107 protein-coding genes and 1 other RNA gene (1 of these 108 only partly in view) are annotated in these 115,343 nt (G+C 32.8%); 43 read left to right on the plus strand and 65 right to left on the minus strand.

Going from position 1 to position 115,343, the window contains the following annotated elements; genetic code table 11:
* Window positions 1–720: a hypothetical protein gene (locus tag ACQ654_RS06630; RefSeq protein ID WP_430409537.1), complete on the plus strand. Its 720-nt coding sequence runs from the start codon at window positions 1–3 to the stop codon at window positions 718–720.
* A gap of 265 nt (window positions 721–985) precedes the next feature.
* Here ACQ654_RS06630 and ACQ654_RS06635 read toward each other — a convergent pair whose 3' ends face one another.
* Both ACQ654_RS06635 and ACQ654_RS06640 read right to left on the minus strand, forming a co-directional pair.
* A complete protein-coding gene (locus tag ACQ654_RS06635; RefSeq protein ID WP_430409538.1) occupies window positions 986–1,201 on the minus strand; it encodes a TIGR04149 family rSAM-modified RiPP in 216 nt (71 codons plus the stop codon).
* Between the two features lie 107 nt (window positions 1,202–1,308).
* A complete protein-coding gene (locus tag ACQ654_RS06640) occupies window positions 1,309–1,536 on the minus strand; it encodes a hypothetical protein (protein WP_430409539.1) in 228 nt (75 codons plus the stop codon).
* A gap of 302 nt (window positions 1,537–1,838) precedes the next feature.
* Between ACQ654_RS06640 and ACQ654_RS06645 the strand changes: the two genes are divergently transcribed.
* Entirely contained in the window at window positions 1,839–2,948 is a 1,110-nt protein-coding gene (locus tag ACQ654_RS06645) for a helix-turn-helix domain-containing protein (RefSeq protein ID WP_430409540.1), read from the plus strand.
* A gap of 2 nt (window positions 2,949–2,950) precedes the next feature.
* On the opposite strand, the gene ACQ654_RS06650 is transcribed toward ACQ654_RS06645, so the two are convergent.
* Window positions 2,951–4,399 (minus strand): hypothetical protein, encoded by a 1,449-nt coding sequence (locus ACQ654_RS06650; protein ID WP_430409541.1) that lies wholly within the window; start codon window positions 4,397–4,399, stop codon window positions 2,951–2,953.
* A gap of 223 nt (window positions 4,400–4,622) precedes the next feature.
* On the opposite strand from ACQ654_RS06650, the gene ACQ654_RS06655 reads away from it, so the two are divergent.
* The gene (locus ACQ654_RS06655; protein ID WP_430409542.1) at window positions 4,623–5,138 is read left to right on the plus strand and encodes a chromophore lyase CpcT/CpeT; all 516 of its coding nucleotides are present in this window, start codon (window positions 4,623–4,625) and stop codon (window positions 5,136–5,138) included.
* 67 nt (window positions 5,139–5,205) lie between these two features.
* On the opposite strand, the gene ACQ654_RS06660 is transcribed toward ACQ654_RS06655, so the two are convergent.
* The 11 genes from ACQ654_RS06660 to ACQ654_RS06710 form a co-directional block, all read right to left on the minus strand.
* Window positions 5,206–5,385 carry a hypothetical protein gene (locus ACQ654_RS06660; RefSeq protein ID WP_430409543.1) on the minus strand — a complete coding sequence of 60 codons (180 nt, stop codon included), beginning with the start codon at window positions 5,383–5,385 and terminating at the stop codon, window positions 5,206–5,208.
* A 929-nt stretch (window positions 5,386–6,314) separates the two neighbouring features.
* Complete coding sequence (locus ACQ654_RS06665; RefSeq protein ID WP_430409544.1) at window positions 6,315–6,818, minus strand: hypothetical protein; 504 nt, start codon at window positions 6,816–6,818, stop codon at window positions 6,315–6,317.
* 484 nt (window positions 6,819–7,302) lie between these two features.
* Window positions 7,303–9,894, minus strand: coding sequence for a carboxypeptidase-like regulatory domain-containing protein (locus tag ACQ654_RS06670; protein WP_430409545.1), 2,592 nt, complete (start codon window positions 9,892–9,894; stop codon window positions 7,303–7,305).
* Window positions 9,878–10,231, minus strand: a complete 354-nt coding sequence (locus tag ACQ654_RS06675; RefSeq protein ID WP_430409546.1) for a hypothetical protein — start codon at window positions 10,229–10,231, stop codon at window positions 9,878–9,880. The genes ACQ654_RS06670 and ACQ654_RS06675 overlap by 17 nt, the downstream gene beginning before the upstream one ends.
* A gap of 73 nt (window positions 10,232–10,304) precedes the next feature.
* A protein-coding gene (locus ACQ654_RS06680) for an IS3 family transposase (protein ID WP_430409548.1) occupies window positions 10,305–11,485 on the minus strand; the annotation gives its coding sequence in 2 pieces (ribosomal slippage) (window positions 10,305–11,215 and window positions 11,215–11,485; 1,182 coding nt in all).
* Window positions 11,486–11,503: 18 nt separating this feature from the next.
* Window positions 11,504–11,935, minus strand: coding sequence for a hypothetical protein (locus tag ACQ654_RS06685; protein WP_430409549.1), 432 nt, complete (start codon window positions 11,933–11,935; stop codon window positions 11,504–11,506).
* Window positions 11,932–12,402 (minus strand): hypothetical protein, encoded by a 471-nt coding sequence (locus ACQ654_RS06690; RefSeq protein ID WP_430409551.1) that lies wholly within the window; start codon window positions 12,400–12,402, stop codon window positions 11,932–11,934. The genes ACQ654_RS06685 and ACQ654_RS06690 overlap by 4 nt, the downstream gene beginning before the upstream one ends.
* Window positions 12,362–12,922: an RHS repeat domain-containing protein gene (locus ACQ654_RS06695; protein WP_430409552.1), complete on the minus strand. Its 561-nt coding sequence runs from the start codon at window positions 12,920–12,922 to the stop codon at window positions 12,362–12,364. Before ACQ654_RS06695 ends, ACQ654_RS06690 begins: the two co-directional genes overlap by 41 nt.
* A 100-nt stretch (window positions 12,923–13,022) precedes the next feature.
* Entirely contained in the window at window positions 13,023–13,679 is a 657-nt protein-coding gene (locus ACQ654_RS06700) for an IS1 family transposase (RefSeq protein WP_430408590.1), read from the minus strand.
* Between the two features lie 212 nt (window positions 13,680–13,891).
* Complete coding sequence (locus ACQ654_RS06705) at window positions 13,892–15,223, minus strand: MFS transporter (protein ID WP_430409553.1); 1,332 nt, start codon at window positions 15,221–15,223, stop codon at window positions 13,892–13,894.
* 77 nt (window positions 15,224–15,300) lie between these two features.
* A complete protein-coding gene (locus ACQ654_RS06710) occupies window positions 15,301–16,122 on the minus strand; it encodes a M48 family metallopeptidase (protein WP_430409554.1) in 822 nt (273 codons plus the stop codon).
* Between the two features lie 150 nt (window positions 16,123–16,272).
* Between ACQ654_RS06710 and ACQ654_RS06715 the strand changes: the two genes are divergently transcribed.
* Window positions 16,273–17,148 (plus strand): alpha/beta hydrolase, encoded by an 876-nt coding sequence (locus ACQ654_RS06715; RefSeq protein WP_430409555.1) that lies wholly within the window; start codon window positions 16,273–16,275, stop codon window positions 17,146–17,148.
* Between the two features lie 1,064 nt (window positions 17,149–18,212).
* On the opposite strand, the gene ACQ654_RS06720 is transcribed toward ACQ654_RS06715, so the two are convergent.
* The 7 genes from ACQ654_RS06720 to ACQ654_RS06750 form a co-directional block, all read right to left on the minus strand.
* Window positions 18,213–20,615 carry a glycoside hydrolase family 31 protein gene (locus ACQ654_RS06720; protein ID WP_430409556.1) on the minus strand — a complete coding sequence of 801 codons (2,403 nt, stop codon included), beginning with the start codon at window positions 20,613–20,615 and terminating at the stop codon, window positions 18,213–18,215.
* A 608-nt stretch (window positions 20,616–21,223) separates the two neighbouring features.
* Window positions 21,224–23,131, minus strand: a complete 1,908-nt coding sequence (gene glgB, locus ACQ654_RS06725) for a 1,4-alpha-glucan branching protein GlgB (protein ID WP_430409557.1) — start codon at window positions 23,129–23,131, stop codon at window positions 21,224–21,226.
* Window positions 23,132–23,133: 2 nt separating this feature from the next.
* Complete coding sequence (locus ACQ654_RS06730) at window positions 23,134–24,759, minus strand: trehalose synthase (protein WP_430409558.1); 1,626 nt, start codon at window positions 24,757–24,759, stop codon at window positions 23,134–23,136.
* A 23-nt stretch (window positions 24,760–24,782) separates the two neighbouring features.
* A complete protein-coding gene (locus ACQ654_RS06735; protein ID WP_430409559.1) occupies window positions 24,783–26,720 on the minus strand; it encodes an alpha-1,4-glucan--maltose-1-phosphate maltosyltransferase in 1,938 nt (645 codons plus the stop codon).
* 303 nt (window positions 26,721–27,023) lie between these two features.
* Window positions 27,024–27,422, minus strand: a complete 399-nt coding sequence (locus ACQ654_RS06740) for a hypothetical protein (RefSeq protein WP_430409560.1) — start codon at window positions 27,420–27,422, stop codon at window positions 27,024–27,026.
* A complete protein-coding gene (locus ACQ654_RS06745; RefSeq protein WP_430409561.1) occupies window positions 27,400–33,972 on the minus strand; it encodes an RHS repeat-associated core domain-containing protein in 6,573 nt (2,190 codons plus the stop codon). Before ACQ654_RS06745 ends, ACQ654_RS06740 begins: the two co-directional genes overlap by 23 nt.
* Window positions 33,973–33,984: 12 nt before the next feature.
* Complete coding sequence (locus ACQ654_RS06750) at window positions 33,985–35,796, minus strand: T9SS type A sorting domain-containing protein (protein WP_430409562.1); 1,812 nt, start codon at window positions 35,794–35,796, stop codon at window positions 33,985–33,987.
* A 524-nt stretch (window positions 35,797–36,320) separates the two neighbouring features.
* Between ACQ654_RS06750 and ACQ654_RS06755 the strand changes: the two genes are divergently transcribed.
* From ACQ654_RS06755 to ACQ654_RS06780, 6 genes are all read left to right on the plus strand, one after another.
* Window positions 36,321–37,355, plus strand: coding sequence for a serine hydrolase domain-containing protein (locus ACQ654_RS06755; protein WP_430409563.1), 1,035 nt, complete (start codon window positions 36,321–36,323; stop codon window positions 37,353–37,355).
* A gap of 48 nt (window positions 37,356–37,403) precedes the next feature.
* Window positions 37,404–38,054 (plus strand): elongation factor Tu, encoded by a 651-nt coding sequence (locus ACQ654_RS06760; RefSeq protein WP_430409564.1) that lies wholly within the window; start codon window positions 37,404–37,406, stop codon window positions 38,052–38,054.
* A gap of 65 nt (window positions 38,055–38,119) precedes the next feature.
* The gene (locus tag ACQ654_RS06765; RefSeq protein ID WP_430409565.1) at window positions 38,120–38,464 is read left to right on the plus strand and encodes a hypothetical protein; all 345 of its coding nucleotides are present in this window, start codon (window positions 38,120–38,122) and stop codon (window positions 38,462–38,464) included.
* A gap of 568 nt (window positions 38,465–39,032) precedes the next feature.
* Window positions 39,033–39,440: a DUF5367 family protein gene (locus ACQ654_RS06770; protein ID WP_430409566.1), complete on the plus strand. Its 408-nt coding sequence runs from the start codon at window positions 39,033–39,035 to the stop codon at window positions 39,438–39,440.
* Window positions 39,441–39,653: 213 nt separating this feature from the next.
* The gene (locus ACQ654_RS06775) at window positions 39,654–40,379 is read left to right on the plus strand and encodes an SPOR domain-containing protein (RefSeq protein ID WP_430409567.1); all 726 of its coding nucleotides are present in this window, start codon (window positions 39,654–39,656) and stop codon (window positions 40,377–40,379) included.
* A gap of 142 nt (window positions 40,380–40,521) precedes the next feature.
* On the plus strand, window positions 40,522–41,970 hold the full coding sequence (locus ACQ654_RS06780; RefSeq protein ID WP_430409568.1) for a hypothetical protein: 1,449 nt from the start codon (window positions 40,522–40,524) through the stop codon (window positions 41,968–41,970).
* Between the two features lie 297 nt (window positions 41,971–42,267).
* On the opposite strand, the gene ACQ654_RS06785 is transcribed toward ACQ654_RS06780, so the two are convergent.
* Entirely contained in the window at window positions 42,268–43,536 is a 1,269-nt protein-coding gene (locus ACQ654_RS06785) for a glucose-1-phosphate adenylyltransferase (protein WP_430409569.1), read from the minus strand.
* 6 nt (window positions 43,537–43,542) lie between these two features.
* Window positions 43,543–44,745, minus strand: coding sequence for a glycogen synthase (gene glgA, locus ACQ654_RS06790; RefSeq protein WP_430409570.1), 1,203 nt, complete (start codon window positions 44,743–44,745; stop codon window positions 43,543–43,545).
* A 216-nt stretch (window positions 44,746–44,961) separates the two neighbouring features.
* Here glgA and msrB point away from each other — a divergent pair, with 216 nt between their 5' ends.
* From msrB to ACQ654_RS06820, 6 genes are all read left to right on the plus strand, one after another.
* Window positions 44,962–45,450: a peptide-methionine (R)-S-oxide reductase MsrB gene (msrB, locus tag ACQ654_RS06795; RefSeq protein WP_430409571.1), complete on the plus strand. Its 489-nt coding sequence runs from the start codon at window positions 44,962–44,964 to the stop codon at window positions 45,448–45,450.
* Window positions 45,451–45,688: 238 nt separating this feature from the next.
* Window positions 45,689–46,264, plus strand: a complete 576-nt coding sequence (locus ACQ654_RS06800) for a uracil-DNA glycosylase family protein (RefSeq protein WP_430409572.1) — start codon at window positions 45,689–45,691, stop codon at window positions 46,262–46,264.
* Window positions 46,265–46,352: 88 nt separating this feature from the next.
* The gene (locus ACQ654_RS06805) at window positions 46,353–46,829 is read left to right on the plus strand and encodes a hypothetical protein (protein WP_430409573.1); all 477 of its coding nucleotides are present in this window, start codon (window positions 46,353–46,355) and stop codon (window positions 46,827–46,829) included.
* Window positions 46,826–47,389: a DUF1572 domain-containing protein gene (locus ACQ654_RS06810; RefSeq protein ID WP_430409574.1), complete on the plus strand. Its 564-nt coding sequence runs from the start codon at window positions 46,826–46,828 to the stop codon at window positions 47,387–47,389. Before ACQ654_RS06805 ends, ACQ654_RS06810 begins: the two co-directional genes overlap by 4 nt.
* Window positions 47,390–47,956: 567 nt before the next feature.
* A complete protein-coding gene (locus ACQ654_RS06815; RefSeq protein WP_430409575.1) occupies window positions 47,957–49,633 on the plus strand; it encodes a helix-turn-helix domain-containing protein in 1,677 nt (558 codons plus the stop codon).
* A gap of 102 nt (window positions 49,634–49,735) precedes the next feature.
* Window positions 49,736–50,011 (plus strand): hypothetical protein, encoded by a 276-nt coding sequence (locus tag ACQ654_RS06820; RefSeq protein WP_430409576.1) that lies wholly within the window; start codon window positions 49,736–49,738, stop codon window positions 50,009–50,011.
* 35 nt (window positions 50,012–50,046) lie between these two features.
* On the opposite strand, the gene ACQ654_RS06825 is transcribed toward ACQ654_RS06820, so the two are convergent.
* The 6 genes from ACQ654_RS06825 to ACQ654_RS06850 form a co-directional block, all read right to left on the minus strand.
* Window positions 50,047–50,646, minus strand: coding sequence for a hypothetical protein (locus ACQ654_RS06825; RefSeq protein WP_430409577.1), 600 nt, complete (start codon window positions 50,644–50,646; stop codon window positions 50,047–50,049).
* A gap of 62 nt (window positions 50,647–50,708) precedes the next feature.
* Window positions 50,709–51,263 carry a hypothetical protein gene (locus ACQ654_RS06830; protein ID WP_430409578.1) on the minus strand — a complete coding sequence of 185 codons (555 nt, stop codon included), beginning with the start codon at window positions 51,261–51,263 and terminating at the stop codon, window positions 50,709–50,711.
* Window positions 51,263–52,486: an MFS transporter gene (locus ACQ654_RS06835; RefSeq protein WP_430409579.1), complete on the minus strand. Its 1,224-nt coding sequence runs from the start codon at window positions 52,484–52,486 to the stop codon at window positions 51,263–51,265. Before ACQ654_RS06835 ends, ACQ654_RS06830 begins: the two co-directional genes overlap by 1 nt.
* A gap of 149 nt (window positions 52,487–52,635) precedes the next feature.
* Window positions 52,636–53,385, minus strand: coding sequence for a hypothetical protein (locus ACQ654_RS06840; protein ID WP_430409580.1), 750 nt, complete (start codon window positions 53,383–53,385; stop codon window positions 52,636–52,638).
* Window positions 53,386–53,465: 80 nt separating this feature from the next.
* Window positions 53,466–54,008, minus strand: a complete 543-nt coding sequence (locus ACQ654_RS06845; protein ID WP_430409581.1) for an AAA family ATPase — start codon at window positions 54,006–54,008, stop codon at window positions 53,466–53,468.
* Between the two features lie 119 nt (window positions 54,009–54,127).
* Window positions 54,128–55,213 carry a hypothetical protein gene (locus ACQ654_RS06850; RefSeq protein ID WP_430409582.1) on the minus strand — a complete coding sequence of 362 codons (1,086 nt, stop codon included), beginning with the start codon at window positions 55,211–55,213 and terminating at the stop codon, window positions 54,128–54,130.
* A 544-nt stretch (window positions 55,214–55,757) separates the two neighbouring features.
* Here ACQ654_RS06850 and lpdA point away from each other — a divergent pair.
* From lpdA to ACQ654_RS06865, 3 genes are all read left to right on the plus strand, one after another.
* A complete protein-coding gene (lpdA, locus tag ACQ654_RS06855; protein ID WP_430409583.1) occupies window positions 55,758–57,149 on the plus strand; it encodes a dihydrolipoyl dehydrogenase in 1,392 nt (463 codons plus the stop codon).
* 67 nt (window positions 57,150–57,216) lie between these two features.
* A complete protein-coding gene (locus tag ACQ654_RS06860) occupies window positions 57,217–57,840 on the plus strand; it encodes a hypothetical protein (RefSeq protein WP_430409584.1) in 624 nt (207 codons plus the stop codon).
* Between the two features lie 2 nt (window positions 57,841–57,842).
* Entirely contained in the window at window positions 57,843–58,148 is a 306-nt protein-coding gene (locus tag ACQ654_RS06865) for a DUF3817 domain-containing protein (protein ID WP_430409585.1), read from the plus strand.
* A gap of 247 nt (window positions 58,149–58,395) precedes the next feature.
* Here ACQ654_RS06865 and ACQ654_RS06870 read toward each other — a convergent pair whose 3' ends face one another.
* Window positions 58,396–58,590 (minus strand): hypothetical protein, encoded by a 195-nt coding sequence (locus tag ACQ654_RS06870; RefSeq protein ID WP_430409586.1) that lies wholly within the window; start codon window positions 58,588–58,590, stop codon window positions 58,396–58,398.
* Window positions 58,591–58,680: 90 nt separating this feature from the next.
* Between ACQ654_RS06870 and ACQ654_RS06875 the strand changes: the two genes are divergently transcribed.
* From ACQ654_RS06875 to ACQ654_RS06895, 5 genes are all read left to right on the plus strand, one after another.
* Complete coding sequence (locus ACQ654_RS06875; protein WP_430409587.1) at window positions 58,681–58,860, plus strand: hypothetical protein; 180 nt, start codon at window positions 58,681–58,683, stop codon at window positions 58,858–58,860.
* A 96-nt stretch (window positions 58,861–58,956) separates the two neighbouring features.
* Window positions 58,957–59,142, plus strand: a complete 186-nt coding sequence (locus ACQ654_RS06880; RefSeq protein ID WP_430409588.1) for a hypothetical protein — start codon at window positions 58,957–58,959, stop codon at window positions 59,140–59,142.
* 152 nt (window positions 59,143–59,294) lie between these two features.
* Window positions 59,295–59,507, plus strand: coding sequence for a hypothetical protein (locus tag ACQ654_RS06885; protein WP_430409589.1), 213 nt, complete (start codon window positions 59,295–59,297; stop codon window positions 59,505–59,507).
* Window positions 59,508–59,670: 163 nt separating this feature from the next.
* Window positions 59,671–59,838, plus strand: a complete 168-nt coding sequence (locus tag ACQ654_RS06890; protein ID WP_430409590.1) for a hypothetical protein — start codon at window positions 59,671–59,673, stop codon at window positions 59,836–59,838.
* 307 nt (window positions 59,839–60,145) lie between these two features.
* A complete protein-coding gene (locus ACQ654_RS06895; protein ID WP_430409591.1) occupies window positions 60,146–60,328 on the plus strand; it encodes a hypothetical protein in 183 nt (60 codons plus the stop codon).
* A 209-nt stretch (window positions 60,329–60,537) separates the two neighbouring features.
* Here the strand turns inward: ACQ654_RS06895 and ACQ654_RS06900 are convergent, their stop codons facing one another.
* The 5 genes from ACQ654_RS06900 to ACQ654_RS06920 form a co-directional block, all read right to left on the minus strand.
* Window positions 60,538–63,063, minus strand: a complete 2,526-nt coding sequence (locus ACQ654_RS06900) for a T9SS type A sorting domain-containing protein (RefSeq protein WP_430409592.1) — start codon at window positions 63,061–63,063, stop codon at window positions 60,538–60,540.
* Window positions 63,064–63,369: 306 nt separating this feature from the next.
* Window positions 63,370–63,906 (minus strand): porin family protein, encoded by a 537-nt coding sequence (locus tag ACQ654_RS06905; RefSeq protein WP_430409593.1) that lies wholly within the window; start codon window positions 63,904–63,906, stop codon window positions 63,370–63,372.
* A gap of 120 nt (window positions 63,907–64,026) precedes the next feature.
* Window positions 64,027–64,749 (minus strand): diphthine--ammonia ligase, encoded by a 723-nt coding sequence (locus tag ACQ654_RS06910; RefSeq protein WP_430409594.1) that lies wholly within the window; start codon window positions 64,747–64,749, stop codon window positions 64,027–64,029.
* A 4-nt stretch (window positions 64,750–64,753) separates the two neighbouring features.
* Window positions 64,754–65,170, minus strand: coding sequence for a type II 3-dehydroquinate dehydratase (locus ACQ654_RS06915; RefSeq protein ID WP_430409595.1), 417 nt, complete (start codon window positions 65,168–65,170; stop codon window positions 64,754–64,756).
* Between the two features lie 90 nt (window positions 65,171–65,260).
* Window positions 65,261–65,767, minus strand: coding sequence for an outer membrane beta-barrel protein (locus tag ACQ654_RS06920; RefSeq protein WP_430409596.1), 507 nt, complete (start codon window positions 65,765–65,767; stop codon window positions 65,261–65,263).
* A gap of 167 nt (window positions 65,768–65,934) precedes the next feature.
* Here ACQ654_RS06920 and xerD point away from each other — a divergent pair, with 167 nt between their 5' ends.
* Complete coding sequence (gene xerD / locus ACQ654_RS06925; protein WP_430409597.1) at window positions 65,935–66,831, plus strand: site-specific tyrosine recombinase XerD; 897 nt, start codon at window positions 65,935–65,937, stop codon at window positions 66,829–66,831.
* 56 nt (window positions 66,832–66,887) lie between these two features.
* Here xerD and ACQ654_RS06930 read toward each other — a convergent pair whose 3' ends face one another.
* The 5 genes from ACQ654_RS06930 to ACQ654_RS06950 all read right to left on the minus strand — a co-directional run bounded on the left by ACQ654_RS06930 (window position 66,888) and on the right by ACQ654_RS06950 (window position 69,778).
* Entirely contained in the window at window positions 66,888–67,061 is a 174-nt protein-coding gene (locus tag ACQ654_RS06930) for a hypothetical protein (protein ID WP_430409598.1), read from the minus strand.
* Window positions 67,062–67,205: 144 nt separating this feature from the next.
* Complete coding sequence (gene rny / locus ACQ654_RS06935; RefSeq protein ID WP_430413006.1) at window positions 67,206–68,777, minus strand: ribonuclease Y; 1,572 nt, start codon at window positions 68,775–68,777, stop codon at window positions 67,206–67,208.
* Window positions 68,778–68,994: 217 nt separating this feature from the next.
* Window positions 68,995–69,123, minus strand: a non-coding RNA gene (ssrS, locus tag ACQ654_RS06940) — 6S RNA.
* 52 nt (window positions 69,124–69,175) lie between these two features.
* Window positions 69,176–69,469 (minus strand): cell division protein ZapA, encoded by a 294-nt coding sequence (locus ACQ654_RS06945; RefSeq protein ID WP_430409599.1) that lies wholly within the window; start codon window positions 69,467–69,469, stop codon window positions 69,176–69,178.
* Window positions 69,470–69,487: 18 nt separating this feature from the next.
* Complete coding sequence (locus ACQ654_RS06950; RefSeq protein WP_430409600.1) at window positions 69,488–69,778, minus strand: hypothetical protein; 291 nt, start codon at window positions 69,776–69,778, stop codon at window positions 69,488–69,490.
* 183 nt (window positions 69,779–69,961) lie between these two features.
* Here ACQ654_RS06950 and ACQ654_RS06955 point away from each other — a divergent pair, with 183 nt between their 5' ends.
* From ACQ654_RS06955 to ACQ654_RS06965, 3 genes are all read left to right on the plus strand, one after another.
* On the plus strand, window positions 69,962–71,656 hold the full coding sequence (locus ACQ654_RS06955; protein ID WP_430409601.1) for a M23 family metallopeptidase: 1,695 nt from the start codon (window positions 69,962–69,964) through the stop codon (window positions 71,654–71,656).
* An 11-nt stretch (window positions 71,657–71,667) separates the two neighbouring features.
* Complete coding sequence (locus ACQ654_RS06960) at window positions 71,668–74,139, plus strand: TonB-dependent receptor (protein WP_430409602.1); 2,472 nt, start codon at window positions 71,668–71,670, stop codon at window positions 74,137–74,139.
* Window positions 74,140–74,269: 130 nt separating this feature from the next.
* Entirely contained in the window at window positions 74,270–74,917 is a 648-nt protein-coding gene (locus ACQ654_RS06965) for a hypothetical protein (RefSeq protein ID WP_430409603.1), read from the plus strand.
* Window positions 74,918–75,055: 138 nt separating this feature from the next.
* Here ACQ654_RS06965 and ACQ654_RS06970 read toward each other — a convergent pair whose 3' ends face one another.
* The 3 genes from ACQ654_RS06970 to ACQ654_RS06980 all read right to left on the minus strand — a co-directional run bounded on the left by ACQ654_RS06970 (window position 75,056) and on the right by ACQ654_RS06980 (window position 78,908).
* Window positions 75,056–75,781: a glycosyltransferase family 2 protein gene (locus tag ACQ654_RS06970; protein ID WP_430409604.1), complete on the minus strand. Its 726-nt coding sequence runs from the start codon at window positions 75,779–75,781 to the stop codon at window positions 75,056–75,058.
* Window positions 75,768–77,600: a glycosyltransferase family 39 protein gene (locus tag ACQ654_RS06975; RefSeq protein WP_430409605.1), complete on the minus strand. Its 1,833-nt coding sequence runs from the start codon at window positions 77,598–77,600 to the stop codon at window positions 75,768–75,770. Before ACQ654_RS06975 ends, ACQ654_RS06970 begins: the two co-directional genes overlap by 14 nt.
* A gap of 159 nt (window positions 77,601–77,759) precedes the next feature.
* Complete coding sequence (locus ACQ654_RS06980; protein WP_430409606.1) at window positions 77,760–78,908, minus strand: cysteine desulfurase family protein; 1,149 nt, start codon at window positions 78,906–78,908, stop codon at window positions 77,760–77,762.
* A 145-nt stretch (window positions 78,909–79,053) separates the two neighbouring features.
* Between ACQ654_RS06980 and ACQ654_RS06985 the strand changes: the two genes are divergently transcribed.
* A complete protein-coding gene (locus tag ACQ654_RS06985; RefSeq protein ID WP_430409607.1) occupies window positions 79,054–79,581 on the plus strand; it encodes a hypothetical protein in 528 nt (175 codons plus the stop codon).
* Between the two features lie 100 nt (window positions 79,582–79,681).
* Here the strand turns inward: ACQ654_RS06985 and ACQ654_RS06990 are convergent, their stop codons facing one another.
* Window positions 79,682–80,236 carry a Smr/MutS family protein gene (locus tag ACQ654_RS06990; RefSeq protein WP_430409608.1) on the minus strand — a complete coding sequence of 185 codons (555 nt, stop codon included), beginning with the start codon at window positions 80,234–80,236 and terminating at the stop codon, window positions 79,682–79,684.
* A 13-nt stretch (window positions 80,237–80,249) separates the two neighbouring features.
* A complete protein-coding gene (locus ACQ654_RS06995; protein ID WP_430409610.1) occupies window positions 80,250–80,492 on the minus strand; it encodes a hypothetical protein in 243 nt (80 codons plus the stop codon).
* Window positions 80,493–80,729: 237 nt separating this feature from the next.
* Here ACQ654_RS06995 and ACQ654_RS07000 point away from each other — a divergent pair, with 237 nt between their 5' ends.
* A complete protein-coding gene (locus tag ACQ654_RS07000; protein WP_430409611.1) occupies window positions 80,730–81,056 on the plus strand; it encodes a DUF2752 domain-containing protein in 327 nt (108 codons plus the stop codon).
* A 25-nt stretch (window positions 81,057–81,081) separates the two neighbouring features.
* Window positions 81,082–81,402 carry a CCC motif membrane protein gene (locus ACQ654_RS07005; protein ID WP_430409612.1) on the plus strand — a complete coding sequence of 107 codons (321 nt, stop codon included), beginning with the start codon at window positions 81,082–81,084 and terminating at the stop codon, window positions 81,400–81,402.
* A gap of 74 nt (window positions 81,403–81,476) precedes the next feature.
* Here the strand turns inward: ACQ654_RS07005 and ACQ654_RS07010 are convergent, their stop codons facing one another.
* The 5 genes from ACQ654_RS07010 to ACQ654_RS07030 form a co-directional block, all read right to left on the minus strand.
* Complete coding sequence (locus ACQ654_RS07010) at window positions 81,477–81,944, minus strand: hypothetical protein (protein ID WP_430409613.1); 468 nt, start codon at window positions 81,942–81,944, stop codon at window positions 81,477–81,479.
* Window positions 81,944–83,224 (minus strand): ornithine--oxo-acid transaminase, encoded by a 1,281-nt coding sequence (gene rocD, locus ACQ654_RS07015; protein ID WP_430409614.1) that lies wholly within the window; start codon window positions 83,222–83,224, stop codon window positions 81,944–81,946. The genes ACQ654_RS07010 and rocD overlap by 1 nt, the downstream gene beginning before the upstream one ends.
* Window positions 83,225–83,654: 430 nt before the next feature.
* Window positions 83,655–84,038, minus strand: coding sequence for a DUF6768 family protein (locus ACQ654_RS07020; protein WP_430409615.1), 384 nt, complete (start codon window positions 84,036–84,038; stop codon window positions 83,655–83,657).
* 5 nt (window positions 84,039–84,043) lie between these two features.
* Window positions 84,044–84,583, minus strand: coding sequence for an RNA polymerase sigma factor (locus ACQ654_RS07025; RefSeq protein WP_430409616.1), 540 nt, complete (start codon window positions 84,581–84,583; stop codon window positions 84,044–84,046).
* Window positions 84,584–84,869: 286 nt separating this feature from the next.
* Window positions 84,870–86,138: a hypothetical protein gene (locus ACQ654_RS07030; protein ID WP_430409617.1), complete on the minus strand. Its 1,269-nt coding sequence runs from the start codon at window positions 86,136–86,138 to the stop codon at window positions 84,870–84,872.
* A gap of 245 nt (window positions 86,139–86,383) precedes the next feature.
* Here ACQ654_RS07030 and rlmD point away from each other — a divergent pair, with 245 nt between their 5' ends.
* The 7 genes from rlmD (at window position 86,384) to ACQ654_RS07065 (ending at window position 95,285) form a co-directional block, all read left to right on the plus strand.
* Entirely contained in the window at window positions 86,384–87,796 is a 1,413-nt protein-coding gene (gene rlmD / locus ACQ654_RS07035) for a 23S rRNA (uracil(1939)-C(5))-methyltransferase RlmD (RefSeq protein WP_430409618.1), read from the plus strand.
* Between the two features lie 7 nt (window positions 87,797–87,803).
* Complete coding sequence (locus tag ACQ654_RS07040; RefSeq protein ID WP_430409619.1) at window positions 87,804–88,376, plus strand: DUF6452 family protein; 573 nt, start codon at window positions 87,804–87,806, stop codon at window positions 88,374–88,376.
* On the plus strand, window positions 88,357–89,133 hold the full coding sequence (locus ACQ654_RS07045) for a DUF6048 family protein (protein WP_430409620.1): 777 nt from the start codon (window positions 88,357–88,359) through the stop codon (window positions 89,131–89,133). The genes ACQ654_RS07040 and ACQ654_RS07045 overlap by 20 nt, the downstream gene beginning before the upstream one ends.
* Window positions 89,134–89,358: 225 nt before the next feature.
* Complete coding sequence (locus ACQ654_RS07050; RefSeq protein WP_430409621.1) at window positions 89,359–92,625, plus strand: S41 family peptidase; 3,267 nt, start codon at window positions 89,359–89,361, stop codon at window positions 92,623–92,625.
* A gap of 80 nt (window positions 92,626–92,705) precedes the next feature.
* Entirely contained in the window at window positions 92,706–92,996 is a 291-nt protein-coding gene (locus ACQ654_RS07055) for a hypothetical protein (protein ID WP_430409622.1), read from the plus strand.
* Between the two features lie 158 nt (window positions 92,997–93,154).
* Complete coding sequence (locus ACQ654_RS07060) at window positions 93,155–94,129, plus strand: acyl-CoA thioester hydrolase/BAAT C-terminal domain-containing protein (RefSeq protein WP_430409623.1); 975 nt, start codon at window positions 93,155–93,157, stop codon at window positions 94,127–94,129.
* Window positions 94,130–94,256: 127 nt separating this feature from the next.
* Window positions 94,257–95,285 (plus strand): SseB family protein, encoded by a 1,029-nt coding sequence (locus ACQ654_RS07065; RefSeq protein WP_430409624.1) that lies wholly within the window; start codon window positions 94,257–94,259, stop codon window positions 95,283–95,285.
* Between the two features lie 179 nt (window positions 95,286–95,464).
* Here the strand turns inward: ACQ654_RS07065 and ftsY are convergent, their stop codons facing one another.
* The 9 genes from ftsY to ACQ654_RS07110 form a co-directional block, all read right to left on the minus strand.
* Window positions 95,465–96,421 carry a signal recognition particle-docking protein FtsY gene (gene ftsY / locus ACQ654_RS07070; RefSeq protein ID WP_430409625.1) on the minus strand — a complete coding sequence of 319 codons (957 nt, stop codon included), beginning with the start codon at window positions 96,419–96,421 and terminating at the stop codon, window positions 95,465–95,467.
* 238 nt (window positions 96,422–96,659) lie between these two features.
* Window positions 96,660–96,809 (minus strand): DUF4295 domain-containing protein, encoded by a 150-nt coding sequence (locus tag ACQ654_RS07075; protein ID WP_298427086.1) that lies wholly within the window; start codon window positions 96,807–96,809, stop codon window positions 96,660–96,662.
* A 6-nt stretch (window positions 96,810–96,815) separates the two neighbouring features.
* Window positions 96,816–96,998: a 50S ribosomal protein L33 gene (gene rpmG / locus ACQ654_RS07080; RefSeq protein WP_430409626.1), complete on the minus strand. Its 183-nt coding sequence runs from the start codon at window positions 96,996–96,998 to the stop codon at window positions 96,816–96,818.
* A 32-nt stretch (window positions 96,999–97,030) separates the two neighbouring features.
* Window positions 97,031–97,267 (minus strand): 50S ribosomal protein L28, encoded by a 237-nt coding sequence (rpmB, locus tag ACQ654_RS07085; protein ID WP_046757460.1) that lies wholly within the window; start codon window positions 97,265–97,267, stop codon window positions 97,031–97,033.
* A gap of 70 nt (window positions 97,268–97,337) precedes the next feature.
* A complete protein-coding gene (locus ACQ654_RS07090) occupies window positions 97,338–98,594 on the minus strand; it encodes a CinA family nicotinamide mononucleotide deamidase-related protein (RefSeq protein ID WP_430409627.1) in 1,257 nt (418 codons plus the stop codon).
* A 3-nt stretch (window positions 98,595–98,597) separates the two neighbouring features.
* Window positions 98,598–98,936: an Hpt domain-containing protein gene (locus ACQ654_RS07095; protein ID WP_430409628.1), complete on the minus strand. Its 339-nt coding sequence runs from the start codon at window positions 98,934–98,936 to the stop codon at window positions 98,598–98,600.
* Between the two features lie 2 nt (window positions 98,937–98,938).
* On the minus strand, window positions 98,939–99,550 hold the full coding sequence (locus ACQ654_RS07100; protein ID WP_430409629.1) for a fumarylacetoacetate hydrolase family protein: 612 nt from the start codon (window positions 99,548–99,550) through the stop codon (window positions 98,939–98,941).
* Window positions 99,551–99,572: 22 nt separating this feature from the next.
* Window positions 99,573–100,508, minus strand: coding sequence for a carboxypeptidase-like regulatory domain-containing protein (locus ACQ654_RS07105; protein WP_430409630.1), 936 nt, complete (start codon window positions 100,506–100,508; stop codon window positions 99,573–99,575).
* A 16-nt stretch (window positions 100,509–100,524) separates the two neighbouring features.
* The gene (locus ACQ654_RS07110) at window positions 100,525–101,298 is read right to left on the minus strand and encodes an exonuclease domain-containing protein (RefSeq protein ID WP_430409631.1); all 774 of its coding nucleotides are present in this window, start codon (window positions 101,296–101,298) and stop codon (window positions 100,525–100,527) included.
* A 197-nt stretch (window positions 101,299–101,495) separates the two neighbouring features.
* Here ACQ654_RS07110 and ACQ654_RS07115 point away from each other — a divergent pair, with 197 nt between their 5' ends.
* Window positions 101,496–102,032 (plus strand): hypothetical protein, encoded by a 537-nt coding sequence (locus ACQ654_RS07115; RefSeq protein ID WP_430409632.1) that lies wholly within the window; start codon window positions 101,496–101,498, stop codon window positions 102,030–102,032.
* Between the two features lie 223 nt (window positions 102,033–102,255).
* Here ACQ654_RS07115 and ACQ654_RS07120 read toward each other — a convergent pair whose 3' ends face one another.
* From ACQ654_RS07120 to ACQ654_RS07135, 4 genes are all read right to left on the minus strand, one after another.
* Complete coding sequence (locus ACQ654_RS07120; protein ID WP_430409634.1) at window positions 102,256–103,599, minus strand: dihydrolipoamide acetyltransferase family protein; 1,344 nt, start codon at window positions 103,597–103,599, stop codon at window positions 102,256–102,258.
* Window positions 103,600–103,699: 100 nt separating this feature from the next.
* Window positions 103,700–104,824 carry a glycosyltransferase family 2 protein gene (locus ACQ654_RS07125; protein WP_430409635.1) on the minus strand — a complete coding sequence of 375 codons (1,125 nt, stop codon included), beginning with the start codon at window positions 104,822–104,824 and terminating at the stop codon, window positions 103,700–103,702.
* Window positions 104,825–104,836: 12 nt separating this feature from the next.
* Window positions 104,837–105,457: a recombination mediator RecR gene (recR, locus tag ACQ654_RS07130; RefSeq protein ID WP_430409636.1), complete on the minus strand. Its 621-nt coding sequence runs from the start codon at window positions 105,455–105,457 to the stop codon at window positions 104,837–104,839.
* Window positions 105,458–105,833: 376 nt separating this feature from the next.
* Window positions 105,834–106,382, minus strand: coding sequence for an N-acetyltransferase family protein (locus ACQ654_RS07135; RefSeq protein WP_430409637.1), 549 nt, complete (start codon window positions 106,380–106,382; stop codon window positions 105,834–105,836).
* A 308-nt stretch (window positions 106,383–106,690) separates the two neighbouring features.
* On the opposite strand from ACQ654_RS07135, the gene ACQ654_RS07140 reads away from it, so the two are divergent.
* Complete coding sequence (locus tag ACQ654_RS07140; protein WP_430409638.1) at window positions 106,691–108,202, plus strand: sodium:solute symporter; 1,512 nt, start codon at window positions 106,691–106,693, stop codon at window positions 108,200–108,202.
* Here the strand turns inward: ACQ654_RS07140 and ACQ654_RS07145 are convergent.
* The gene (locus tag ACQ654_RS07145; protein ID WP_430409639.1) at window positions 108,146–108,535 is read right to left on the minus strand and encodes a CoA-binding protein; all 390 of its coding nucleotides are present in this window, start codon (window positions 108,533–108,535) and stop codon (window positions 108,146–108,148) included. The two genes, ACQ654_RS07140 and ACQ654_RS07145, sit on opposite strands and share 57 nt — an antisense overlap.
* Before the next feature lie 206 nt (window positions 108,536–108,741).
* Here ACQ654_RS07145 and ACQ654_RS07150 point away from each other — a divergent pair, with 206 nt between their 5' ends.
* On the plus strand, window positions 108,742–111,213 hold the full coding sequence (locus ACQ654_RS07150; protein WP_430409640.1) for an outer membrane beta-barrel protein: 2,472 nt from the start codon (window positions 108,742–108,744) through the stop codon (window positions 111,211–111,213).
* Window positions 111,214–111,598: 385 nt separating this feature from the next.
* Here ACQ654_RS07150 and ACQ654_RS07155 read toward each other — a convergent pair whose 3' ends face one another.
* Window positions 111,599–112,615 (minus strand): 3-oxoacyl-ACP synthase III family protein, encoded by a 1,017-nt coding sequence (locus ACQ654_RS07155; RefSeq protein WP_430409641.1) that lies wholly within the window; start codon window positions 112,613–112,615, stop codon window positions 111,599–111,601.
* 406 nt (window positions 112,616–113,021) lie between these two features.
* Between ACQ654_RS07155 and htpG the strand changes: the two genes are divergently transcribed.
* Both htpG and ACQ654_RS07165 read left to right on the plus strand, forming a co-directional pair.
* Window positions 113,022–114,911, plus strand: coding sequence for a molecular chaperone HtpG (htpG, locus tag ACQ654_RS07160; RefSeq protein WP_430409642.1), 1,890 nt, complete (start codon window positions 113,022–113,024; stop codon window positions 114,909–114,911).
* A gap of 82 nt (window positions 114,912–114,993) precedes the next feature.
* On the plus strand, window positions 114,994–115,343 hold the 5' portion of the coding sequence (locus ACQ654_RS07165) for an RluA family pseudouridine synthase (protein ID WP_430409643.1). The gene runs 538 nt beyond the window's last position; 350 of the gene's 888 nt are visible here — the first part of the coding sequence; its start codon is at window positions 114,994–114,996; its stop codon lies beyond the right edge, outside the window.

Genomic DNA, 115,343 nt, shown 5'->3' on the forward strand with positions numbered 1-115,343 from the left:
ATGTCTGATGAAAATTTCCCCATAGCTACGAATATCGATACTATTGATTTGCAACTGCAATTAGAACAGTTGCAGAAAGAGTTTGCTGTTGCTGAGCAAAAAGTACACGAATTTGAAATCCTTTTATACAAACATTTAGGAGATGAAATTATTGAAGTGCAAGAATTGACGTTGATTTATAAGGAATTGAAACGCAACAAGAAGCAAAAACGTCAATTACAAAAACAACGTGGAAAGAATTATGTTCAGCCAAAAGGTTTAAAAGTAGTTGAAGAAACTTCATCAAAAGAAAGTATTGAAGATGATTCACACGAAAGAAAACGCTTGTACCGAGAAGCTATGTTTCATGTACATCCGGATAAGTTTTCGATAAATTCAACAGAAATTGAGTTGGCTACGGAAGTTACAACCAAGTTGGTTCAAGTGTATCAAGAAGGTGATTTGAAAGCATTAAAAGCGTATCATGCGCACATTTTTAGTAATGTATCTTTATCAGCACTTACAAAAACGACTAATGTTCAAATTCAAGCCAATCCGCAAACACATTTGCTAGCTGAAATTGAAACTATTAGCGAACAACTAAGCCAACTTAAAAATAAATCAACGTATATAGTTTTAGAGACATATGAAAACCCGTATGTATTTATTGATGAGTTGAAAGCCTATTACAAAGATAGGCTCGCCAAGCTTCGAAAACGCACCCGAAAAGCATTTAAATAAAAAGATTATAAAAAACCTCTTTTATCCTTTTAAGCTAATGTTAATTCAAGATCACAGTCACACTCACTTGGTCCACATAAATAACTTGTTTTAGAAGTATTTCCACCTTTATACTTTCAGTAAATCTGAGTGAAGAAATTGTTTTTTTACACAATGCCAAACTTTTAATGTGTCTTTTTCATAACATTTTAGTTTTGGTTTATAATTCATTTAAAGATACAAAATTTAAAAAGAGGTTACCTTTTTAGGCAACCTCTTCTGGAAACTATTGTGCATCTTTTAAGATGTCTTGAAGACATGGTATTGAAGAGCATACTTCACCATTTGTACAATCAATAGTTGGACACGATATACATGACCAACAAGAAATAGCGGTTACCGTTACAACAGTTCCTCCTTTAATTTCTTTTACTTCTTTTTTACTTAAATCAGAAATTGATGTTTTGTTTAAGTTTAAATTTTTGATGTTTCTTTTTTTCATAATTTTATATGTTTTGGTTTATAAATTAGTACGATAAACAATACTAAAAAGGAATGTTTTTTACATTTCTCGTAGTTTTCATCTACTCTGAGATTGATGACTCATAATTAACAAGCAACATGAGTTACACAACCTTCAGTAAATTCTTCCATACAACGAATACAGAAACTAATTCCTGTTTCTACCATACATGTCGGATGGTGTGTTACACAACCAATGTCACTCATTACACAATTGAAAGCTGTTGGATCTCCACCTTTAATTGAGTGTGCGTGCGTCAATGTTGATACTGTTTTTTTACTTAGTGATAAGCTTTTTAACTTTTGTTTTTTCATAATAATAAAGTTTTAATTAATTATGAAACGAATGTATAAAACGAACTCAATGTAGTAGTACTTATACATACAAATGCGTATAGATGGTCACAACAATACCTTAAAATTTAAGTCAGAAAAATCACTATTTCAAACACTTTTGCACACATTTTTTACTCGCCATTATATTTTATAAAGATATTACGTACAACTATTTCTTAAAATCATGCTAAAAATCATTGATTTCACGTTTCTTTTGGTGTTAATGTACCCAATCGTACGATTGACACTAAATTCTAAGTATCTTTAATAGAAAAAAATTGATGTCATTTTCTTTCTTAGACCTTGTGTTATTCGCTGGAATAATTCAAGGAATATTCCTTATTTTTTCTTTACAATTTGTGTCTCAAAAAAATAGAGACGCCAATAAAATATTAACTATTATTATTGGACTTGCTACTTTTATTTTTGCAGGAAAAATGGCGCTGTTTCAAATTAAAGTTCCTTGGATTTGGCGACCAGCCTTACTAACCGATTGTACTATTTATCTATTTGGACCATTATTATATATGTATTTTAGAGCCTTAGTTTTTAAAAATCATCCCAAAAGTATATTGTCCTTTAAACACTATATTCCGTCACTTTTATTATTTGCTTTTTTCTGTTGGTCGTTAACTGTTACAACTGAAGAATATTTTAAATTGAGCTATACCACAACCATCGGAATCATTTATTTTGTGATGGAATTTTCCGGAGTAGCACTATTAATAACATATACAGTTATGTCCTACAAAATTGTAAGAAAAATTAAACACTCTGAACTAAAAGAATTAGTGCATGCACGTAAATTATCCAGGTACCTGCAATTTATACTGATAGGACTTTGTATGATTAGTGCTTTTTGGTTATTTGGAATTTTAAAAACGTATATCTTACATAGTTACAGTTCGTATATTATTTACCAACTCGTTTGGATTAGCACGGCAACGTTTCTTTTTATTGTTGGGTATTTCAGTTTTACACAACCAGAAATTATTCGCTTGCCAATTGACAAGAAAACCATTAAGAAAGATCGGTTGCGTAAAGATGAAGTTGAAACTATAAAAGAAAAACTAACACAACTCATTCTTGAAGAAGAAATTTTTGCTCATTCAGATTTAAGTTTAAAAATTCTAGCTAAAAAAGTAGACACTTCTGCCAATAACTTATCATGGTTGTTGAATTCTGTTTACGGAAAAACATTTTATGAATTTATCAATGAATACAGAGTAAAAGCGTTTTTATCGAAAGTGAAAGAAGGCGAACACAAAAAGCAAACGATATTAGGAATTGCAATGGATTCAGGGTTTAACTCAAAATCTACGTTTAATAAATCGTTCAAGATGCTTATGAATGATACACCTTCACGCTATATTGAAAAAAATTTTTCTTGATATTATTTAGACTGATCTCGGAAGAGTTTTTTAAATTTTCGTTTGTCTTTATATTTTGCAAATACAGGTGCATTTTCAACACGTTCAAAACCTTGTAATCCTAGTTCTTTTGCTTTTTTAAGATATGTAATAGTGTTGCCTAAATCGTTATTTCGTGCGTAACTTTCTGCCAATCTGTAAAACCAATAAGCTTGTTTTGGTCTGAAATGAATTAAAACATGATCACAATACAAAGCATGTTGGTATTTTTTACTATTTGTAAACAGTACTGACGATTCATATATGCCTGCATACACAGTATATCGTAATCGTTTGAGCATTTTTAGTTTTTGATTATTTTTTTCTGCTTCAATTTCGTCCGTTAGTTTGCCTATTTCTTTTTTCCACCATTTATAATTATCAAACGATTTTGCTTTGATGAGTTCATGCGTAAATCGTGTAGAAAATACTTCATATCTAGCATTTTCTTCTTTAATATTAGAAGCACGCGTAACTACTTCTTGTTGATATTCTTTTGTGTTTTCTAAATGATCAATTTTAGCTTGAATACTATCTAAAGTATAATAATTTGAAAAGTTGTTTATCAAGCTTTTATATTCGTGTACAGCTCTAAATTGATAATGATTGTGTGCTAATGAATCTGCAATTTCATATTGAGATTCGTAATAGTTTTTCACAAAAGTAGAATCAACCATTCTCAATTTCTTTTCATAAGCTTGCAATTCTAACCAACTAAATGCACGTACAAGTTGTTCTTTTGGCGGCCATCGGTGTGAATCTTCATAAACCAACAATTCGTTCGGAACTTCATATTGATCCAATGCAGCTTTCGTAGTAAACATTTCCTGATAATTCATATCTTCATCACCAACCAACGCTACATATGAAAATAATTCCGCACTTGGTGTAAATGTTTTGTCCACAGGCAAACCTGCGCCACACGCAATAACGCCTTGCACTTTTCCTGTAACAGCGGCAATAGCGCTTGCCAATCGTGAGCCACCAGAAAATCCTGCGGTGTATAATTGGTTTTTATCAATAGAAAACTTCGCAAATATGGTTTTTAACAACCTACTTGTAACACCAAAATTTACAGGATATGGAACTCCATTTTTAGTTACGTTAGAACAAACCAATACGTAATTGAACTTTTCTGAGGCAGTTATAAAAGGACGAATTCCATTTTTTCCGCTTCCACTTGGATCAAATATAAAAACGACTGCATTTTCTATGGAAGCATCATATGAAGTTGGAAGGTATAATGCATAAGTTTCCGAACCTTCTGTAGCTACAGGAAGTCCGTCAAGTAATTGTCCTCTGGTAAATTGATCAGTTTGACCAAATCCGAAAGAAGTACAACAATAACAAATAAGAAGAAAAATGGTACGCATCGGTTTTGCACTTTGACTTAAAGTTACAGAATTCATGGAAAGTATTCCTATTTTTAACATTTTCTAAGGTATTATATAGATAAATTTGAAAAACGAAATGTATTTTCTACATTTATATAATGCTCGATATCAAATACTTCTCAATTTAAAAAACAGTAATAATCCAACTTATGAAAAAACTATATTCTCTACTTTTTGCAATATTTTTATGTGTTGTAATTTCAAGTTGTAATAGTTATAAAGCTACACTTCTCAAAATGAATTAAGTGCATTACAAACAATTATGACAGGTTCATTTGATAGTAGCGAGCAAGCCGCTAGCGACGCAAGTTATTACAATATTTCATTACACATGTATCCTATTTGGAAGTCAAAAGATGGTTATTGGCTGTATGTTGAACAAGCAATTAGCGCAAATCAATTAAAACCATATCGTCAACGTATATATCAATTAGAAAAACTAGAAGATGGTTCGTTTTCAAGTAAAGTTTACACGTTAGAAAATCCTGAAAATTTTATTGGAAAGTGGAAAACACCTGCATTTTTTGATCAATTCGATGCTTCTATCTTAAAAGAACGCGAAGGTTGTGCGGTAATTTTAAAGAAAAACGGCAACAGTTATTCTGGAAGTACCATCGATAAAGATTGTAAAAGTACAATGCGTGGCGCAAGTTATGCAACTTCAGAAGTTACAATACAACCTAATGTTATTGAAAGTTGGGATCGTGGTTTTGACGCAAATGACAAACATGTTTGGGGCGCTGAAAAAGCTGGATACGTTTTTAAACGTTTGTACTAATTCTCAAAACATAGAAAAGCCGTTGATTATAAAAATCAACGGCTTTTTTATAACATATGTGACATTATTATGATGCTGCAGCTGATGGGCAGATAAAGAACATGGTAAATGGACACGCGTCTCCTAAACACGTTTGCGGCCATCTGATTGCGTCATCGTGTGCATCTTGAATTCCACCTTTAATATTCTCTAATTTAGAAATTTGAGCTTTCTTTAATGACAGTTTTTTTAATGTTTGTTTTTTCATGAGTTGTAAAGTTTAGATTGTTTTATATTTTGTTTGATGCTGTAAATTAAGTCTAAAAAAATAGTGCCCGCAACAAACATAACAACGTATTTATAAATTCAGATTACAAAATTCAGGACAATTAAAACAGTACTTCGTAAAGTAAAAATGGATCTTTTGTTACTCTTTCGCTCTGTATTAAACTCCTATTTAAAGCATTTTTTTTGTGAATTGTAAATTGTTCTGCTGATGTATTTAATTGAATTTTGTTTGATATATTCTTCTTCTAGTACTATCAACAACAACTACATTTGTTAAGTTTGAAATTGTGGACTGATAGAGACTTCCCTCCGTGAATACGGTTGCCCTGAGAAGTCTCGTGTATCAGCATAATCAATGAATACTATAGTTCTTAAGTTTCCTGTACTTACAGCATCATCATATTTAGATTCTTGTGTATAACAAAGGAGATTAGTGAATTATTCCTTACTAAAAAATAGTTTACTTCATAAAATTTACTCCTATTAGTTTTACAGACATGAAAGTACTTCCTTTTAGACGAGTACAAACAAAAAATGTATAAACCGACACGATTTATACATTTTTGGTATGATATACTTTCTGTTTAGATGAAACTACGTATTTCTTCGATATGGATTTTATAAAAAAAAGAGAATTTGACTTAAAAGATCAATGTATGAGCTTCGTGGATCATTTATTGCTCTTGGTTTGTCAACATTTAAGTTGCAGTATTTTTGAGTAAAGAAACTGTAAATGACTGGAACAAAGCAGTTTTCATTCAGTTAAAATTGTAGATACTGATTTGATATTAGAGTCAATTTCGGGTTTACATACGTTATTTTAGATCTGTAATAAAAAACAATTCTGCATGAATTGTGACATAGTCAAATCTATGCAGAATTGTAATTATAGAATACTATACAAAGTGATTAATTTGTAGTTTCTTGTTTTTTCATTTCTTTGGCAATTTCTTCCTTCATGAAATTATGTTGCTTCATCATCTTCTCGTGGTCTTTTTCCATTTGCGCATGCTCTTCTTTCATTTGCTTGTGCTGTTTTTCCATTTCAGTGATTTCAGCTTGGATTTCAGTATCGCTTAAGTCTTCAAATTTAGCTTTTAACTGATTGTGTGATGCAATAATTTGATTGTGCTTTTTTATAATATCACCATGTTTTTTAAGAATTGCTCCATGTTGTGCATAATCTTTTAAGATGGTTGAATCTTCTTCTTCTATTGAATTAATTTCTTTTTTAAATTCTTCATGCTCTTTCACCATCATCTCATGCTCTTTCTCAAATTTTTGGTGAGCTTCGGAAAGCTCATTACTGTGCTTAAGAAGTGAATTATATTCTTTTATTAATTCTTGTTTTTTATTGCTACATCCCAACAATACAAAGGACATAACTAAGATAAGTAAACTTGTATTCTTCATTATTTTATATTTTATTGATTAAAAGCTTTATAATCTCAAAATTAACAAATATTATAAAATATAATTAACAATCTAGATTATTTTTTTAAGTGACGAAACTTGAGAATCAGTTAGTATTGTTTCCTAATAAGCTAAAATCAAATTTAAAAATTAATGATTTTCCAAAAAATTCAAAACATGTGTAGTAGCAATGACTCGCGTTACTTTTTAGACACCATACTATGCGCTCATTTCTATTTTTATTCGTTAATCTTAAAAGTAAGTGTTACATATTTCTTCGATATTGTAAATTATCTTTCTAATAAAGTTTAGGAAAGAATCTTTAGACTATTTCCTAAATAACGAAATTTATCTTCTTATTTTATGTTTGAACGTATCTGAGTATTTTACATTCTTCCTTCCTCTTTTTGTCATTTTCTGACATGAGTTTAATTGATGTTTCCATGACAAAGTTGCTACTTTTTTAAAAAAATCATTATCAAATCTAAAACTTGAAAGATGTGTACAAAATAAGATAGCCAAGGTTGTTATTCGTTCTTACTTGTGTTAGTGTATTTCCATTTGAGAGCGTATTTACAAAATTGTAATTATTTAGCTCAAATAAAGTTAACAACGATCTGCCTTCTAAAGAAAAAGAAAGCTTATCCGAAACATCATATTTGAGAGAGAGATTACAATCTGGCACATTAAACCTATCTTGGTTTATGTTATAAAACATATATTCAAAATCAAATTTCCAATTTATTTTATCTCCATGACCTTTTACCATAAAAGTATTTGTGATGATTGATTGCTGGGTAATATCATCTCCATTAATTTTAAAAGTACGATGGTTCCATTTGACATTGTTCGTAATTTCTTTTATAAAAAATTTACGCGGAAGAAAGCTCAATTTAAAAGAAGGTTCCCACATATTATTATTTGCCCGAGCGTTTTGATTATTAAAAAATGTTGAATATTTGCTTGATAAATAATTCAATCCTGCTCCAATATCAAGACGATGATATGAAGAACCCATATAGATACCTTTTTTTCCTCCAGCTTTGATTGAATGTGTTTCTTTTTTATCAAAAACTCTATTTGAATAATAAAAAATATTATTTGATACGGAGTCAAGTACACTTTGTAGAAAATCTTGTTCTTGTCTATATCTATAAACAAAATTTAAGTTTTTTGATCGGGCAACATTACTATTAAACCAGCTAAGAGAAACTTCGTCTTTGGTGGAGTATTCTTCTATATGCTTATCACTATTAGTATTGATGATTCTATTATTGTAGTTTCTCACAATTGTATCATATAGCGAGTTTATATCATAAAATTGATAATTATGCCACATCCTTAAAATTAAGTTGTTCTGTGTTTCAAAATTATACTTGAGAAAATGAGACATATTTAAAAACTTTCTATTATCAGTATTCTCAGTAAGAATTAACGACGGAGTTACCGTAAAACCATAGTCCAGATTTTTGACTGAACCATTTAAAGATAAAAATGATTCAACAATAGAGATATTTCTTTCTAAATCAGAATTGTCATCAATACTATTTAAAAGATTAAGGCTACCTTCTTCTTTATTATTTTTTATGGCTAATCCTGCATTAAAAGTTGCCTTTTTTAACCTAAAATTAAAATTAAATGAGTTTCCTAAATATTGTTTGGAAGACGAACCTTGTTGGATAACATCTTCAATATCAATATTGGTAAGTTTTGTTTCAAAATCCTTTGAATTTTTCTCATAATAATAATCCAGATTGAAGTTAAAAGCTGTATTATCTGCTAGTAGATGGGTTAATTTTAAAGCATTATTCACTGTGAAATTTTTAGGATTGTACCGTGATTGTTCTTTTAAAAAACTTGTAGTTGGCACAAAAATAGAGGTTACATTTTCATTTTCTTTTTTAAAATTTATTGCAATGGTGCTCAACACATTCTGCAAAACTGTTTTTGGCGAAAGAATGCGGCTATAATTAGCTGTTGCTGAATAAAAGTTACCTTTGTCAATATTTTCTAAATTGCTCTTATTTAAAAGCGTATCACCAATGAAAGTATTATATTCTACTTCTCTTTTCGTATTGATATTTCCGTGATAGAAAACAATTCCGGTTTTACTATTGAGACCTTGCCAGCGTAATGTGAGACTGCTATTAGTCACAAAATTTCTAGTAGTTTGGTAATCCTCAATAAAAAAAGGATATAATATATTATTTAATTCTTCAGTAGCGTATTCTCGCACCGAAGCTGAAACATCCTTTTCACTTAATTCTTTTGTTCCTGTATTGTTGGTATGCGAAGTAGCAAAAGCATTTAGTTTGTCAGAAAAAAAGAATCCTTTCCCATTTACTCCATATTTATCTTTAAAACCATACCCTAGATCAATTTGTGTTTTTAAAATGCCTTTGAATTTTGATTTGGTCTCTATGTTAATAACTGGATCTCGTATGCGTTTGAAATCTAAAGTGAACTTATCTTTATAATTGTCTATTATCTGAACATTTTCCATAATCTCATAATTAAGATTATCCAAAGCAATACTATTCTGATTTATAAAGACCTCTTTACCATTAATCAATACTTTATTAATTTGTTTACCCTGATAGGAAATTGTTCCTTCCTCACCCAGAATAATTCCATCTGTCTTATTAAGCATTTCTCGTAACGTACTTTCCTTACTCAAATTCATACTTTCAGTATCAATATTGAGCGTGTCTGTAATTTTTTTTGCTTTTAAGACCACCGTTTCTAATTGCGTTACACTTTCTTCAACAATAATGATCAACGGTAATTCCATTTCGTCTACTTGTACAATGATGATTTTTTCTTGATAACCGATTCCAGTTACATTGACACTAACTTGCTTTATGCTAATAGGAATTTTGAGAGAAAAGCTACCTTGCTCATCACTATATGCGTAAGTAATAGGTTTTTGTGTGTCAGTAGTTTCTTTTACGACTACGTTAGCAAAAGGAACAGGATTACCTTCAATATTTTTTATTATACCTGAAATCTCTTTTTTTTGTCCATACGAACAAAAAATACAGGTAAAAAATATTATTAGGCTAAGCTGTTTCCACATCCGATGTCTTGTTAATCATAGTTATATTACCGTATGCCGCAACATTCCATACTATCATCAAGGCTGAAAAGGCATATAATTGCATCATCACGGCAATGCTTGCATGCATAAGTATTACACCAGCTATAACATATTTTCTCGTTTTCTTATTGTATACTAAGAAAGGATATGAAAACTCTAATAAAACAGTACCAATCCCGACTATGGTTAAAATCAGCGGGTAAAAAGAATAGTAAGAATTATCTACTGAAGCAATTGCTTTCCAAACGGAATTTCCGTTCCACCAACCTATATCAAGACCTTTTGCAATTCCTGAAAAAAAGTAGGCAATAGCCAAATGAATTTGTATAATACGTCTGTAATTTAAAGAGTGGAATAGCAACAAAAAACTGGACAAAAAGTTAAGGGAGTTATGTTGCTAATTTTTGATTTTCCATATCCTGTTCAAATTCTTCAATAGATCTTAATCCTAAAAATGAATGCAATCTTCTTTTGTTATACCAAGTTTCTATCCATTTAAAGATTGATACTTCAGCTTGAGATCTGCTACCATATTTATGATAATATACCCATTCCACCTTAAGAGATTTAAAGAAAGATTCTGCTACTGCATTATCCCAACAATTCCCTTTTCTACTCATAGATTTCTTCACAAGCCCTTTATAACTTTTGAGAACAGTATTGAATATATTACTTGCATATTGAGAACCTCTATCTGAATGAAAAATCAATTCCTGTATTATTTTAATATTTTTAGTAGCCATATGCCAAGCTGGTATAATAGTGTTCTCAGTACTTAAATCATTACTCATAGACCATCCAATGACTTTTCTGTTGAACAAGTCAATAATCACAGTTAAATACAACCAACCTTTGCTTGTGTATATATAGGTAATATCAGATACCCATACTTGATTTTTCCTATGGACTTTAAAATCTTGATTTAATAGATTAGGTACTACAGGATACTTATGATTACTATCTGTTGTAATTTTAAACTTATGTTTACGCTTTACAATTAGATTAAGTTCTCGCATCAATCTTGCTATTTTACGTTTAGATACATAATGACCATATTTTTCTAATTCAGCTTTCATTCTTTCTGCTCCATAGCTTTGATAACTATATTCAAAAATATGTTTGATGAAATAAATAATAGAATAATTGTTTAACCATCGTTTTGATGGTTCCTTGCTCAACCAACTATAATAACTACTCCTGCTTACTGCTAATACTTTACACATCTTCTCAACTGGAAACTTCAATTTATGGTGCTTTATAAATCTATATTTGTTCTGTCGCTCTTGGAGAAGATGCTCACCGCTTTTTTTAATATTTCATTCTCTAAGCGACTCTCTTGTAATTGTTTCTTTAGTTTGGCTATTTCTTTTTGATCATCTGTTTGCTTAGGATTTCCTGGTCCTGGAAAACTGTTTTTACCATATTCATTATACTCTTTTCGCCAACGATGCTGCACTGATATTGATAATCCTAATTCTCGGGAGGTTTCTTCTACATTACCCTTTTGATGGCTTAATGCTATTGCCTTGCGTTTAAATGCTTCTGTGTAAGTCTTTCGTTTTTTTGACATCTTTCAAAGTTAAGTTAATTAATGATTTAATCTCTTAACTCTATGTCCAATCAAATGTAAATATTCCATTACTTTTTCTAACCATAAAATTGTATTCCAAAGAGATTCCATAGTAGCTTGATTCTTCAGCCAAACTCTTTCATTATTATCTAACTTTACATATTTGTAACTTGAAAAAAATTTTCCTTTTTTTAGAGCGTTACTCTGCAGAATATCAGAAAATTTATTTAATTGAATTTGATCTTTATGTCCCGAAGCTGTAGAATAATAAACAAATTTTTTTTCCAATATAGTATAAACACCATCTTTTCTATGAATACCTAATAAAACTTCTTTTCCTTCTTTCTTCAAGAGATTAATAATTGCTGAAGTTTCGTCAACAAAATAATGACCTGCATTTTTTTCCAAGTTATTACGCTTAATTCTAGCTTTTAAAATATTTATTTTCATAATAAGTTTTTTATTAACACAAAAGGAGATAAGGGATTCCAATTTTTTATTACTGTATATCCTTGATATGTGCCTCCTTTTTTTGATAAATAATTAAAAACCTTTTTTAATCTAGGCGTAACAGTATTTGTTACAACTTTTATCTTATCAGCAACATTTGCTTTAAGGGTAGTTTCTACTAATTCCATACTCCCTGGTGTTATTACTTTGGTAAAATTGATATTTACCTTAGCCACTCCATTTTTTATCGACACAAAATAATGATATGTTCCTAAGTCATACATAGCTTTTGCAGATTCATCACTAAACTTTACTGCACCAGCTGCTACATTGACTCCTTTTGACGCTTTTTTTAATTCATATGCTTTATATAACCATTTCCTTCCTTGGAAAATTTTAATAACAACAATTTCTCCAACAAGCAACTCAACCGCCATTTTTTCTGCCTTGATACCCAGCTTCAGCATCTTCCCCCATTATTTGGTTATTAACATCTAGTTCACTGAGTCCCTGATTTTTGGCCATTTTACTAGCCATACGTTGTCGAATCATTCTTTCTGCTCCCGCTTCACCACAACATTCTTCTTCTACTGTATCACTTACGGCAGAATTAGAACTTTCAGTTCCATCAGCATTTAAACCCTGACTAGCCATTGCCTCATCGTAAGAAACTGCTTCTCCATTTCCATTTTCATATTGCCCAGAACTAAAATTATAATGCTCACCATCTGCTCCACTAGGATCAGCAAAGAATATAGGATTATTATCAAAAGCTTGATATGGAGAGTAATCATGATGTGTTATTGGGTCTTGTACTACCCAACGTGCAATGGCAGGATCATACTGACGCATATCCATTTCAAACATGTTATTTCCAAGTTCATTACTTTCCTCAATTCCATTGTATCCATACTGATGGTCACGTCCAGTTATTTGAGAATTATACCCTTTATGTTTCAATCCAAAAGGATAGTAATCTACTTTCAAGTTTTTGAAAGACTCTCAATAAACAACTTAATCATATGATTTTTAATGATTTATTTTCAATGAACGTGTATTTTTATTGAGAATTTTCAATTTATCATTACTATCCCCAAAAGTAAATCTTTAAATGAGCTTCAAGATAAATCTTACTTTTTGAAAAACAAATTGTTCTTCTAATTAATCGTTTGATATGTGTTCGTAAGGTTAAATTCATTCTTTCAATTTTGTTGGTACAATATTGAAAGCGTTTGTGAATTTCTTTTGGAATTAAACTTGAATAAATATTTAAACGATCTGTATAAATTCTATTGGGTTGGAGTAGGAGAACTTTATCAATAACAAATTTCAAGTTTTCTGTGTTTCTATTGCCAATTACAAAACCAATTACATCCTTGGTTTTCCGTTCGATAGCATAAGTCAAATAATTTTTTGTTTCTTTATTTCCGATTCTCACGAACATTTCATCTACTTCAAACGTGCATCCAAACTTATTGAAATATGGAATCTTAATCTGTTTACTAATCTTTAACATTCTTGACAGAACTGTTTTTGGAGAAATTTCTAATATTCTTGAAACATCCATAACTCCACAACTATTTTTTAATAATCTGGTAATCCAAATATTGGTAGTTACTTTATAAGCATTGTATGTATAATTATCTTGAAAATTGTGTTTGCAATTTTTACAATGATAACGTTGTCGACCATTTCGTTTCCCTTTTTTGATACAATGTGATTGATTACATTTTTTACAATTCATAACCACAAATATACCAAGCACCAATTTACACCACGAAGGGAAATAGATTCTTTATTTTATACACTCTAAGGAACTTTCATTATTTCAAAGAACTAGAATGAGCCTCAATTAAGAGACTCATTTTTTATTTAAGTTATTGATAGTCAATATCAAAATTTCACTTTTTTTCTAAAGCACCATTTTCACCCATTACCTATATGTACTTAAATTCATTATTGAACATATTTTGTCTTTTTGATAAAGCTCAATACAATAAATGAGATTAAGAAGAAAACTGCCAAGAATAACACAGACCATTGCATAGAACCTGTAATTGCATTTAACGCTCCAAACACCACCATTCCTAATACAATTGCTATTTTTTCAGTAACATCATAAAAGCTAAAATAGGTTGCAGTATCTTCTGTTTCAGGTAATAATTTTGAATAAGTTGAACGTGCTAAGGATTGAATCGCGCCAAGCACTAAACCTATTAATCCGCCCAAAGCGTAAAAATATAGTTCAATATTCGCTTGATTTTTATCTAGTGAAAATGCCACAAAACAAACAATTCCCCAAATGATAATTGTAATTTTTAATGCTGTTAAGTTTCCATACTTTTTGGAAACATTTGAGAAAATATACGCACCAAAAATTGCAACAAATTGTACTAATAATATAGCGCCAATCAAGTTTGTTGAAGGCAATCCTAATTCTGTACTTCCAAAAATTCCTGCCATGTAAATAATGGTTTGCACACCAACACTAAAAAAGAAGAATGACATTAAAAATGTACGTAATTGTGCATAATTTTTAAGTTCTTTCCACACTTTACCTAGTTCTTTAAAACCGCTAGTTAAATAGCCTTTTTGTGGTTTTCTTGTGGATTCATTCTTGGGCAATCTACTGTAGGTAACTTGCGCAAAACCAAGCCACCAAAGTCCAACAATTATAAAAGAAATACGAAATGCTTGTTCTACTGTTTCAAATCCAAATGATTCAAACTTCATAATCATTGCCAAACAAATGATTAGCAATAATATGGAACCAATATAGCCCATAATGAAACCTTTAGCACTAACCGCATCTTGTTGTTCGGGATGTGCAACTTCGGGTAAATACGCGTTATAGAAGACGATACTTCCCCAAAATCCAATTCCGGAAGTTATGGTCAGTAAAATTCCAACCCATAATGTTGATTCTCCTTGAAAAAAATACAATCCAATGATTGATAAAGAACCTAAAAGGCAAAAGAATTTTAAGAATTTGAGTTTGTTTCCTGTATAATCTGCAATTCCAGAAAGTATGGGAGAAATAAATGCTACAATTAACATAAAAAATGCTATCGTATAGCTCATTAATGTTTCTGGATTCCAATCTGTACCTAGAAATTGTATTTTTTCAGTAAGTTCATAGCTTTTAAATCCACTTGTAACCAACGCGTAATAAATTGGAAAAACGGCTGTACTTATAACCAATGAATATACAGAATTTGCCCAATCGTAAAATGCCCAACCATTAATTAGTTTCTTATCTCCTTTTTGCAATCCAGTTGTTGTGTCCATATTATTTTTTTAACTAAAAAAAGCTGTCCAAAAATGGACAGCTCCTAAAATACATATTTATTTTGAATGTCTTTGATTTAAAATCTTCCTATTGGGCGAAATGATGTTACACCAAACTTTTTAGCTTCCGTTTTTGCTAGTCCCGCTTCTGCTTGAAGGTTATCAATACGTGTTTGAGTTGCTGGATGCGTACTTAACATTTCTGGCGGAGCTTGTCCGTTACTTTTAGCGCCCATACGTTTCCACAATTCAGGAGCTTCATCTGGGTTATAGCCAGCAATTGCCATTAAATATACGCCTATTTTATCTGCTTCATTTTCATGTTTTCTACTAAAAGGCAACATTCCTAATACATTGGATCCAACTCCATAATACTGATTAAACGCTTGACGCGATTGTTCATCTTTTATGGCAATATTACCTGCAACCGCTAACCCTTGTTGAATATATCCTGCACTCATACGTTGCTGTCCATGATTTGCCAATGCGTGCGCAACTTCATGTCCCATAATTGCCGCTATTGCAGTTTCATTTTGAGCTACATCTAAAATTCCTGTATAAAAAACAATTTTTCCACCTGGCATACACCATGCATTTACTGCCGGATCGTCTACCAGATTGTATTCCCATTTGTAATCTGTTAAATATCCTTGTTGTCCATTTGCATTTAACCAACGTTCAGCCGCAACCGAAATTCGCTGTCCAACTCGTTGAATCATTTCTGCTTTTGAAGTTCCTCTAATTACTTTATTTTCATTTAGAAACTGGTCATACTGTGCAAAAGCTGTTGGGAATAATTGATCATTTGATACAAACGCTAGTGTTTTTTTTCCTGTAAAAGGATTTGTCGCGCATGACAAAATCAGCAAAAATATAGAGAGAAACATTATCTTTTTCATATTCTTATTTTTAAGGTTATTTGTTAAAATCTTTAATTATTATGTGACAAATTTACTGAATAAACAAATATATGATTAAACCAATAGATGTATTTCTTTAACTCAAAAAAAAACCTCAATTTTGAATTATCTTAGATATGTAACCAAAAAATGAGTCAAACTACACAAAATATAAAGTCCGAACCTGCTGTACAAGTACCCAAAGTAATTTTACACACAGGACGTTTTTTACAATTTATTTCCACTTCGCTTGCCGCTAAATATGCACAACGTTTGTTTATGACACCGTTAAAACACAAAATTCCAAAGCGTGAGTTTCATATGGACAAAGAAACGGAACAAACACAACTTGATGTGCCCGAAATTTTAAAAACGATAGTTGTATATCGTTATGGAAAAAGTGATAAAAAGATTTTATTAGCACATGGTTGGAGTGGACGCGGAACGCAACTAGTTAAAATTGCAGCTCATTTTCTAAACTTAGGATATGAAATTATCAGTTTTGATGCGCCAGCTCATGGAAAAGCCCTAGGTTCAACGACTTCCATGCCCGAATTTATTGAATCGATTCATGAAATAGAACAACATTATGGTCCTTTTGAATTTGCTATTGGACATAGTTTGGGCGGAATGGCGTTGCTAAATGCGGTTCGTGAAGGTTTTAAAGTTAAAAGACTTGTTACCATTGGTGCTGCAGATGTGATTACCGATATTATTCAACATTTTACACGTACACTTACGTTGAAAGATGAAGTTGGAATAAAGATGAAAGCAAATTTGGATAAGTTATTTGGGCGTGATATCGATTATGCTTCTGCACATAATGCCGCAAAAAAAGTACATATTCCAACCTTAATTATTCATGATGAAAACGATGTAGATGTTCCTGTAAGTTGTGCACATGCTATTTATAATGAACTATCTGACGGAAGTATTTATATTACTGAAAGATTAGGGCATAGAAGAATTCTCGGGAATAAAGATGTCATTCAAAAGATTGATACGTTTTTGTTGTCATCGAAATGATGAATTTATTGATTTGAAAATATAAAATTATATAACGTCATTATGAACAATAGTGAAGTAATTTGTTTCATAGCATGAGATTGCTTCGTCGAAACTCCTCGTAGTGATGTGTGAAATTTCGTTATGCTGTACTTTTTTAGTATCAATTCAGTATTGCACAAATAATTACTCAAGTTTCTTTACCTATCTTTTTTCTTGATGAAAAAAAACAAAAAAATCAATTCTGTCTGCAGGAAATTGCTAAGCAACATTCAGTATCTAAGCTACATGCGTTACGCTGTCGCGTCGCACTTCCGCTTGCTACTTCATTATTTCTTCAGACACACGCAAAACTATCATTGAACCTTTGAATAATCAAAACAAAACATCCAAACCGTTATAAATATTTGAAAATTAGCACATTTCGATATGTTGAACTTTGTGCTGAACTTGTTTCGGCATCAATTCAGTATTGCACAAATAATTACTCAAGTTTCTTTACCTATCTTTTTTCTTGATGAAAAGAAACAAAAAAATCAATTCTGTCTGCAGGAAATTGCTGAGCAACATTCAGTATCTAAGCTACATGCGTTACGCTGTCGCGTCGCGCTTCCGCTTGCTACTTCATTATTTCTTCAAGCAGACGCAAAACTATCATTGAACTTTGAATAATGAAATTCAAAATAATCAAAACAAAACATCCAAATCGTTATAAATATTTGAAAATTAGCACATTTCGATATGTTGAACCTTGTGTTGAACTTTTTTAGTATCAATTCAGTATTGCACAAATAATTACTCAAGTTTCTTTACTTGTCTTTTTTCTTGATAAAAAAGAAACAAAAAATCAATTCTGTCTACAGGAAATTGCTAAGCAACATTCAGTATCTAAGCTACATGCGTTACGCTGTCGCGTCGCACTTCCGCTTGCTACTTCATTATTTCTTCAGACACACGCAAAACTATCATTGAACCTTTGAATTTTAAATTTTCACATCTCGCAAAAGCGAATAAAAAAAGAGCCAAAACCTACTACAGTCTTGACTCTTGAATCTAAAATTTATAATTCAACATTTGGTGTTTCTTTATCCAATAATATGAATTTCAGAGAAATCTTTTGCTACAATCATAGCACCATTTTCATCAGTTTTTAAATCTGAAAGTGCTACAATTACGTTGTCTATTTGAACTTCTTTAGCTTTAAATGGTAATCCGTGAATGTTTAGTTTGAAGTTTTGATACGTGGTAATGTATTTTCCTTCTTTGTGTTGTTGAATGATGAGTTCGTTGGGTTTTCCTGTTAGTTTGAAGGTTCTCAGACTGTAACGACCTTTTGTATAATCGTAACCGTCATGTGCATCGTCAAATAGTTGCGAACGTTCTTTTCCTTCTTTGTAGTAAACTTCTAGTGTTACTTCGTCAATCTTTTTCTCACCAACATATTGTTGTATTGGATATTTTGGAATGATCGCACCTTCTAATATAAAAAGCGGCATGCTATCAATTTCTGCATCAACCCATTTTTCTTTTCCGCCTTCTACAAATTCATCAGTCCAGTAGTTGTACCATTTTCCGCGTGGAATGTACATTCTACGACCTTTGGCATTTGGTTCTTGAATTGGGCATACTAATATTTTGTCTCCAAAAACAAATTCATCTGTTCTGTAATGCGTTTGATGATCTTCTTGATCGAACATTACCAACGATTTTAATAACGGCGTTCCATGTTCTACTAAGTTCCAAAAAGCAGTATATAAGTATGGTAATAATTGATAACGTAATTCTACAAATTTTCGAACTACATCCGTAACATCTTCATCAAAAGCCCATGGTTCTTGATCGCCATGATCTCCCGAAGAATGCACTCTACAAAACGGGTGAAAGATTCCAAGTTGAATCCAACGTGTGAATAATTCACCTTGTGGTTGTTCAGCAAATCCACCAATATCACTTCCCGCAAAGGAAAAACCTGACATTGCCATACGTTGCGCTTGTACGTTTGCAATCCATAAATGTTCCCAAGTTGCGACATTATCGCCTGTCCAAGTTGAAGTATAGCGTTGTGTTCCAGAATATGCCGCACGTGTGATGACAAACGGACGTTTTGGATAGTTAAACTTCTTTAGTCCTTGATACGTTGCACGTGCCATTTGCATTCCATAAACGTTGTGTGCTTTTCTGTGGCTACATGGGTTTCCATCATAATCATGTCGGACATCATCTGGAAATGTTTTGTTTGGCACTTCCATTACGGCTGGCTCGTTCATATCATTCCAAACACCTTTGATTCCGATGTCTTCAATCAATTCTTTAAATAATCCTGACCACCAATCGCGTACTTCTGGTTTGGTGAAATCGGGAAAGTAACATTCGCCTGGCCACACTTTTCCTTTCATGTACGGTCCATCGGCACGTTTACAGAAATAATCTTTATCTAATGCTTCTTTAAAAACATCGTACTCTTTGTCTATTTTAATTCCTGGATCAATAATCGCAACCGTTTTAAATCCATCTTCAGCGAGTTCTTTTACCATTCGTTTCGGATCTGGAAAATGATCTTTATTCCAAGTGAAACAACGGAAACCATCCATATAATCAATGTCTAAATAGATAGCATCACACGGAATTTTTAAGTCTCTAAATTTCTTTGTGATTTCTTTTACATTGCTTTCCGGATAGTAACTCCATTTACATTGATGATAGCCTAATGCCCATAATGGCGGCAATTGATGTGGTTTTCCGGTTAAGTCTGTATAACTTTCTACGACATCTTGCATTTGTGGACCGTAGATGAAATAGTAATTCATTTCACCACCTTGCGCCCAAAAACTTGTTACATTTCTACGTTCATGTGCAAAGTCAAAATAACTTCTGAATGTATTGTCAAAAAAGATTCCGTAGGCTTTGTTATGATGCAAGCCTGTGTAAAACGGAATGGCTTTGTAGATTGGATCTGTATCTTTTCCGTATGCATACGAATCGGTTACCCAATTTTGAAAACGCTTTCCTTTTAGGTTTAAATGATCTGGCTTGTCTCCTAGTCCGAAGTAACTTTCACGCTCATTGACAGTTTTACTCATTTTTACGATGTTTCCACCATATTCATAGCTTTCTTCCCAATGAAAACCTAATTCATCTTCATTAATCAGTGTATTGTCTATTGCATCATACAATCGAACACGCATGTTGTTTTTGGCAATATGACAAATTAGTTTTGACGTTGTGATGATGTATTTTTCTTCGTCTTCTTCTATGGCTAAATGATTGTATCCCGTACTTGCATATTTTGTAATTGCATACGAAAAATCATTTTCAAAGGTTCCTGTAGTGGTATATCTAAAACGTAATACACTATCACGAACGATTCGCATTTGCATGACAACATCATTTTCTGCCGTAAAATATAAAGTGTCTACGTCTTTGCGAAAGTTTATTATTTTGGATGGAAATAAATTTCCTTTGTTTTCTAATTCTGTATTTACAATCATGTTTGTTGTAAGATTTAAGATATTATGTAAAAAAACGGAAAAGATTAGAGATTTGAAAGCTTTAAAAGCTTGATTTATTAACGATAACGTTATAGTTGATTATAATTATTGAAAAGTGATTTTTTTAGAGGTTTTTTTATGATTTTCTGATTATTAGCGACTAAAACCTTTGTTTTGATAGTGATGAATTTCTGTTATTTGTTCTTCGCTGTTTGAAACTATTTTTTTGCCACAAATTCACAAATGGTAGTTTTGGTTGAAAAGGTTAGATGATTATTTAGCTGTTTCTGTCATTCCTGCCGAAGCAGGAATCTACTTTTTGAATTACTATGTTATGTAATTAATATCTAAAAATTATACATTTTCGTTTTTTAAGCATTTCTCGATACAACGAATCCATGATTCGCCACTTGAAATGACGTTTAGAATTTATGATATGACAACTTCACATCGAGTGAATTTGAGTAACAAGTCTAAAAAATTACATTTATTCTTTCAAAGTACTTCTCCATAACAATTCGCTTTAGCGAATTACTCAAAGTGAAGCTCACAATACCAATATACCATAAGCAACGCGATACAAAAAATACTATCAGGCAAAGCCGCGTCTAAACATACTTCAACACTACCATTCCTAACGGTGGAATCTTGATTTCTGCAGAATAGTTTCTGAACTGCCATTCTGTTTTATCAGAAGTTATTTTTTTGTTTACAAAATCGTGTGTTCCGTTGTATTTTTTGAGATCACTATTGAAGATTTCTTTTAGCGTTCCTGCAGTTGGCAAACCAATACGATAGTTTTCACGCGGAATTGGTGTCATGTTGCAGGCAATAATCAAGTCATTTTCAGGTTTTTTCCCTTTTCGGATGTATACCAAGACTGAGTTTTCAGCATCGTTGTAATCTATCCATTCAAAACCATCTGCTGTAAATTGCTTTTCGTGAAGTGCTTTTTCTTTTTTGTAGAGTTTATTTAAATCTTTGATTAAACTTTGAACGCCTTTGTGCACATCATATTCTAGCAAATGCCAATCGAGACTTTGCTCAAAATTCCATTCTTCACTTTGCCCAAATTCACACCCTTGAAATAGTAAGTTTGCGCCTGGATGTGTAAACATGTAACTGTACAATAAGCGTAAGTTTGCAAAACGTTGCCATTCATCACCTGGCATTCTTCCTAAGATGGAATGTTTTCCATAGACAACCTCATCATGCGAAAGCGGCAACATAAAGTTTTCCGTAAATGCATAGGTCATGCTGAATGTTAAATCGTTTTGATGGTGTTTTCTATAAATTGGTTCTTTCGCAAAGTATTGCAACGTATCGTGCATCCAACCCATCATCCATTTCATTCCAAAACCAAGTCCACCAATTGAAGCTGGACGTGATACCATTGGAAATGATGTTGATTCTTCCGCAATGGTTTGTACATCTGGAAACATATTGTAAACAGCTTCGTTCATTTCTTTCATAAACGCAATTGCGTCTAAGTTTTCGCGTCCGCCAAATTGATTTGGTTCCCATTCGCCTTCATCACGAGAATAATCTAAGAATAACATGGAAGCAACTGCATCTACGCGCAAACCGTCTGCATGAAATTGATCGAGCCAAAATATTGCATTACTAATTAGGAATGATTTTACTTCGTTTCTTCCATAGTTAAAGATTAAACTTTTCCAATCAGGATGATAGCCTTTTCGTTTGTCTGGATGTTCGTATAAACACGTTCCATCAAAGAAACCGAGTCCGTGTGCATCTTCTGGAAAGTGCGACGGAACCCAATCTAAGATGATTCCGATGTCGTTTTGATGTAGTTTATCTACTAATAGTTTGAATTCTTCTGGAGTTCCAAATCGTGAGGTTGGCGCAAAGTATCCAACCAATTGATAGCCCCAACTTGGATCGTACGGATATTCCATGACTGGCATCAATTCCACATGTGTGAAATTCATATCTTTTACATACTTCACCAATTCGTCTGCCAATTCTACATATGAAAGGAATTTGTTTTCTTCCAATTTACGTTTCCATGAACCTAAATGTACTTCATATACCGAATACGGCGCATCTAAGGCATTGTGTTTTTTACGCTTTTTCATCCACTTGGTATCTTTCCAATCATGCTCAGCATTCCAAACTACAGAAGCCGTTTTTGGTGGATGTTCGCAACGACGTGCATACGGATCTGCTTTTTCCGTTTTGATATCGTTGTGATTGCTTTGTATTTTGTATTTATACGTACTTCCTTTTCCAACATTTGGAATGAATCCTTCCCAAATTCCACTTTCGTCCCAACGTACATTGAGTTGATGTTCGCCTTCGATCCAAAAGTTAAAATCACCAATGACAGAAACCGTTTTTGCACTTGGCGCCCAAACTGCAAAGTACGTTCCTTCTACACCATCGACAGTCATCATGTGTGAACCGAATTTTTCGTAGAGCTTGTAATGTTTTCCAGCTTTGAATAGATTGATATCAAATTCTGAGAATAAACTATGTGAAACTACTTTTGCCATATTTAGTGATTGATAATGTTTGTGATTCCTTTGAGTGGAATGACTGCCCAAAGTGGTCGTGAATTGAGTTCGTACCCAAGTTCATAGATTGCTTTTTCGAGCAATGAATATTTTAGTAAAAAGATGCGTTCTTGACTGTAGCCAATGTTCAGGTTTGCATCTTGAATTTTTGTGATGTATGTTTTTAAGAACACACCGATGAAATATTTATATAACAATTCACCAGCTTCAAAGAGTTCGTCTTGTGTGTGTTTGTACTCGTCTTTATGATTAAATATTGTAGCGTAAATTGCGTAATGAAAACTTCTAAATAATCCTGCTACATCTTTTAATGGTGGTTGTTTTACTTTTCGATCGCGAATGGTACTTTCGGGTTCACCTTCAAAGTCTAGAATGTAGAAATCATCATCTTTTACCAAAATTTGACCTAAGTGATAATCGCCATGCACTCTAATGCGTTCGCCTTTGAGTTTTGTCCAATCGAAATTTACCAAACGCTTTCTGATCACGTTTTTATTGTCTAAAAATTCTTGTGCAAGTGTTGCAGATAAACCTTCTAGTTTGTGCAAATTATTTTCAACCGTATTCAATCGATTTTGAAATTGATACAGTAATCTGTTTTTTAGCCAAACCGTGTAATCACCGTTAAAATGTGTTGGTGTAAATGCAGTTTCTTCAAATTCACTTCCTAGTGCAATGTGCATTTCTGCGGTTCGTTCTGCTAATGTTTGAATTTTCAAAAATAGATTCAATCCAACCCAATCAATAATTCTTGGTGATACATCACGAATGCATAATCGTAAAAAAAGTTTTGTTTCAGGTAGTTCATGTATATCAATATTTTTCGTTTCAAGATTTAGAAATACTTTGTGTAATTCTTTCAACATGTATTCCCACGCATCACCTTCATTCGGCACCATTTCTTGCATGAGTCCGATGGTGATATTATCTTTTTCAGAATCAACAATACTCAAACTTCCCAAATAGGCAGGTGTATTTTTGAATTGTTTTTTTTCTGATAGAAAACGACTCATTTCGTAGTCAGGATTTTTGTTTGCGTAGATTCTTCGGAAAAATTTCAACACACAACTTTCATTGTATACAATGGACGTGTTACTTTGCTCCAAGCCCATAAAACGTGACGATTTGTATTCATCGTTAAATTGTAAGCTTTTATGATATTGCACACGTGTTTGATCGTTTGGAGTTGCTGTTTGAATGCGCTCAAAAACCAGTTTACGAAAGGCTTCTAAGTTGATCGCATCAATGATGAAACCTTCTTGATTTTTGATACTTATTGGTAAGATTCTGTCTTCTTGTGCAAAACTTTCATCCGACACAAACGCAATCGGCAAGAAGTAATGTTGATAAAATGCTTCTTCAAAGTTTACTTCTAGTATTAAACCATAATAGACTTCACCATGTTGTTGAATTCGGAAATATTCCGAGAGTTCAATGTATTTTAGTTTGCTTGCCTTTCCACCGTACCAACGTTGTTTTATGATATAATCTTCCAACACATCTGACAAAAATGCGTTGACAAATGCTTTGTTTTCTAATAATTCTTCCCAAGAATCATTGAAGTTGTATGTAGAATTCAGATTGGTTTTGGTGGTTTTCTTAGTCATGATTCTTGGTGATTTTACAGCATCTATTTATTAATCTTAAAGATATGAAATGGCAACGCAGGATGCAATTCTACAAAGTTCCATTCGCTGTACCAATTGTAACTGTTTCCTGTGATTAAATCGTGCACTTCTACTTTTTGACCTTCATGAATGCCCAAATCGTGCAATGGCAACTGAATGTTTCCTTGTTGCGCATAGTATTGATCGAGACTGATGATGACTAATATTTCACTTGTTCGATCTTGATTCCACTTGTAAAAACCTAGTAAATTATCATTTTCTATATGACAGAATTTGATGTTATTGGTTTGTTGCAACGCTTCGTGTTCATGACGAATGGCATTGATTCGTCCAATTAAGGTTGTCAATTTATTTTGTTTATTCCAATCATAATGACACAATTGAAACTTCTCAGACATGTAATATTCTTCTTTTCCAGGAATGGCATCGTCAATCATTTGCTCAAATACAGGTCCGTAAATTCCGAGATTAGAACTTAACGTTGCCGCCAACGCATATCGTTGAATGTATTTGGCTTCGTTGGCACCTTGTAGGTGAAACGGATTGATGTCTGGCGTGTTTGGCCAGAAATTCGGTCGCATGTATTCTTTTTGGTCCGTTTGCGTGAGTTCGTTCATGTATTCCATCAACTCCTGTTTGTTGTCACGCCAAGTGAAATACGTATACGATTGTGTATATCCTTGCTTTGCTAATTGTTGCATTACTTTTGGCTTGGTAAACGCTTCCGCGAGAAAGAGTACGTTTGGATGTTTCTTTTTGACTTCGGCAATGATCCAATTCCAAAAATAGTATGGTTTTGTATGCGGATTGTCTACTCGAAATACTTCTACGCCGCAATTTATCCAATGGAATAAAGTGTCCAAACATTCATTCCATAAGTTTTTATAGTCTTCACTTTCCCAATAGATTGGCAAGATGTCTTGGTATTTTTTTGGTGGGTTTTCTGCATATTGAACCGTTCCGTCAGGTCGCCATTTGAACCAATCTGGATGCGACGTTACCCAAGGATGATCGGGCGCGGCTTGCAACGCATAATCCATTGCAATTTCAATATTGTGTTCTTTTGCTTTGGCAACTAATTTTTTGAAGTCTTTAATCGTTCCTAATTCTGGATGCGTGTCTTTGTGTCCTCCGTATTGTGAACCAATTCCCCAAGCTGAACCTACATCACCTTTTTTGGCTTCCGTCGTATTGTTTTTTCCTTTACGATTTACTTCTCCAATTGGATGAATTGGCGGAAAGTATAATGTATCAAACCCTAAATCGGCAATTCTTGGTAGTAAACGTTCACAATCTTTAAATGTTCCATGTTTTCCTTCAGTTTCTGAAGCCGAACGTGGAAAGAATTCGTACCATGTACTGAATTGTGCTTTTTTACGATCGACATAGACTTGTAATTCGTGTGATGTGTTTGCTAATATTTTTTCAGGATATTTTACAAGAATGTCATGTAGTTTTCTGCTTTTCGCTTCTGTAACTGCTTCTTCATATCGTGCTGAATCTTTAAAAGCATCAATACAATTACCTATATAATCCTTTTCTGTTTTAGTGGCTTTTTTCAGTACTAGTTTTAAGTATTCAGCACCTTCAAGCAATTCGGAAGTTATGTGTTGATTGTCGTCAATTTTTCGTTCAGCTCCATGTTGCCAATTCAATGCATAATCTACCCAACCTTCAACTTTATAGGTATAAAAACCTTGTTTTTCAACCACAAAAGAAGCTTGCCATTCGTCATTTCCTAACTCGTGCATACGCACTTCTTTCCAGGTACGTTCTTTTTCATGTTTGTACAAAACGGAAGCGGCAATAACATCATGTCCGTCTACTAAGACATGTGCTTGTACAGTTACGATTTCGTTTACAATTCGTTTTATGAAAAATTCACCATTATTTAGTTGTGGTGAAATTTGATCGATAACGACGCGTTTTTGATTTTGCATTTTTCGAAATTATTTGCGTTCTGAATTCCGAAATTACTAAAATTAGCGGCAATTTTCATACTAGTTTACCAATTATATTACTGATCTTAAAACTACAACGATTTCGAAGCAGTTTTGTAATTGATTATGTGTAGTGAATTGAGAAATTTGGACTGTTTTTGTGTTTATCGTGAGTCGTATACTCTTGACAATAATTCTTTTGAAGCGATTTGATGGTATTTAATTTTAGTCTCAAACAAAAAAATCCCGTTGTGAAACGGGATTCTTTACAAGTTATTAAACTCTGATACTTTTATGATAAAATCATTTTATTATTATTTCTATTTCATCTTTATGTACACCTTTGATTCTTTTTTTGAAATAGTTATAAATTTCAACTTTATCTTTTAGGACAATAGTATCAGTAGCTTTTATCAGTTCAATTTTTTGTAGGTTTTGAATGTAGCTTTTTAGCTGTGATTCTGTCCATAAACTTCCGAAGCCCAATATTATATATTTTTCGCTTAAAGCAGGCACATGAATACTTACCGTATCAATAGCAACATTTTCATCTGTTTCTTTTTTATAATACCTGTAAATAACGTCATCTTGTGTCTCATTCTTAATCAATATTTTCCCAGGTGTATCACATCCTAAGAATAGAACGATTAGAAAAAAACAAGATAATTTATTTAAAAAACTAATTTGTATGTCTTCCTCCATGATAATAATATCCTACTTGTTGTAACGCATATCTGTCTGCATTGTATTCTAATGTATTTGGTGTACCATACACATTATTCATCCCAAATTTTAAATATTCGCTTATGGTTTGTGTGTAAAATTTAAAGACTCCCATTTCTCTTTGTTGTGCATAATGTCCAGTTTCATGCGCTCTTAAGTAGTTATTATAATCTTCATCACCTTTTATTTCGTTTGTAATAAGATTACGACCTAAAGCGACTCCTGAACCTCTTCCTGCGAAGGCTCTTGTTATAAAAGTACCTTTTCTGTATACTGGTTTATGTTTACCAAAATCTCCATATTCTCGATCTGGTTTGTAAGAAACTCCAAAAACAGCGATAGCGGCAAAAGATTGACTTGCAGCGCCCATTGCGCCATTTTTGGCTCCATTTAAAATACCATCTCTAACATTTCTACCGTCAACAAGAGCTCCAAATCCACCAGATACAGCACCTCTAAGACCGCCTCTCATTCCACTATACGTAAGTTCTCCTAATGCATTTTTAATCGCTCCACCTTTTACTCCACTCCATGCAGGTATATTAGCTCCGGCAAATCCACCAGCAATTCCTCCAGCAATTGTGCCTAATGTAATACCATCTCCAAAGACTAAACTTGTTCCTACTTGAGAGGCTACTTCACTTAATACATTATATGTTGCACTTTGCCAAAAAGCACCTGTTCCTCCATTAGCAACTGCTGATGAGAACAGTGCGTTTCCTGCGCAACTCAGACCACCGGTAATAGCACCTCCTATTGCTCCGTATAAGATAGATCTTCCAAAATCACTCCATGACCAATTACCCGTAACTAGAGCTGTAACCGTATATACTGCTGCTGCTGTGGCAGCTCCAACTAAAGCTCCTATGAGAATGGCTCCAAGTATTGGAATAATTTCTCCACTTGGATCATTAAAGCTAAGCGGATTATTCCAAACATAACCATATCGATTGAAACTTTGTGTATTGTATGGGTCTTGAATGTAGTTATCGGGCGAAAGGAAACGTCCCAATTCTGCATCGTACATACGCCCATTCATATGAATGAGTGAAACTTCAAAGAAATGCTCGTGTCCTGTGTAACCACGATCAATTAAGGAATCATGACTAAATTCGGCTGTAGTATTTCCTTTTTTAAAGGCATCAGTAATACCCCAAGCACCAAATTGACGTTGTTCTACTATGTTTGTAGATGAATCAGAGATTGCAAGAATACTTCCCAGATAATCTCTGTGTAAATACATATATTCATTGATGTTACCACCAGGAGTTCCGTCTGTTTTAATGTGAACAACAGGAGCTGTATATCCATCACCTCCAATGTATGTAATAATTTTTGTGCTTCCATTCAAGTCATCATACACTGTTTCTACAGGAATGATACTTGAATATTGTTTGTGGTATCTTCTATCTGCTTTATTTTCGTCTAATCCTCCGTAAAATGAATGCGTACGATTCATTAAAGGACCATATTCAAAACTTACGCGTCCTTTTTCTTCTTCAAAAATTTCAATAGGCTTTTTAAAAGCATTGTAGGTTATTTGCTGTAAACTATTTTGCTGATAGTATAAATCTCCTTGATTATTTAAATCAATATTTGCAAGTTGATACGTACTACCACTTGCATAGTTATAAGCACCTACAAATGAATTGTTAGTAATACGTCCACGATTGTCAAATGCTTTGGTATGTGAAGCTGGCCCATTGATTTGCGTTAATCTATCTAAATTATCATGCGTAAAGCTTTCATTCCAATTTGTAAAAGCATAGTTTTTACGACTGTTTAAGATACCGCGTTGGGTATCAAAATTGTAATCCATTCGTAAAGCCTGCGCACCTCCAGTTGTGTTTACTTTATCTGTAATATTTGTTAGGAAACCATATTGGTCGTATTGCTTGGTTTTTGTAATCCCATTTCCTAATTGAATATCCAATACTTGTCCTCTAGCGTTTTCATCATTTACCTTCCAAAGTGAATTATTGGTATTGAAATCTTTTGTTTCGATAAGAATACCTGCTGAATCATAGCTATTTTTAGTTTTTACATTACTATTAGTCCCCGAAGCGGAATGATTGGTAATGTAGTTTTCACTTGCCACTCTACCATAGGAATCAAACGTCATTCGTTTTTCAAAGTTTCCTGTTTCAGTCGTTTCTTTTATTTTGTTTAAACGTTTGTAACTGTCATAATAGTAATTGTATGCGTAGTTAGAATACGTATTAGTTCTACTATTTACACCACTGATGGCATTTAGTAATTTGGAGGTTCCATCATATAGATAATTTAAAGAAAGATTTGTTTGATCTCCATTTACTGTTTTTGTGTCTAAACGGCCATACGCATCATAGGTATATGTCGTGATTCCTTTTGGACTGGTTTCTTCAAGAATTTCTCCTAAAATATTGTGTTGAAATGTATATGTTCCCGCAGAAGGATCAGAAAGTGATGCCTTCCGTCCCCAACCATCTATTGTTACCGAAACAGTATGACTACCATAGTTTGCTGATTTTATTGCGCCATTACCAAAATACTGATAATTGATAGTTCCGCCAGGATCTTGAAGTGTGGCAATATTACCCGAAGCATCTTTGGTAGTTATAATTGTTTTTGTACCATCATCTACTGTAATGGAAAGTCCATTGTAGGTTGTATTGATTACTTTTCCTGTAAACGAAGTTTTTGTTATTGGCCTACCATATTGGTCATAAAAAGTTTGATTCCAATGTACAGGGTTACTAGTACTGAAATATGGTTCGCTTTTTCTTGTTTGCCGTCCCATAACATCATATTCAAAGCGTCTTTGCACCCATTTGTTATTTAGGCTCAACCTTTTGCTTTGTACCAACCATCCAAAAGAGTTGTAGTACATTTTTTCATCTTCTCCTTCAGCATAATCTATGTTTTTGGTAAAACACCAACCTAGACCAGAGATATATTCCTTGGCGTAGGTATAAACAGTTTCTTTTCCTAAGTAATCTGTTTCTTTTTTCAAACGTTGCCAACCGTCATATTCTAACGTACTGGTTAATCCATAAGGACTTGTAGAGGATATTGGATTCCCCGTTGTATTGTTGTAAGTGAATGTTGTCTCTAACCCAAGTACATCGGTACTTTTAGTCATAAAACGACCGCTAACATCGTATTCGTATTCCTCTACTCTATTAGATATACCTGAACCACTAATGGTCTTTTTTGTGGTATTTCCAAATGCATCAAACAGGAAACTCTCCGTAAGCCAAGGTGTTCCATTTCCTTTCTTTTTAGTTTGAGTCACTAAGTTATTACTATATGTAAACTGTACTTCTGTACTAAATGAATTTCCATTTAACACATTGACCTCAGTCTTTGAAGTAGGACGTCCAATATGATAATACTGGGTTGTGGATGCAGGATTGTTTGAAAACAGGTAACTTACTGTTTTAGAACCTCCTGAAAATGTAGTACTAATAGATAACGGATTTTTATACGTATCATAGGTATAGTTTTCCGTAGAACTAATTCCTTGTAAGCCATCTTCTCTTACAATTTGTGTCGGCACATTGACAAATACTTTATTTGAAAGTAGTTGTGTTGAATAGGTATAGGTCGTTTTACTTGCAAAATTAGACGGCAGATAACTTGAGGACGATGTAGAAACCCATTGTTCGGTCAAGGCGGCTCGCTTTTGCATATCGTATTTGGATACATCCCAAAGCTGTCCTACATCATCACCAAACCAATTGGATTTTTTAAATTCTTTGAAGCCTAAAAAGCCGAGTCCTTCAGCATTTGAAACTGCTCCTTTGTACTGATACAGTTGCCGTTGTGTTTGACCGGAACCTGTATGTTTTGCTTCGCTAACGACCTTTAAAGACGGCGCCACATTGATATTGACAAAAGGATAGTTTTCATCATAATCAGGGTAATAAATATAGGTCGGATATGGTGATGAATTATCTGTAACTCCAATACGTTCGTAGAGAATATCTGTTACAACACCGTTATTACTAATTCTTTTGAGCGAGGTATCTTTTTTACTGTCTCTTCTAAATTCATAGGTATGTACATTATTTCCATCAATGTACGCATATTCTAAATTGCTATTTGTTCCTTTAGCTTCTAAGAATAATGGAATACCAAATTTGGTAACACCATTATTTACTGCTAAAGAATTGGTTGTTAGTTGGAAAGATGGTGTACTTTCTGTACTATTTTGTTTGTTTGTGTACAGTTGTAATCTATCACTAACAACATTATATGACGAGTATGGTGATACTACTTCATGTTTTAAGATGTCTGATTTTCCATCTCCATTGTAATCCTGTGCTATATAATGATACTCATACAAAGGATTGCTCATTGAAACACCATTTACATTTCTTGATCCGTTATGCACATAGTTTTCTTTGTATAAAATTCCGATACTTTTTGAATAGTAATAGATGTTATTACCTCTTGAAAGATAAAAACGCCATGTAGAACTATTTTCTGCAGAAGGTTGCACAAAATCCGTTTTTCCGTCACCATTATAATCTCCAAATAAGATTGGTTTGTCTTTATCGATATGACTATATGATAAGTATGCAATTTGTACCAATTGGTTGGAAGAATTCATAGAGTACACTCTAACCAATCCATCTCTAATATGCATTAAATCTGTTTTTCCATCTCCATCAAAATCTAATCCAAATAGTTTATCAGAACTATCTTGAACACGGTATGCCAGCGAACCAATATTAACAGCACTTGTACTTGCCGTACGTTTTAAATCTACAAAATATACTTCTGAGTTTCCTTGTGAAACAGATTGCGTTTCACATTCGCATTCATCAAATCCGTAATCATCCCATGGATCATATACTTCGTAGCAAACTGTTCTGTAGTATTTTTTAGGAATGGCTAATACATCGGTTAATCCGTCTCCATTAAAGTCGCCACTAATGTATTTTTTAGGTATTTTCCGATCTTCGTTACTTATGTATCCGCCGTAATCACAATAATCTATCCCAGCTGGTCCTATTGGAAAGTTCACATTTTTATCATACTGTAAAACAGGTCCATATGCCGCCATTGCAAAGGTTCTAAAACGTACTGTAGAGTTAGAACTATTGATCGTCTCTCTTGCCGTAGTTACTCCTTGTTGCGATAATATTTTTCCATTCCATGATAAGATGGTACTTGCAAAAACATCATCAAACTTTTCCGTATTTACAGTATATCCTAACGAAATACCTGAACCATAATCATCAAAAATATCCATGAATACATTTAGTTTATTTCTGGAATTTTTATGGTAAGTAATAAAGTCCATCTTTCCATCACCATTTAACTCTCCAACGGCAATTCTATCAGTATTGTAGTTAATTCCTGGATAAATGTCTAAAGTATTTCCATCTCTGGTAACACCGCTCGAAGAATAATCATATGAAAATGTGATCGATGGAAACGATTGATTTGAACCGTTGTATTCTCGAATTGAAGACATACGTTGGTATCCTAATGAAGTTGTGTTGTGCGAAAGTTGATATTTTCTGTACAATTGTCCGCCACCTTTCACTTCAATACGATCTAAAATATTACTTCTTTTAAATGTAATTCCTTGTACATAAGAAATATCTGGTCGTGTTCTGGTTTTATAATAAAAATAAATATCATTTGGAGGTGTTGTTCCTGTTCTTGATCCGTATCGTATTCTATTTATACGCAATAAATTATTGCTCTGAGAATAGTTGTATTCAATATAGTTTCCTTGTGGATCTTGTCGTTTGTACAATGCCCATTCTAGTCTTCCTCTGGAGGAACCGGCATTTCCATACCAAGCTCGTGTTCCATCAGGATAGAAAACTATAAAATAGGATGGTCCATACGAAGATCCATATGGAGAAGTTCCATATGCTTTGATTTTTACATTTGAAAAATTTTCAGTTTGGTATTCCGAACTATTTGCTCCATAAGTTCCTGATTTTAATAGCAGTCGCTGTCCGTCTAAAGCAAATCTATCTTTGTTATCAAAATCTACTCCATCAATAAATCCGTCATGATATTTTGTAGATGAAATTCTTGTAATGGTTGATAAACCTTCAATATTCCATCCCCAACCTGCAAGACCATTAGCCGCTTGACTACTAAATGACAGTGCTATGCTTGGAGCAATGTCTTTAATTCCAGGTGGTAAAGTTAAAGGTACACGATAAGAGGCAGCACCTGATAATGAAACTGCAAATTCATCAGGAGTGCTTCCTGATGACACCGTAGGTATAACTGGTGGATCAATAGGATCGATAGGGTCAATAGGACCTATCGGACCAATAGGATCTATTAAATCTATACAATCACCTGTAAGTGGATCAATTAGACAAGGTTCTTCAAAAAGCCTACTCTGTAATGCATTAGCGGCTTTTATTTTATCATTTTTGGTTACTTTAATCTTTTGAAAATCCATTTTTTCAGTATTAGATGGATCTTCAAGAAGTTTATTAGGAGTTTGCGCAAAACCAACAAATCCTGTAAAAAGTAATACGAAGCTTATATAATATATTTTTAATTTCATTGTTCTGGCTGTTTAGTTTTTGATAATTTGCTCGTTTGCTACTGTCCCATTGGAAAAGTGCATGTGAATAAAATAAATTCCTGACGTCATATTGCTCAGGTCTACTTGCATTTGATTAGTAGGGTTACTAATATTTATCTTCTTAACAAGAGCTCCATTTGCACTATATATATTTATAGAATTGGTTAAATTGAAGTCTTTTCCAGAAAGCTGAATGGTTACCATACCATCTGTCGGATTCGGGAATGTAGTATGTTTTACCACACCCATATTTATTTCTTCTTCAGTTTCTTCTCCTGGTAATTCAACGCCAGTTTGCTCAGCCACCACAGCGCCTTCTTCTTCTTTCATTTTAACGCCTTCTTCCTTAATTGATCTGCTAGAAGGTGCTACAGGAGAACAAAAACCATCTTCTTGACAATAGAAACGTTGTTTTTGGTTTCCAGCTACATCATAGCTAAAGATGAGTGTAGAATTTTCATTAAGATGTAATAATTCTTGAATGGAAGGTTCATTTCCTGTGATTGGATCAATACGTGGTTCCCAAAAATATTGTCGATCAGAAGTATTGGTATCGTAATAAAGATACGATCGATGTCTTAAAGAAGTAACCGTGTTTTTTTGTTTGTAATCATTTATAGTTGACACTTCTTCGCCAGTAACACCATCATAAATACGTCCTAAATTTACAGTTGAAGAATAACTACTCTTATGCAAATACCCTACAACTAGATACCATCTATCTAATTTGGGTAAATCTCCATACCAGAAATAAGGATTTGAATTATATGTACCATTGAGTTGTAATGAGCCACTATTGTTGGCATAAAAGCCTAAATAAGAAGTTCCGTTTGTAGAGTTTGTTTTCTTTAGCCAAACACTAAATCGATAAGTTGTATTATGATTGGTACCACTAATCCAACTTGTATTCCAACCACCATCTGCATTGCTTGAACTATCATTTCCACCTTTCCAAAGCATTACTTCTTCTCCTATGTGATTTTTTCCTAGTTCTCTACAGTTTTCATCGGTTGTGCCATTTACTCCAAATCCTGATACAGAACCACATCCAACAGTCCAAGATGATGTACTCAGAAGATTTGTATCTGCTCCGTCTAAACCAAGTAAACTTCCAATTGAAGGCTCATCACCATCAACCATTTCCATACGTGGAGCATAAAAAAACTGCCTATCTGAAGTATTCGTATCATAGTATAAATACGCTCTATGTCTTAGTTTTGTTGTTGAAGCAGCAAACTTAAAGTCTGTAACATTGACAACTTTGGTTCCTGTAGTAGGATCATATATTCCTCCGTAACTTAAGTTTGAATTATAATTACGTCCATGAACATATGCTACAAGCATGTACCATTTATTAAGCTGAGGTAAATCGCCAACCCAGAAATAAGGATTGGTTCTAAGATTTCCACTCAAATTTAAAATAGAATAATCATACATTGTTGTGTCAGAACCACTTTGCCATTGTTGACAGCCAAAATAAGTACTTCCATCATTCGAATTTGTTTTTTTTATCCAAACGACTAAACGATAGGTTTCCGCATTGTCTATTGAGACATAACTGGCGTTCCATCCGCCATCGGCGTCGCTTGCACTATCATTTCCGCCTTTCCATAAGATTGAGGAACCTCCGAAAGGATTCGTGCCAAATTCTCGGCTATTTTCGCTGGTAGTGCCATTCTGACTAAAACCCGAAACAGAACCACTGCCAGTAGTCCAGGTTGAAGTGTTTAATAAGTTTTGTGCTTTCGTTAAAGAAGTGCAAAACACAAAAACAAGTAGCATAATTAGTAGTCTTAACTTCATATTTGGTTATTTAAACTTTGGTATAGTATTCATATCAAATAAAAGGAAAAAAACTATACAATTTTACCCTTACCTTCTTAAAAACAGATACTTTACAATAATTTAAAGATATTTATGGTTTTACCGTAATGACGGTATAGGAAACATAGTGTCATTGAAATAGAGCTGTTTTTAAATTTAAGAGTATTCGCACATATTATTAAAAATTTATTCGCTTCAGGTTACAGTTGGTTACATTTATTTGTTGTTATGTTATTTTAAAATTTCATGTGTATATGTCACTATTTTTACTGCATGCAGAATTTAAGCTATTGTTCGTATGATATGAGGTTTTATATTAAATACTTTTGCACTCAATTACATACAAATGACTATTAACGTTTGCTTTTGCTTCTATACAAAAATCTGTATTGTATAGTTGAACTAAATGCCATACCTTTATTGAGAACAACAGGAATTTTTAAATAAAAGTTCCTATTTCACGTATGTAATGAACAATTAAAACATCACCTATATTCAATAACATGGCTCAGACGAAAACAAGACGAATACTAGGAATAGCACTTATTATTGCCTCCTTATTTTCATTAGTATTTGTACCGTGGCTTTTGGTTAAAGCATGGATACTTCCGCTACCCGATACAATACAAGGGCAATTAGATGAAGCTATTGGTCACGGATTTGACGGAATGATTGTGTATGTAGATCAAGCTGGTAAATCTCCACAGTATTTTGCATCTGGATGGCACAACCGAGAAACTAAGATTCCTGCCAAACCGCAAGCACTATTTAAAATTGCCAGCATTAGTAAATTGTATGATGCGGTGGCTGTGACCAAATTGGTCGGTGATGGACGTCTTTCGCTTGATAAAACGATTGCTGATTATTTACCTGATCTTGTGGGAAGAATTGAAAATGCCGATAAAATTACCTTGAGATTAATGATTCAGCATAAAAGTGGTATTCCAAATTTTACAGACGCTCCTAATTTTTGGGCGACTCCAACACAAAGTTATCAAGAAAGTCTTGATTTGATTCTAGACAAACCAGCCAATTTTGAACCTGGCAAAGGTTATGAATATTGCAATACGAATTATTTATTAATCAACAGAATAATGGATGATGTGTTAGGTTATCCAAACTTTCAATTTATTCAAGAAGAAATTCTAATCCCACTAAAACTCACCAATACTTTCGGATCGTTAAAAGAAGTGAATATGGACGATGTAATGAGTGGTTATCATGTTGGACATCCTTATGATTTGAAGGAAGACGAACACGGTATGTTAGCAACTGCAGCAGATATTGGCACGTTCCTTCGAGCTTTAAACAACGGATCATTATTTGAACAAGGAGAACAGGAAATATATGCTTCCATTTATAAGTATGAACATGCAGGTTGGGTTCCGGGCTACCAGAGTTTTGCAACATACCACAAGGAACTTGATGCTGTTACTGTTGCATTTTACAGTACAACTGACCCAAAACTGTACAACTGGAATTTATCAGAAATCATAAATAATAGAATCGTTAAAATATTGGAAAGACAGGAGAACTAGTGTATAATTATTGTTAGAAATTTAAGAACCTCTCAACCTAATTACCCTGTGAATCAAACTGACTTTATAGCTGAATTGACATTTTTACCAACCGAAAAAAGCGGACGGAATAATCTGGTTCATACTGGATATTGTCTACATATTGAGTTTGAAAATTACTCAGAGTATTTAACGTCTGGGCATCAAACGTATATTGGACAAGAATTTGTGGAACTGGGCACTACCGTCCATGCTAAAATTGCAATTTTGGACACCGTTTATTTTGCGAATCGATTATATGAGGATATGAAGTTTAAATTTTTTGAAGGAAGACATATGATTGGTTATGGAAAAATAACCGAGATTGTGAATCCTGATGTAAGACGTGAACCTACGAGTGATCAACAGAAAATTAACTTGAATTTATATCCAATTGATATTATAAAAAGGCTTCAAAAAGATTACGCTTCCAATTTAGGAGAAGCTATGAGAAGTATTCAAGAATTGCTTATTTCCCATAAGGATTTTCAAAGTCATAGAATTGTTAGAGCATTAGTATTTACAGGAAATAAAGATATTGTTCAACTTAAAAAAATGATTGCATTGGCACGTATTGATTGGCGCGATTTGCTTTTGTGTGCTGAATATGAAACAGCTGATACACGAGTTCGAAACTTTACAAAGGAATTTGGAAAAGAAGAAATAAAGCCTAAGGGCTAACAACATGAAACTATCAAAAGAAAACTATATAAAAGCACAAGGCTTTTAGTAAAACGTTTACTCAAATGTACCCAGAATTACTTGATTATATTTTTAATTATTGTTCAAAATATTATTCAGAAACAGAGCAAAAGGCTAAAGATCATTATTTCGGAACTCTTAAGTTTGGAAACTATCCAGGTAACAAATCTCCAAAAATAGATGAGCTAAAAAAGAGGTTTTTAGCAACGGATACAAATGCCTTAAAATTATTAGAAAATGGATATCCCGAATTTATAAGAACTACCGCTACAAGGATATACCACGAGCATATGCATGAATTGGATTTAAATGTATGCCAAAAGTGTAAAAAGATAACTCGCACACCCAAAGCGAAACAATGTCGATTCTGCTTTCATGATTGGCACTAAATCAAGTTACGGTTTACAACGTTTATTCAAAACCACTCAAGTCTTATTAAATTTAAAAATCGCCCGCAGGATAACTGCTATACTGCCTTTCGTAGTTTCCCGAAAGCGTGTTGCTGCGTTGCAAGATGCTTCTGAAGTTTCCCGAAAACCTGTCGCAGGTCTGCAGGAACCTTCCGAAGTTCCACGAAAGCATGTCGCAGGTCTGCAGGGACGTTCCGAAGTTCCACGAAAGCGTGTCGCAGATCTGCAGGGACGTTCCGAAGTTCCCCGAAAGCATGTCGCAGATCTACAGGGACGTTCCGAAGTTCCCCGAAAGCGTGTTGCAGGTCTGCAGGAACCTTCCGAAGTTCCCCGAAAGCGTGTCGCATTGCTGCGAGAAGGTTTCAGGAGCATTTTTATTGCGAATTCCCTAATGAAATGTAAGAAATCAGTGTTTTTGTTGCGGATTTCATAAAAAACTAAAACGCTCTATTTGACTTAAAATGTCAAAACATTGGCTTATATGGTCAAAAAATATCAACCTTCTGTTTTGATCTTTGCGATATCAAACACATAAACTATTGAAACGATGAAAACAATCAATTTAAAAAATGCAATTTATGCAGGTCTTTTCGTCTATAGTATTGGGATTACTTTCTTTATAGGATCGTACTATGCGCCACTAATTGATGATCCTGAATTGCAATCGAACCTCATTTTGGCAATTGTCATTATTCCTGTCGCAATGCTAGGTGCTATGTTTTATTATCACAAAAGCACGCAAACTCATGGCTTACTAGTTGGCTTGGTGTTATTTCTAATCGCAGGCATTTTAGATGCACTCATTACAGTACCTATATTTTTCATTCCAGAAGGTGGAAACCATTTTCAGTTTTTTACCAATCCTTGGTTTTGGTGTATTGGCTTGGAATATGTGCTTTCGGTATATATCTATAGCTACTTTAGAATAGCTAAGCTCAACAACCTAACTCGCTAAAAACGTATCGTCATGATTGTACTTGTTTATGTAATACTGAGCTTGATTTAGTACCTCAGCATTTAGAAATACTCTTTTTACTTATTTTGGTGGCTTTACGGGAAACCGTAATGCACTTATATCAACTTTGTTTTATATTTATAATAAGTAACAGAAGGTTTGTTTATAATGAGTTTCTGTTATATATAGTTAACAAACATAAAACTCGCGAATATGGAAAGTGATAAGTTTGAAAAAACTAAATATTGGATTGAACTAGCAAAGTGGTTTATTGTGAGCGTTGCTTTAGTTTTAATTTCAAACATTGTTAATTGGAATTTCACAAGCAGAGACAAAAGTTTTGATGAAGTCAAGTTTTATTCGGAAAAGTATATGACAGAATTAATAGTCCTAAATGACAAAGTTGGACCTCGATATAAATTGGCTCAATTTTTTAAAAATGTAATTGTCAATAAAGACCAAAGAGATGGTTGGATAAGATATTATGATGATGTAAAAAAAGAATATAACAACTTAAAAAAAAAGGATTCAATCGATAAACTTAAGAAACAAAAAATTCTTGAAAAAGACAGCACTAAATGGAATGAAAGTGAAAAAGAACAGTTCCGAATTTTACAAAATGAAATAGAAAAGATGGACATTCAATTAAATAGTGAATTACAATTGCCTAATGAAGAAAAGCAAAAATATTATATTATAGTTGGTAGCGGTAAGACTTTAAAAGAAGCAGAAGATGAAAAGAACAAATTTATGAGTTTTGACTCAAAAATTATTTTAAGAAATGGAAGCTATAGAATAGTAATTGAATTTAACAGCTACGAAAATGCTAGTAAAAATATTTCTGTAATAAAAACAAAAAAATCAGACGCATATATTGTTAATGCACATAAGTGGTGTTCTAATTTAATACAAAAAGAAAGTCATTATGAATGTAATTAATAATGATGATTTACCAATAATCTCTATGATTAATAGTTCTTTAAATGATAAAACGAATATATAAACATGAAGCTAAATAGTTAATGAATCAAATCCGCTACCAATTATACACAAAACCGTTACCAAAAAGCTAAGAATAAATATGGATTTCAAACCAATTAGAAATAAATTAAAAACTTTTACGCTTGATTCTGTAACTAATGAAATTCTAATTATTTTAAAAAAATTTGAAAAAGATGAAAGAAAACAAAGGTTCTGGCATCCTTTGATATTATTGAAATGGAATTTAGAATTTTCAGATAAAAAATATAAAGCTAAAACAGCAAAAAGAGCTGACATTGGGAAACTACTAAAACAGTTAGATGAATTAGAAATGTCACATAATACTTTCCGTTTTAAAAAAGGACAGAGTTTTACAAAGACATTTACAATACTTGCTCATCAACAATTCTTATATCAAGAAATTACTTGGTGGGATCGTTTTGCTAGACAACTAATTTTATTCAATGACTTAAAATCAAAATATTGTATTAAAAAATCCTTTGAAAATTTAACTAATCTTTCTATATCAACATTTTTAAATATATCGTATATAATTTGGGTTTATTCTCATCAATCTGAATTAACAAAAGTTCCATATTATGGATATATCAATGATGACATAAAAACTCTTTTAACAACTATTCATTCACAAAAAGAGTTAAAGTCGTATTTAGACTTATTAACAGTATCCAAAGATAATATTCACGAAATATTAAATGAAGATAATAGAGTTTTAAGAAATTATAACCTCCAAACATTTGAACCTTCTTTCTTTACAAGAAAACCATATTTCTTACACAATAATAAGTTATTAATTCCCCATAAAGATATTCTTCATCATAACTTCAATTACTTTCTTTATGAATATTTAAAACAGAAAGATAAAAATTTCACTACTGAATTTGGATTGCGATTAGAAAAATATGTACAATTGGGACTTGATGAATCCAACCAAAATTACAAAACCGAAAATGAGTTAAAAAAGTTAATAGGACTAGAGAAAAACTTAGTTGATTTTATTATTTTAGATAAAGTTTTCATAGAAGTTAAAGCAATAGAATCGAAACCATTTGTCAGCGCCAATCCTACCGATAAAGTTCTTGGAAATGAATTTAGGAAAAACTTAGTAAAAGCCTATATAAAACAAATGGTTAATGTTGCTTATAATTTAAAAGCTCAAACAGAATATTTTGGAATAATTATTACATACAAAAAATTATTTTTAGGAACCTCTCAAGACATTTGGAATCAGTTTTTAAAAGAAGAAACTTTAAAGGTTTGGAAGAAAAATGAACATTCAATTATCCCATATTCAAACTTATTTGTTATGGATATTTATACTTGGGATAAACTAATGCAGGTCTTAAAAGATAATTCTAGTTTGACTTTAGAAACAGTTTTAAAAAAAGTAAGAGATGATAATAGTTCTGAAAAAACAAAGAAATTTCATTTTTCAATGCATCTTGATGAATATGATTTTACTAATTTTGACTTAAAGTATTTAAAAGAAGCTAATGGCAGAATCGTACCTGAAAAAGCCAGCAGGTAAAAATGCATAAAAACACATGGCTATTTAAGTTTTTCGAAAGGTCTGCGTTTGCTTACAAAGTCTCCAAACCAAAACGTATCGCTTATTACCTGTCAAACGTCTCTTAGACTAATCGTTAAATACAATTTTAAAAAATTCCGTAAGCGGCAAGAATATATAGAATCATAAAAACCTAAAAAATCCCGCTTCTTAACGGGATTTTTTCAACTTATCTTTTTTATATATCGTTAAAGTTTCCAAAATTGAGATCCCGATATTCATCAGGATTCAGTAAATACCAATTTTAAGAATTGGTATTTACTGTATTATAGTCCCACGAGGAATCACAGCATCTTTTTTAATAACGACAATGCCATCTTTTACAAAATAGGTATCGGTTTCTACATCTTTTAATTGCTTGCCACCATTGATTTTTACATCATCACCAATGCGGCAGTTTCTGTCAATAATTGCGTTTTTGATGTAACAACGCTCGCCAATTCCCATCAAAATGTCAATTTTCTTTTCGTTGATTTCGTCTAACGATTCATAGGAATCATTTCCCATCATATACGTATTCAAAACAACTGTATCTTTTCCGATTCGCGAACGAATTCCAATGACAGAACGTTCTATTTTAGATGCATGAATGATACAACCATCAGAAATGACCGTATTGTTAAGCGTTGTGCCCGAGATTTTAGAAGTCGCTAAAATACGTGCGTTGGTATAAATACGTCGCTTTTGATCGTAGAGATTAAATTTTGGAATATCATCTGTTAATCCAAGATTGGCTTCAAAGAACGAATCAATGTTTCCTATATCTGTCCAATAGCCTTCATATTGAAAACTTACCGTTTTGTGTTTGTCTATACTTTGCGGAATGATTTCCTTTCCAAAATCGACCGTATCCGGATTGTCCATCAATTTGATTAGCAAGTCTCTATTAAAAATATAGATTCCCATGGAAGCCAAGTATTTTCGACCTTCTTTCTTCATTTCTTTACTTACATCCGACGTCCATTCTGGCAATAAATCTGCCGAAGGTTTTTCTATAAATGAGGTAATTACATTTTCTTCATTCGTTTTTAAGATTCCAAACGAAGTCGCATCTTTAGCATTTACAGGATAGGTTGCAATGGAAATTTCTGCTCCCGATTTTTCATGACGTTTAATCATGTCATTAAAATCCATTTGATACAATTGATCGCCCGAAAGAATCAAGGCATATTCAAAATCATTCTTCAAAAAGTGATGCATGCTTTGTCGTACCGCATCAGCTGTTCCCTGAAACCATTTGTCGCTCGAAATGGTTTGTTCTGCCGCAAGGACATCCACAAAAGCCGAGCTAAAGAAACTAAAGTGATAGGTATTTGAGATATGTTTGTTTAACGAAGCCGAATTGAACTGCGTCAAAACATACATACGCTTGATATCTGAGTTGATACAGTTTGAAATTGGAATATCTACCAATCTATATTTTCCAGCAATTGGCACAGCTGGTTTCGATCGTGCTTCTGTTAACGGATAGAGTCGTGAACCTTGTCCGCCTCCAAGAATAATGCTAAGTACTTTGTCGTTAATCATGGTCTTTTATATAATAGATTTATATAGGTTTTCTGTTTGTTTTGCAATAGCTTTCCAGTCAAAAAAGTTTTCTACGCGTTTTCTACTGGCGATTTCCATACTATTTCTCAGTGCGTCGTCATTGATAACTTTGTTAATTCCGTCTGCTAAATCTTTTGAAAATTTTGCAGGATCAGTCGGTTCAAAAGGTGCCGTGTTTTGTTGTTGCACCGACACTAGAATTCCTGTTTCGTTATCAACAACCACTTCTTTAATTCCGCCAACCGCACTGGCTACAACCGCTGTTTTACATGCCATTGCTTCTATATTGATAATGCCAAATGGTTCGTAAATTGATGGACAACAAAAAACTGCCGCATGTGAATATAATTGAATAATTTCTTCTTTAGGCAACATTTCTTCAATCCAAAATACATTGTCACGCGTTTGCTTTACGCTTTCCACACTTTCCTGCATTTCTTTGGCAATTTCCTCTGTATCAGGTGCGCCAGCACAGAGTACAATTTGTGTGTCTTTGTCTATGTGTTTGATGGCGTTGACCAAATGAATAATTCCTTTTTGGCGCGTAATTCGTCCCACAAATAATACATACGGTTTTGAAGTATTAATATTAAATTTTTCAAGCGTTGTTTTTTCTGGTGTAAATTGATACTGCTGTAGATTGATTCCGTTGTAAATGACTTTTATCTTATCTTCCTGCACATTGAAATGTTCTAACACATCAACTTTCGTTTCTTCCGAAACAGCAATAATAGCATCTGCCATTTCAATTGCCGTTTTTTCAATCCAAGAAGAAGCATCATATCCGCGGCCTAATTGTTCACGTTTCCAAGGACGTAATGGTTCTAACGAATGCGTCGTGATTACGAAAGGTTTTCCATAACATAATTTAGCCATGATTCCTGCAAATTGCGCATACCAAGTGTGACAATGCACCACATCCGCATCAATTTCGTTAGCATTCATGTGTAAATTTGTTTGTAATGTATTGAATACAGGTTTTAGTTTTTTATCCGTTGTTTCAAAACTTGCATGATCTCCAGAAAATCCTGTAATACGTAAGTTTTCTGAATCTATTTTTTGATCGCCAAAACTTCGCACTTCAACTTCCATAAGTTGCTTCAATTCGTCTGCCAAATATTCAACGTGAACTCCAGCGCCACCATATACATATGGAGGAAATTCTTTTGTAAAAAAAAGTACTTTCATGAATGTATTTCTAACCTTTTTATTAATTCATAATTTGTAATCGTTTTAAAATTAATCAATTAATATCACATAACAACTATAATTTTGCAGGTCTTGCATATGGATGCAATCTAAAACGTTTTCGTAATGATTGTATTTCTATTACGACAGACTATTAGTATAAAAAACCGTATTTTTAAGGAATTATTTTGACTTGAAAAGAATTAAAGAAAACCTATGAAAAAGATATTTATAATTGCTGTTGTTGGATTGTTATTTAGTTGTAATTCAGTAGCACAAAAGAAAGAAAATGACTCTAAGAAACAAGAAACGTTCAAGGTTACAAAAACGAACGCGGAATGGAAAAAATTATTGAGTCCAGAAGCATTTTATGTACTTCGAAAAGCTGGAACGGAACGCGCTTTTACAAGTCCATATAATAAAAACTACAAAGAAGGAACGTATCACTGCGCAGGTTGCAATACGCCATTATTTAAAAGCAAGCATAAGTTCGATTCTGGAACAGGTTGGCCAAGTTTTGATCGTGAAATTGAAGGAAATGTATCTTTTTCAACCGATTATGATCTTGGATACGCACGTACCGAAGAACATTGCGCAACGTGTGGCGGACATTTAGGTCATGTTTTTACTGACGGACCAAGAAAAACGACAGGGAAAAGACATTGTATTAATGGTGTTGCGTTGAAGTTTGTTCCTGAGGAATAGCTTGTTGGATTATTAGACTTTTGGTATCGCTTCGCTCATGGATAATTAGCTTTTGTCATTCCTGCGTAGGCAGGAATCCATTTTAGAATAGCTTACTTCCAAACGTCATTGCGAGGAAGTATGACGAAGCAATCTGTTACTTATAATTCCAAAGAGTTCTACATTAAACAGACTGCCGCGGCGCTTTCGCTTCTCGCAGTGACGAATAACGAAACATCTTTTAATCAAGAAAACATTCATGGAGAATTTATTAGAAGAAATTTTAGGTTGTACGATTTGCAAAGATTTTTTGCCACTTGGTATCAACCCAGTTTTGGCTGCACATGAGCAATCTAAAATTATTTTGATCGGGCAAGCGCCAGGTTTAAAAGTGCATCAGAACGGAATTCCTTGGAATGATATGAGCGGAAAACGCTTGCGACAATGGCTACATGTTTCCGATGCCGTTTTTTATGACACTAAAAATATTGCGTTGATTCCGATGGGATTTTGCTATCCTGGAAAGGGAAAATCTGGTGATTTACCGCCACGAAAAGAGTGCGCAATAACTTGGCATAAACAGTTATTAACGAAGATGCAAAAAGCCAAATTGGTGTTGCTTGTTGGACAATACGCGCAAAAATATTATCTACAAGAAAGTGCTAAAAGAACGTTAACTGAAACTGTTTCAAATTACGAAAGTTATCTTCCAAAATACTTTCCGTTGCCGCATCCATCACCCAGAAATCGTTTTTGGCTGAGTAAAAATCCTTGGTTTGAAAAAGAAGTGATTCCAAGATTGCAAACTGCAGTAGCTAGCGTGTTAAATGATTAAGGTTGTTTGCATGAAATTATTTAAAATTTAGCATTCAACAGTTACATTTATTTAGATAAATTATAGCTTTTTTAATATCTTTACTCCTATGGAGAAACGGTATTTTGTTTTAAAAAAAGGCTATTTAAATATTGATGAAAATTACTTTTATTTCAGCGATCATGGAAATTGGGAAACGTGTGAAATATTAGAAGAAACCGAAAACCCGAAATTGACGCTTACATATATTTTAACACATCTTTTGAAAACGTTCATTTTAGTGATTGTTCTTATGGTTGTGATGTATTTTAGTACTGGAGAGCATAGATTTAATTATGATTATTTTTTTCTATTCTTTTTATTGATTATTCATTTTTTATATCGACGTTCTAAAATTTCAAAGTTTAAGATTCCTATTCAAAAAATTGAACGTTTGCATATTGAGTCTGATCGTTTGATTGTAACGTTCAAAAATTCTAAAAATCAACAAATTGATCATACTGTGAAGCTTGATGATACAGCTGAAATTAAAGATATTCAAGCGTATTTGCAAGAACATTTTAACCATACATACACAATTGCATGAATTCCGTAGCCGAAAATTATTTAGAAAGTACACGCAAGCAATTTGCCTATTATAAAAGTCTTGGCGATAAAACTTTTGCGCAGTTGAATGAAGAAGATATTCATTGGCAACAGAATGAAGATAGCAACAGCATTTCTATTATTGTAAAACATATTGTTGGAAATATGCTGAGTCGTTGGACAAATTTCTTGACGGAAGATGGTGAAAAACAGTGGCGACATCGTGATACAGAGTTTGAAGCTACGTACAAAACAAAAGCCGAAATGATTGCCGCTTGGGAAAAAGGTTGGAACTGTTTATTTACTGCGATCAATCCGTTACAACCGGAAGATGTTTCTCGAATTATTTATATCCGAAATCAAGGTCATACAGTCATGGAAGCCATTACACGTCAGTTGTGTCATTATCCGTATCATATTGGGCAATTGGTGTATGTTGCCAAGTTGATTCGTTCCGATGAATGGAATTCGTTATCGATCCCGAAAGGAAAATCTTCTAGTTATAATACTGATAAGTTTAGTAAAGAAAAAAGCAAGAAGCATTTTACAGATGATTTATGACCTATATAGCAAGAATCGAGCTGTAATTGATTAAAAAAACAAACTCGATTCTATTCAATTAAAATTTATTGTAACTTTATTACTATACTATAAACTAGCAATTGGCATTGGTATAACAAACCTCATTTACTGTATTATTTGTTACTGTTTGTACTGGTTCACATGTATATGTATGGTAACATGTTACATTTGTCAAACATATTATATCTGAACATTTGAAGTACCTAGTATTGCAATCATTTAAAGTATTGTCAATATCGCCGCCTTTAATATTATCTATTTCAAATTTAGCTATTGTTGTTCTACTTAAACTTAGTTGGGTTTTTAACTGCTTTTTTTTCATCTTTTTATATTTTAGTTTATGTTCATACTACTTGTAAAATTTTCACAAGTTTTTAGTGTTTGCGCAAATACACTTTTGTATTTCTGTAAACGAAGTACTTGTATTTTTAGATGCAATTCAAGAGAAGTAATATCCATTTCCGTGAATTGAACTAAAAGTTAGTGCTATGGAAATGTATTTTTTTATACGATTATGAATATATTAGTATCACCAAAAAACTAGGTATGTTTTCGTGTAGATGCTTTCTAATTATGCTTTGTTGTAGCTGTTTTAGTTATGGGCAACAAGCAATCGATTCGCTCGCTTTGCTGTCGCTTCAAACAATAGAAACGCGCATATTGGCAACTAAAAAGAAGGATTCAAATTATCAAACTTATGCCAACGCTTTTTTAATTCGCGCAAAAGTGAAAAATGATAGTTTACAAATAGGAAAAGCATATTACTTTCTACGAAAAACCACCAACGATTTTACTACAAAAATTCAATATTTGGACAGTGCTATTTTGTATACAGAACACTTGAAACATGAAGAATTTCCCGTCCGTTTTTATTTAGCCAAAGGAACATTATTCTATTATCAACATAAGTATGTAGAAGCTTTAGAAAATTATTTACTTGCTGAAAAAACGATTAAAGACACTAAAAATGTATTCTATTATGACGCCAAATATAATATTGGTTTTATGCAACGAACTATTGGCGATTATGAAAGTGCTGCTCAAACGTTTTTAGAATGTTTACAGTTTGAAACGCCTGAAAATGCGCGACATGATATTTTGTTTCAATTGTCAAGTATTTATTACGAAAGTGGTCAGCATGCGAAAGCGACAACTATAAATAAAGATGGAATTTCGTTGACATTGAAGCAACAACAATTGCCTTTGTATTATCATTTTGTAGTGAATGAAGGTATTAATTTATCCGTTGGTGGAAATCATATTGCCGCTATTGATAGTATTGAAAAAGCATTGCCAAAGTTGGATGAACTAGATCAATTGATCGGAGAATTTTATTTAGGGAAAAGTTACAATGCAATTGGCAATACCACAAAAGCATTGAACTATTTTAGGAAGATTGATACTGCATTTTCAAACAATGCTGATATATTATTGCCATTGCGGGAATCGTATGAATTTTTAATTACGTATGCCAAACAAAAAGGTGACAAAGAATTGCAATTACAGTATACAAATAGATTGTTGAAACTGGATAGTATTCATCACATACAGTATAAAGAATTGTCGCAAACGATTGTAAAAAAGTATGATATTCCACGATTGTTGGAAGAGAAAGAAACTTTAATTGCTACACTTACAAAAGATTCCGAGAATACACATCAGAAACTTCAATTGAGTCTTAGTATTGGTGTTTTTGTCACTGTTTTAGGACTTGTGATTTTGTTTTATTATTATCGAATGCGAACACAGTATCGAAAACGTTTTGATATGCTTGTTGAACAACAAAAAATAGTTGAAATTACACCAATACCAACTATTTCAGAATCTAAAAATACAGTTGAAAATTCAATGGGTTTAGATGAAGCTTCTGTTGCATCTATTTTGGAACGATTGCATATTTTTGAAACTGAAAAACATTATTTAACCAATCAAATTTCATTACATGATGTCGCCAAAATTGTAAAGACAAATTCGAAATATCTTTCTAAAATTATCAATTCATATAAGAATAAAACATTTACCAATTACATTAACGAGTTGCGAGTTTCGTATACTATTGATCGTATTCAGAATGACGAAATGTATAAGAAGTTTACCATTCAAGCTATTGCACAAGAAGCCGGATTTACAAATTCAGGTGCTTATGCAAGAGCATTTTATAAAAAAACAGGTTTAAAACCTTCCTATTTTATTAAAAATATACGCGCTACAGCGGAAAAATAATGTTCAATTCACGGAATTGGACATTACTTATATATTTATTTTCAGTAAATCGGAGAACAAGCTGTAGTTTTAACTATTGAATTTTTTAATTATTTAGTTTTTATGAAAAAACAACAACAGAAGTTACGTTTTACCAAATCTAAAATCGCGCATTTTAAAACATTACATCTTTTTGGTGGCACAGATGCATCTACAAATCCGTATAGTAATGTTACTATTTCGGTAATCGATTGCCATGATACAATTGTTATAAGTTGCCATGAACTAGGTTGTTCCACACATGGAAGACCGCGTACAAATGAAGATTCACCTTGTGGAAAATCCCTTGAAGGTCTGCATACACATACTGATTGTTTATCTGTAAGTGCAAATTGTTAAGTCAATTAAAAAGAATCCAGCTTTTAGCCTTTAAATTACCGTTTAAGTGTTTGAATTTGTGATCGTGTTTCTAATTTTTTGACAAGTGAAAAAATGGTGAGTCCAAGTATGACAATATAACCAATGAGCAGTTTTACAATTCCGAGTGTTCCCAAACCTATTGCTATTCCTGTAATTCCTCTTGCTGCTCCGTATTCGTATCCTTGTTCCATTTGAATTGCAAAATAGGATGCCCAAAGAAAAATAGCGGTTAAAACTACGATTCCAATAATTTTTGGTCGTACGTATGTAAATGCATCTGGAATTTTGGATGTGTACCGAAACGAACTGAATTCGCTTTTTAAGTATTCGAAAATTTCATCTTTTACTGTTTCATCTTCAACAAATACTTCTTCTTCGGAATCTTTTCCTAAGAAAAATTTGATGTAATGAATTCCTCGCTGATTGACTACTTTTTGAACGTAATGAAAAGGAATACGATATAAACTTTTTAAAATTTCGTTTTTAGCTTCTTCAGTCTCAACCGTGAGTCGATTCATAATTCTGTCATCTGGACTTCCTTTGTAAATGTAATTGTCATGAATGATGATAAGTTTATCTGACTTTTTCCCTGTGGGTTTCCAAATTTTATCCAATGTCTTTTCAATTTTATTTTGTAGTGATCAAAGATATTCATTTGAAACTACTTTCATCATTTTTATTCTGAACTCACATGTTTTATCCAAGTGTAATCATACACACTTGCGTCAATACATTGCTTTTCGCCAGTTTGTTTGTTGATGATTTCATTATAATCGTGGTCTTTAAAGAATGGACTTTTGAATACTTGATGCATATCGAATCCTAGAAATTCTATTTTTCCAACAACATGCTTAAACTCGTATATATTTGTTAGTTGTTTCTTTTCTAAAATGTAGTTTCCAATACTATTACATAAAGAAGCATAACCGACACAATGTGCTTTTTGTGTTTCAAAATTGATATTCGGATTATTTGATGCTTCTTCTGTTACAAAGTGTACTTGTTTGGCTGTAATTTTCAAACTATAATTGATAATATCTTCAATATCAAGTTCTTTTCCTACTATTTCTTTTTCAATAGATTGGATAAGATTTTTATTGATAATTCTATAGTTTTTTCTTGTATCAGTTTTAGTATACTTCACTAATTTCTGATATAGAAATCCTTTGAAGATGAATAGTAAAACAAAGGCAATAAAGATATTTTTGCTATACTTTTTGAGTCTATTCATTACTCTTTGAGATATTTTTTACCGAATAATATTCCAACAATAAGTAGCACAATTACAAGTAGTATTCCAATCGCTCCAATTTTCAAAGCTACCGCTGAATTATCATACAATTCATCTGGAAAGAGTTTTGTGATGCCTGCAAACATTCTTGTAAAAAGAGCAGACACAGCAATTAGGATTGCCAAATATTTTGGATTTCCATATTTTACAATAGTTGAATTTAAAACTGGAGCTAAGTGAATTTCGGCAATCGATAAGAAGAATAATGAGAGACAAAATATCCAGAAATGTGTTGCTGTAACAACTTCAGGAATCAAAAATAATACTCCAAATGATAGGAATCCAAAGAAAAAACCAATTAGCATTTTTACAAATTGATGATTGTAATACCAAGACCAAATAACTGCGAAAATGAGCGAAAACACTATTACTGGAAACGACTCAATTTGTTGAAATACTATATGTGGATTTTCAAAATTTACCAATTCAGCCAAACTCATACGAATATCAAATTTGGCCACATACGTCAAATCACTAAACATCCAAAATACGCCAAGCACTATTAATGTTACCAGTATTAGTATAACACTACGATTTACGGAAAATGATTTTACTGTTGGGTTTACAATAGTTTCTTCTTTAGAAAATAATGGTATTAACATAGCGATTAAGAAAAAGAAACCTGCTATTATAAATGAAATTTTCCATGAATATACTTCACCAATATATCCTAATGCTAATACACCTGCAAATGCACCTAAGTTTATAAATCCGTAATAAATAGTATACGCACCATCTAATAGTTTTGTTTTATTGAGATAAAATTTACCAAAATACGCTATCATATTTGGTTTATATAAACCTGCTCCCAAAGCAATTAATCCTACACTAATATACACAGCATTTACAGAATGAATACATAAGATGAAGGCACCTATTGCTTGTAATATGCCTCCTAAAATGATGGCTTTTTTACTTTTTAACACTAAATCGCCTAGAAGCGCTCCTATAATAGTTGTAAAAGCGATAGCTAGTGCCATCGTACCATAAAGACCTAATGCATCTCCTCTTGACATTTCTAATCCGCCTTCTGATAACAGACTGCTTGTTAAATATAGTACTAATACAGCTCGAACACCATAATATCCAGCTCTTTCAAACATGGAAGCTACTCCGTAAATAAATGTATATTTTGTATGTTTCTGATCTGTGATTTTTTCCATGCAATCGGTTTTGTGTTGCTGATACTTTTATGAGTAGTAGTTTTTGCAATTTCGCATCAATATACTTTTCTTTTTTGAAAAAAATTAGTGCATACAGTACAGTTTTTCATAAAATTGGTTTTCTGAAATTAACATATGACTACAATACATTAAATTATTTCTGGAAGATTTCTTTCAAAACGTGTGAAATAGTCTTTTCGATTTAAACTTAAAATTTCTAATAATTGATCCGAAGTTATTTGTACATACAACAAATCAAACGATTGTACTTCGTCATGTAGCATTCCAATAACAAGATTAAAAAAGCCTCTTTTCCCTCTTCTTTCTAGAATACGATAATCTACAATTTCAAGCCAAAAAACGCGCTTTCCTTTACATATAAAACCAAGTTCATCGATTGTGAATACGTTTTTGGGAGGTGTATAATATTCTATGACACTTCTTGCAATTGTAAAACAAAGTGACAAGAATGCTAGAAACCCGAATAAGAATTTGAAACCTCCTTTTGTTTCGACTGTGCATATTGATAGTGTTACTAGAGCTAAAATGCCAATCATAAACAAACCATTCATTTGTTGGATTTCTTTAAATTTTAAATTGTGTGTATTTTTCTTATGATTGTATTTTTTGTAAATCGGATGATTGGGTTGTAAATAATCTTTTTTTCGAAGATTGATCAACATAAAGTTCGTTTTTATATACTTCATGATTGCATTATGTGCTTCAATTTGCTTGTCTTCCAATACTTCGAAGTCAATTTTGAAAGAAGGACATTCCTTTTCAAAATCAGCTACTTTTTTTGTCAATACACAGGTCATTCCAATTTCAGGTTCAAAATCTCTTAATTGGCATATTTTGCAATAAGAAAGATGATATTTTCGTTCGTCTGAAATTGGCATTGTTTGTTTTTTGTTGTTTTGTGAAAATACTTTTAAATTTCTTTATTCTTTGATTTGATAAAGTTAACTGATACAAAATATTAGTAGTAAGGTTTAAAAGATTGTAACACTTTTGAACTATTTTTTTCTATGGATGCAGCACTGTCAATTTCTACAATGTCACAGGAAAGTGAAGCTAACCAATCACGATGAATCTTGATAGAACGACCTGTAAACTTAAAATCATCATAACGTGTTGCCCAAGCGAGAAAAGCTTGCGAACGTTCTTGTATGATTGGGTCTGTTTGTAGTTTATCTCCGTAACGTTCTATTTCGCGTTGTTGCAAGCGTTGCAAACGAATTTCTTTGTCTAAGGTTACAAAAACAACCAAATCAAAAGCTGTTTGCCAATAACTTCCCCAACTCACTAATGAACCGCTGACAATTACGTTTTCGTGTTTTTCAAAATCGGCTTGTAAATTCTTGGCGCGTGCTGCCATTGTGATTTTTTCTTGAAACGGCGGATTAGTCGGTTTCCAATAATAATCGTCTACATCTAAGTGTTGGAACGAAGTCACTTTTGCAAGTTCTTTTCCAAGTGTCGTTGTTCCTGAACCTGATGCGCCGATGATGAGGAGTTTCATTGTTTTTTTGGGTTTTGGATTTTGGATTTTGGATTTTGGATTTTGGATTTTGGATTTTGGGTTAATTTGCACTTTTATATTTAAAATTTAGCATTTTACATTTATAATTTCAAAATTCGTTATGTAAACTTTCGTTTAATTCGTCTTAGAATTTCGGGTAAATTAAATGTCAATCCTGGTACTTTTATTTCGCTTGTCTTTACCAAATTACCAACAAGTTCTTCTTCGTTTTCTTTTTTAGTTTGATGTGAGTCAATAATAACATTTTGTTGATAATTAGTCATGTTTAAACTTTTGATTGTAGCATCTTTCATTTGAATAGCTGAGTTTGCCATCATCAGTTGTGACTTCAAAAATAAAACTTGTGAAGCCAATTGTTGTACTCCAACATCTGGAAACTCTGAAACGGCACTTTCAAACTCTGGACTTTCAGGAAGCGACAAATAGACTTGTAATGCTTCTTTTATTTTGTCTAGTGCTTCTTCTCCGTTTTCGGGAATTACCGTAAATAAAGTTTCATGTGTTTTGGATTCGATATTCGTTTCGGCATTGATGCCAATGTCTTTTAAAAACGTAGCAAAGTAAATTAAATATTGTTCACACGAACTTTGAATTTCTGGTGGAAATGTGAAGGTGTTTGATAGGTTTTGATTATTGGAACTAATTTCTTGAGTTAGTTCTAAAAATATATTGTCAATCTTCCTATTTAATAATTCAACAATCTCATTATGGAAAATATAAATATCATTTGTCCATGCATCTTCAGATAGGTATAAACGTAAGCCCAATTTAAGTACATCTTCAAAATCTTCGAATTGTCCTTCATCAATATATATGAATTCGACATCACTTAGAGATTTAATTAACTTTAATAAAAATGAATTTATTCCAAATCGAAAATCCCAATTATTTAAACTTAAATGAATATTTATGTAAGAAATATTTTTAACCCAAAAATCTATTGCTGTAAAGTATGTAAAAATAGAATCATGACGGTAATAAAAACTTTCTTCAAACAAAATTGTTATCTGATAAATTTTCTCATTAAAAACGTCCAAAATTCTGAGCCCCGATAATTTATTAACTTCTTCAAATTCTAAATGAAATCTACCTACTTCATCGTTATTTATTATATTACCGATATGTTTCTCTTCTAAAAAAACTTTCTTTTGCTCTTTATCAATTACCAAATTCGGCTTTTTCATACATTAACTATTAATTACAATACGTTAGTTGCTACAATGTAGGCAAATGTTACATTTCCTACAAAAATGATTTAGTTTCGCTTGTCATTCCTGCATGGGCAGGAATCCATCGAGAATATGAGTGGATTCCGCAACAAGTGCGGAATGACAATTAGTTTCAAAGTTATTCCAAACGTAACTTAGAGTGATTTTCGATAGAAATTTGTATTACGACTACGTTCAGTAGAACTATCGAGAAGTACTTTAAAGTTCTAAACTGTTCTCGATATATTTTTTGTCTATCTCGACTCCGCTCGATATGACAAAAAACAAATCAACACTTCCACAGGCTCAGTATACACACAAAATGTACAATTACAAATCAAGCCGAGTTAGCGATAGCAGTGGAAAGCCCACAGCGAGTTTGCGAGCGCGGACTTGTAACGAATAGCGCGACCTGAAGCGCATGCGAAAGGGAACTTCCAAAAACAACTTGATAAAGTTTATAGTTATCATAGAATTCCGTAAATTTGCATTTCGAAATCAGACAACAAAATTTTAAGATATGAATACATACGATATCATCGTTTTAGGAAGTGGTCCTGGCGGATATGTTACTGCCATTAGAGCGTCTCAATTAGGGTTGAAAGCTGCTATTGTTGAGAAAGAAAGTTTAGGTGGCGTTTGCTTAAATTGGGGATGTATTCCAACGAAAGCATTATTGAAATCAGCACAGGTTTTTGAATATTTGAAACACGCTGAAGATTACGGATTATCTGTAAAAGATGCCGATAAAGACTTTGACGCTGTTGTACAACGTAGTCGTGGTGTTGCTGACGGAATGAGCAAAGGTGTTCAGTTTTTAATGAAGAAGAATAAGATTGATGTACTTAACGGTTTTGGAACTTTGAAAGCCGGAAAGAAGATTGATGTAAAAGATACAAACGGTAAAACTACCGAATATAGCGCACAACATATTGTTATTGCTACTGGAGCACGCTCACGTGAGTTGCCAAGTTTGCCACAAGATGGTAAAAAAGTAATTGGTTACCGTGAAGCTATGACATTGCCAACGCAACCAAAGAAAATGATCGTTGTAGGATCGGGCGCAATTGGTGTTGAGTTTGCTTATTTCTACAATTCAATGGGAACAGAAGTGACTATTGTTGAGTATATGCCAAAAATTGTTCCTGTGGAAGATGCAGATGTATCGAAACAATTAGAGCGTTCGTTTAAGAAAAGTGGTATTAAAATTATGACAGCTGCGGAAGTAACTTCGGTTGATACTTCTGGTGATGGCGTAAAGGCAACTGTTAAGACGAAAAAAGGTGAGCAAGTATTAGAAGCCGACATTGTACTTTCAGCAGTTGGAATTAAAACAAATATTGAAAATATTGGTTTGGAAGCTGTTGGAATTGCAACAGATAGAGATAAAATTTTAGTAAATGATTTTTACCAAACAAATATTCCTGGGTATTACGCAATTGGTGATGTAACTCCTGGACAAGCATTGGCACACGTTGCTTCCGCAGAAGGAATTTTATGTGTGGAGAAAATCGCAGGAATGCACGTTGAAGCGTTAGATTATGGAAATGTTCCTGGTTGTACGTATTGTACACCTGAAATTGCTTCTGTTGGTTTGACAGAACAACAAGCTAAAGACGAAGGATACGATATTAAAGTTGGTAAGTTTCCGTTCTCAGCATCTGGAAAAGCAAGTGCTGGTGGAAACAAAGAAGGTTTTGTAAAAGTAATTTTTGATGCAAAATACGGAGAATGGTTAGGTTGCCATATGATTGGTGCTGGCGTTACCGATATGATTGCAGAAGCTGTTTTAGGTAGAAAATTAGAAACTACAGGACATGAAGTATTAAAAGCAATACATCCGCATCCGACAATGAGTGAAGCGGTCATGGAAGCTGTGGCTGATGCTTATGATGAAGTCATTCACATTTAATAATATTTTTAAAAGCTGCTCGTTGAGTGGCTTTTTTTATGTTTTCAAATTAGTAAACAGTTACAAAATGAAAAAAATTATTTTACTTGTATTGGGAATCATCGTTTTTGGTTGTGCTTCTACACATGTGATTACCGATGAGAAGTTACCTCCTATTCAATCGTGTGCTGATATAACTCCAATTTATGATCCTGAAGGCAAATTTGATATTTCAGAATTGGATAATCTTGATCGTTTATCGTATGCAACAACTTACACTATAATTCATACACAAACTGATTCTACAGAACGAAATACAATTAGATTGGAATTTGCAGATACAGGAAAACGTGTGGTACAAAAAATATTTCCGAAAATTACAATGCTGGATGAAAATGTGATTCAAAGTAAAGATTATGAGTATATTATGAGCGCTACAGCTTCCGTGTTGCAAATTAATAATAGTTCGGACGCTATAGAAGAATTGTTAATTCCAAGTCCAAAATCGGATAAACAACTCTTTATTGAAGTTCGTACGTATGTAAAAGAAGGAGCATTCAAAAATAGTGTTCGTACGTATGTTTTTCATACCAAAAAGAAAGAATTACTTTATTTTGATTCTGTGCGTTATGAATGTGATTTACGGGATGAAATTATGTTTAGAAAAGTATTGAATTACAGTTTAGAAAAACTTAAAAAAAGTATTGATTAGTTATGGATACCACAATCAGAGAAACAAAAACACTGAAATCATTTCGCTGGATTGCAATTTTAGAAGGAATCTCCTATATCGCATTTTTTATTACGATGCCTTTGAAATATATATACGATACGCCAATGCCAAACCAGTTTGTAGGGATGGCACACGGAATTTTATTTCTATTGTATGTATTACTTGCGCTTTTAGTAGTACTTGAACAAAAATGGAGTGCAAAACGATTTGTAATTTTCTTTGTTGCATCCTTGATTCCGTTTGCAACTTTTTATATTGAGAGAAAGTATTTGAGAGTTAAAGAGTAGTTGGGTTTTGGGTGTTTTTTACGTAGGATTCATGAATCTTACACAAAACAGCATGTTTTTACTTTTACAAAGTGTTGATTTTCAGTAATTTTAGATTATTAATCATTATTAAATCTATTATTATGAAGAAAAGAAATCTTAAATCATTACATCTCAACAAGAGATCAATTTCAAATTTGCAACAACATCAAATTAGAGGAGCATCGCTACTTCCGTTTACTTCTTGTACCATTGGTACATTGATATCTTATATGGTATGTCCAGATCCAGTAGAGCCAGCAGAACCAATGCCAGTAGATCCCGTAGGTCCTGTGGATACAAATACTTTAGAAACTACAAGTGAAGTTCTGTTTTCGATACCAATCTGCTCGATTTGAAAATCAATCCAAGGTTTTATTAAGTGTAGAAGCGAACTTCGGTTCGCTTTTTTATACCTATACATTGCTCCTTTTTGTTAAGTAAGGTATAGCCGTAAATCACTAGTATTTTTTTGTGTTAACTTTTATAATTATTAACCAAAAAAACTTACGTGATGTTAAAAAACATTCAAAATTTAGAACACTTTCAAGAACTATCCAAAGCACAACAAGCAACCATAAATGGTGGTGGTTTGTCGCAATGTTGTAATCCTACATTTAGATGTTGTAACTCCAATCCGGACTATAATGGTTTAAATTGTCAATATTTAAATGGTACACGATATTGTGTTTAGTTTAGTATCTTAAATTGTCCAATTTAAGCTAAGACACTTTTTTTAATTCATTTTTTTATTCTTCATTTGGTATATGTTTAACCAAAATTTTATACCATGAAAAAAAACATTTTAAATGTAAAAGGAGTTCAAGAACTGAACAAAAAAGCACAAGCAACAATTAACGGAGGAATTACAGGTATGCAATGTTATAATCATAGCGATTGTCAGATTCTAAAATCGTTACCTGGCATGCAATATGAAGAATTCTTCTGTTTTTGGGGATATTGCCAAATAGCATAATTTTACAGCGAACTTCGGTTCGCTTTTTTTATGCTCTTGTATCCAATTAGATTGAAAAAATATTTTTAAAAAATAGTTGTTAAGTAGGGTGTTTCCGTAATTGATTCTTTATTTGTTTTTGTACTTTTTAATCTAATCAAAAATATAAAATTATGAAAAAAAGAAATTTAAAATCTTTAAGCCTTAACAAAAAATCTATTTCAGACTTGAATCCTCAAAAAATTAATGGAGGTAATCTTGAAGGAGAAAGTTGGGCACGATGTAGTGAAGTGATGTCATGCATTACTTATACACAAAACAATGAAACATGTGGATCATGTTTGAGCATACATTTATGTATAAGCGTACAAATTTGCACAGAATAGTAATGTAGATACTAGAAGTTTTATAGCATTCAATGTTTTTAAAACTGAACTTCGGTTCGCTTTTTTTTTGATTTCATGCACATTCATTGACAGGTATTACGGCTTTACCGTAAGTATATGATGATTTATTTTTATAATTTTAGTTGAACCAAAAATATAAATTATGAAAAAAAGAAATATTACATCGTTAGATTTAAACAAAAAATCGATCTCTTTACTAACCTATGAAAAAGTAAAAGGAGCTGGTTTTTCTGATGGTCCTTCTTGTTTCTGCAAAACTGCTGCTGCCTATACGATAGGAGATAATTGCCAGCTCTGTCAATCTTCGTAATAAAATAAAATTTCTACAACGCTCTTCGGAGCGTTTTTTTTTTATAAACCATCAAGCTATTTTCACGGTCTTACCATACTTTAGTAATAATTTATTTTCATGTTTTATTATATAAATCAGCACTTTATATCATGAAAAAGAAAAACCTAAAATCATTACACTTATCTTCAAGAATTCGATGAAATTCATAAGTTTTAGACAACCTTTTTTATGCTTTCAAAAACTCTTATAATTTTGTTAAGTAAGGTCTTAGCATACTTGCTTTGCAATTGGTTTTGGTAATTTGTATGTATTAAAAAATTAAATTATGAAAAAGAAAAATCTAAAATCACTACGAATTAACAAGAAATCTATTTCTAATTTCAACGCTATTTCAGCATCAGGCGGAAGTGGAATTGTATGTAATGCTGAAACTAATATTATCTGCCCAGAACCCGCAGAAACTGTCGGTTGTGGTGTAGAAAGTTTTTGGTCATATTGTCCTTGCTAGGTCAATTCTCATCAAAGACTTAAATTGTTGATATTCTAAAAAAAGGAAATAGTAGATTTTGACTTTTTGTATGACTACAACAATCATTGTAAGACTAGAAATAACTGTAATCACATTTTTACGAATACTTGTTTTTGTAAATGCGAAGTTGTGAAGTAGTTTATAAAAAACAAAGGAACCCACGTTCACTTTGTTTTCATGTTTACAAACTACTTTTTAATAAGCTTATACGTGTATTTTCCTTTTACTGTTTCTATGGAAATAAAATAGATTCCTGCTTTGTACGTATTCATTTCTACTTGAAAATCTTTGCGTACACCGTTAAAATCTATTTCTTTCATTCGTTTTCCATGACTATTGTATACGAAAACTTTAGTTACAAATTCTGAACCTCGAACAGATACTACATTTTCTGTAGGATTAGGATATAGTGAAAAAATCTCGTTGGCAAACGCTTCAACCGATAGCAACTGTATAACTTCTGTAGTAACTGTATTTGTGATTATTGGAAGATTGAAATCAAAGAATATAGCAGCTTTGTTACTTATAACATCACCTATAGCTATATTAGTTTTTGGTTTTATTCTATACGTGATAAATCCGTGTGAGTTGGGTTCATCGCTTGTACTGTCTGGTAAGTTAATATTGTCAAAAATAAATTTTAATTCGTTACCATCCGTAATTTTTACATGTCCAGTATGACTCAGACTTTCCAATTGAAACGTGGACCAATCAAGATTAGCATCTAACTCATTGTTTACAGATACATTGATGGCAGAAGCCGTTCCTGTATTTTGAAAACGTATCGTATAGTGTAAAAATTTATCTGAATCTTCCAGTAAAATTTCTGTTCCTTCCAACACATTGATATCGTTAGGATCATAGGAACCTATGAGTGTTTGATTGATTGTAAACACATTATTTGTAGCTGTGACATCACCTGTAACAGGATTTACTATAGTCGTTGCCGAAAGTGTTTCTCCGATGTTATTAACTGGTGGTGCAAGCACATTGAATTCCAAATTGATAGTTCGAATTTCAAACGGATTCAAATCCACATAATTGAACGTTATGGTGTTTGATGTTTGTACATCAATTGTTTGAGACGCATTTAAGAACTGTATTTTTGAATCATCGTATTGAAAAGAAACGCTTCCACTTTGTTGCGTTGTGCCCTCATTTTTATAAACAATTTCGTAAGTTGTATCAAATCCAGGACGTGGATCATCAATATTTGGATAAACCGCAACAGATAGATCGGTTAGTAATGAATTTGGTGTGAGGCAAAAATCAGCTGTAGCAGTAGCTCCAAAACCTGTAAGCGTATTTGTATGTATGTTTGGCACCACTGAATAATTTGAAGATATTGTGGATTGTATCGTCGTCGTAAAAACTCCTTCACTTACTGGAATTGTATAACTTCCATCTGCTAGTGGATAAGTAGCATATGTATTAATTCCATTGTCTGCAACCACAATAACATTTGAAATATCTATGTCATTGATTCCACATCCGTTGGCATCAATATCTAAAGAAACATTTCCGTTAATTTCATTGGGTAGCCTTCCTACATTTTTATACCACAAAATTTGATTAGTACTCTCTACTGCAAGAATAACGTCTAATGCGCCATCATTATTTAAGTCGATCACATCAATAAACAAAGATGAATCTGAAATAAACAAAGATGAATCTGAAATTCCTGTAGCTATAATGTGTAATGCAGTAAAGTTACCACTTCCGTCATTTTCTAACCAGGAAACAGTGGTGTAATTATCAGTAGTTCGACTTCGGAATATGATATCGTTATCTCCATCTGCGTCTAAATCTTCAATAGCTACGACACGATAGTTGGAATTATTATCAGTGTTAACATTAGCAAAAATCCAATTCCAATTAGTGTCAAAATTAGCGACACCATCTAAATTTTCAAACCAAACGAGTCCAGCTAACACGTCTTTATCATTATCGGCATCCATATCGGCTATAACAATGTTTGTAGTAGTAGCATTGTCAAAGAGTACAACACGTGAATTGTTATATTGCCCTAAACCATCTTCATTACGAAGAAAAGCAATTTCTCTTTCATCTGGTTGGAATGCAGTGGAAAAAGATTTAGAATATGCTATATCCAAATTACCATCGCCATCTATGTCTGCAATCGAAAAAAATTGTGTTGCATAGCTTCTAAGAGTACTAGTCCCAAAAGTACCTAGTCCATCTGTATTTTTAACCACCGATAGACCAGAATAAAACCCCATACTAATTTCTGAAAAAACGACGTCTAAGTCATTATCATTATCGACATCATGTAGTGAAAAATCATATAAGTCTCCATAAGCGATTGGTTGCGCACTTGCAAAATTTAAATTTCCATCTAAATTTTCATACCAATAAATAGTAAGTCTATGCCCAAAAGCAATATCCATATCATTATCTCCATCAATATCAGCTATTCTTAGTATAGGAATGTTAGTTTCAGTGAAATTAAAAAGCGTTGTAGGCAAACCAAAGTTTTCAGTCCCGTCATTTTCATACCAAACAACGGCGTTATCATTTTGAGAAAAACCAACAATATCTATGTCACCGTCTACATCTAAGTCAGCGTGTACTAGAGCTACAGGTAAACTTCCTGTTGTTCCATTATCGGACAGCATGTGTATTTCAAAATCAACTTGTGCGTGTATACTGTGACTAATTAGTAGTATAGATAGTAATGAGAAAATCTTTTTCATTTTTAAATTTACGAAAAAACAGTTGATTTTAAAAACCTAGTGTTATGAAATTAAAGTGATTTGGTGTGAGCTCTGAAAAACAGACTTTTAAGAAATTAAAAAGTCATTCAATTTCTTGAATGACTTTTTCCTCAACCAACCTAATAACTGATATCCCACCTTCAGCTATGAAAAAATTGTGTGAAATCATTGTCTGATCTCTGATTCAAATATAGGGCTGGTTTGTCTTAATTTGTTCTTAATTGAATCTTAAAACTTGATTAAAGTTTTCACATAAAAACGTTAATTTTTAAGATATGATTCACATTAGAATCTAAAACCAACTCCGAAACGCAATGTTCTAAGCGCTTCAGATGAACCACTTCTTACATTTACCTGTTTAGTAAAGCTATGACTGTATCTTCCTTCCAAGAAAAAACGCTTAGAAATATTGTATTGCACACCAATTTCAGCAGAAATTCCTAAAGGTTTAAATTGAAACAAATCATTAGATTCATTAATTAAAAAATCAAGTTTTGGGCCTGCAAATAAGCTAAATTTATCTGATATTTTATACTTTAATAATATAGGAACTTCTATAAAATCATAACTATCAGTAAAAGTTGAAAAGAGTAATTCATTTTGAATACTAAAATTTTCAGACAATGATGTTTCTAAAAATAATCCTGCGTAAAATTCGACTCCTGTAAAGCTATCATTAAACTGATTCCCAAAATGATTCCCACTCAAACCAACTTTAAAACCGAATGTAGTTTGTTTTCCTACAGGTTTTGTGATTTCTTGTGCATTAGTTATGCAAATACACACAAAACAAAATAGTGTAATTAGTAATTGTTTTTTCATTATAAATTTTTTAAAATTAATGACCAAATCTAATGGCAACTACTGTTAAAAAATCACAAGTAAATTGTAAATGAAGATTAAATATTTCAGAATTAAGTATTAATTTTTAAGAGTTTTGGGCTATTTTGGGATTATATCGCAGTACCAAAATGCTGTGTCCCAAACTGAATCATCTGTAGCACAGCTATCTTCTTCTTTTTTTGAAGGTGTATATGTTTTTAACACTTTTTCGCCAATAGTAAATTCAATTGGTGATGAAAATATAGGTCCGTCATATACAAACGTGTGAAATTCGCCATTTTCACCACACGGATCAACAGTTGATGGTAAATCGTTTAGGAAGCTTTCATCTACAATTCTACCCACAAAAGATGCATCTAGTAATTTAGCATTTACACAAACAGTAATCGCTTTAAAACCCAGTGCTAACATTTCTTTTAATAACGTTTTTGTATCTTGTTTCCACAAAGGAAATACGGCTGTAATTCCTACTTCACTTAGTTTTTCTTCACGATATTTTCGTAAATCTTCTAAAAAGATATCTCCGAATATTCCATATTTATAGCCAGCATCAACAAGTGAAGCAGTAGCTTTTTTCATGGTTTCATCGTAGCTTGCCATGGAAACTTCTGCAGGAAAGTATATTTTTTGTAATGGCAATTGTAAACGTTTTACCTGCGCATCTAACAAAGCTTCTCGCAATCCGTGCATAGAAACACGTTCGTAGTCTTTATTTACTGTTGTAACTAATTGTGTTACGTTGTATTCTTTATTTTTTAGAATATGATATAAAGCCAGTGAAGAATCTTTTCCTGTGCTCCAATTAAAGTATGCTTTCTTCATTAATTTACGATAAGAAACTTTGAATTGCCAATTGATAACTTTGCATTCCAAAACCTAAGATAACACCTTTTGCATGCGCCGAAATATACGATTGATGCCTGAAGGCTTCTCTGCCAAATGTATTAGAAATATGAACTTCTACAACTGGCGTTTTGATGGCTTTAATTGCGTCTCCAATTCCAATAGATGTATGTGTATATGCGCCAGCATTTAAGATAATTCCATCAGAATCAAAACCAACTTCTTGTAATTTACTAATCAATTCGCCTTCTATATTTGATTGATAGTAGCTAAGCTTGCTATTCGGAAACTGCTTTTGCAACGCTTCAAAATAGTCTTCAAACGTAGCACTACCATAAATTTCTGGTTCACGTTTTCCGAGTAAATTTAAGTTGGGTCCATTAATAATAATGATGTTCATGGCAATTGTTTTGGTAAAAGTAGGCAATTTTTAAGCATAAAAAAAGGAAGTCAAATTGACTTCCTTTTCTAATTTTATGATGTGAGATTCTTATAATCCGAACTCCACTCCTAATCCGATTGTATCAAAACTTCCTCCATCTAGAGAAACTCCAGTATACGATAAGTTAAGGTTTACTTTATCAGATACATTGTAACCAATTCTTGGTCTGTAGTAGAAACCACCATCGTTACCATCGTTAATCCCGATTGCGTACCCTACGTCAGCTCCAATGTAAAAATCATTTGAAACATTGAAACGAGCAGCTCCTGCGATTGGAATAAATTGCGCATCTTCTACTTCTGCTGTAGCAGTAATTCCAGCGATAGTAACTGATTGCTCATCTCCGAAAGCATTAGTAAATCCAGTTGCAATACCAGCATCAAATTTTTCAGACACATTCCATAAGTAAGCTGCATCAAGACCAACACTAAATGTGTAAAAATCTCCAGCATCACCAATTGGTAAAGCTCCGTTTAATCCTACTTTAAATTCTTGTGCGTTTGATGTAAAAGCAAATGCAAAAATTGCAACTACTCCTAAAATAATTTTTTTCATCTTAAATAGTTTTTTAATTAATTCAGTACAAAAGAAGTAATTTTTGTAATTTGACATACATTTGTTAACTAATTATTAACATAAATTGACGCAACCCTTTTTTTAACATTCTGATTATCAATTGTTTAATTTTTAACAAATTTCACTAAATTTATAAGATTTTTCCTATGAAATGGGCGCATTCGCTAAAAGATTTCCAGCATTATTTAAAAATAGAACGTGGTTTATCTGACAACACTATTGTTAACTATTCTCACGATATTGAAAAACTAATACGATTTTTAGACGAAAATGTCATTCCTCATTCACCACTCACTATTGATGAAGAAACGATACAGCAGTTTGTTTATGAAGTTGCTAAAATTTTAAACGCTCGCTCACAAACACGCATTATTTCAGGTTTGAAAAGCTTTTTTAATTATTTAGTTTTTGAAGATTATAGAAAAGATAATCCTATGGAGCTAATTGAAACTCCAAAAATTGGAAGAAAGTTACCCGATACGTTAGCACTTAATGATATTGAAAAACTTATCAAAGCTATTGATTTGAGTAAAAATGAAGGGCACAGAAATAGAGCAATTATTGAAACTTTATATGGTTGTGGTGTACGTGTAAGCGAATTAGTAGGTTTAAAACTTTCCGATTTGTTTTTTGATGAAGGCTTCATCAGAGTCAACGGAAAAGGCGATAAACAACGTTTTGTACCAATTAGTGAGTTTACGCAGAAACATATTAATTTATATATTAATGGACAACGAAATAAAATTAAGCACATTCCTGAATTTAGTGATACCGTATTTTTAAATAGACGCGGAAAGCAACTCACACGTGTAATGATTTTTACGATTATAAAACGCTTAACAGAGAAATCAGGATTGAAAAAGAAAATATCACCACATACATTTCGACATTCTTTTGCAACACATTTACTGGAAAATGGTGCCGATTTACGCGCCATCCAACTCATGTTAGGTCATGAAAGCATTACAACTACTGAGGTTTACATGCATGTAGATCGTAGTCATTTGGCAAAAGTGATGGCAAAATATCATCCTAGAACATAAAAAAAACAGAAACCGTTAACTGATTTCTGTTTTTTGACTTTTCGTCTTTCTAGTAATCAACATGTACTCCAACAGTCTTGAACTGATTTTTTTTCACCAACATATGTATTATTGCAATAACACATAAATGATGCGGCTAAGGAAGCTGTCATTTTTCCTCCTTGGGTTTCAATCTGTGCTGTTTTAGAAAGCATGTCTACTCCTGTGAGATTTAAAATTTTCTTTAACATAACAGTACTTATTTAGGTTATACTAAAGATACCTATAAATAACAGCTATCTGTCAATGTTTTGCCATAAACTACAAACGTGAATACCGTAAGTTATAACACTTCAATATTCACGTTTTGTAAATTTATATAAGTAAGCACGAAACTATTTTGCAATATTTACGGCTCTTGTTTCTCTAATTACGGTAATTTTTACTTGTCCAGGATAAGTCATATCCGTTTGAATTTTTTGTGAGATGTTAAATGACAATTCTGCCGCTTTCGCATCATCTACTTTTTCACTTTCAACAATAACACGGAGTTCACGACCAGCTTGAATTGCATATGCTTTTTTAACTCCATTAAATCCAAAAGCAATGTCTTCTATATCTTTCAATCGTTGAATATAACTGTCTAATACTTGACGACGCGCGCCTGGTCTTGCTCCAGAAATTGCATCACATACTTGTACAATTGGTGATAATAATGAAACCATTTCTATTTCATCATGATGGGCTCCAATGGCGTTACAAACTTCTGCTTTCTCACCATATTTCTCTGCCCATTGCATTCCCAAGATTGCGTGTGGCACTTCTGTTTCAGTATCTGGCACTTTACCGATATCGTGTAACAATCCGGCTCTTTTAGCAAGTTTTGGATTTAATCCTAATTCGGCGGCCATTACACCACAAAGCTTTGCAACTTCACGTGAATGTTGTAATAAGTTTTGTCCGTATGAAGAACGATATTTCATTCTACCAACCGTTTTTATCAATTCTGGATGCAATCCATGAATTCCTAAATCGATGACAGTACGCTTCCCAACTTCAATAATTTCTTCATCAATTTGCTTGCGTGTTTTCTTTACAATTTCTTCAATACGCGCTGGATGAATTCGTCCGTCAGTTACCAATCTGTGTAATGATAAACGTGCAATTTCTCTTCTAACAGAATCAAAACAGGATAAAATAATAGCTTCTGGCGTGTCATCAACAATAATTTCTACACCTGTTGCGGCTTCCAAAGCTCTAATATTTCGTCCTTCTCTACCAATAATACGACCTTTTACATCGTCCGATTCAATATTAAAAACCGATACACAATTTTCAACAGCTTCTTCCGTTCCAATACGTTGAATGGTATTGATAATAACTTTCTTAGCTTCCTGTTGTGCCGTTAATTTTGCTTCCTCAAGTTTTGCTTGAATGTAGCTCATTGCATCCGTTTTAGCTTCTTCTTTTAAGGAAGCAACTAATTGATCTTTTGCTTCGTCAGCAGACAACCCAGAAATTACTTCTAATTGTTCAACTTGACTTTTATGTAAACGCTCAACTTCCGTTTTTTTCTTTTCAACAAAATCCAAACGATAGTTGTAATCTTTTAGTTTTGTTTCTATTTCTTGGTTGAGTTTTTTGTTTTTTGATAATTCACTTGAAATTTGAGATTCCTTGTCACGCGTACGTTTTTCGGCTTCTGCCATTTTTTTATCTTTTGATAAGATAAATTTTTCGTGTTCAGCTTTAAGCTCTAAAAACTTTTCTTTTGCTTGAAGAATTTTGTCTTTCTTCACACTTTCTGATTCTACTTTTGCAGCTTTTAATGCAGCAGTAGCTTCTTTTTTAGCGTCTTGAATAATTTTTGAAGCTTGTTTTTTCTCCAAGCTCTTGGCTATCATGAAGCCTATGAATGCGCAAACAACGCCGACGGCGACTGCGATTATGATTGTTGTACTATCCATCATCTATCGATCTTAATTATGTGTTAGTTTGTAAGGTAAAAACCTTAATTTTCACTTCTCAGTGAATGCAATCCTACTTTAAGTTTTGAATTCGCTTTGTAACGTTTCAAAAACAAAAAGTATATTTTTTAATTCAACTAACAATTTTGCGTGCGCCTTTCACGCTTCACAAAACTGAGTTTCATTAAAAAAGCCTACATTGATTAGAGTTTTGTATAAACTCCAAAAAAACAAGTTTAGAGCTAACAGATTGATCAAGGATCCGTCCAAATACCAAACAAGTTTAGTATTGACAGCTTGCTTTTACAATCATGACTCACTCTTTTTAATTATAGTAACGTTGAGTTTATCAAAAATAAAAACCAATGTAGGCAGTAACCTATTATATTTTACAGAACTTATGAGCTAAGTTGCGCTTTCAGTAACTCGTCGAGCGCTTTTAATTTGTCTTCTAATGCGGTTTGATTTGCATCTTTATCTATCGTTTTTTGCTCTACCTGAGCTGCAAATTGTACCGCGCACATTGCCAATACATCTTGCTTGTCTCTTACGGCATAGCTTTGCTCAAACTGTTTTATCATAGCTTCTATTTTCTTAGCCGCTTTGCGCAATCCTTCTTCTTGGCTTGCCGCAATGGTAAGTGGATATACTCTATCCGCAATAGAAAGCTTTATTTTGAGCTTATTTTCCATAGTGTAAAGAACTATCTTTTATTCGGCTAATTGTGCAATACAATGATCAATTTCCCGAATTAGTGTATTTATTTTAAGCTTAGCTTCTTTTTTATTGTTATCACTGCCAAGCATTGAATTTGCAATTTTTAGCGTTTGATACTTTTCTTCCCATCCTGAGATTTCTTGTTGCAAACGTTTTGTATTTTGAGTTGCCGTTGCTAGTTCTTGACTTAGTTTCTGGTTTTTTTGCTCCAACACTACAAGCTTGTGAAGCATTTTACTCACTCTATTTTCAAGAGAATCAACGATTTTCAAAGTACTACTCATTACATTTCTATTCAATGCATACAAGTACAAATTTAGCATTCATAAAATTAGTTCGCAAGGGTTTTGACCATTATTTAAAGTATTACTTTAAGTTTTGTGTTTTTTTGGTGCAGTTTTTGAATTTAAAGATTCCGAATTAACTAAGTATTAGCTATTTTAGCTTTTCAAACGCATTTTTGATTTATGTATAGACTGTTTTTTATTTTTTTATTATTCTTTTCTATTGCCTTTTCTCAACAAAAAATACCTCAAAACGATTTTAGATCGCCGTTAGATATTCCAATTATCTTATCTGGAACTTTTGGAGAGTTAAGAAGTAATCATTTTCACTCCGGAATTGATATTAAAACGAAACAGAAAGAAGGTTTTGAAGTGTTTGCTATTGGCGACGGACACGTATCGCGTATTAAAATTCAACATTGGGGATTTGGAAAAGCCTTGTACGTAACACATACGAACGGATATACTTCTGTATATGCGCATTTGAAAAAATTAGCTCCAAAACTAGAAGCCTATTTAAAGAAGCAACAATATAATAAGGAACGCTACGAAATACAATTGTATCCAAAAGCGGACGAATTGGTGCTTAAAAAAGGGGAAGTTATTGCCTATTCGGGAAATAGTGGTTCTTCTGGCGGACCGCATTTACACTTCGAAATTCGTGATGCGGCTTCCAAACCAATGAATCCAATGTTGTTTGGTATTGATGTAAAAGATTCGCACAATCCAACAGTAAATGGTCTTTTTGCGTATGCATTGTCAGATTCTGCTCAAATTAATTCTTCTAATAAAATTGTGCAATTGCAATTGAAAAAAGGAAAAGAGAAAAATAGTTTTACAACTGCTAAAGTCTACGCTTCGGGCGAAATTGGCTTAGGCGTAAATTCATACGATCGACAAGATTTAGCATTTAATAAAAACGGAATTTACCAATTGGAGAGTTATGTAAATGGTGTGAAAAACTTTAGTTACGACTTTAAAAAGTTTTCCTTTGGCGAATCGAGATATATTAATACATTGATTGATTATTCACGTTTTAAAAAGAAAAAGCAACGTGTACAACGCTGTTTTGTAACGCCTGCAAACAAATTGAGCATTTATAAAGATGTTGTCAATGATGGAAAAATTCAAATTGAAGAAGGAAAAGAATATACAGTTGTCTTAAAAATTAAAGACTTTAAAAACAACACAACAACCATTACTGTTCCTATTGTTGGTAAAAAACAAGCAATCACACAGAAAAAGAAAGAAATAGTTACAAAAAACTTAATTACACGTACCAAAGAATATACGTTAAAAGAAGGTGATGTAAGTGTATATATTCCTAAGCAAACTTTTTATGAAGATTTCTATTTTGACCTGAAAAAAGATAAAAATGGACGTTATACCATTCATAATGATAAAGTTCCTGCGCACAAAAACTTTGTAATTACGTTTGATGTTTCCAAATATACAGCGGCGGAACGCAAAAAGTTATTCATTGCCAGTCTAAATCGAAAAAAGAAACCATCCTACAGTAGCACCAAAAAGAATGGTACAAAGTTTACAACGAGTACCAAAAATTTAGGAACCTACTTTTTAGCAAAAGACACCATTCCACCAAAAGTGAAACCTATAAATTTTGCCAAGGATAAATGGATTTCCAGCAAAAAGTATTTAAAAATAAAAGTTACAGACAATCTTTCTGGCGTACGAAGTTACCGTGGAACTATTAATGGAAAGTGGATTTTATTTGAATATGACGCCAAAAAAGCAATGCTATCCTACGATTTTAGTGATGTTACTTTTACGGAAGCAAAACATAATTTAAAATTGATCGTTACTGATAATGTTGGAAATAATACTACTTTTACAAGCACATTTTTTAGAAAAAATTAAAACAAATTATATTGAAACCAATACGAACCATCCTTTTCTTAGGTTTTTTACTGTTTGCAAACTTCATCATTGCGCAAACAGCAACCGTTAGAGGAGTTATTTTAGACAAGAATAATAAGCCTATTGAAAATGTAAATGTTAGCAGTTCTGTTGATACTGGAACGCAAACGAATAAGAATGGTTTTTTCATGATCGCAATTCCTGCCGATGAAAAAATTACACTTACGTTTTCACACATAACACATAAAAATATCACCATTACACTTCAATTGAAAAATGGAGAAGAATACGAGTTTCATCCAGTAATGAGTGAAAGTGCTGAACAAATTGGTGTTGTGGTTTTAGATTCCCGTCGAAGAAAAGATGTGCAAGGAATTCAAACGGTTTCTGCGGAAACTGTCCGACTCATTCCAGGAGCAAATCCTGGTGTAGAAAACTTATTGATGTCACTTCCTGGAGTAAATAATAACAACGAGTTGAGTACGCAATATTCGGTTCGTGGTGGAAATTACGATGAAAACTTAGTCTATGTCAATGAAATTGAAGTATATCGCCCATTTCTAATTCGTTCAGGGCAACAAGAAGGATTGAGTTTTGTTAACTCTGATTTGGTTCAAAATGTAGATTTTTCTGCTGGTGGATTTCAAGCGAAGTATGGCGACAAGCTTTCTTCTGTATTAGATATTACCTATAAAAGACCGATTCGCTTTGGCGGAAGTGTTAATTTGAGTTTACTTGGCGGAAGTGCTTCTGTTGAAACCATTAGTAATGACAGTAAGTTTTCTACCGTTTCTGGAATTCGTTACCGAGATAATAGTTTGTTGGTAAATAGCAAGCAAACGGAAACCAATTTTAGACCACGATTTACAGATTTTCAAACGTATGTAACGTATAAATTTTCAGATAAGTTCGATTTGAATTTCTTAGGAAATGTTTCGTTCAATGATTATGATTACGAACCACTAACGCGTCAAACCAATTTCGGAACGCTTCAAGATCCAATTGCATTGTTAGTTTTTTATCAAGGACAAGAGCAAGATCGTTACCGAACGTATTTTGGAGCATTGAAAGCTAATTATTACCTAAATGATGATGTCACGTTAAAATTTATCGCGTCAGCATATCATACAACAGAACAAGAACACTTTGACATTTTAGCACAATACAGATTAGGAGAAGTGAATACAAATATTGGCGATCAAGATTTGGGAAGTGTTGAATTTAGTGAAGGAATTGGTTCGCAATTAAGTCATGGTAGAAATGATTTGGATGCGTTAATTTTTAATGTTGAACACAAAGGAAGTTATAAAATTAATGATGATGAAAACCAAGTTGATTGGGGAATTAAATATACACATGAAGATATTCGTGATCGTTTGATTGAATGGGAAGTAATTGATTCGGCAGGCTTTTCAATTCGTCCGCCTTTACCACAATTTTCAAACAATCAACCATATACGCCATATGAAGGTCCTATTGAACCTTTTCAAACTGTTCGCGCTCGAAATAATACACAAATTGATCGTGTTTCCGGATTTGCACAATGGAGCAAGCAATCCACACTTGGAGAACATGATGTTTGGACAAATATTGGTGTGCGTGCACACAGTTGGACCGTAAATGGTGATGGAATTGAGAGTAAAACGCAAGCCGTTTTTAGTCCGAGAGCGCAAATTGCCATCAAGCCAAATTGGAAAAAAGACATGTTGTTTCGTTTGTCTGGTGGATTTTACCATCAACCACCTTTTTACAGAGAATTACGTGGTGCTGATGGTGTTGTAAATCCGAATGTTAAAGCACAACAATCTATTCATATTGTTTTAGGAAACGATTATAGTTTTAAACTTTGGGATCGTCCATTTAAACTGACAACAGAAGCGTATTATAAAAGTCTTTCAGACGTAAATGCCTATACTATTGAAAACGTTCGTATTCGTTACCGAGCTGACAACGTTGCAGATGCTTATGCATATGGTTTGGATATGCGCTTAAATGGTGAATTTGTTCCTGGGACAGAAAGTTGGGTAAGTGTTGGATATTTGAAAACAGAAGAAAACATCAACAATCGTGGATATATTAGCAGACCAACTGATCAACGTTTGAAGTTTGCTGTATTGTTTCAAGATTATATGCGAAAGATTCCAAACTTAAAATTGTATTTAAATTTAACATATAATACAGGATTACCTGGCGGATCGCCAAGCTATTCTGATCCGTATGATTTTCAAAGTCAATTACCAGATTATAAACGTGCAGATGTAGGTTTTTCATATGTTTTGGTAGATAAAGACAGACAATTTGATAAAGGTTGGAAATCTGTATTTAAGGAATTGAATGTAGGTTTTGAGATTTTTAATGTATTTGATGTTCAAAACTCAATTACCAATACATGGGTTCGTGATGTGTATACAAAACGTCAGTTTGGAATTCCAAATTTCTTGACAGGTCGTGTGTTTAATGTAAAAATGGGAATGCGATTTTAATATTAGAAGTGAGTATTGAGTATGAAGATCTTAGATTTTTATCAATTCTCAGTATTAAAAACAAAACGTCACTTTGAGTGATTTTTGATAAAAAATTGTATCGAGAAGTACTTTCAGAATGAAAATTATAATGAAGAAGTTAGTTACTATTTTACTATTGTTATTTGTTGGCCTACAACAAAGCAATGCACAGAAAAAAATATATGTAAGTGATAAGTTTGAAGAGTTTTCAAAAGATCATAAAATTATTGCGATTCTTCCTTTTCAGACGACGCTGAATTTAAAAGCTGGTCAGAAAAAGTATAGTGAAGCGCAACTAGAAAAGTTTGAACAAGAAGAAGGTATTGCCGTTCAAGAAGCTTTGGAAAGTTATTTTTTGGATAGAAAACGAAAAAAGAAGCTTAAAATTAATTTACAAGATACTAATAACACCAATCGGATTTTGAAAAAAGCAGGAATTACCGATAAGAATATTGATATTTATACACCGCAAGAATTGTGCAACTTGTTACAAGTAGATGCTATTATTAGTGGTTCGTTAATGTCGCGTATATTACTTTCTAAAGAGGTTGACACGTCTTTTAACTTGATTACGTTCTTAAAAGGAAAATCTGATTACGGAAAAATTATCATTAAGTTAAGTGATAAGCATGCAGGTAAATTGTTGTGGCGTTATGAAAAAACCATCAATCGTAAATCTGGAAAAAATACGTATGCAATTATTGCTAAAATGATGCGAAAAGCGACTAGAAAGTTTCCGTATGAGGAAAAGAAATAGTTGTCTTCGACTCCGCTCAGACAACGTAAAATGCTGCTTTGCTCTCACAATACTACATTAGGTTTCTCTTAGACAACTTGTAACTTGACTCTAATTAGACAACTTTCAATTCGTATCTAATCAAATAATGTAAACGATTCAATTCATTTTAAATAAACCATATTTTAGAATGCAATAGATAGCTCTCACGCCATCTTTCCAGCCGATTTTTTTTCCTTCATCATACGGACGACTGTTATACGAAATGCCAACTTCGCGCAAACGTAGGTTTTTTATTCTTGAAATTTTTGCAGTGATTTCTGGTTCAAAACCAAAACGTTTTTCGGTAAGCTTGATCGATTGTATAATTTTTGTGTTGAATAATTTATAACAGGTTTCCATGTCTGTCAACTTCAAGTTTGAAAATAGATTGGATAGAAATGTTAAAAATTTATTCGCCACATGATGCCAAAAATACGACGTGCGTTTAGATTCTTTATCCGTAAAACGCGAACCGTATACTACATCTGCAACACCATCAATTACAGGTTTTAGAAGCAAATTGTATTCTTCTGGATTGTATTCTAAATCAGCATCTTGAATAATGAGATATTCGCCCGTAGCTAAAGAAATACCTGTTTGTATGGAAGCGCCTTTTCCTTTATTCTGCGAATGTTCATGATATTTTATGTCTAGCGACGGATTTTCTTCAATGAACTTCAATACTATTTTTTTAGAATCGTCTTGCGAACCATCATCAACGATTATAAATTCTTTTTCGATGTTATGTATTAATTTCGTTGCATGAATCTTATCTAAAATCAAACGTACTGTAGCAGCTTCATTGTAGACAGGGATTACTATAGAGAGTTTAGTTAGCTTCATTGATGATTTTTATTTTTACATTATTTTCATAGATGCTTTTCTCTATTATTTGACCATTTTTTGCTCTTTTTAGCACTTCTCCCTGTAGTTTTCCATTTTCCCAAACGCCTGAAAGTGATTCTCCATTTTTAAAGTGTACAATTCCTTTTCCATGTCGCAGATCGTTTTTCCAATAGCCTTCATATTTTTGACCATCTTCCCAAACGTAGGTTCCTAAACCGTTTCGTTTGCCATTTTCCCAAGTTCCTGAATAACCAAGTTCTGGTAAAAACTGCAGTAAGTACGTGTTAGGATTGTTTAGTTGTTTGATCATTTTAAATTTTTTAGGATACCTATCTATTACAGGAACTAAATATTTTTCCGTAGAAGAATATCCCAATTGTGCCACAACTACATAATCGACGTTTTTACTTTTTAAGTATTCAATTTGTGCTTCTCTGTTAGGTGTCTTTTGATAACTTGTTACATTCTTTTTTGAGAATAGATAAAATAAACCTTCTTTCCGCACGGAAGTTACCGAGTTTTCAGGTGTGTTTTTATTGACCCAATCGGCAAGTTCAAAGTAATTTTGATAGTTACCTGTATATACACCTTTTGCTTGTGCTTTCAGTTTACCAATTGATGCTTTTCCGTATATAAAACTCCATGAAGCTAAAATGCAAACAATCAAACTAGGAATCAATGATTTTTTATATTTTGGGAAAATTTTTAATCTGAAAGCGGAAAAAATTTCTATCATCCCAAAAATAAATAGAAATATAAGTAGTGGAATTAGTGGCACTAAAAAACGAGTTCCAAACCATACATATGGCCATGCAATTAACAATCCGAAAAATGCCAGCATATACAATGCAATAAGAGTTCTGAACTTTTTAAGCCTGAATATTCCAAATACAACAACGCCTATAATTAAGAAGCCTACTAGCCATTCTACGATTGAAGTTGATGCACCCGTGTATAAAACATCTTTTGAAGATAGAATGCTTGAAGGTAGTTCTTTTGTGATGTATCTTTCTATATTTATGAGTACTCTTTCGCAGATATCTATAAAATCTACACTTCCAAGTTCAGGCTTGTACGGATTTTTTAATAGTAATTGTGAAACGTATGTATTTCCAGTATAATTGCGACTTCGAAGTATCCACGGCAAGTATAATAATACAAAACCGCCAACTAATGTGTATACATAATGCCAACGTTTTTTAAAAAATAAGAATGCTCCCAAACTAACAACTAATGCCAACGCCACCGAACGAATGTAAAAGGAAAAAGACAGAAAGATGAGCAATAGAAAGAAACGCCAATTTTTAAAAACTGGTTTTGTGAAATCTATTTTTAAGAATAACCACAAACAGAGTAGTGAGAAAAACAAATAAGGAATTTCGCTCATCATAATAGTTGCATAGCCCAAAATATGATAGTTGAGCAATGTTACAAAGCAAACTGCAAATGCAATATGATGGTTTTCCGTAAGCCGTTTTATGATAAAAAATAATAGCAATATAGCGCCTAAAAGCAACACGCCATTGACTACTTTGATTGTTATAATATCATTTGGAAATACTTTTGTAACACCAGCTATTATTACAGGATAACCTGGCGGATAGTGGTAATGTGCTGATTTATCAAGATGTTGAATATTTGTATATCCTTCACCATTTGCAATAGCATTTCCCAAAATGTAGTAGCTTGCATTATCACCACCCAAACTTACTTTTTCATCAAAAATGGTATTGTAAATTGCAAAAAAGGCAACGATCAAAAGTAGAATATATATAATTCTAATACGCCTTGGGTTTGATGTAATAGATGTGATCATTGTGGTTTTAGAGTTTCAAAAGCTACTTGCTGCATCGTTTTTCAATATAAAGATATTTTAAAGATTATTGCACAATGCATAGAATATAAAAAAAGCGAGTTCGTATGTTGAACTCGCTTTACAGCTGTTAATTTTCAATTTTTAAATAGTTCAATTATATTACGAATTTGCATACTCGTGTAATACTTGAATTAGATAATCAATTTCTTCTTTGGTGTTAAATTTTGAAAAAGAGAAGCGCAATGATGGTTTTTCTAAGTCTTCAGTACTTAAAATAGCGCGTAATACATGCGAACCTTTGCTACTTCCTGATTGGCAAGCACTTCCTCTTGAACATGCAATTCCTTTTAAATCCATATGAAACAATAACATCAACGCTTTTTGCTGATCAAATGGCAAGCATACATTTACTAATGTATAAGTGCTTTTTGTATTTTTATGACAGTTTCCGTTAAATTTTACTTCTGGCAATACTTTTTTAAGTGCGTCCATGAAGTAGTTTTTTAAACCTTCAACATATGTTTTTTCTTCTTCTAAGTTGTCATAGGCTAGCTTGAACGCTTCTTCCAATCCAACAACATTGTGTACAGCTTCAGTTCCTGCGCGGAATCCACGTTCTTGCGATCCGCCAAAAATTAAAGGTTTTAAACCTGAATCTTTTCTAATAAATGCAAAACCAATTCCTTTGGGTCCATGAAATTTATGTGCTGCCGCCGCTAAGAAATCAACAGGTGTTTTTTGTACATCCCATTCAAAATGTCCAATAGACTGAACCGAATCTGAATGAAATAACGCACCGTATTCTTTGCACAATGCACCAACTTTATCTGCATCTAATATGTTTCCAATTTCATTATTCACATGCATTAAACTTACCAACTTTTTAGAGTTGTCAGCTTTTAACAGTGCTTCCAAATCGTCATAATCTGGTGTTCCACACGGTTGTAATTTTACATATGTTACTTTAATATCACTTTCCACTCGTAACTGTTCAACTGTATGCAAAACGGCATGATGCTCAATTGGAGATGTTATAATTGTTGTGACACCTAAATCGCGAACAGAACAACGCAATGCCATGTTATCTGCTTCCGTTCCGCCAGAAGTAAAGATAATTTCTTGAGGAGAAGCATTTAAATATCTAGCAATGGTTTTTCGTGCAGTTTCAATAAGTGTTTTTGAAGAGCGACCGTAACTATGTGTAGAAGATGGATTTCCGTAATTCTCTTCTAAGGCTATCTTAATGCGATCTACAACTTCAGCTCTTATTTGTGTTGTAGCTGCACTATCAAAATATACATTCTTCATTCGTAGTGTTTATAAATAGGGTTGGTTGAAATAAAGATGAGCAAAAATAGTTTAAATAAAATTATTTACAATAAGTTTCGTTATAAATAGAGTTTTCTTATACTTTTGCCTTTATATTTATACGAATTTCTTAATTATACATTTCATGAAAAAATTATGGTTCCTTTTTATCCTTGTGTTTACATTTGGTTGTGATGATGGAGATTTACCATTGGAAGAAATTGACTTTACAAGCACATCTACTGTGGCTGCATGTGATGAAGTTGCTGGATTAACACTGCTTTTTAAAATTGACAGTGCAAATGCTTTAATATTAGAAATTCCAAGCACATTAATTGTAAACATAGTTACAGAAGATGAAGTTCCAAGAGAAGCAAATTTGACAAATTCAAGTGTAAATGCTTATTATAGAGGATTTAACACAACTATAACAAGTGCTTATTTTTGTAGCGAATTGCCGCCTTCGGATATTCAAGTGAATTTAGAGTACACAGCTAGTAATGGTATTATAAATGTAGTGACAACTGAAATATTTGACACCACTGATCCAACGTTAGTGATAAGCTATAGACACGAAATTACGTTTGAGAATATTGTGTTTTCAAATGATGCTGGAAATAGTGTTACACATGATTTTTTTGATTATGGTTTTATTATTACTCCTGCAGAATAACTATTTGTATTCAATCAAGGTTTATTAAAGCTTTAATGTTCAAGGTTCAAGGTTAATTAACTCCTCTAGATGCAAACCTAGAAACTTCTAAACTTTTAGATCATTTCGGATTTTGATAAATGTACACTTCGGTTGCGCCTAATCCGTATTTTTGATAATTGGCATCATAATATTTTACATTATCGTACCGTCTGAATAGATATGCTAATTCTTCTTTTAGCACGCCAGCACCAACTCCATGAATAAAAACTACTTTAGGAATTCGTTTTCGAATGGCAAAATCTAGTTGACGTTTTGCCGTATCTATTTGTAATTCGAGCATATCATAATTGCTCATTCCTTTATCTGATTTTGTCAATTGATGAATGTGTAAATCAACTTCCAAAGCCCTTTCACTTCGTTCTTTCCTTGATTTTTCTAAAATACGTTTCGGTCTTTTTGGTGCTTCTTTCTCTTTGATAGCACTGTGAATTTTTTGGTATGATAAATCGCGGGCAATTTCATCTGTATTTATTTTTACCAACTCGGACGCTTCAAACATAATTGGAAAACCTTCACTTGTTTCCACCAAAATTTCATTTCCATTGATGGATTGAATGATTCCACTAATGACATCGTCAATTGTCTCTACCTTATCGCCTACCTTAAAATTCATGACTATTTAGTATTTATTCCTCTTCTTCTTGCTGTTCGTATTTTTCTCTGTTAAAATATTCTTCGCTATCGTATTTTTTTGGTTTGTTAGATAGTTGCATCGAAGTTACTTTGTACAATCCAAACATCATCGCTACCAACGCTATAATTGTTACTATAATTTGTGCTTCTCCCTGAATATCATCTCTAAAAAGTAACATTCCTGCTCCGACAAAAACAAGAAAAAAATAAATTGTCGTTTTGTATTTAAACTTCACTTTATACAATTTTAGACTTCAAAAATAATATTTTCTTTTCAAGCAACGCACTCATTCTAAGAAGATGCATTAAATACCGTTGATTTTTTATCTTTTTCAATAAAAAAAATTCGTAAATAGGTTTTAATAGAGTTCTACTGATTGAGTTTTATTAAAATAACTATTTTTTTTCGTAACGTTTTTTATAAACCGACTACTTATGATACAGTTGAATATAGACTAAAGTATTTTCTATATTTGCAAAAACGAATTATTGAAATGCACAGTGCGCTGATTTTTTTAGTACAGATTGAAGAGTATATGCTTCCGTGTATTTCCAAGAAATATTTAGGAATTGATTGTTTTGGTTGCGGAATTCAGCGTTCTTTGGCACTCATTTCACAAGGAGAATTTGTAGAAGCTTTTAAAATGTATCCAGCAATTTATACGCTTATTTTATTTTTTATCCTCGTTGGTATCAATATCTTTTATAAATTTAGAAATTCTCAAAAACTAGTAAATGTTTTAGGAATTGTTAACGTTCTCATTATCATCATTAGCTTTTTTGTCAAAAAATTATATTAAATTTAAATAATCAAACTACACACACATGAAAAAACAACTCAACCCAACATTAGTATATGTCTTATCTGTCATAGGTTTTCTTTGCTGTTGCATCAATGGTCTCGGATTTTTACTTTCTGGAGCGGCATATTTTGTAGCTGACAATAAAATTAAAGCAGCTACAGCAAATCCTGATGATTATGAAGGTAATATTAACAATATGAATACAGCTAAGATTGTTGCTTTGGTTGTTACAGTTATAAACCTTATCTATTTCCTATATTCAATTTACTATTTATCTACTGGTGGATGGCAAGAATCTCAAGAGCAATGGAGACAGATGATGGAACAAATGCAAAATCAATAAAAAGTCAAAATTTATATATACAAAAAGCGGATGTTTATGAAACATCCGCTTTTTTTTATGCTAATTTATACTGCTTAAATTCCTGCTGCGTTTGCTATAATGGCAAACACAAAAATTAAAGCGTAAAGTCCAATAACTGATAATACTGTAATTCCTATAAATTTATAATGCGATTTTAAACTCTTAAAAGCCGCTGTTAAATCTGACGTATTTTTTTCTGCCAAAGCAGCTTTCATTCTTCTTGAAAACCTGTATAAGTACATGACAGGAAAAAAATATAATATTGCCAATACAAAATACACTATTGAGACAAATTCTACAGACATTCCGCGCGCTCCAAAAGGATTCGTATTGCTATTTAATGCTGCATACATTACAATAAAAAATATAGCAATTAATAAAAATAAACCCGTAAGAATAAATCCTAGAATTGATAAAATGAAAGCCCATTTTGCCGTTTCACGTAGAAACTTTTTAGAGTTTTCGTTGAGTCGTAATTCGAAATTATCAAATACAGAATTATCTTGTTGTTTTAATGGCACTATTCAAATTCTTTTAGCGTTTTTACAATAATTGCCACACATTCTAGCAACTGTTCTTTTGTCATTACTAATGGCGGTGCAAAACGTATGATGTTTCCATGTGTTGGTTTTGCTAGCAATCCGTTATTTTTTAAGGCCATACAAATATTCCAAGCAGTATCACTTTCTTCATCGTCATTAATTACAATTGCGTTTAACAATCCTTTTCCTCTGACAAGGTTTACAATGGTACTAGTTTCAATATATTTGTCTAATTCACTTCTGAATAATTCTCCTAATTGGAACGCATTTTCTGCCAACGCTTCATCTTCTACAACTTCTAACGCTGCAATAGCAACTGCCGCAGCTACAGGATTTCCTCCAAAAGTTGATCCGTGATTTCCAGGACGAATTACATTCATAATAGGATCATCTGCCAATACCGCTGATACTGGATATGCGCCACCAGAAATTGCTTTTCCTAAGATTAAGATATCTGGTTTTACATCTGGTGTTCCGCTACAGTTTTTCTTTTCACAAGAACAGTTTCCACACGTTGCTAATAATCTTCCAGTACGTGCAATTCCTGTTTGTACCTCATCAGCAATAAATAATACGTTGTGTTTTTCGCACAATGCTTTCGCTTTCGCTAGATAATCCTCAGACGGAACATATACACCAGCTTCACCTTGAATTGGCTCTACCAAAAATCCGGCTACGTTTGAATTGTTGTTTAATGCTTCTTCTAATGCTACAAGATTATCGTATTCAATCTTAATGAATCCACTTGTGTACGGACCGAAATTTTTACGGGCTACCGGATCATTTGAAAATGAAATAATAGTCGTTGTTCTTCCGTGGAAATTGTTTTCGCAAACAATAATTTCTGCTTTGTTTTCCGCGATTCCTTTTTTCTCGTATGCCCATTTTCTACAGATTTTCAAAGCCGTTTCAACCGCTTCTGCTCCTGTGTTCATTGGTAATAGTTTATCGAAATTGAAATATTCCGATGCAAATTTTTCATAACGACCTAAGATGTCATTATAAAACGCACGAGACGTTAATGTCAATGTTTGTGCTTGAGACACCATTGCATTTACAATTTTTGGATGACAATGTCCTTGGTTTACTGCTGAGTATGCAGAAAGAAAGTCATAATACTTTTTACCTTCTACGTCCCAAACATACACGCCTTCACCTCTATTCAAAACCACCGGAAGTGGATGATAGTTGTGCGCTCCGTACTTGTCTTCTAATTCAATTGCTTGCTGAGATGTTAATTGTTGTTCTAAAACAGCCATTTTAATAAAGTTTTAAATGATATATAAATAACCATTCCTTCTCTACCTTTATCCTTTCGAGGAATCGAAAATTCAGCGTGGGAGAGAAATCATCCCTAGAGACTTGCAAAATACTAAAATAACGCCATTTTGGCATAATTTTTTTTCAATTAAAATTAAGAAACAATCAAAAACAAACTTGATTTTACACTAAATTATAGTTCATTACTTTCGTTTTCTTTGCTTTCCCAAAGAAAAGAAACAAAAGAAAGGGAATTTTTCTAGAGGCATTTCTAGTTTTTTCTCTGAAAAACTAGAACCATAAGTGTTTTACTAATTTTCTTCCAAGGCTTCAAAAAATTTTAACGAAAAACACTTATTATACTGCAGAAAAAGAAAACTCGTACTTTGAATTTATCTGTTAAATTTACTCTTCTAATCGAATTAAAATCTATTCTGATATTTTAGACGATAAGGACGATACTTGGAGTTCTAAACGTTTCATTTCTCGTAAAATCGCACGTTTGTCCATTTGCATCCAAGCATATACTTTTATCATAGACATAAACATTGCACTAATTACAATACCCAATCCCCATTTTATAAGTTCGTTTGTCTCTGTTACGTTAAAAAACTGAATTAAGCAATAAATCATGAATCCGAATACGCCTAAATTGACAATATTCATAATGACAGCCAACCAGCCTAACTTTCCTTTAAAAATACTTCCGATAGATCCTAAAAGACCTTGCTCGTCCAATTCGTCATAAAACTTTGCTTCTTCTGCTGTTAATGTTTCTTTTATTAATATGTCAATGTTTTCTATATTTTTCATGTTTTCTATATTTTTATAATTGTTTTTAATTTTTCTCTGGCATGATACAATCTAGATTTTGCCGTGCCTTCGGATATTTGTATAATTTTTGCAACTTCCTTTAGTGAATATTCATGTACATAAAACAAACGAATTACTTGTTGTTGATGTATTGATAATTCGTTTATCGCTTTTAAAAGTTTTTGTTTTAATGGCGATAGATCTTCAGACGGAATATCCTGAATGGATTTTGTAATTTTATATTCACTTTTTTGTTGTAGTTGTTTCGAAACTGAGCGCGTCCAATCAATTGATTTTCGATGTACAATGCGCAATGCCCAACTTTTAAAGTATTCAGGATTTTGTAATGTGTGTACTTTATCAATGATGAGTTTCCAACTATCTTGCGCAATATCTTTTGCAATATCTGCATCTTTTACAATCCAATACGCATGATTACAAAATGTTTTGTGAAAACGTTGTACCAATAGTGCTATGGCTTTTTTATCGCCAGCTTTGTATTGCGTTACAAGTGTTCCATCTGATATGTTATTTTTTTTATGCATAAAAACTTCCGTCTATACTACAGACGTGAAAAAGTTGAGAAGGTTCATTTTTTTTGAAAAGATTTTGTTCTTTTTTAAAGGTACGGGAATAATTTTGGGTTTTGGTTGTTAAACACTAATCGTCATTTCGAGTGATTTTTGAAAAAAATTATACTTCGGTAAACTCAGCAGAGCTATCGAGAAATATTGTTAAAAGTGATTGCCTTTTTGGCTTCTACGAATTTCTCTTAGTTGCAAAAGTGAGTACTTGCTAAAAACGAACGTTAATGTTTGGAATGTAACTATTTCAATAATCATCCTGTTCAGGCGCCATTTTCACTTTAAGATTCGTTAATTTTTCAATATGTTGTTTGTACACATCGAATACATAACAAGTTCCTGAAAATACTTCTAATCGTGAATTATCAATTAAGTTCACTTCTAAATATGCACCTCCTGAACCTTTTGCTGGAAGTACATTATAAATCGTTAGATGTTCTATTTCATCTATATCAAAAACCTGACAATAGGACTGATCTGCAAATCCAATTTTAGCATCAATCCACAACATTGACAACGTTGTATCTAACTTTTTTGGTCTCCGTTTTACTCTTTTATTTCTTTTATAATCAGTTACTGCTTTTACTTCTTCATTGATGATTATAGTGGAACTAATTTCCATTATTGACTCATATTTTTCATCAATTAAAAGCTCAGGATATTCTCTTTTATTTTCTATATGGAATAACGTGTGGCCATCATCAAATTGAAAATCACTATCATATGTATACGTAAGAGAAATCAAGATGTCTTTTGCATTAAAGGAAAAGCTATTTTGATCTTTTCGTTCATATCCAAATAGTTGATTTTCTTCTGTAAAATCTTTTTGAAGTCTTTCTTTTAGTTGATAATAGCTTTTATCAGAATTCGTTTCATCACAACTATATGCAAAAAAACCAACTATAGGAACGTCTGTTCGTTTGTTATCAAAATATGAGCTGAAATTTTCAATAATAATATTCCCAATACGAACTGGATATTTAAATTTTAAAAGTTGTTGATTGTATGGAGATTTTTCAAAAAACACATTCGGATTCACTTTCAATTCATCATAAGTACTATCCCAATTGATAAAATCTTTTGCTGGAGCACATATTTCAAAACCTAGCTCGTAATCTTTATGTGTGTCTTCTATTGTTTTATAATTTGATGCATTAATTTTTCTCCAAATCCTTTTCTTAACAATAGATGAACGATGAACATTTTTAAAGAATAGCTTGTCATTGAAGTTGAATTGAGAAGATAAATTTTGATACACTTCTTTGAAACCACCATAGTTTGTCGGAATCTGATTTTGATGAGAATCGAAAAGAAGTAAGAACGATTTTTCATGTCTATTTACAATGATATACGCATATTGCAATGCATCGATGTTAACTTCACAAGTATACATTTGATTAGTTCCTACACAAATTATTTTAGTTCCCTCAATATGCACATTTCCTTTAGAAGTTTCTTCTGGAAAAGTGAATTTCTCCTTTCCTGTAAACGAAAATATTTTTTTTAAAAAATTCATCTATTATTTAGTTGTCATCAACTTTTAGGGAATGAAAAGATTTTTTTAAACTTGATACCACGCTTTTTATTTTCTTTAAAAGTATAATAAATCTAACAACTTCAAAATATAACTTTCCTCAATCACACCAAAATAAACAACTCAAACCCTAACCAACTCAACTACTCCACAAAACTTTTAGCATTTTTTTAAAGATTAGCCCCATAAATAATATATATATTTACCGCTATTGTTATTTTTGCCGCATGGGAAGAAAGAATCGTAAGAAAGTGTTTGAACAAGTTGAAGTGGTAGATACCGCTACAAAAGGGAAAACAGTCGCTAAAACTGAAGATGGAAATGTCATCTTTTTACCAAATGCCGTTCCCGGTGATGTGGTAGATATTCAAACATATAAAAAACGAAAAGCATTTTACGAAGGGAAAGCAATACACTTTCATTCGTATTCAGATAAACGTACCGAACCTGTTTGTGAACACTTTGGAACCTGTGGTGGTTGCAAATGGCAACATATGGGCTACGAACACCAATTGTTTTACAAGCAGAAAGAAGTGTTGAATAATTTAACCCGAATTGGAAAAGTTGAATTACCAGAATTGACACCAATTCTTGGAAGTCCCGAACAGTATTTCTACCGTAACAAAATGGAGTTTTCGTTTTCGGACAGTCGTTGGTTAACGCAAGAAGAAGTTGATTCTGATGAAGACTTAGGCGATAGAAACGCACTAGGTTTTCATATTCCAGGAATGTGGGATAAAATTTTAGATGTCAAAAAATGTCACTTACAAGCCGATCCTTCAAATGTAATTAGAAATGGAATTAAGGAATTTGCAACAAAAAATGATATTGCTTTCTTTAATACACGCCATCAAACTGGATTGTTGCGTACGTTAATGATCCGTACTTCTTCAATTGGAGAAGTAATGGTATTGATTCAGTTTTACCAAGAAGACAAAGAAAAGCGCGAATTGTTATTAAACTATGTTAAAGAAACGTTTCCACAGATTACTGCGTTATTATATGTAATTAACGGAAAAGGAAACGATACCATTTACGATCAGGAAGTGATTTGTTTTAACGGACGCGATCATATTTTTGAAGAAATGGAAGGTTTGAAATTTAAAATTAATGCCAAATCATTCTATCAAACAAACTCTGATCAAGCATACGAATTATATAAAATTACACGTGATTTTGCAGGCTTAGCAGGTGATGAATTGGTATACGACTTATATACAGGAACAGGAACAATTGCACAATTTGTAGCCAAAAAAGCTAAAAAAGTTGTTGGTGTTGAGTCGGTTCCAGAAGCAATTGAAGCCGCAAAAGAAAATGCAAAACTGAATAATATTACCAATACAGAATTCTTTGTTGGTGATATGAAAAAAGTGTTTAATGCTGAGTTTATTGCCGCACACGGAACACCAGACATTATCATTACCGATCCGCCACGTGACGGAATGCACGGCGATGTTGTACAACAAATTTTAAACATTGCACCCAAAAAAGTAGTGTATGTAAGTTGTAACAGCGCTACACAAGCACGCGATTTAGCTCTGATGGACGAAACATATAAAGTAACCAAAGTACAAGCTGTTGATATGTTTCCGCAAACACATCATATTGAAAATGTTGTACTTTTAGAAAAGAGAAATTAAAATACATATGAAGAAATTATCATACATAGGAATTATAGCACTTGTTATTACAACAACTGTACTTTCCTTTTCTTGTGAGAAAGATGATATTTGTGCAGAAGGAACACTCACAACACCAAGATTAGTCATTGAGTTTTTTGATGCAGAAATTAGCGATACTACAGGTGAAGATGTAGCTAAAAATGTGACCAATTTATTTGTAGAAGCGTTAAATCCTAATTTAGATCCCGATACGCAATCGACTATTCAAGATGATGCAGCTACTGTAAATACCATTTCTATTCCGTTACATACGCAGGAAAATAGTACGGTATATCGTTTTTTCTCAGAATATGAAACAGATAGCGACGGAAATATAACTGCAGGAAACTCAGACATTATTACGTTTAACTATGAAACTTCAGAAGTATTTCTTTCAAGAGCTTGTGGTTATGTAACAAATTATCGGTTAGATGATGCAGGAACTGGCGTCGTTGTTACAACTGATACCGACAACTGGATTGATCCAACTACGGGAATTGCCATTACACAATTTACTATTCAAGATGAAACTATAGCACATGTTAAAATATATCACTAGTATACTCGCATTCTTGGTATGTAGCATAAGCGTTGCGCAAGAAGACTCAGAAGAAATAACGGTTGTAAAAGAAGAAACCGCAGCAGTTGTAAAAGATACACTTTTGCCTGGTAAAGATAATTATGGATTGCGAATTGGATTAGATTTAAGCAAACCAATACGTATGTTATTAGAAAAAGACTATCAAGGTTTTGAAGTTGTCGGTGATTTTAGAATTTCTAAAAAGTTTTATCTCGCCGCCGAATTAGGAAACGAAACGAAAACCGTTGATGATGATCAACTCAACTTTACCACAGAAGGAAGTTACTTAAAAGTTGGATTCGACTTCAATGCGTATGAAAACTGGTTTGGAATGCAAAATTCAATCTTTGTAGGTTTACGTTACGGATACAGTACGCATAAACAAACATTAAATAGTTATCGAATTTATATTGATGATACACACTTAGAAAATCCAAATAATTTAGAATTTGCACCAGGCACCGAATTCTCTAGCTTAAATGCACATTGGATTGAAGCTGTTGCTGGAATTAAAGTAGAACTCTATACTAATATATACTTAGGGTTTAGCCTACGCTTAAATAGGCTCATAAGTACAAAAGAACCTGATAACTTTCAAAATCTGTTCATTCCAGGATTCAACAAAGTAACTACCGACAATAATGTTGGTGCTGGTTTCAATTATACGATAAGTTACTCAATTCCAATCTACAAAAAATCTAAAAAGAAGAAAGAAGAAGAGGAAGAAGTCGAATAAAAATCATTTCTATATTCATTGAAGGTATAAGTACATTTGTTTTTCAACTCTTATAATCGAAAAACATTAGATGCTTTTCACTAACTCATAAAAATATCTACCACAAGAAAGCTGTCAGAAATGACGGCTTTTTTATTATTAAAAATCCTTGTTTTTTAATGTGCTTAAAAACATTTTAGTCATATTTTTAGTATATTCATTCAATCTAAAAAATACTTTCAAGCAATGAACATCTGTAATCGATTCATAATCAACATTTTTTCCTTTCTCATATGCATTACTTTCTCATCACAAAGTAGCGCTCAAAATGTAAAAGACACACGTTTAATGACCAATCCTGCAATTAGTAAAAATAAAATTGCTTTTATTTACGCTGAAGATTTGTGGGTTGCTAACAGAGATGGCTCCAATCCAATTCGGTTAACAATTGATGAAGGAATTGAGTCAAATCCAGTGTTCTCCCCTGATGGATCTAAAATTGCATTTAGCGCAGAATATGATGGAAATATTGATGTGTTTATCATTGATGTAAATGGAGGCATTCCCAAACGATTAACATGGCATCCGTATACAGATACAGTAAGAAGCTTTGACGAAACAGGGGAAAATATTTTATTTGATTCCAGAAGAAATAGTTTTGCATACCAATACAGACAATTATACACCATTAGTATTAATGGCGGACCTGTTACAAAATTACCACTTCCTACTGCGCATAATGCGTCTTATTCTCCTGATGCAAAATATATAGCGTATACACCTTTTGGAGCTGCACATACACAATGGAAAAACTATCGTGGTGGACGACAAGGAAAAATTTGGATTTATGATGTAAAAACAAAGGATGTAGATGAAATTCCAAAACCAGCAACAGGAAGTAACGATACAAATCCGCAATGGATTGGTGGTGTTGTCTACTTTCGGTCGGATCGTAATGGAGAATTCAACATCTATTCATACAATAGAAAATCTAAAAAAGTAACCCAACATACATTTTATGAAGACTTTCCTGTATTGGCAATTTCAGCAGACAAAAACGATTTAATTTATGAACAAGCAGGATATTTACACACCTACAATCCTGCTCAAAGTAAAAAGACGAAACTCACCATCGGAATTGCAACTGATTTACTAGAATTACGACCGCGGTTTGTTTCGGGAGATCGATACATTCGCTCCGTTTCTATTTCTCCTTCTGGAAAAAGGTTAGTCATGGATTTTAGAGGAGAAATTGTAACTGTTCCTGTAAAAAAAGGAGATGTAACCAATAGTACGCAAACAACTGGCGTGCATGAAAAATACCCTAAATGGTCACCAAACGGAAAACATATTGCCTATTTTTCAGATGCTTCTGGAGAATATGAATTACATATAAAAAACATAAAAGATAACAGTGTAGAAAAAATTTCAATCCAAGGAAACGGTTTTTATGCACACATCAATTGGTCGCCTGACAATACAAAAATATGTTATACTGATAATAGTAAAAGTATATATATACTTGACATTGCTTCCAAAAAAAGCACCAAAATAGCTTCTGATGTTTTATACGGAATTGGAGCATTTAGAGACATATTTGGTTCTTGGTCACACGATTCAAAATGGATTACATATACACAAATTACAGAAACCTATTATCAAAAAGCATTTGTTTACTCAGTTGATCAAAACAAATCATTTGCAGTTTCTGATGGATTGTCTAACATCTCAGAAGTCGTTTTTGATCCAAGCGGAAAATATATATACTTAACAGCTTCTACAGATGCCGGACCTATTGTCAATTGGTTTGATCTTTCAAATCAAGATATGGAAGCTTCCAACACTATTTATCTAATCACATTGCAAAAAGATATCATTTCTCCATTAGCTAAAAAGAATGATATTGAAGTTATTGAAGAAGCCGAAAAAACCAAAACTGATTCAAAAAAAGATACCAAAAAGGACCTACGTATTGATTGGGAAGGTATTGAAAATAGAATCTTAGCACTTCCAATACAAGCTGGAAGTTATTCCAACTTGCAAATTGCTAAAGAAGGCGAACTGTATTACTTGTCAAGTACTCCAAATGCAAGTTTCTTTACACCAAAATCTATTTATAAATTTAGCTTAAAAGATCAAAAAGCTACAGAAGTTGCTCAAGCCAGTAGTTTCGAATTTTCCAGTAATGGAAAAAAAATGGTGTACTATAAAAATGGTGAGTATGGTGTAACTGCTATTGGATCGAAAACAGACAATACAGTAAACACTTCTTCAATTCAAGTTAAAATTGATCCTGTAAAAGAATGGGAAAACATTTTTGAAGAAGCTTGGCGCGTAAATCGTGATTACTTTTATGATCCTGGTATGCACGGAATTGATTGGAAAGGTATGAAACAAAAGTACAAACCATTTCTTGCACATGTTACCAATAGAAACGATTTGTATCGCATGATGGGATGGATGTTTAGCGAACTTGGTGTTGGACATCATCGTTTTTCAGACACAGGAGATCAACTAAATACTGCTCCATTTATACGTGGCGGTTTGCTTGGAGCCGATTATGAAGTTGCAAACAACAGGTATCGCTTTGCTAAAATATACGGAGGACTCAACTGGACTCCAGACTTGCGTTCGCCGCTAACAGAGCCAGGCGTAGATGTTTCCGTTGGAGATTATTTACTTTCTGTAAATGGTAAAAATGTAACAGCTACTCAAAACTTATATTCCTTTTTTGAAAATACTGCGGGTAAAATTGTTACGCTAGAAGTAAGCACAAAAGCAGATGGTACCAATCGTAGAATTGTAAAAGTAGTACCGCTTTTTAGTGAAATTGCACTTAGAAATAGAGCTTGGGTAGAAAATAATATCAAAAAAGTGGATGAAGCAACTAATGGACAAGTTGCATATATATACGTTCCAAATACTGCTGGACGTGGTCATGAATATTTTAAACGCTATTTTTATCCACAAACCAATAAAAAAGCGGTTATTATTGACGAACGTTTCAATGGTGGCGGATTATTAGCAGATTATTACTTAGATATTTTACAACGATCAAAAATGTCTGCTTGGAATTTCAGATACGGAAACGATTTACGCACACCAAGCGCTTCCATTGACGGACCAAAAGTAATGCTCGTAAATGAAGCTGCTGGTTCTGGAGGCGATTACCTTCCGTGGGCATTTAAAAGACTAAACATGGGAACCATTGTTGGAAAACGAACTTGGGGCGGACTTGTTGGTATTTTAGGCTATCCTGAATTTATTGATGGTGGTGCTGTTACAGCTCCGAATGTTGCTTTTTGGGATGAAAACGGATATACGGTAGAAAATGAAGGTGTTGCACCAGATGTTGAAGTAGATCAATTGCCAAAATTAGTTATTCAAGGACGTGATCCACAATTGGAAAAAGCAATTGAAATAGCATTAAAACAATTAAAAGCGAACCCAAAAGTATATCCAAAACGACCAAAATATCCAATTAGAGCACGTAAAGAACAGAATAAGTTTTAAATCATAGATAGTAGTGAATGACTATATGGAATACCAACACAAAGAATTCAAACACTAAAATTGAACAAAAACGATCTACAATGAATCTAATTGATTTTATTATTGGAGCATTATTAGCCAATGCAATACCTCATTTAATTTTTGGGCTCACCAAAACTCATTTCCTTGGACTGTTTGGCTATAGTCCAAAAGGAAATATAAGTTATGCCATTCTTCAATTTGTAATAGCAATTCTATTATTTTGCTATACGTATGGATATCAAGAATTCATAGAGAATGGTTTTGTAATTGGAAGTATTACCGTACTTGTACTTTACTTTATTTTTGGGAAGGTTTTGGTCAAATTTTACGGAAAGCAAGAGAAAGTATGAGTATTTCTTAACTATAAAAAAGCTGTAAATTGTTCTTTTAGTAAAATCAAAGAAAGTTGAGTTATTTGTAATGTAACGTTTTGCCTTCTATGTACACTCATATAAAATAGTAGTTCTTTTATATATAGAAGAAGACATTAGACTTTTAAGAAATTTACATGAAAAATAATAAAAAGTATGTTATAATTATAAGTAGTATACTTGTATTGATTATTGGATATTTTATTGCAGACAGCTTTTTATATAATGGAATTAAACCGATAACTATACACGAAAACGGCTTTCAAGGCAATTATTATGCTAAAAACGATACGCAATCACAACCAACAGTTATACTCATTGGTGGCGGACAATGGGGCGATTATTGGGCAGAACAAATTGCTAAAAAAGGATATGCAAGTCTATCGTTACCTTATACACGAAGAGAAGATTTGCCTAACTTAATCGAAGAAATCAATCTTGAATATTTTGAAAAAGCATTCAACTGGCTTACAAAACAACCAGCTGTTCATTCGGATAAAATCATCGTTATGGGAGCTTCAAGAAATGCCGAATTAGCGTTAATACTTGCGGCTACATTTCCAGAATACATTGATGGAGTCGTAGCATATGCACCAAGCGCTGTAAGTTGGTCAAATACAGTACTTCCGTATAGTTCTCCTGATTTGAAAGCAAGTTGGAAGTATAAAGGAATTGCTATTCCGTATGTGCCAATGGAGAAAATTCAGGGAAATAATGTTTCTAAAATTAAAACCTTACCGTATTGGAAAAATGGTTTAGCTAAAATAAATGAAGTAGCAAAAGCAATCATTCCTATTGAAAAAATTAAAGGTCCTATCCTACTCTTTTCTGGATTAGACGATAAAGTTTGGCCAGCGGCAACTATGGCAAATATGTTAGCGGAAAGAATAAAAATAGTTAACTTCAACTATGACTTTCAGAATATACAGTATGAAAATGCAGGTCATTTAATTTCTACACATCCTGATATCAATTCAACTATAACAACTGGAAATATGACTATTGATGGAAAGGTTTACGAATTTGAATTTGGAGGAACTATGGAAGGTGATTCCAAAGCAAAAAAAGATTCAAGAGATAAGTTGTTTTTGTTTTTAGAAAAGTTTAAATAAGCTTAGCAAAAATCATCTTGAAAAGAAATGATCGCGTTATTTGTAATAATATATTCTAAACTCGCAGTTGTCTAGATTACATGATGAATAGTACACAGAAAATTTATTAAAAAACTAAAATTGTTACATGGGATTATTTGATATTTTTAGAAAAAAGAAAACTAACAATACATTTCCTGAAAATGAATTAGAAAAAGTATTCAAAGAAGCTACAACTAATGTTGAAGCTAGAGATGCATTCTATATGAAGTTATTATGGAATGATTTGTATGTGATTACTAATGAAAGCAATGCTTTTCAAGAAGGCGCACAAATACTGGAGGAAAACGTTTCTTTAGAACTTCAGACATTTGAAAATGGCTATATTCCTGTATTTACCTCAGCTAACAGAATTTTTGACAAAGGAATTGTAAAAGAGAAAGTTCCTTATGTGGCTATGAAAGGGCAAGATTTATTTAAAATAACAAAAGGTGCAAATCTTATTTTAAATCCTTATTCTGAATATCACAAAGAACTTGTCGTAGATGAAATTGAAATGCTATTAAATGGAACTCTTTTTAATGATTCACATGAAAAAGAAAATAGTGAAGACTCAAAAAAAATTAACGAGTTTAATCAACTATATGACCAAGCAATCAACCTCCAAAAAGGGTTACTTCTTTTAGATGGTTATCGTTATAAAGATATAAATGTTTCAGAAAAAAAGAAGCTTGAAGCATCAATTGTGGCATTTAAAAAATGTCTTGAAATTTTCCCAGATCATTGGCAAAGCATGATGCTAATGGCAAAATCATATCAACGTTTACAAAAGCATTTAGAAGCATTCAATATCTTAGAAAAAGCATTTACTATTGAACTTACAAATCATTCAATTCCAATGGAAGCATCCTTAGAAGCTATGCATCTAGAAAACATAGAAAAAGCATTGTATTATTCGGAAGCATCACTGAAAAGAAAACCGAATGATTTTGTCTTACTAGGAAATCATGCCATGAATTTATTAATAGCTTCAAAAGATGAAGAAGCTAAGGAGATAATTAAACAAGCAATTTCATTACAACCACGTGATTCTATAAATAAAAATATTCAATCAACTATACATGATGTAATTACTGGAAAACGTAAAAGGCCTACTTTTAAAGATGCTATAAAGTAATACGTATTGTACAGATTGACACCTTTCAAAATGACAAAACTTACTAAAAACATTTATTATGTCAATGAATATATTCCAAACAATATCGAATCTGATTTTGAATGCATTTTTAATCAATAATGTATATAGAAAGGTATGACAATTGGTTAGTGCCAACGTCAGCGATCTGACAACATAAATTAACTTTTAAAGAATGAATCTACAAATTCATATTTGTTGAATACTTGCAAATCTTCAATTCCTTCTCCTACTCCAATATATTTTACTGGTATTTGAAACTGATCCGAAATTCCAATGACAACACCACCTTTAGCAGTTCCATCAAGTTTTGTAACGGCTAACGTAGTTACTTCCGTAGCCGCTGTAAACTGTTTTGCTTGCTCAAAGGCGTTTTGACCTGTAGAACCATCTAAAACGAGTAAAACGTCGTGTGGCGCATCACCAATTACTTTTTGCATTACTTTTTTGACTTTCGTCAACTCTTTCATCAAGTTTACTTTGTTGTGCAATCTTCCAGCTGTATCAATAATAATTACATCAGCATCTTGTGTTACTCCAGATTGTAAGGTATCAAAAGCAACAGAAGCCGGATCACTTCCCATACTTTGTTTTATCAAAGGAACATTTACCCTATCTGCCCAAACTTGCAATTGATCAATAGCGGCTGCTCTAAATGTATCTGCCGCTCCAAGTACAACTTTTAAACCTTGCTTATTAAATTGATGCGCTAGTTTTCCAATAGTTGTTGTTTTTCCAACACCATTGACGCCAACTACCATTAACACATACGGTTTTTTGTTAGCTGGAATTGTATATTCGGTTTCTTCTCCAGAATTGGTTTCAGAAAGTAATCCTGCTATTTCTTCGCGTAGAATTTTATTTAACTCTTCAGTTCCTAAGTATTTGTCTTTGGCTACTCGTGCTTCTATTCTGTCAATAATTTTTAATGTTGTATCTACTCCAACATCACTGCTGACTAATACTTCTTCTAAATTATCTAAAACTTCATCATCTACTTTGTTTTTTCCGGCAACAGCCTTTGTCAATTTTGAAAAGAAGCTTGATTTAGATTTTTCTAATCCTTTGTCAAGTGTTTCTTTTTTTTCTGATGAAAATATTCTTTTAAAAAAACTCATATTTTATGGTACTATAGTTAAGTGCTATATGCAATTTAGTTAATTACATAGGTTGCAAAACAAGATACTTAAAAATTACCACATGTTTTGCATTACTGTTTTATACTATTTTGCAAGTCAATTATCCTGCCTATATTGATAAACATGAAAAACTGTCATATGTGTTTGTCGTTCATGTACAAAAACAAAAAGCTACTCTCTTTCGAAAGTAGCTTGTATTATAGTATAAAACATATACTTATTTCTTTAACCAATCGTTTACCTTTTCTGGAGACATGATTGATTCAACAAAAGTGTAAGCTCCAGTTTTAGGAGATTTTACCATTTTGATTGCTTTTGTTAATCTCTTTGATCCTGTTTGTAAGGATGCCACTGATTTCTTTGCCATGACTTATTATTTTATTTCTTTATGAACAGTCATTTTCTTTAAGATTGAATTAAATTTCTTAATCTCTAATCTGTCCGGAGTATTTTTCTTATTTTTTGTTGTGATATAACGTGAAGTTCCTGGTTGTCCAGAAGCTTTGTGCTCTGTACACTCTAGTATCACTTGAACTCTATTTCCTTTCTTCGCCATTACTGTTGGTATTTATACTTTATGACTGTATATTATTTGATAAAACCGTTAGCTCTTGCTTGTTTAAGCATTGCTGAGATTCCTATTTTATTAATTGTTTTTAAAGCTGAAGTAGAAACTTTTAGAGTTACCCACTTATCTTCTTCAGGGATATAAAAACGCTTTTTTGTAAGATTCGCATTAAATTTGCGCTTTGTCTTATTCATTGCGTGGGAAACGTTATTCCCTACCATTGCTTTCTTACCTGTTAATTCACAAATTCTAGACATCTGTACTAAACTTTTAAGTTATTCAAAAACGAGGTGCAAATTTACATTTTTTTATTTTCTCAGCAAATATTTATTTACTGTTTTTTAAAATTTCTTCCAGTAACATTTCAAAAGCTTTCGTAACTGCCTTGTTTACTACTTTCTCACGCGGTTGTCCAAAATTAAATTCTTTTGATATGATTCCGTTTGGAGTTGCAATTCCGATAAAAACAGTTCCAACTTCAGCATCTGAGTTTCCTTTGCTTGGTCCTGCATTTCCCGTCGTGGCAATTGCATAGTCCGCATGATAGATTTTTTTTGCGCCTGCCGCCATTAATTCTACAACTTCTTTACTGACGACAGAATAAGTATTAATGATGTCCTCAGAAACGCCCAATAGATCTATTTTCGATTGTACAGCATACGTAACAGCACTTCCGTTGAAAAAGGCAGAAACACCCGATTCTTGGGTTATTTGTGCGGCAACACGTCCGCCAGTGCAACTTTCGGCAGCAGCCAATTTTTGATCGTTGGCAACTAATAGTTCACCTATTTGCGTTACAATATTACTTTGCCCTTCAATTCCTTGAATGATGTCTCCTATGATTGGATATAGCTTTAGCGCATGTTCATCAACCGCTTGAATGATTTTTTCTCTGTCTTTTCCTTTTCCTGTTAAACGCAATCGAACTTTTCCAAAGTTTGGCAAATAAGCAAGCTTTACGTTTTCTGGAAGACTGTTTTCCCAATCCTCAATTTTCATGGCAATGTTGCTTTCGCCCATTCCATAAGTCAATATTGTTTTATGATAGATAAAAGGTCGCTCAAATTCTTTTTGGAATTTTGGAATGATGTAATTTGTCATCAATCCGCGCATTTCGTACGGAACACCTGGCATTGACACAAATACGGTATTGTCTTTTTCCAACCACATGCCAGGCGCAGTTCCAAAATGATTCATTACTATTTGCGCTTTGGAAGGCACTAATGCTTGATCTCTGTTCATGTCAGAGATTGTAGACGATGTTATGTATTTTGCAAATAATTCTTCAATATGTGCTAATACTTTTTCGTTTCGTATTAATGTATCGTCAAAGTATTCACAAAGTGTATGTTTGGTAATATCGTCTTTTGTAGGCCCTAATCCACCAGTAATTAACACAAGATCCGCTTTTTGTTTTGCCGCTTCAATGGCTTCTAAAATGTGTTGCTTGTCATCTTGTATAGACGTAATTTGATGCACTGAGATTCCAATTTCATTCAGCGCTTTCGAAATGAATACGGAATTTGTATCTACTATTTGTCCGATGAGAATTTCATCGCCAATCGTAATTATTTCTGCAATCATATATTATAGGTTGAAGTCTTTTTTGAGTGCTGTAATATTGTGTGTGATTTTTGAGTATACTTTTGCGTATACAGTTCTAATATCAGTAATATTTGTTTCAGCTTTTGACCATGCAAGAATTTGAAGGTTTAGTTCATAAGAATCGTTCATTCCCAACAAATCCAAATTGGGTTTTATTTTATGACTAACTTGGTATATTCCTTTATAGTTTTCGGTGTCAACTACTTTTGTAAATTGAATAAGATCGCTTGGAATTTCTTCTATAAAAGCTACTACTACTGCTTCCACAAATTCTTGATCTCCATCACCTAATTCGAGTATCTTTTCTAAATTGTATGCCATTTTTATTTTACTAGTATTGAAAATAATTGTTGTTCTTCTACATATCCTACTAATCTATCTTCAGCATTTACTTTACTTACACCTGCGGGCGTTCCTGTAAAGATGATATCTCCTATTTTGAGTGTAAAATATTGTGAAACATATGCAATTAGTTCGTCTATTTTCCAAAGCATTTGCTTTGTATTTCCTTGTTGAACAACTTCGTTATTTTTTTCTAATCTGAAATTAAGATCATTTAAATTTTCAAATTGATCTTTTGAAATCCATTGTCCTACAACTGCCGATCCGTCAAATGCTTTTGCTTTTTCCCACGGCAAACCTTTTTCTTTTAATTTTGATTGTAAATCGCGCGCTGTAAAATCAATCCCTACACTAATTTCATTGTAATATTTATGCGCAAACTTCTGATCAATATATTTTCCTAATTTATTAATTTTTACTAAGATTTCCACTTCATGATGAATTTCTTTTGAAAAATCAGGAATAAAGAATGGTTGTTTTTTCAGCAATATGGATGTATCCGATTTCATAAAAATAACAGGATCTACGGGCTTTTCATTGGCAAGTTCTTCAATGTGTTTTGCGTAGTTTCTTCCGATACAAATTATTTTCATTGATGTTTATTTTGGGTTAAGGTTAGTTGGTTAGTTTTAGTTTAAATGCTGGCGCAACAACTTCTTCTTCTTTGAAATCAGCACGTGGCATTTTTAGCTTTCGTACTTTTTTCCAGCCATTAACTGACATATAATACGAATATGAATCACCGTCATTTTCTATAATTCCTTTAAAAATGGGCGCATATCTTTTTTGTTTGATGTCTTGTATTTGTAACGAGTCGCTTACTTTTAAATGAATGATTTCTTCAAATGCATTTTCTTCCACAAATAAATGCTCAACGATAATAAAAAAACCTTCTTCAGGAACTTCAATTCCGTTAGCTGGCATTTGTATCTTTGTCTTGCTTTGTTTATAGCTTACAGCTACAATCATTGGATCTACCAAATCGTCTTTTGGCATTTTATTTATGCTTGATGAAACGACTCGGAATCTGAATTTGGCATTTCGTGTGCCTTTTTTGAAGAAAAAAATAGAAACTTCTTTAAGATAGTTTTCATCTCCTAAAGATGTGTCATACGGATAATACCTAGCAAACATTGAAGGATACGCACCTCCGCTAAAGTTTCCTAAACCAATACTTCGTTTTCCTCTAAACGAGTTAACACGGACAGTTTCTTGTCGTTCTTTATTGGATAAATGAACCTCTTTTAAAAACTCAACAGCTGGTTCTAAATAGATAATGACATCTTTACCTCGTTTTAGCACTATATTTTTATCTACAAAACCAACACACGTAATTTTGAGTAATGTTCCAATCCATTCATCTGCAACGGTAAATTCGAACTTTCCGTTTTTATCGGCTGTTGTCCCTCTTTTTTGTGAAGGAATAATTAAATGTGCATATGCAATCGGTTGTTTTGTTTCCTTGTTAACAATAGTTCCCGATATATTTTTTTGTGCATGGACGAAAAAGAAACTTAAAAATGTAATGAGTATGATGGTAGCTTTTCTCATATTCATTTTTAGTTTTTTAGAATTTTGTATTCAGCTTTCGCAATTTGATTGCTGTTAATACTTTTTTCGTGTACAATGGAAAGTTTGCATTCAGAATCCAGCCAAAATAGCCAGGTTCTTCTTCTAAAACCGCTTCTACTTTTTTACCTTTATGTTTTCCAAACGAGAAAATTTCTTCTCCTTCTTTATTAAACGAAATAAATCCGGCAAAGTCTGCCATTTTTTTACGTGTCGTAAATTCGCTTAACTTTTTCATATCGTTTTCTAGCTCTTCATAACGATCTAACTGGGATTTTAAGACTTCGTACGTAGCATTTGTATCTGCTTCTGCACCATGTGCGCCTTCCAGTTCTTTTCCACAATAAAATTTATATGCAGCCGAAAGCGTACGTTTTTCCATTTTATGAAAAATAGTTTGCACATCAACCGATACTTTATTTTTCATATCAAAATCAATATCCGAACGCAATAATTCTTCAGCAAGTAACGGAATGTCAAATCGATCAGAATTGTATCCTGCCAAGTCACTATCTTTTATCATGTTATACACTTCTTTTGAAAGTTCCTTGAATGTTGGTTCATTCGCAACTTTATCATCAGTGATTCCATGAATTTCAGAAACATTTGCAGGAATTGGCATTTCCGGATTTACCAACCACGTTTTACTTTCTTTATTTCCGTTGGGATATACTTTGAGTATCGAGATTTCTACGATTCTATCTTTGGCAACATCGACTCCTGTAGTTTCTAAATCGAAGAAGCAGATAGGATTATTTAGTTTTAATTCCATTATTTTATTTAAAAGAGTAAATTTACCACTATTACAGGGCAAATAAAATTATTTTGTGGTATAATAATTGATTTTAATGTATTATTAACAATAATATGAAAACAAGCGTTTACAAGTCTACATTCTTCATTTTTTTAGTATTTTTTTGTTGCCTTTTTACACTAAATGCGCAAACAAAAGCGATTGAAATTGTGGAAGTGAAAACCAAGAAGAAAATCACATTTTATGCAATTAATCATACAGAAACAGCTAAAGAAGTTTTTTTAAAGGTTGATGGAAAAGGCTTTCGAAAAAGTAGTTATCGACCTGTAATTAAGAACGTTCCTGCGAATAAAAAAGTATTACTTACTACATTAATTTCATTAAAAAATGCAACGCCTGAATACACCTATTTTTATTCGTTTGATGACCAATTGACAGCACTCAATTTAGAGACGAATGTTAAAGATTGGAAGTCATTAAATCATTTGATTGATGCTGGTGAAACTATTATTTTTACGAAAGATGAATGTGCCAAGTGCGAAAAATTGATTGGCATGTTGAAGGCAAATCGGATTCGACACAAAGCTTTTAATATTTCTGATAATGAACGGTATAGAAAATTTTTCTGGAATACAATTTCGAAGATGAAACGCCAAGATGTATTAATTTCTTCTATTCCTATTGCAATTGTTAAAGGTGAATTGCACGAAGGATTGAATCTAATTTCTTTTGTTGAATCTTTGAAAAAGTAGATTACTTTACTGGTAGGTATTAGACCGCTACGCTTTTATACTTGTCCTCGCTTTGCTTTTGGGTTTTGAGTTTTCTTAAGTTTATAAAATACTTTTACATTTAACATTTATAGTTTAAAAACTTCAATATTCCCTATTCAATATTTCTTATTCAATATTTTTAACTCACAAAAAAAAGAGTTTCCTTTCGAAAACTCTTTTTTCATCTATAATGCTATTTCTTTTAAATATCTCTATTGCTATCCCAAGCTTCTAAGTAATCTGCAACTTGTTTTACAAACTGTCCACCAAGCGCACCGTTTACAACTCTGTGGTCATATGAATGTGATAAGAACATTTTGTAACGGATTCCGATGAAATCACCTTCAGGCGTTTCAATCACTGCAGGAACTTTTCTGATCGCTCCTAACGCTAAGATTCCAACTTGTGGCTGATTAATGATTGGTGTTCCCATAATACTTCCAAATGTACCAACATTTGTTACCGTATACGTTCCGCCTTGAATATCATCAGGTTTTAATTTATTGTTTCTTGCTCTTCCTGCTAAGTCATTTACAGATTTTGCCATACCAACTAAGTTTAATTGATCTGCATTTTTAATTACAGGAACAATTAAGTTTCCATCTGGCAACGCCGCTGCCATTCCTAAGTTGATGTTTTTTCTTTTGATAATGTTATCGCCATCGACAGCAATATTCATCATTGGGAAATCTTTCAATGCTTTTGCAACTGCTTCCATAAATATTGGCGTGAATGTAAGTTTTTCACCTTCACGTTTTTCAAAGCTATCTTTTACTTTTTTACGCCAATTCCAAATTTTTGTGACATCAACCTCAACAAAACTTTGTACATGCGCCGATGTTTGTACAGAAGCTACCATATGATGTGCAATGAGTTTCCCCATGCGCGTCATTGCTATAATTTCGTCACTTCCGTTAACAGAAACTGGTGTTGCTGGCGTTGATTTTGGAGCTGCAACCGTTTTTGCCGCTTCTTGAACTGCCGCTTTTGGCGCTTCTGTTTTTTGAGGTTGTGCTTGCGCAGTTCCTCTGGTTTTTATGTAGGCAAGAATATCATTCTTGGTTACTCTTTCATCTTTTCCTGTTCCAGCAATCGTATCAAGTTCATCAACCGAAATTCCTTCTTCTTTGGCAATATTTTTTACTAATGGAGAATAGAATTTTTCAGAAGTTGAAAAGTCATTGCTTACGGTTTCTTTTGCCGTTACAACAGCTTGCGCTACAATTTCTGCTTCTGCTGGCGTTCCTCCTTTTATCGTTTCTGGTGTTGGTACTTCCGTTTTGTTACTATCTTCACTTCCTTCACCTTCTGTTTCAATAATAGCAACTGTTTGACCTACTTTTACAACATCTTCAACATTGAAAAGTATTTCGACTAAAACACCGTCAACTTCACTTGGCAATTCAGAATCTACCTTGTCCGTTGCAATTTCTAATACTGCTTCATCAGCTTCAATAGTGTCGCCAACTTCTTTGAGCCATGATATAATTGTTGCTTCTGCAACACTCTCTCCCATTTGTGGAAGTTTTAGTTCAAATTTTGCCATATCCTTAATCTAAAGATGTTATTTTATTTTATTTTGCGAAAATACTAAATAATCTGATTTTTTATTGAATTATTTTCAATTTAATTCTTTGTTAACATGTCTACTTCGACTTGCACAGTAACCGTACTTCTCCTCTATTTTTTGACGAGTCGCTACCGAGGATAAAAGTACTGTTTTTTGGTAATATTTTATAATATCCAAGTTGTTTTTCAAAGAGTTGAATGATCGTTTTTGTTTCTATAAAGTGATTATCCAGTATGATTTCTGTATAATTTTTGTTTTCTATTTGACGAAATAAGTGATCTAAGTTTTCAACCTTCACACAGTTTTTTTGGTTGTAGACTGCCTGAATCTCTTCAAAATGTGTTGCACTATCCGTAATAATGATACATTTGTTGACCTGCTTTTTCATGTCGTTTTCTGACTTTGAAACCAACGGAATTAACTTCGCGCCAAGCGTAACAGCAATGTCATAAAGTATGTTTCGCTTGAAATGTTTTTTGTAGAATAGTTGCATTGCGCCATAAAAACGCTTTGCATAGGTTTTGTCTTTTAGCGTGCTTTCTCCTTTGTAATGAATGACCGAAGTTTTACCATAATAGTAGTTTTGAAAGCCTGCTTTTTTTATTTTGTATGATAAATCGATGTCTTCGCCATACATGAAATAGTCTTCATCAAAGCCGTTAACAGTTTGATACACACTTTTTTTCATCAGCATGAATGCACCGACGAGAATGTCTATTTTTCCAGTTTCATTTTCATTTAAATCTGAATAGTAACCTGCGTTTTTGCTTCCAAAAATCTTCTTTACAGAAACCATTGGTGTTGGAATGTTTCGTTTGCTTTCGGGCAAAAATGTTCCGCTTCCGTCAACTAGTTTACAACCAATACTTCCTACATTTTCTTTGCTTTTTGCGAATTGTAAAATTTGTGTAAATGTGTCTTCGGCAACAATTGTATCAGGATTTAAGATACAAACATATTCACCTTTTGCTACTTTTACACCTTGGTTGTTTGCTTTGGCAAAACCTACATTTTCAGTGTTTGCAATGAGTTGAATTGTTGGAAACGTGTTTCGCATCATGTCACAACTATTATCTGGCGAGTTGTTATCAATCACAATTATTTCCGCGTCTATTTCCGCAATAGCGGATTGCACACTTCGGAGACAGGCTTCCAAAAAGTAGCGCACATTATAGTTGAGAATGATGACAGAAAGTTGCATGAAAGAGAAGTTTTAGGAACTTTTTAGTGAGTTTTCAAATGGAACTCTGTTAATGATACTTCGTCCTAGTGTGACTTCATCTGCATATTCCAATTCGTCTCCAACCGATATTCCTCGTGCAATTGTAGACGTTTTTACTTCGTAATTTTCGAGTTGCTTGTATATGTAAAAGTTCGTTGTATCGCCTTCCATGGTGGAACTTAATGCAAATATGATTTCTTTGATTTTTCCTTCTTTTACTTTTTCCACCAAACTCGTAATGGTCAAATTGTGTGGACCAATGCCATCCAACGGAGAAATTTTCCCGCCCAATACATGATATAATCCTTTGTATTGTGCCGTACTTTCTATTGCCATGACATCGCGAATGTCTTCTACTACGCACACAATATCTTGTTGGCGATTTGCATTGATGCAAATATCGCAAACTTCCACATCTGAAATGTTATGGCAGTTTTTGCAATGCTTGATTTCTGTACGCAAGTCTTGCAATGCATTTGTGAGATGTACTGTTTGACTTTGCGGTTGTTTTAATAAATGCATCACCAAACGCAACGCTGTTCGTTTCCCGATTCCGGGCAGTTGCGAAACTTCGTTTACGGCATTTTCTAAGAGTTTTGAGGAGAATTCCATTTGGCAAATTTACAACTTTTTTAATGTTAGAAATTGAATTTGAAGCTGAAACTGAATTTGAAATGTTCCACTATTCGTCAGATCGAGTTAAATTCATTGAATTTTGTATTGAGATCCACTTTGAAATTGAATGTTATAGACTTTTGACTGTTGTTTTTCATTCTAACTAACTCATTGAACTATTTGAAGTTTTGATGTAGTATTTATAAGCATTACTTTACTCCTTTTGAACATTGATGTAACGTTTATGAGTACTATTTTAACATTTATAAATATTGATTGTATGTTTGTAAACGTTGATTTAATCCTTCGAAGTATTGTTGTAACGTTTTGAGTTCTTGTTTAAAGGGTTATGCCCTTGGTGGTATGGGGTAAATTATTTGATCTTTTGATACATCTGTATTTTATCAATATAACCATTTTCATCTTTGAAAAAGTCTTTTATAATTCCACTTACGATGAATCCCATATTTTTATATAAATGGACTCCTAAATTATTTGAAGCATACACATTAAGCCAAACAATTTCAATTTTGGAATGATTTTTAGCCCAATCCAATGTGTTTTCGATTAAAATTTTTCCCAAACCTTGATTTCGCCAATTTTTATTAATTCCCATTCCTATCATTCCCGTATGAAACATCTTTTTCCTTTTGCTTCCAGTTAAATCGATATTGCCAATTAGTTGTCCTTCATATACAGCAACTAAAAAAATGCTGTTCTCACTTACCTCATAATCTTTGATAAGTTTGGTTTCTTTATTTATGTCATTTGGGTACTCATCTAAAGTTAAAGGAAGTGTTGTTGTATTTTCTATATAGCCTCTTTTTAAATTGAGTATCGCTTGTGCATCCGTAATTTTAGCCAATCGTATCTCAATTTTCTTGTCCGACTTTGTTGTACAAATTTTAGGTTCAAATTTCATTCGTTTAGTATCTTCTTTGCGTTACGAAAAACGTTTATATAATAAATATCTGTTTACTACAAATCTAAATGATTTTTAATGAGTTTAAAAATAGAAATGATTTTATGAGCATCTCAACTGTGCTCTATGTGACACATCTTGATAGCTACGCTAGCTATTTTTAATCAACATATATTTTGATCTCAATACGGCTCAACGTGACATATTGTTAACTTTTATATTATGAATTATTAAATTCTTCAATCTTTTAATCATTCAATCAAAAAAAGACACAGAAGTTTGTATTTTGCAATTCACAAATTACACATATGCAACCGATTCATATTTTACTTTTGATTGCCGGATATTTTGGCGTTTTAATTTTGATCTCTTATTTCACAGGAAAAGATGATAGCAACGAAACGTTTTTTAAAGCGTCGCGAAAATCGCCTTGGTATATTGTCGCCTTTGGTATGATTGGCGCTTCGCTTTCGGGCGTTACGTTTATTTCCGTGCCAGGTTGGGTGGAAGCTTCTCAGTTTAGCTATATGCAAGTTGTGTTTGGTTATTTGGTCGGTTATTTCATTATTGCTTTTGTGCTGATGCCAATTTATTATCGTTTGAATGTAACGTCTATTTATCAGTATTTGGAAGACCGATTTGGCGTTACCAGCTATAAAACTGGTGCTTTTTTCTTTTTGGTTTCTAGAATTTTGGGGGCTTCCTTCCGATTGTATTTGGTCGCGATTGTGTTACAACGGTATGTTTTTGACACCTATGAAATTCCGTTTGCAGTTACAGTTACCTTGTCTATTTTATTGATATGGCTGTATACGTTTCGTGGTGGAATTAAAACCATTGTTTGGACAGATACGTTACAAACCTTATTTATGTTGATTGCCGTTGGTGTTGCCATTTATTTGATTTTAGGAGATTTGAACATGAGTTTTGTAGAGTTTTGGAATTCAGATGCTTTGACAGCGTACAATCAAATATGGTTTACAGAGAGTTTTATGGCTAAGAATTATTTTGTAAAATCGTTCCTTGGCGGATTGTTTATTGCGGTTTGTATGACAGGACTCGATCAGGATATGATGCAAAAGAATTTAACTTGTAAAAGTTTGGGTGATGCACAAAAGAACATGGTTTCGTTTAGTATTGTGTTGGTTGTGGTAAACCTAATTTTCTTATTATTAGGAGCTTTATTATTTATGTATGCGGCTCAAAATAATATTGCTGTTCCATTGATGGACGGAAAACCAAAAACAGATTTGTTATTTCCTGAAATTGCGCTTAATGGCGGATTGGGAATTTCGTTAGCAGTTGTTTTCTTACTAGGTTTAATTGCTGCTGCCTATTCTAGTGCCGATTCTGCTTTGACTTCCTTAACGACTTCTTTTTCAATAGATTTTTTAGGTATTGAAAAGAAACCCGAAAACGAACAGAAAAGGACGCGGAAACTCGTTCATATTGGAATGTCTTTTGTGCTGATTGTTGTGGTTGTTATTTTTAATAGTTTGAGCAATAAAAGTGTTATTGACAGCTTGTTAACTATTGCTGGTTACACCTACGGACCATTATTAGGTTTGTTTGCTTTCGGAATTTTCACGAAGTATAAAGTCGTTGATAAAAGCGTGTGGATTGTCACGCTAGTTTCTATATGTTTGACATATGTACTTGCGAATTTTGGGAGTTATTATATGTATGTTACCGAAGACGTTATCAATCTAGCGGAAGCGACAAAACTCTCTAAAGAAACTTTTTACCAATTTGGATATGAATTGTTACCCATTAATGGTTTGTTTACTTTCCTTGGGCTCGTATTGATTAGACGCCAATAGTACCAACGTACACGCAACTTCGTGTTCAATAGTATTTTGTTCTAATAATTTGTAAAATTCTGGATTTTCAGTTCCTGGATTAAAAATGACACGTTTTGGCTGTAACGAAATGATGTAATCGTAAAAAGCTTGTTGTCGTGTTGCATTTAAATAGAGTGTAACTGTATGAATGTCTGAATATTGTTTCAATTCAGTATCAATTTGTACGCCACTTATTTCACCTTCTTTTAATCCGTAAGCTACAACTTCATGTTGATAGGCTACTAATTTTTGAACAGCTTTATGAGAAAAACGATGCGTCTTTAAGGAAGCGCCTAGCACTAGTGTTTTCAATAGATAGATATTTAATAGGTTAAGATTTGATATACGCTCTGGTAAAGCATGTGTAAATTTAGTGATTTTTGATTTGTAACGCCGTTATTTGTTAAATTATGTTAAAAGTTGTTAAATAGCGTAACACAAAATACTTTCTCTCGTCAAGTATGCATACTTCTGGTAAATCTGGAAGTTTCATCAAACACAAAAAACGAACTAATTACATGAAAAAACTCATCACACTCTGCGTGATAATGCTCTGCTACGCATTAAACGCTCAAAACACTGCTACCCCCAAAATAGGTACAATCACAGGAAAAGTAATAGATGCAACTACACAAGAAACGATTCCGTATGCAACTATTGTTATTAAAGCTAAAGCTGATAATAGCATTATTAAAGGAGCAATTACAGACGATAACGGAAATTTTAAAATTGAAAAAATCCCAGCAGGTTCATTGCTTGTAGAAATTCAGTTTATTGGTTATGAAACCATCACAAAAGAAATTACGATTTCAACGGATGCAAGAGAAATTTCAATCGGAACTGTCGCATTAGCGGAAAGCGTTTCTACCCTAAATGAAGTAGAAATTGTTGCCGAACGTACTACTATTGAACAAAAAGTAGATAGAAAGGTTATTACAGTTGGAAAAGACTTGGTTACTAGCGGACCAACGGCTTCCGATATTATGAATAATTTACCTTCCGTAAATGTAGATCAGCAAACTGGAGCTATTAGTTTGCGTGGAAACCAAAACGTTCGCGTAATGGTTGACGGAAAATTATCCAACATTCCTACTGCGCAGTTATTGAAGCAATTACCTTCAAATTCTATCAAGAAAATTGAACTAATTACAAATCCTTCTGCAAAGTACAATCCGGAAGGAATGAGCGGGATTATCAATATTGTTTTACACAAAAATGTAAATATTGGTTTTAACGGAAACGTAAATATTGGTTTAACACGTGAACGCGAAGCGAAGTTTAATAGTTCTATTGACATGAACTACAGAAACGGAAAATTTAATGTATTCGGGAATTACGGAAACAACATTTCTAAAAATGCCAACGATGGAAATATTTTTAGAGTAGATGAAAATTCGGAACAAATATTTAGCTTTTTAGACAATCGTAAAACACATTTATTTAAAGTTGGAGTTGATGTGTATTTAAATGATAAAAATACAGTTTCATTCTTTACCAATCAGAATATTACAGATAGTAAAAATGAAGGTATTACCGATGTATTTTTTAATGATGCGCCACAGTTTAACAACTTTCAAGATTTCTTAGCAGAAAATGACAATCTTTCTTCACAATACAACTTTAATTATAAGTATGATATTGATGATGAAGGTCATAATATTGAATTAGAAGTAGATTATAACGTATTTGATGCAGAAGATAATATTGATTTTCAATTTTCAGGTGCAAATACATTCCCGAATTATATAGATGAAACAGAAACTGCTAGAGATCGTACTACAATTAACTTAGACTATGTACGTCCACTAAAAAACAAAGCAAAGTTAGAAGCTGGTTTAGAAGCACGTTTATTTAACTCTGACATCGGATATCAGTCTTCTGGATTTTCTTTTGATGAAATTGGAGACTTACGTAGAACACCAAGCACTGATTTTGATTATAGTAGAGATATTTATTCTGCGTATGCAACGTATGGAAAACAGTATGAAAAATGGTCGTACCAAGTTGGTGTAAGAGCTGAAAGTGTACAAGTAGATGCCAATGCATTATCAAGAGAAATTGAAACTACTGACACGAATAATATTGTATTTGAAAATGATTATGTACAAGTATATCCTTCTGCATTTTTCACCTATACGCCGTCTGAGAAAAACTCATACCAAGTTAGTTACAGTAGACGTGTTGATCGTCCAGGAATTGGACAAGTAAATCCAATTAGAGAATGGAGCACACCGTTGATTTCTTCTTTTGGAAACATCAACTTACAACCACAGTTTACAAACTCTATGGAAGCAAATTACACACGAAAACTTGGAAACAAAGGAACTATTACTGGTGGTGTTTTTTATAGGTTGATTGAAGACGAAATTAACAGAGCCGTTTTTGTAGATCGTACAGATATTAACAGACTTATTTTAACAAACGATAATTTTGACAATACCACAGCATACGGAATTGAAATTTCAAGTAATTTCAGACCAACTAGCTGGTGGAGTTTTAACTCTAGTTTTGACTTCTTTTCACAAACACAAAAAGGAATTACAGAGTCATTAAACGCGCCAACAGATGTTGCAACTGTAGACAATATTGTTCGTGAAACTGTAGAAGTAGACAATGCCGCTTGGAACTTTAGAATGTTTAACAATTTCAAAATAACCAAGAAATTAAACTTATCTGCCTTCGGATTTTACAGAGGTAGCGTACAAGGATTACAGTTTGAAATGGAGCCAATGTATTTTGTAAATATTGGTGCTCGTTATTCATTTGCTCAAGGAAGTGGAACATTAAGTGTAAACTACAATGATATTTTCAACACTATGCAATTTGGGTTTAATGGAGATAGACCTTTTAGACAAGAAGGAGCTTTTAGATGGGAAAGTAATACGGTGAATGTTAGTATTTCATACCGTTTTGGAGGTAACAAATACAGAGCAAAATCGCGTAAGCAACGTGATGATAATGAAAAATCAGGAAGTGGCGGATTTCTATAAGCCATTAACCAATACAATTTTAATAACTTCAATTATTATTGATGGTTAGTGTTAATTGAACGTTATTAATCAATGAAAACCTTACCTGTGCACAGGTAAGGTTTTCTGTTTAGAAATGTTATTTATCTAAAAACTAATACGTTTGAACAGAAATATTGTTAAAGTTCTCCTAAGCTATCTGTGAATCTCAAAAAAAACATTCAATTTTGTAATTGAAAGGTTATTCAGTATTGATTACATAGGTTAATTATTCGAATTTAGCACTCTAACAAATACCCTTTAAAAATATTGCATAACATATATTTAGATAGGATATATCTAACAAAAAAACCCAAGCTCGAAAGAACTTGGGACTTTTTTTATTTTATATTTTATATTTTTCAGTTTACCATTTAATGATGACACTTCCCCAAGTGAATCCACTTCCGAAAGCCGCCAACACCACTGTATCACCTTCTTTTATTTTTCCTTCTTCCCATGCTTCCGTTAATGCAATCGGAATAGAAGCCGCCGTTGTATTTCCATAACGCATGATGTTATTATACACTTGATCGTCTCCAAGTCTAAACTTTTTCTGAATAAATTGTGCAATTCTCAAATTTGCTTGATGCGGAATTAACATGTCAATATCACTTTTTTCCAATCCATTTTGTGATAAACCTTCCATAATTACTTCACTAAAACGAACTACTGCATTTTTAAATACAAACGTTCCATTCATATGTGGAAAGTACGATGTGTCATCTACAGCAGCATCATGATCTTTGATAATATCATTTACCCAACGTGTTCCCATTCCTGGCGCAGTCAATGCTAATTCTTCAGCATGTTCACCTTGCGAATGTAAATGTGTTGATAATATTCCTTTTCCTTCTGCTGAACTTCGTGACAAAACTGCCGCTCCTGCTCCATCTCCAAAAATAACCGAAACTCCTCTTCCACGCGTTGTCATGTCTAAACCGTGCGAATGTAATTCTGAACCAATAACAAGAACATTTTTATACATTCCTGTTTTTATAAATTGATCTGCCACTGAAATTGCATATACAAATCCAGAACATTGATTTCGTACATCTAATGCGCCAACGGTTTTAATATCCAATGCTTTTTGAACCAAAACACCAGGTCCAGGAAAATAATAATCAGGACTTAGGGTTGCAAAAATGATAAAATCGATATCGTCTTTATCAATTCCTGCACGTTCAATAGCTACTTTTGCAGCTTTTACGCCCATTCCTGAAGTTGTATCTTCAGTACCTTTTACGGCAAATCTTCGTTCTTTAATTCCTGTTCGTTCCTGTATCCATTCGTCATTAGTATCCATTAACTTGGATAAATCATCATTTGTAACCACATTATCTGGAACATAATGTCCTAATCCTATAATTCTAGATGTATACATAAATTGTCAATTTTATATTTTTCAGTCAAAATCTGAATTGTAAATTTACAAATTCTTAAAACTTGTAGGACAATATTAAGCATTATTAATTAGTTCTCGAAGTATAAAAGTTTTATATACTAAAAAAGCGCATCTATTTTTAACAAATGCGCTTTAAAACAACCTAACCAATAAATAAACAATCGATTAAGGAAGTGTTCTCTTTTCATAGCAATCTTTTTCCTTAATCATATACAGTAAATCGAAATAATTTCATATTCCTTACAAAGTTTTTAATTTTTTATGAATTGATTTATTTTTAAAATACGAATCTGTCATCTTGTCACTTCTGTGAAAATGGTATTTTTTTTGAAAAGAAAGTCATCAAACAATACTAATTTATAATCACAAACTAAAAAGATAACAAATGGCAACAGGAAATATTAATGTATCTGTCGAAAATATTTTCCCCTTAATTAAGAAGTTCTTATACAGCGATCACGAAATCTTTTTAAGAGAACTTATTTCTAACGCAACTGACGCAACGTTAAAGCTTAAGCACTTAACAAATATTGGTGAAGTAAGCGTTGCATACGGAAATCCCGTTATTGAAATTAAAGTAGATAAAGAAGGAAAAAAACTGCACATTATTGACCAAGGACTTGGAATGTCTGCAGATGAAATTCAAAAATATATCAATGAAGTCGCTTTTTCTGGAGCGGAAGAGTTTTTAGAAAAATACAAAGATTCTGCCAAAGATTCGGGAATTATCGGACATTTTGGACTTGGCTTCTATTCTGCATTCATGGTGGCAGAAAAAGTTGAAATTATTTCTAAAAGTTATAAAGAAGATGCAAAAGCCGCACATTGGATTTGTGATGGCTCACCACAATTTACACTAGAAGATCACGACAAAACAGAACGTGGAACTGAAATTATTCTTCACATTGCAGAAGATTCTACAGAGTTTTTAGAAGATGCAAGAATTAGTGAGTTACTCGTAAAGTATAACAAATTCATGCCAATTCCGATTAAGTTTGGAACCAAAGAAGAAACAGTACCACTTCCTGAAGATGCTGAAGAAGGTGCTGAATCCGAAAAAATAACTGTTGATAATATCATCAACAATCCAAATCCGGCTTGGACAAAACAACCTGCAGATTTAGAAGATGAAGACTATAAAAACTTCTATCGTGAGTTGTATCCAGCACAATTTGAAGAACCATTATTCAACATTCATTTAAATGTAGATTATCCGTTTAACTTAACTGGTATTTTATATTTCCCAAAATTGGGGAATGATATGAATATGCAAAAGGATAAAATTCAATTATACCAAAATCAAGTATTTGTTACTGACAATGTAGAAGGAATTGTTCCTGAGTTTTTAACAATGTTGAAAGGTGTAATTGATTCTCCAGATATTCCATTGAATGTATCACGTTCGTACTTACAAGCAGATGGAAATGTGAAGAAAATTGCTTCATACATCACGCGTAAAGTTGCAGACAAATTAAGTTCTTTATTCAAAAATAGTAGAGAAGATTTCGAAGCAAAATGGAATGATATTAAAATTGTAATTGAATATGGAATGCTTTCAGAAGATAAATTCTTTGAAAAAGCTGACAAATTCGCACTATATCCTTCTGTAGATGGAACGTATTACACGTTTGAAGAATTAAACGAAAAGATCAAGGATGCACAAACAGATAAAGATGGTAAAACAATCATTTTATATGCTTCTGATAAAGACCAACAGCACAGCTACATTGAAGCTGCAAAAGGTAAAGGATACGAAGTGTTATTGTTAGATTCTCCTATTGTTTCGCATTTAATTCAAAAATTAGAAACATCAAAAGAGAACATATCATTTGCACGTGTTGATGCCGATCATATTGATAATATTATCAAAAAAGATGAAGAGCAAATTTCGAAACTTTCAGATGAAGAAAAGGAAAGTTTAAAAACGACGTTGACAGAAGTTGTTCCTGCTGATAAATATACGGTTCAGTTAGAAGCTATGGATTCTAACGCGTCTCCATTTATGATTACGCAACCAGAATTTATGCGTCGTATGAAAGAAATGCAACAAACTGGCGGTGGCGGAATGTTTGGAATGGGGAATTTCCCAGAAATGTACAATCTTATCGTGAATACAAACCACGAATTGGTTGGGCAAATTCTAGGCACAAAAACAAAGAAAAAACAAGAACGCTTAATCAAACAATCGTTAGATTTAGCACGATTATCTCAAAACTTACTAACGGGAGAAGAATTGACACAATTTATCAAACGTAGTTATGAAATGATTAAATAACAAATAGTTGTAAACTATAGATTGTTAGAGAAAAACCACTTCGAATGAGGTGGTTTTTCTATTTTTACTAAAATAATACTTTTTGAAACTCCTCGAAACACATATTGTCCCAAAACTAGATTCGCCTTTACGAATTCAAGCATATAATGTTACTGTGTTTACAAGTATTTTAAGCAAAAGTGCGCTCAAAAAAACAATTAAGCAACAACGTGTTTTTATAAATGGAATTGTCGCAACAACCGCAACCTATCTCAACACACATGATATCATTGAAGTTTTTGATGTTGAAACTGTAGTAAAGAAAATATTTAAACTAGAAATTCCTGTGATTTTTGAAGATGATGACATTGCTATTATCAACAAACCTGCTGGATTTCCTACGAATGGTAATTATTTTAAAACCATTGAAAATGCGTTGCCGCACAATTTGAA

This window comes from Kordia sp. (genome assembly GCF_965283645.1).
In the GTDB taxonomy this organism is placed as follows: Bacteria; Bacteroidota; Bacteroidia; order Flavobacteriales; family Flavobacteriaceae; genus Kordia.

Coding starts and splice junctions, on each gene's coding strand:
- ACQ654_RS06740 (WP_430409560.1), bottom strand. CDS start 27,422: ATGGAGGAAGACATACAAATTAGTTTTTTAAATAAATTATCTTGTTTT.
- ACQ654_RS06650 (WP_430409541.1), bottom strand. CDS start 4,399: ATGTTAAAAATAGGAATACTTTCCATGAATTCTGTAACTTTAAGTCAA.
- xerD (WP_430409597.1), top strand. CDS start 65,935: ATGAAATGGGCGCATTCGCTAAAAGATTTCCAGCATTATTTAAAAATA.
- ACQ654_RS07125 (WP_430409635.1), bottom strand. CDS start 104,824: ATGCAACTTTCTGTCATCATTCTCAACTATAATGTGCGCTACTTTTTG.
- ACQ654_RS07140 (WP_430409638.1), top strand. CDS start 106,691: ATGCAACCGATTCATATTTTACTTTTGATTGCCGGATATTTTGGCGTT.
- ACQ654_RS07045 (WP_430409620.1), top strand. CDS start 88,357: ATGTTAAAATATATCACTAGTATACTCGCATTCTTGGTATGTAGCATA.
- ACQ654_RS06835 (WP_430409579.1), bottom strand. CDS start 52,486: ATGGAAAAAATCACAGATCAGAAACATACAAAATATACATTTATTTAC.
- ACQ654_RS06870 (WP_430409586.1), bottom strand. CDS start 58,590: ATGTATAGGTATAAAAAAGCGAACCGAAGTTCGCTTCTACACTTAATA.
- ACQ654_RS06755 (WP_430409563.1), top strand. CDS start 36,321: ATGGCTCAGACGAAAACAAGACGAATACTAGGAATAGCACTTATTATT.
- ACQ654_RS07060 (WP_430409623.1), top strand. CDS start 93,155: ATGAAAAATAATAAAAAGTATGTTATAATTATAAGTAGTATACTTGTA.
- ACQ654_RS06890 (WP_430409590.1), top strand. CDS start 59,671: ATGAAAAAAAGAAATATTACATCGTTAGATTTAAACAAAAAATCGATC.
- ACQ654_RS06780 (WP_430409568.1), top strand. CDS start 40,522: ATGGATTTCAAACCAATTAGAAATAAATTAAAAACTTTTACGCTTGAT.
- ACQ654_RS06655 (WP_430409542.1), top strand. CDS start 4,623: ATGACAGGTTCATTTGATAGTAGCGAGCAAGCCGCTAGCGACGCAAGT.
- ACQ654_RS06900 (WP_430409592.1), bottom strand. CDS start 63,063: ATGAAAAAGATTTTCTCATTACTATCTATACTACTAATTAGTCACAGT.
- ACQ654_RS06920 (WP_430409596.1), bottom strand. CDS start 65,767: ATGAAAAAAATTATTTTAGGAGTAGTTGCAATTTTTGCATTTGCTTTT.
- ACQ654_RS06860 (WP_430409584.1), top strand. CDS start 57,217: ATGAAAAAAATTATTTTACTTGTATTGGGAATCATCGTTTTTGGTTGT.
- ACQ654_RS06660 (WP_430409543.1), bottom strand. CDS start 5,385: ATGAAAAAACAAACATTAAAAAAACTGTCATTAAAGAAAGCTCAAATT.
- ACQ654_RS06945 (WP_430409599.1), bottom strand. CDS start 69,469: ATGGAAAATAAGCTCAAAATAAAGCTTTCTATTGCGGATAGAGTATAT.
- ACQ654_RS06910 (WP_430409594.1), bottom strand. CDS start 64,749: ATGAAGAAAGCATACTTTAATTGGAGCACAGGAAAAGATTCTTCACTG.
- ACQ654_RS06990 (WP_430409608.1), bottom strand. CDS start 80,236: ATGAATTTTAAGGTAGGCGATAAGGTAGAGACAATTGACGATGTCATT.
- ACQ654_RS06885 (WP_430409589.1), top strand. CDS start 59,295: ATGAAAAAAAGAAATTTAAAATCTTTAAGCCTTAACAAAAAATCTATT.
- ACQ654_RS07050 (WP_430409621.1), top strand. CDS start 89,359: ATGAACATCTGTAATCGATTCATAATCAACATTTTTTCCTTTCTCATA.
- ACQ654_RS06850 (WP_430409582.1), bottom strand. CDS start 55,213: ATGAAAAAGCCGAATTTGGTAATTGATAAAGAGCAAAAGAAAGTTTTT.
- msrB (WP_430409571.1), top strand. CDS start 44,962: ATGAAAAAGATATTTATAATTGCTGTTGTTGGATTGTTATTTAGTTGT.
- ACQ654_RS06715 (WP_430409555.1), top strand. CDS start 16,273: ATGAGTCAAACTACACAAAATATAAAGTCCGAACCTGCTGTACAAGTA.
- ACQ654_RS07065 (WP_430409624.1), top strand. CDS start 94,257: ATGGGATTATTTGATATTTTTAGAAAAAAGAAAACTAACAATACATTT.
- ACQ654_RS06845 (WP_430409581.1), bottom strand. CDS start 54,008: ATGAAACTCCTCATCATCGGCGCATCAGGTTCAGGAACAACGACACTT.
- ACQ654_RS06865 (WP_430409585.1), top strand. CDS start 57,843: ATGGATACCACAATCAGAGAAACAAAAACACTGAAATCATTTCGCTGG.
- ACQ654_RS06665 (WP_430409544.1), bottom strand. CDS start 6,818: ATGAAGAATACAAGTTTACTTATCTTAGTTATGTCCTTTGTATTGTTG.
- ACQ654_RS07120 (WP_430409634.1), bottom strand. CDS start 103,599: ATGGCAAAATTTGAACTAAAACTTCCACAAATGGGAGAGAGTGTTGCA.
- ACQ654_RS07055 (WP_430409622.1), top strand. CDS start 92,706: ATGAATCTAATTGATTTTATTATTGGAGCATTATTAGCCAATGCAATA.
- ACQ654_RS07155 (WP_430409641.1), bottom strand. CDS start 112,615: ATGTATACATCTAGAATTATAGGATTAGGACATTATGTTCCAGATAAT.
- ACQ654_RS06875 (WP_430409587.1), top strand. CDS start 58,681: ATGTTAAAAAACATTCAAAATTTAGAACACTTTCAAGAACTATCCAAA.
- rocD (WP_430409614.1), bottom strand. CDS start 83,224: ATGGCTGTTTTAGAACAACAATTAACATCTCAGCAAGCAATTGAATTA.
- ACQ654_RS06980 (WP_430409606.1), bottom strand. CDS start 78,908: ATGAAGAATGTATATTTTGATAGTGCAGCTACAACACAAATAAGAGCT.
- htpG (WP_430409642.1), top strand. CDS start 113,022: ATGGCAACAGGAAATATTAATGTATCTGTCGAAAATATTTTCCCCTTA.
- rpmG (WP_430409626.1), bottom strand. CDS start 96,998: ATGGCGAAGAAAGGAAATAGAGTTCAAGTGATACTAGAGTGTACAGAG.
- ACQ654_RS06970 (WP_430409604.1), bottom strand. CDS start 75,781: ATGAAGCTAACTAAACTCTCTATAGTAATCCCTGTCTACAATGAAGCT.
- ACQ654_RS06640 (WP_430409539.1), bottom strand. CDS start 1,536: ATGAAAAAACAAAAGTTAAAAAGCTTATCACTAAGTAAAAAAACAGTA.
- ACQ654_RS06815 (WP_430409575.1), top strand. CDS start 47,957: ATGTTTTCGTGTAGATGCTTTCTAATTATGCTTTGTTGTAGCTGTTTT.
- ACQ654_RS06965 (WP_430409603.1), top strand. CDS start 74,270: ATGAAGAAGTTAGTTACTATTTTACTATTGTTATTTGTTGGCCTACAA.
- ACQ654_RS06690 (WP_430409551.1), bottom strand. CDS start 12,402: ATGCTGAAGCTGGGTATCAAGGCAGAAAAAATGGCGGTTGAGTTGCTT.
- ACQ654_RS06720 (WP_430409556.1), bottom strand. CDS start 20,615: ATGATTGTAAATACAGAATTAGAAAACAAAGGAAATTTATTTCCATCC.
- ACQ654_RS07040 (WP_430409619.1), top strand. CDS start 87,804: ATGAAGAAATTATCATACATAGGAATTATAGCACTTGTTATTACAACA.
- ACQ654_RS06745 (WP_430409561.1), bottom strand. CDS start 33,972: ATGAAATTAAAAATATATTATATAAGCTTCGTATTACTTTTTACAGGA.
- rny (WP_430413006.1), bottom strand. CDS start 68,777: ATGGATAGTACAACAATCATAATCGCAGTCGCCGTCGGCGTTGTTTGC.
- ACQ654_RS06930 (WP_430409598.1), bottom strand. CDS start 67,061: ATGTTAAAGAAAATTTTAAATCTCACAGGAGTAGACATGCTTTCTAAA.
- ACQ654_RS06805 (WP_430409573.1), top strand. CDS start 46,353: ATGGAGAAACGGTATTTTGTTTTAAAAAAAGGCTATTTAAATATTGAT.
- ACQ654_RS06950 (WP_430409600.1), bottom strand. CDS start 69,778: ATGAGTAGTACTTTGAAAATCGTTGATTCTCTTGAAAATAGAGTGAGT.
- ACQ654_RS07095 (WP_430409628.1), bottom strand. CDS start 98,936: ATGGCATACAATTTAGAAAAGATACTCGAATTAGGTGATGGAGATCAA.
- ACQ654_RS06775 (WP_430409567.1), top strand. CDS start 39,654: ATGGAAAGTGATAAGTTTGAAAAAACTAAATATTGGATTGAACTAGCA.
- ACQ654_RS06645 (WP_430409540.1), top strand. CDS start 1,839: ATGTCATTTTCTTTCTTAGACCTTGTGTTATTCGCTGGAATAATTCAA.
- recR (WP_430409636.1), bottom strand. CDS start 105,457: ATGGAATTCTCCTCAAAACTCTTAGAAAATGCCGTAAACGAAGTTTCG.
- ACQ654_RS06705 (WP_430409553.1), bottom strand. CDS start 15,223: ATGGACACAACAACTGGATTGCAAAAAGGAGATAAGAAACTAATTAAT.
- glgA (WP_430409570.1), bottom strand. CDS start 44,745: ATGAAAGTACTTTTTTTTACAAAAGAATTTCCTCCATATGTATATGGT.
- ACQ654_RS06830 (WP_430409578.1), bottom strand. CDS start 51,263: ATGAATAGACTCAAAAAGTATAGCAAAAATATCTTTATTGCCTTTGTT.
- ACQ654_RS06985 (WP_430409607.1), top strand. CDS start 79,054: ATGAAAAAATTATGGTTCCTTTTTATCCTTGTGTTTACATTTGGTTGT.
- ACQ654_RS07150 (WP_430409640.1), top strand. CDS start 108,742: ATGAAAAAACTCATCACACTCTGCGTGATAATGCTCTGCTACGCATTA.
- ACQ654_RS06955 (WP_430409601.1), top strand. CDS start 69,962: ATGTATAGACTGTTTTTTATTTTTTTATTATTCTTTTCTATTGCCTTT.
- ACQ654_RS06810 (WP_430409574.1), top strand. CDS start 46,826: ATGAATTCCGTAGCCGAAAATTATTTAGAAAGTACACGCAAGCAATTT.
- ACQ654_RS06730 (WP_430409558.1), bottom strand. CDS start 24,759: ATGACTAAGAAAACCACCAAAACCAATCTGAATTCTACATACAACTTC.
- ACQ654_RS07100 (WP_430409629.1), bottom strand. CDS start 99,550: ATGAAAATAATTTGTATCGGAAGAAACTACGCAAAACACATTGAAGAA.
- ACQ654_RS06915 (WP_430409595.1), bottom strand. CDS start 65,170: ATGAACATCATTATTATTAATGGACCCAACTTAAATTTACTCGGAAAA.
- ACQ654_RS07030 (WP_430409617.1), bottom strand. CDS start 86,138: ATGAATTTTTTAAAAAAAATATTTTCGTTTACAGGAAAGGAGAAATTC.
- ACQ654_RS06710 (WP_430409554.1), bottom strand. CDS start 16,122: ATGAAAAAGATAATGTTTCTCTCTATATTTTTGCTGATTTTGTCATGC.
- ACQ654_RS06670 (WP_430409545.1), bottom strand. CDS start 9,894: ATGTGGAAACAGCTTAGCCTAATAATATTTTTTACCTGTATTTTTTGT.
- ACQ654_RS07020 (WP_430409615.1), bottom strand. CDS start 84,038: ATGAAAAATATAGAAAACATTGACATATTAATAAAAGAAACATTAACA.
- ACQ654_RS06750 (WP_430409562.1), bottom strand. CDS start 35,796: ATGAAGTTAAGACTACTAATTATGCTACTTGTTTTTGTGTTTTGCACT.
- ACQ654_RS06635 (WP_430409538.1), bottom strand. CDS start 1,201: ATGAAAAAAAGAAACATCAAAAATTTAAACTTAAACAAAACATCAATT.
- ACQ654_RS07110 (WP_430409631.1), bottom strand. CDS start 101,298: ATGGAATTAAAACTAAATAATCCTATCTGCTTCTTCGATTTAGAAACT.
- ACQ654_RS07025 (WP_430409616.1), bottom strand. CDS start 84,583: ATGCATAAAAAAAATAACATATCAGATGGAACACTTGTAACGCAATAC.
- ACQ654_RS06820 (WP_430409576.1), top strand. CDS start 49,736: ATGAAAAAACAACAACAGAAGTTACGTTTTACCAAATCTAAAATCGCG.
- rlmD (WP_430409618.1), top strand. CDS start 86,384: ATGGGAAGAAAGAATCGTAAGAAAGTGTTTGAACAAGTTGAAGTGGTA.
- ftsY (WP_430409625.1), bottom strand. CDS start 96,421: ATGAGTTTTTTTAAAAGAATATTTTCATCAGAAAAAAAAGAAACACTT.
- ACQ654_RS06630 (WP_430409537.1), top strand. CDS start 1: ATGTCTGATGAAAATTTCCCCATAGCTACGAATATCGATACTATTGAT.
- ACQ654_RS06700 (WP_430408590.1), bottom strand. CDS start 13,679: ATGAATTGTAAAAAATGTAATCAATCACATTGTATCAAAAAAGGGAAA.
- ACQ654_RS06765 (WP_430409565.1), top strand. CDS start 38,120: ATGTACCCAGAATTACTTGATTATATTTTTAATTATTGTTCAAAATAT.
- ACQ654_RS07090 (WP_430409627.1), bottom strand. CDS start 98,594: ATGATTGCAGAAATAATTACGATTGGCGATGAAATTCTCATCGGACAA.
- ACQ654_RS06735 (WP_430409559.1), bottom strand. CDS start 26,720: ATGCAAAATCAAAAACGCGTCGTTATCGATCAAATTTCACCACAACTA.
- ACQ654_RS06785 (WP_430409569.1), bottom strand. CDS start 43,536: ATGATTAACGACAAAGTACTTAGCATTATTCTTGGAGGCGGACAAGGT.
- ACQ654_RS06880 (WP_430409588.1), top strand. CDS start 58,957: ATGAAAAAAAACATTTTAAATGTAAAAGGAGTTCAAGAACTGAACAAA.
- ACQ654_RS06800 (WP_430409572.1), top strand. CDS start 45,689: ATGGAGAATTTATTAGAAGAAATTTTAGGTTGTACGATTTGCAAAGAT.
- ACQ654_RS06905 (WP_430409593.1), bottom strand. CDS start 63,906: ATGAAAAAACAATTACTAATTACACTATTTTGTTTTGTGTGTATTTGC.
- lpdA (WP_430409583.1), top strand. CDS start 55,758: ATGAATACATACGATATCATCGTTTTAGGAAGTGGTCCTGGCGGATAT.
- ACQ654_RS07005 (WP_430409612.1), top strand. CDS start 81,082: ATGAAAAAACAACTCAACCCAACATTAGTATATGTCTTATCTGTCATA.
- rpmB (WP_046757460.1), bottom strand. CDS start 97,267: ATGTCTAGAATTTGTGAATTAACAGGTAAGAAAGCAATGGTAGGGAAT.
- ACQ654_RS07075 (WP_298427086.1), bottom strand. CDS start 96,809: ATGGCAAAGAAATCAGTGGCATCCTTACAAACAGGATCAAAGAGATTA.
- ACQ654_RS06685 (WP_430409549.1), bottom strand. CDS start 11,935: ATGAAAATAAATATTTTAAAAGCTAGAATTAAGCGTAATAACTTGGAA.
- ACQ654_RS06975 (WP_430409605.1), bottom strand. CDS start 77,600: ATGATCACATCTATTACATCAAACCCAAGGCGTATTAGAATTATATAT.
- ACQ654_RS07135 (WP_430409637.1), bottom strand. CDS start 106,382: ATGAAATTTGAACCTAAAATTTGTACAACAAAGTCGGACAAGAAAATT.
- ACQ654_RS06840 (WP_430409580.1), bottom strand. CDS start 53,385: ATGCCAATTTCAGACGAACGAAAATATCATCTTTCTTATTGCAAAATA.
- ACQ654_RS06895 (WP_430409591.1), top strand. CDS start 60,146: ATGAAAAAGAAAAATCTAAAATCACTACGAATTAACAAGAAATCTATT.
- ACQ654_RS06770 (WP_430409566.1), top strand. CDS start 39,033: ATGAAAACAATCAATTTAAAAAATGCAATTTATGCAGGTCTTTTCGTC.
- glgB (WP_430409557.1), bottom strand. CDS start 23,131: ATGGCAAAAGTAGTTTCACATAGTTTATTCTCAGAATTTGATATCAAT.
- ACQ654_RS07105 (WP_430409630.1), bottom strand. CDS start 100,508: ATGAGAAAAGCTACCATCATACTCATTACATTTTTAAGTTTCTTTTTC.